The sequence below is a fragment of the Vibrio cyclitrophicus genome (assembly GCF_024347435.1).
Lineage (GTDB): Bacteria > Pseudomonadota > Gammaproteobacteria > Enterobacterales > Vibrionaceae > Vibrio > Vibrio cyclitrophicus.
Genome location: NZ_AP025480.1, coordinates 2936410 through 3051752, shown reverse-complemented (window position 1 = coordinate 3051752; position 115343 = coordinate 2936410). Strand labels below are relative to the sequence as shown.

Sequence of the window (115343 nt, the reverse complement as noted above, 5' to 3'; positions counted from 1 at the left end):
CGTGTGGTTATTGATTTAAAGTCAGAAGCGGACTTTAGCTATTTCACACTGAGTAGCCCGAGCCGCTTGGTTGTCGACTTAAAAAACACCAACCTTGCAACCAAGTTACCGGTCGTGGTGAAAGATAGCCCTGTTCTATCTAAGATTCGTAAGAGCTCACCGCCAGACAAAAGCACGTATCGCCTGGTTTTTGAATTAAAGAAGTCGTCTAAAGCAGAGTTGTTTAAACTGAGCCCGACTCCGGGTGGTCAGTATGGACACCGCTTGGTGATCGATTTACCTCATGGTGCGGCAAGCAAAGGGACAACAACGTCGACGCCGAGTAAGCCAACGGTAAGCAAAGACATTAATCAGGTGAAGCGTCAGAAAGACATTCTGATCGTGATTGATCCTGGACACGGTGGCGAAGACCCTGGTTCAATCGGTCCATCTCGTAAATATGAAAAGAATGCGACTCTCAGCATTTCGAAAAAACTCGCCGCCCAGTTGAATGCCGTTCCGGGTATTAAGACTCGTCTGACACGTAATGCTGACTACTTTGTAAATCTGAATCGACGTGTTGCTATTGCTCGTGAGAATGAAGCTCACTTGTTGATCTCTATTCACGCAGATGCGTTTACGACGCCACAACCAAGAGGTGGTTCGGTGTTTGTGTTGAACACTCGACGTGCCAATACTGAGATTTCGCGTTGGATTGAGAATAAAGAGAAACAGTCAGAGTTGCTCGGTGGCAGTGGTGCTGCGTTCACTGGCAATATTGATGATAAGAACGTAAACCAAACCCTGCTTGATCTGCAGTTTAGTCACTCTCAAAAAGAGGGCTATAAACTGGCAACGGCGATTCTATCTGAAATGGGTAAAGTGGCGAAGCTGCATAACAGTAAGCCAATAAACACCAGCTTAGCGGTATTACGCTCACCACAAATTCCATCAGTGTTGGTCGAGACAGGCTTTATTTCAAACCCGACGGAAGAGAAGCTTCTTTTCCAACGTTCGCACCAAGACAAGCTGGCTCGTGCTGTGACTAAAGCCGTTGTTAAGTATTTGAAAGCTAACCCGCCAGAAGGGATTATCTTATCGAATGCGACATCTTCAACAGGCAGCGTAAGCCAACATAAAGTATCGCGTGGCGAGTCTTTATCTGTGATTGCGAGTAAATATGGCACCTCGACGCAAGCCTTGATGAAACTCAATAATCTGAAGTCGAGTAGCCTAGCGATTGGTCAAGTACTTAAGATACCAAGCAGCGCTCAAGGTTCATCATCAAGCAGTGCAGTCAAAACTAAGACAATTACTCATACGGTTAAGTCTGGAGAGTACCTAGGCAAGATCGCCAGCCGTTATAAAGTATTGGTAGCGGACATTAAGCGTGAGAACCGTTTAAAATCTGAAACATTGAGAGTGGGTCAGAAGCTACGTATTACGGTAGAAGTAAAAGACATACCTCTGCGTAAACACAAAGTCGCAAGAGGTGATTACCTAGGTAAGATAGCCTCTAAGTACGGTGTGAGTGTTGATGCTATCCGTAAAGCGAATAACCTACGTTCTGACAGCCTAGCGGTGGGTCAGGTGTTGATTATTCCGCATAAGTAATCTTTTTAACGCAGACATGTTTCCATCAATGGCAGTAAGGTAGCTATAAATATGACGATCAAAATACTGCCAGCTCGGTTAGCGAACCAAATTGCAGCCGGTGAAGTGGTAGAAAGACCCGCTTCTGTTGTGAAGGAGTTGGTTGAAAACAGTTTGGATTCAGGTGCCACACGTATCGATATTGATATCGAGAAAGGTGGCGCCAAGATGATCCGCGTGCGTGACAACGGTAAGGGCATCGTTAAAGATGAACTTGCGTTGGCATTGAGCCGTCATGCGACCTCTAAGATTCATACCCTTGATGACCTCGAGGCGATCGTCAGCCTTGGTTTCCGTGGTGAAGCGCTCGCGAGTATCAGCTCGGTTGCACGTTTAACCATGACTTCGCGCCCTGCGACTCAAGATCAAGCTTGGGCTGCGCACAGCGAGGGCCGAGACATGCAGGTGAAACTGCAGCCTGCAGCGCATCCCATTGGCACTTCGGTTGAGGTGTTGGACCTGTTCTTCAACACACCAGCACGTCGCAAGTTCTTACGTACTGAGAAAACCGAATTTACTCACATTGATGAATTGCTTAAGCGAATTGCGTTAAGTCGCTTTGATGTGACGATCAACCTTCGTCATAACGGTAAAATGATTCGTCAATACCGTGCGGCCAAAACCGATGTTCAGGCTGAAAAACGCATTGCAGCGGTATGTGGTAATCCTTTTGTTCGTCATATGCTTAAGATTGAGCTGGAGCATCAAGGTTTGAAGCTTCATGGCTGGATCACCACACCTGAAGGGGCAAGGCAACAAAGCGACCTACAATACTGCTATGTGAATGGTCGTATGATGCGCGATAAGCTGATCAATCATGCGATTCGTCAAAGCTATGAGACCAGCCTACGCCCAGATCAATTCGCAACGTATGTGCTATTCATTGAATTAGACCCGCATCAAGTGGATGTGAATGTTCACCCAGCTAAACATGAAGTGCGCTTCCATCAAGCACGATTAGTACATGATTTTATTTATCAAGCCTTGAGTGATGGCCTGGCACAAAGCAAGCAAATTGATGCAGCTCCGCTCAATCAATCTGCGTTCCATCAGTCAGATACTGATCATTATCAGCAAGATGCTTCTGGCGATGCGACGCGTTTTTCTGATCAAGAAGACACGGTGCCTTCCAACTCAGAGCCAGATTTGGTTTCAGAAAGGGTGCGACATGCCATCGAGCAAACGCCAGCCTATCCAAGAAAAGCTGAATCTGAGCAGGTTTATGATAAACCCCAACACAGCGTTAATGATGCGAGCCAACGCTATAGCTCATCATCTAATACAGGCTCATCATCTAGCGAAATCAGTTTTACGGGCTCTCCTCGACAAGAGTGGATTGAGTCTCGACCTGCGCCGAAGAAAGAAAAAGAACCGCACCAACATCATGCTGAACCTGCGCCCTCTAAGCGTGAAGTGAAAGCCTACAAAGAGCTTCTGAAAACGCCAGATTTTGATGATCAAGTTGTAGCTCCATCATCTCCTCAAAGGCATGTCGCACCAGCCGAAACCAGAGAAAATATAGAAAATATAGAAGCTAAGCCTGTTCAACAGAATCCCGTTAACTCGAAACCGCGAGCACCCGTCACTGATTTGGGCAAAGCGGTTTCAATTGTTGAGGGGCAGTATCTGGTCATGGGCAATAAGAATGGTTGTGTTCTGGTTTCCTTAGCAAAAGCCGAATTATTGCGTGTTGTGGGTCAACTCGATACTCGTAACGGGCCATTAAAAAGCCAACCATTACTGGTGCCTTTGTCGATCAAGCTTGGTAGTGAATTGGTTGAAGTCGCGAAAGCGCTGAGCCAAACATTGGCGCTGCTTGGTATTGAGCTTAAAGCACGAAACAGTGAAGCAGTGATGGTGATGGGAGTTCCTTCTCCTCTGAGACAGCAAAACTTACAAATTTTGATCCCAGATCTGTTATCGTACGCGGCTTCAATAAATACTCAGATTTTAGATAATAACGCGGGTAATGTTTTGAACGACCTGTTGCCATCATTGGTTAACTGGGTTGGGATTCAAACGGCACAAGTAAAAAGCGACTACACTTTATCTGAAGCGGTTCAACTAGTTGGGGAACTTGAGCAGCTTTGGCATGGTCTACTTCCATTAGATGATCCAGAGTTTGTTAATCCTATCGACTTTTCGGCGACTATTGCGGCTTTTATGGCTTAGTTTGTAGGTGAATTTTCACCGCTGAGTTTTAGATAAATTAAGCTTATTTCGGCTTCGGCTGTTTACGATTTAATGTGTTGTGATGGCATTGACCTTAGTTACAGGGCACATCGCGACATGAAGCCTTTTTATAAAGCGCTCTAACAGAGAAACAAATACAAAATATCATGACTGAAAAATTACCTTTAGCGTTGTTTTTAATGGGCCCAACGGCATCAGGAAAAACAGATTTAGCTATCCGCTTACGTCAGAAATACCCAGTAGAGATCATCAGTGTTGATTCTGCATTGATCTATAAAGACATGGATATTGGCACCGCTAAACCCGATGCGGAAGAGCTCGCGCTCGCGCCTCATCGCTTGATTGATATTCTGGATCCAAGCGAAGCGTATTCTGCGGCAGATTTTCGTCGTGATGCGATCAGCGAAATGAATAAGATTGTAGCGGAAGGAAAAATCCCGTTACTGGTTGGCGGCACGATGCTGTATTACAAGGCGTTGTTGGAAGGTTTATCGCCACTACCCGCTGCGGATCAAGAGATACGCAAGCAGATTGAAGCGGAATCTATCGAGCAAGGTTGGCAAGCTTTGCATGATCAATTAAGAGAGATAGATCCCGTATCCGCTGAAAGAATACACCCAAATGATCCACAAAGGCTTTCAAGGGCATTGGAAGTTTACCGAATTTCGGGTAAAACATTAACTGAGCTAACTCAAACGAAAGGCGATAGCCTGCCATTTCGTGTGAAACAATTTGCTATAGCTCCCAAGGAAAGGACTGAACTCCATCGTCGTATTGAGCTGCGTTTCGAGAAAATGATAGAAGCGGGGTTTGAGGATGAAATAAAGGCGTTGTATGCCAGAAAAGATCTTCACCCAGAGCTACCTTCGATCCGATGCGTTGGTTATAGACAGATGTGGGATTATTTAGACGGGAATTGTGATTTAGACGAAGCGGTTTTCCGTGGTGTCTGTGCAACTCGTCAGTTGGCCAAGCGACAAATCACCTGGTTGCGCAGTTGGGATGATTTAACTTGGTTAGATAGCGAAAACATTGATCAAGCGTTAGAAACTCTTTCAGATGCAATAGCATCTGATTAGTATTGCTGTGTATAATGTGATCGCTTTTGCGTGAATATACTCTGGAAAGGATCAGTTATTGAGGCTTTTAAAAAATCACAGCCTTTCAATAACAACGGAGTTTTTTTATTCGTTTAGCTCAGATGCAAAGGCCGCACCTTTTTGTGCACCACTAGCTAAATAATTACAACAAAATATAAATAAGGAAAATAAAATGGCTAAGGGGCAATCGCTACAAGACCCATTCCTAAATGCACTCCGTCGTGAGCGCATTCCAGTCTCTATCTATCTTGTTAACGGCATTAAGCTACAAGGTCAGATCGAGTCTTTCGATCAATTCGTGATCTTATTGAAGAACACAGTAAACCAAATGGTTTACAAGCATGCGATCTCTACTGTGGTTCCTGCTCGTGCAGTTAGTCACCACAGCGGCGAGCAACGTGCTCCATCTGATCGTCCAGAGAAGACTGAAGATTAATCGTTCAATTGATACAGCTTGCGCTGTAATAAGGAGTTGGTTGCTTGTTTGACCGTTATGAATCTGGCGAGCGAGCCGTACTTGTTCATATCAACTTCACGCAAGAGGGAGAATGGGAAGATCTAAGCGAGTGTGAAATGCTAGTCTCTTCTGCGGGGGTAAAAACGCTACAAGTTATTACTGGTAGCCGACAATCCCCACTCCCTAAATACTACGTTGGAGAAGGTAAAGCCCTAGAAATCGCTCAAGCCGTTCAGCTGACCGGAGCTGAAATTGTGATTTTTAACCACTCTCTCTCTCCTGCCCAAGAGCGAAACCTTGAACAGTTGTGCAAATGTCGTGTGATTGATCGCACGGGTTTGATCTTAGATATCTTTGCACAGCGTGCACGAACTCACGAAGGTAAACTGCAAGTTGAGCTCGCTCAGCTTCGTCATATTTCTACCCGACTGATTCGAGGTTGGACTCACCTTGAAAGGCAGAAAGGTGGTATTGGTCTTCGTGGTCCAGGTGAAACTCAACTGGAAACCGATCGACGTTTGCTGCGTGACCGTATAAAGGCAATATTGCGTCGTTTAGCGAAAGTCGCTAAGCAGCGTGAACAAGGACGACGTGCTCGTAATCGAGCTGAAATCCCAACAATTTCTTTGGTTGGTTATACCAACGCAGGGAAATCAACACTTTTCAATCGCATCACAAGTGCAGGTGTTTATGCTGCAGACCAGCTGTTTGCAACCCTAGACCCAACACTACGTAAGATTGATTTGGCAGATGTCGGGCCTGCAATTCTCGCAGATACCGTAGGTTTTATCCGCCATCTACCACATGATTTGGTCGCTGCATTTAAGGCAACGTTACAAGAGACGCAGGAAGCTGACATTTTGTTACATGTTGTTGATGCCAGTGATGACCGCTTTCGTGAGAATATTCAGGCTGTTCATGATGTATTAGAAGAGATCGATGCTCATGAAGTGCCAACCCTTGTAGTCATGAATAAGATTGACTGCATGGAAGACCAAAAACCTCGAATTGAAAGAGACGAAGAGGGCGCACCACGCGCTGTTTGGGTTTCTGCAATGGAAGGAGAAGGTATTGAACTGCTGTTTGAAGCTTTAACTGAGCGTTTAGCGAGTCAGATGGTTCAATTCCGGTTGTGTATTCCACATCAACATCAGGGCCGTATTCGTAGCTTATTCTTTGAGATGAAATGTATTCAACAGGAAGAGTATGATGAAAATGGTAACTTGTTGATAGATATTAGAATGCAACAAATAGATTGGTCTAAACTCGAAAAAAGAGAAGGGGCGCTCTTAGGTGACTTTATCGTTACCAAAGAGACTGCTACAGTATAACGTCATATCAATGATGGAGTTTTCTAATGGCGTGGAATGAGCCTGGAAATAACAACAACGGCGATAATAACGGCCGCGATAACGACCCTTGGGGTAAGAATAATAATCGCGGCGGCCGAGATCAAGGACCGCCAGATCTAGACGAAGTGTTTAGTAAACTAAGTCAAAAGTTAGGTGGCAAGTTTGGTAAAAAGGGTGGTAGCGGTAACGGACCATCTATTGGTGGTGGCGGTGCAATTGGCTTTGGTGTCATTGCCGTTATTGCGATTGCTATCTGGTTCTTCGCTGGTTTCTACACCGTTGGCGAAGCAGAAAGAGCAGTAGTACTTCGATTGGGTCAGTTCGACCGTATCGAAGAGCCTGGTCTTAACTGGCACCCACGCTTCATCGATGAAATCAAAGATGAGCAACTAGTAAACGTTCAAGCGATTCGTTCTCTACGTGCTGCTGGCACGATGCTAACGAAAGATGAAAACGTTGTGACCGTTGAAATGGGTGTTCAATACCGTGTTTCTGACCCATACAAGTACTTGTATCGTGTAACGAATGCAGACGACAGTTTACGCCAAGCAACCGATTCTGCGCTTCGTGCGGTAATTGGTGACTCACTAATGGATAGTATCCTGACAAGTGGTCGTCAACAGATTCGCCAAAGCACTCAAGAAACGTTGAACCGTATTATTGATAGCTACGACATGGGTATTCTGATTGTTGATGTGAACTTCCAGTCAGCACGTCCACCTGAGCAAGTGAAAGATGCATTTGATGATGCTATCGCGGCTCGTGAGGATGAAGAGCGTTTCGAGCGTGAAGCTGAAGCTTACCGAAATGACATTCTTCCAAAAGCAACAGGTCGTGCTGAGCGTTTGAAGAAAGAAGCGGTGGGTTACTCAGAGCGCACAGTTAATGGTGCTCTAGGTCAAGTGGCTCAGTTCGAGAAACTGCTACCTGAATACCAAGCAGCTCCTGAAGTAACACGTAACCGTATGTACCTTGATACAATGGAAAAAGTGTACTCAAGCACATCGAAAGTCCTGATTGATTCTGAATCAAGTGGTAACTTGCTATACCTACCTATTGATAAGCTAGGCGCACAAAGTGGTTCTCAGCCGGGCACTCGCCCTGCAAAAGCATCATCAACTTACGATCAAATTGAGTTAGAAACTCAAGCGGATCCAAAGTCTAGCACTCAAACTCGTTCAGACAGTTCACGTCAAGGGAGATACTAATAATGCGTAAATTAATGATCCCTGTATTAGTTGTGACGATTGCCCTTTTATTGATGTCACTATTTGTGATTCAAGAAGGCGAACGTGGCATGGTAATTCGTTTTGGTCGAGTTCTCGATGACAACGGCGTATCACGAATCTATGAACCAGGCCTGCACTTTAAACTGCCTATGTTTGATCGCGTAAAAGTGCTTGATGCTCGTATTCAAACGATGGATGGTCGTTCTGACCGTTTCGTAACGTCAGAGAAAAAAGACGTTCTAATTGATACCTACGCAAAATGGCGTATTGCTGATTTTGGACGTTTTTATCTGAGTACAGGCGGCGGCAACATCATGACGGCAGAAGCACTTCTTGAGCGTAAAGTGACAGATGTTCTTCGTTCTGAAATTGGTTCTCGTGAAATTAAGCAGATCGTATCAGGCCCTCGTAATAAGGACATCCTGCCAGACTCTGCTGATAGCGAAGTCGTCACAACGGTAGCGGCTGCAGAAGCACTAGAAGTTGATGGCGAACGCGATAAGATCATGGAAAACGTTTTGTCTGGAACGGCAGAAAGTGCGATGGCTGATTTAGGTGTTGAAGTTGTTGATTTCCGAATGAAGAAGATTAACCTTCCTGACGAAATCAGTGAATCTATCTACCGCCGTATGCGTGCAGAACGTGAGTCGGTTGCTCGTAGACACCGTTCACAGGGTCGTGAGAAAGCGGAAGTTATCCGTGCTCAAGCTGAGCTAGAAGTGGCAACAGTTCTTGCTGAAGCTGACCGTACAGCTCGAATCACTCGTGGTGATGCTGATGCAGAAGCAGCGAAGATTTACTCTGATGCGTTCAGCAAAGATCCTGAGTTCTATGGCTTTATGCGTTCACTGCAAGCTTATGAGACATCATTTAGCGATAAGAGCGACATTCTAGTACTGGATCCGAAGACTGACTTCTTCCAATACATGAATCAAGCAAGCGGCGCTCCAGCAAAATAAGCTGATGCGTTAGCGAATGCTTAGCTCAATAAGCAAAATACGTTAAAACTTAAAAGGCTCCCATTGCGGGAGCCTTTTTGTTTTCTATGACTTATTTCAGGACGAGACATGTTTACGGATTCGCTATTGGGGCGCGAAAGAAGGCGCTTAACAGAGTGGTACTTATAAACAGATTAGTACTTATAGGAACCTAGCGGTAGGTCATGAAAGCGATAACGGCGCCAGCGACCACAAGACAACCGCCAATGCGTCGCAGTTGCGTGTCGGGTTGTTCGCTCAGTTGCGCGACCATGTTTCTCCAGCCATTGGGTGCAATCAAAGGGCCGAGCCCTTCAACAATAAGTACGAGCCCAATAGCGAGCCAAATTGATTGAGACATGCTTCTGCCTTTTGTCTGTAAAAACGCAATGATATCAGCATCTTTACACATTCGCCTTCAGTTACGGGTGGTTTATTTCTGTACAGCATTAACGTTTATGAACAAAAAGTGACTGCAAGAAGTGTGATTCAGTGCTAGAATCCATTTTTAATTAGCAACAGAAATTGGAAAGATGGGAAATAACGTAGTCGTTCTAGGCACCCAATGGGGTGATGAAGGTAAAGGTAAAATCGTTGACCTTTTAACTGAAGATGCAAAATACGTGGTTCGCTACCAAGGCGGTCACAATGCAGGTCACACTCTTGTAATTGACGGTGAAAAAACCGTTCTTCACTTAATTCCATCAGGCATCCTACGTAATAACGTTAAATGTGTTATTGGTAATGGTGTAGTGTTATCGCCTGACGCACTTCTAAAAGAAATGAAGCCTCTTGAAGATCGCGGTATCCCAGTACGTGAACGTCTTTTCATTTCTGAAGCTTGTCCTCTAATTCTTCCGTACCACATTGCAATCGACAACGCGCGTGAAATCGCTCGTGGCGCTAAAGCTATCGGTACAACAGGTCGTGGTATCGGTCCTGCTTACGAAGATAAAGTTGCTCGTCGCGGTCTACGCGTTGGCGACCTTTTCGATAAAGAAGCATTCGCTGAGAAGCTAAAAGAAGTTATGGAATTCCACAACTTCCAACTAGAGCACTTCTACAAAGCTGAAACAGTAAGCTACGAAGAAGTTCTTGAGCAAGCGATGAGCTACGCAGACATGTTAACTGCGATGGTTATCGACGTAACTGACGAACTAGACGCAGCACGTAAGCGCGGCGACAAGATCATGTTCGAAGGTGCTCAAGGTACGCTACTAGATATCGACCACGGTACTTACCCATACGTAACGTCTTCTAACACGACTGCTGGTGGTGTTGCTGCAGGTTCTGGTTTCGGTCCTCGTCATATCGGTTACATCCTTGGTATCACTAAGGCTTACTGTACTCGTGTTGGTTCAGGTCCATTCCCAACTGAGCTATACGATGGCCTTGAGAAGCAAGACCCAGTTGGTAAACACCTAGGCGATGTTGGTCACGAGTTTGGCGCAACAACGGGTCGTCTACGTCGTACTGGTTGGTTCGATGCTGTTGCTATGCGTCGTGCAATCCAAATCAACTCTCTATCTGGTATGTGTCTAACTAAACTAGACGTTCTAGATGGCCTAGAAGAGCTAAAAATCTGTACTGGTTACAAGATGAAAGATGGTTCTATCCTAGAAGTTTCTCCAATGGCTGCTGAGTCATTTGAAGAAGCAACGCCAATCTACGAAACAATGCCTGGTTGGTCTGAAAACACATTTGGTGCTAAATCTATCGACGCGCTTCCACAAGCTGCTCTAGATTACATCAAGCGTATCGAAGACCTAACTGGTGTTCCAATTGATATCGTATCAACTGGCCCAGATCGTAACGAAACTATCATCAAGGTTCACCCATACGGCGCATAATGCCCGTTGAGTGATTACCACAGCACAAATCGTACTGTGGTAATTAAAGTACTTTGCTAGTTAAAGTGCTCTGATAATGAAATAGTTTTCTAAAAGCCGACTTTATTAAGTCGGCTTTTTAATACCTGCAATGTGGCTACGCACTCTTTGATGGTGATATTTTAAGCGTCATCAGGCAAAATATTGCCCATTAGCGGCAAGTTTTGTCTAAAGCCGTCAGGGTTATTGCCGATACAGATATCATGGAAAGTGAAGTTCACCCTATTTTGGGGCTTGTAGAGATTGTCTGCATCCACCAAGAGATAACTTTAGCGACAGATAATAGAGTGCAGGTATGAAGCTACGAATTGTGGCAGCTTCATTGATAATGGCGCTGAGCTCACCCTTGAGTCATGCAAATTTGGCTGAAGTGGGAGAGCCTGTTCCAATATACACAGAAGCTGAACTGATTAAGTTAATCGAAAATAATCAACATCTTGAGCGTGTGAAAGCGGATAAGTGCCAACTAGTGGAAGACATCGTTGCGCGTGCAACGCGTATTAGTTTGCCTTCTTATGAGTTTTTATACGGCGATATGTTGGCGTGGGGCGTGTGTGTTCCACAAGATGTAGAGCTTGGCCTTTACTATATGGAAAACGCGGCACATCAAGGTTTGCCAGCTGCGCTAGAACAGCTAGGGCGTTATTACTCTCGTGGTACTTTGGTACAACAAGACAAAGAGCGCGCGATTCCGTATTTACGTGAAGCCGCCTCTATGGGGAACCTAAGTGCGAGTATTCACTTAGCGGAACTCTTGCTGCGTGATTACGGTAGCCCGTTAGATTATGAAGATGCTTACCGTTGGTTGTATAACTCGGTAACGGCTGATCAAAGACAACACAAACGCATCACTGTGCTTCGTAGCGGTTTAGAACAGAGAATGCCAGACAATATTATTGCACGAGCAAAACGTCGAGACGTGTTCTGGTAAGAGCGATTATTGAATGAGCGTTGATGATTAATGACTGCACTCGTTAATGATTGACCTACATTAAAAAGGCCTCATAGGTATATACCTATGAGGCCTTTTTTGATTTAACCGCTGTCTCGATTTACCCGCTTTTTAGAGTTAACAGAAAGCGTAGCGAATGAGTTGGAGTCGTTATTGAACTACTTCACCAGACTCAATCACCGTTTCACGAACAATTTTGGTGAAGTCGAGTGCTTCTTGGCGGATTTTATCTTCGTCTACCGTTAACATGTCGCGGTCTTGCATGATTATCTTGCCATCGACAATGGTGTGGCGAACGTTGCCAGAGTTAGCTGAGTACACTAATGCAGAGTATGGGTTGTAGACAGGTACCATGTTCGGAGCCTTAGTATCGATTACTATGATGTCGGCTAGCTTACCCGCCTCAAGAGAACCGATCTTATCTTCCATGTGTAGCGCTTTTGCTGCGCCCATTGTCGCCATGTCGATCACTTTGATCGGCGGCATTGCAGCACGATCTTTATTAACCAGTTTGTGAACTTTAGCCACTTGGTTGAACTCATCAATGGTGCTCAGTGTGTTACCTGACATTGGACCATCAGTACCTAGACCAATACGCACGTCTTCGTCATACATCTTAAGTGCTGGTGATACGCCTTTTGCTGATTTGATGTTAGCACTCATGTTATGAGCGACACCCATATCTGACTTTTTCACCAGTTCGATATCATGGTCATCAACCAAGATCATGTGTGCACCCACCAAGTTTTTGTTGAGTGCGCCAATGCTGTCCATGTATTGAACTGGGGATAGGCCTTCTGAGCGCTCGGCGATTTTCTCTTCTTCGCGGTGCGATTCAGCAAGATGAATCATCACAGGTACATCTAACTCTAGAGAGAGCTTGGAAATTTTCTGCAGGATCTCAGTCGTATTTGTGTAAGGCGCATGTGGGGCAAACGCTGGGGTGATACGCGGGTGATCTTTGTATTCTTCAATGAAGTTCAATGCGTACTTAATGCCCTCTTCGGCGTTGGCTGCGTCAGCGACTGGGAACTTAATCACGGTTTCACCAAGAATGGCACGCATACCGATCTTATCGACGGTTTTCGCTACTTCATCTTCAAAGTAGTACATGTCGGCGTAAGTGGTTACACCGCCTTTTACCATTTCGACGTTACCTAGGTTAGCACCAATACGTACCATGTCGCGTGACACCAACTTCTTCTCTAATGGGAAGATGTAGCGGTGCAGGCGATCAGGCACATCATCGGCTAGTGAGCGGAAAACCGTCATTGATACGTGAGTATGAGTATTGATGAGACCTGGCATAACGATGTCACCATCCACATCGAGTACTTGCTTAGCTTGGTATTGCTTCTCTAATGAAGCATCGCCTACCGCAATGATCTTATTGTCTTTCACGACAACAGTGCCGCTTTCATAAACCGTTTTGTCTTGATTCATGGTGAGAACCATCGCATCGGTAATCATTAGATCGGCTTTTTCCATCGCTGAACTTGCAAATGGAAATAGAGCGAGGCTTGCCATTGCTGAAGCCAGTAGGGTGCGTTTTAATTTCATATCAATACTCAGAACAGGAGTTGGTAAAGTGTGTGGATAATAGTGTATTTCATTCATGCCGCAAACGTTTGTTTTATCGTTTGCTTCAAATTCTGATGATAAATGTGGTTGTGAAATAATGTTTCACAGCATGAAAATGGACGTCAATCTGAGGTTATTTTAGGCTTTTCCAAAGCATATCTGTAGGTTACCTCTAGCATCAGATATACTAGGGGTATATACATTCCTTGCTTAAGCAGGCCCGCCTATGTCAAAAAACACACCAATGCCAGAAAACACGACAGCGACAACCACTGTTGACCCTTTTGCCGACCGAGAGTCGAAAAATTACGAAAACCCAGTACCAAGCCGAGAGTTCATTATTTCGTTCCTAACAGAAGCGAATATTCCAATGAACCGTAATGACCTATTCGAAGCTTTGGGTCTTGCTGGAGAGGAGCAATATGAAGGGCTGCGTCGTCGTTTACGTGCAATGGAGCGTGATGGACAGCTAATCTTTACTCGTCGTCAGTGCTATGCATTACCTGAGAAGATGGAACTGATTAAAGGCTATGTGATCGGTCATAAAGACGGTCATGGTTGGGTTCGCCCAGATGGCAGTGTAGGTAAAGATAACGATATCTTGTTGCCGCATCATCAGATGAAAACCATCATGCACGGGGATTACGTGTTGGCTCAGCCGACTGATAACAGTAAGCGTGGTCGTCGTGAAGGTCGTTTAGTGCGTGTTCTTGAAGAGCGCAAAACGCCACTGGTTGGTCGCTTCTTCCTAGAATACGGCCATTCTTATGTGGTTGCTGATGATTCACGTATTAGTCATGATATTCAGATCCCTACTGAGCATAAAGGCGGTGCTCGAATGGGTAATGTGGTTGTGATTGAAATTACGGATCGCGGTGGTCGTTCTCGTAACATGATGGGTAAAGTCACTGAAGTTCTTGGTGAGAACATGGCGCCGGGTATGGAAACGCAAATTGCGATCCGTACTCACCAGATCCCACAAGAGTGGCCTGAAGCGGTAGATAAGCAAATCGAAAACCTTGGTGAGCATGTTCCTGAGGAAGCAAAAGAAGGACGTGTTGATCTGCGTAAACTGCCATTAGTTACCATTGATGGTGAAGATGCACGTGACTTCGATGATGCCGTTTACTGTGAAGCGAAGAAAGGCGGAGGCTGGCGCCTATGGGTAGCGATTGCTGACGTAAGTTACTACGTTCGCCCTGATACAGCGCTAGACAAAGAAGCGATTAACCGTGGTAACTCGGTATACTTCCCGTCACAAGTGGTGCCAATGCTGCCAGAAGTCCTTTCTAACGGCTTATGTTCACTGAACCCTCAAGTCGACCGTTTATGTATGGTGTGTGAGATGACTATCTCAGACAAAGGTAAACTGTCGGGCTACAAGCACTACGAAGCAGTAATGAATTCTCATGCTCGTCTTACTTACAATAAAGTAGGCGCAATCTTAGATGGCAATGAAGAACTTCGCGAGCGTTACGAGCCAGAAGTACCGCATCTTGAAGAACTGCATAAGATGTACAAAGTACTTAAGAAAACGCGTGATGAGCGTGGTGCGATTGAGTTTGAAACGGTCGAAACGAAATTCATCTTCAATGCGGATCGTAAGATCGACCGTATTGAACCAGTAATCCGTAACGATGCACACAAGATCATCGAAGAATGTATGATTCTTGCGAACATCGCATCGGCATCTTACGTAGAAAAAGCGAAAGAGCCTGCTCTGTACCGTGTTCACGATACTCCGGGCGAAGAGCGCTTAATGGGCTTCAAGAGCTTCTTAAGTGAATTAGGTTTAACACTGGAAGGTGGCCTGTCGCCATCTCCAGTAGACTACGCACAACTGATGCAACAGATTAACGAGCGTGAAGATCGTGAGTTAATCCAAACTATGCTGCTGCGTTCAATGAAGCAAGCGGTATATAACGCGGATAACGCGGGTCACTTTGGTTTAGCACTTAAACGCTACGCTCACTTTACCTCGCCGATTCGTCGTTACCCTGACTTGTTATTGCACCGTGCGATTAAGTACCTTATTGCGAAAGAAGGTGGGCGTAACAGCGAACGTTGGACGCCTACCGGTGGTTACCACTACACGTTCGATGATATGGACTTCTACGGTGAGCAGTGTTCAATGACTGAGCGTCGTGCTGATGACGCAACGCGTGAAGTAAACGACTGGTTGAAGTGTGAATACATGCAAGACCATGTCGGTGAAGTGATGGATGGCGTGATTGCCAACGTGACTGGCTTCGGTTTCTTTGTGCGTCTAACTGAACTGCACATCGATGGTTTAGTACATATCTCAGCGCTAGCGAATGATTACTACCAATTCGATGCTGTTGGTCAGCGTTTAGTCGGTGAAAGCTCAGGTAATATCTATCGCTTGGGTGATTCGGTTAAAGTGAAAGTTTCTGCCGTTAATTTAGAAACTCGTCAAATCGACTTCGATCTAGAAGACACCGATCGTCAGCCACGCGGCAAAGGTAAAACAGCCAAGAAGCGTGCTGCAGAAGCGATGAAAAAGGCGAAAAGTAAGAAGCGTTCAGCGGTGAAGAGCAATCAGCCAGGCGTTTCTGCGAAACCTTTAGTTGAACCGACTAAGCGACCAGATGGCAGTAGCGAAAGTTCAACTAAGAAAAAGTCGTCGAATAAAACCGGTGCGGCTAAGGCGCGAGCTAAGAAAAAGCGTACAGCAAGCCGTAAGCCAAAGGCTGACAAGTCTTAAAGCTTTTTGGGTTACAAGGGTTAGCCTTTAACTGATTAAATGCGAGAGTATCAGGCGGAAGATGCATGCTCTCGAAATAAACAATACAGAGATGGATGCATCGGGTTTGATGTCGTTCATCTCTGAGCAATAAGAGTAATTTGAGACAATGAGTAACGAATTTATTTACGGTATTCACGCGGTGAAAGCCGTACTAGAAAAAGATCCTGCGCGCTTTATCGAAGCTTATGTATTGAAGGGCCGCCAAGACGAGCGTCTTCTTCCATTACTGAACCAACTGCAGCAGTTTGGTGTGTCGATTCAACAGATGGGTCGTAAGCCGCTTGATGAAAAATCACAAGGCGCGAATCACCAAGGCATTATCGCTAAGGTGAAACCTGCTAAGCAGCTTAATGAAACTCACCTAGACGACATCCTAGCGCAGCACGAACAACCGTTACTGTTGGTTCTAGATGGTGTAACAGATCCGCACAACCTAGGCGCTTGTCTGCGTAACGCAGATGCGGCGGGTGTTGCTGCGGTTATCGTACCGAAAGACCGTTCTTCGCCTTTAACGGCAACGGTTAGCAAGGTAGCGTGTGGTGCGGCTGAAACGGTTCCTCTAGTACGTGTAACTAACCTTGCTCGTACTATGCGTGCATTGCAAGAACAAGGCGTATGGTTCGTAGGTACAGCCGGCGAAGCAACGCATGATATCTACCAAGCGAAACTAACAGGCCCACTTGCAGTTGTGATGGGAGCCGAAGGTGACGGTATGCGTCGTTTAACTCGTGAAACTTGTGATGATCTGATTAAGATTCCAATGGCAGGTAGCGTATCGAGCTTAAATGTTTCTGTGGCGTCGGGTATTTGCCTGTTCGAAGCGGTAAGACAGCGTTTAGCTCAGTAATGCGTTAACGCTGCTTTAAGTCTATGAATTTATTAGCGCTCACCACTTACTGGTGGGCGTTTCTTTTTAGGCTGTTATAGCAAAATCCATCGGTTTGTCGGATGGCTAGATGGCGACAGAAAAACTGTTTCATTATTCACCAAATAGCGCTTGCCAATACCGGGTTCTTTCTATAACATTTGCCGTCCTTAAAACTCGGTCATTTATCTTTAGTTCCTTGCTTCCTCTGGACGACCGGGCCACTCGTGGAAGCTAATAATCCGTAAGGAGCAACCAAATGCGTCATTACGAAATCGTATTCATGGTTCACCCTGATCAAAGCGAGCAAGTTGCTGGCATGATCGAGCGTTACACTGGTTCTATCACTGAAGCTGGCGGTACTATCCACCGTCTAGAAGACTGGGGTCGTCGTCAAATGGCTTACCCAATCAACAAGCTTCACAAAGCTCACTACGTTCTTATGAACGTTGAAGCTGGTCAAGAAGTGATTGACGAGCTAGAAACTGCTTTCCGTTTCAACGATGCAGTTCTACGTAACATGATCATGCGCACTAAAGGCGCTGTGACTGAGCAATCTATTATGCTTAAGCAAAAAGAAGAGCGTGCAGAGCGTGCTCCTCGTCGCGAAGAGCGTACAGAAGCTAAACCAGAAGCAGCTGCTGAGTAATTCTTTTTTGGCTTAATGCCTTAAAAAATTCTCAACTTGTTTAAGGTCATTGATAGTTATTTCGATAATTGTGAAAGACCGCTTTACTAAATTTAAGATCAGGAGATAGCCCATGGCTCGTTTCTTCCGTCGTCGTAAATTCTGCCGTTTCACTGCAGAAGGCGTACAAGAGATTGACTACAAAGACGTAGCAACTCTTAAAAACTACATCACTGAAGCTGGTAAAATCGTACCTAGCCGTATCACTGGTACAAGCGCTAAGTACCAGCGTCAACTAGCTCGCGCTATCAAGCGTTCTCGTTACCTAGCTCTACTACCGTACACTGACAAGCATCAGTAATCGGTAATAGTTAATAATAGTTTAAGAGGACTAAGATAATGCAAGTTATTCTACTTGATAAGATCGGTAACCTAGGTGGCCTTGGCGACCAAGTAAACGTTAAATCTGGTTACGCTCGTAACTTCCTTATCCCACAGGGTAAAGCAGTTATGGCAACTAAAGACAACGTTGCTATGTTCGAAACTCGTCGTGCTGAACTAGAAGCTAAAGTTGCTGAGCAACTAGCTGCTGCTGAAGCTCGTGCAGAGAGCGTTAACACTCTAGAAGGCGTTACAATCGCTTCTAAAGCTGGTGACGAAGGTAAACTATTCGGTTCTATCGGTACTCGTGACATCGCTGACGCTATTACAGCGGCAGGTGTTGCAGTAGCTAAGAGCGAAGTACGCCTACCTGAAGGCGCTCTACGTAACATCGGCGAATTCGAAGTAAGCATCCAACTTCACTCTGAAGTTTTTGCTACTGCGAAAATCGCTATCGTTGCAGCTGAGTAATTTCAGTACCAAGACGAATTCTTTCTTTTGAAAGCTTTAAACACCAGCTTCGGCTGGTGTTTTTTTATGTCTGGAATATAGGAAAAGGTAAGAGAGGGTTACATTAGGTTAAAAGTCTACTATGATCCAAAAGCTCTGATGGCTGAACAACCAGCCATGGAATTAGAATTGAAAGAGTAGGTTAATCGACAGCACAGAGTCTTCTTTGCTTAATCCTTCAGGAACTTTGTCGTGGTATTGACGAGAGTGAGCGATCTTCAGCGCGATATTGTCAGTGATATCATTGATGGCTTCTAATTCGGTATCAAACTTAAGGTTGCTGTGACCAGACACTAACGTCACGTCCGCTTTAAACTGCAAGTTCTTCAACACCTGCCATGATGTATTCACATTGCCACGGAAAATCGCTTCTTCAACAATTTCAGGAAAGATGATGTCATCGTCGTCTAGTTCATCGAGATTCGGTTCTTGATAACGAAAACCCGGCCCGACTTCCACTTCCAAAACAAACTCTTCGGTATTCGAAAACTGATAACCCAGACCACTCGAAACGGTATAGTCCTTAAAGTAAGCACTGTATCGTGAATCAACACCTTTGAAGCTGCCGTAAAGGTAGGTTTTAGGACTTAACTTGTAGTCACTCTGAGCCGAGTAAGTCGATTGCCTTTTATCTTCCTCACCATCTTTATAGAGATTGTAGTATTTCCATTCGCCACTGGTTCTATGACGACCAGCTGTATACTCACCGTTCAGGCGTGCGTTAAGCGATCGTGAATCCGAATTACCAGTATGCGACTGATATCCAAATTCGACCTCAGTCTTTAGTGGGTTAGGCAGCTCTGTATCAGCCGTATCACTTGGTGCGATATCCAACTCTTTTTCTTCAGGTGTCGGTGCAACGACGATCGGCTCAGCTGTAGTTTCTGGTACTACTATAGAGTCGAGAATAGAATCAACAGAGGCTTTAGTATCATCAGCTAAGGCCAACGGAGTGCTCAGGAGACCGATGCTTAGAAGACTAGAGCTCAGAAGACCAGTGCTCAGAGCCAATAATTTGGACACGCATACCCCAGTTATACAGTGAATGAATGGAAGGATCGTAATGCTACCCTTGGTTAATTCCGTCAGCAATAAGTAAATTCTTTCTGAAGAATAAAACAAACTCATAGGATCGGATTACAAATGGATGTTCTTGGGTATAATGAACGATCATTATTAGTTATTGAGTGTAGTCATAGTGGATACCAAAAGTCAGAAATCAGCCAACGATCAGGTGGACGCCATCAAGGTCCCGCCACATTCATTAGAAGCTGAGCAATCTGTTATTGGCGGTTTGTTATTGGATAACGAACGCTGGGATACAGTTGCCGAAAAGGTTGTGGCCAAAGACTTTTATAGTCGTCCTCACCGTCTGATCTTTGAAGCGGTAAAAGATATCCTTGAAGAAAGTTCTCCTTTGGATCTTATTACACTCTCTGAACATCTAGAGCTGCGTGAGCAACTTGAAGAAGTGGGTGGCTTTGCTTACCTTGCTGACCTAGCTAAAAATACCCCAAGTGCGGCGAACATTAACGCTTACGCGGATATCGTGGCACAACGTGCGTTGGTACGTAGTCTGATTGGTGTTGCGAATGAGATTGCTGATTCTGGTTACGATCCTCAAGGTCGTACATCGGAAGAGCTTGTTGATCTGGCTGAGAGTAAGGTCTTTGCGATTGCAGAAGGTCGAGCAAGTGAAAACGAAGGTCCACAAAACGTTGATAGTATTCTAGAGAAGACTCTGGAACGAATCGAGATCCTATATAAAACACCACAAGATGGTGTGACTGGTGTCGATACTGGCTTTAACGACCTCAATAAGAAAACAGCAGGCCTACAAGGTTCTGACTTAATTATTGTCGCCGCTCGTCCATCGATGGGTAAAACCACGTTTGCGATGAACTTGTGTGAAAACGCGGCGATGAAGCAAGATAAGCCAGTGTTAATCTTCTCGTTAGAGATGCCAGCTGAACAGCTAATGATGCGTATGCTTGCGTCACTTTCTCGCGTAGACCAAACCAAGATTCGTACCGGTCAATTGGACGATGAAGATTGGGCTCGTATCTCGTCGAGTATGGGTATTCTGATGGATAAGAAGAATATGTATATCGATGACAGCTCGGGTCTGACACCAACAGAAGTACGTTCTCGTGCTCGACGTATTGCTCGTGAGCATGATGGTATTTCCATGATCATGATAGATTACCTTCAATTAATGCGTGTACCTTCGTTATCTGATAACCGTACTCTTGAAATCGCCGAGATTTCTCGCTCATTGAAAGCGCTCGCAAAAGAGCTCAACGTTCCGGTTGTTGCACTTTCTCAGCTTAACCGTTCCCTAGAGCAACGTGCTGATAAGCGTCCAGTAAACTCGGATTTGCGTGAATCAGGTTCGATTGAGCAAGATGCCGATTTGATCATGTTCATCTATCGTGATGAGGTTTATAACCCAGACAGTTCATTGAAAGGCATCGCTGAGATTATCCTGGGTAAGCAGCGTAACGGCCCGATCGGTTCGGTTCGTCTGACATTCCAAGGGCAACACTCCCGATTTGATAACTATGCAGGCCCTGCATTTGATGATGAGTAATCGCTAATGACTTACATGAAAGCGGCGACGGCGAGCATTGACTTAAACGCGCTCGAACATAACCTGAACCAGATAAAGTCGAAAGCGCCTCAGTGCAAGGTAATGTCCGTTGTGAAAGCGAATGGCTACGGACACGGCTTACTGCATATCGCTAAGCATTCAAAAAGTTCTGATGCTTTTGGTGTGGCGCGTATTGAAGAAGCATTACAACTTCGTGCTGGTGGCATAGTTAAACCTATTTTGTTGCTGGAAGGCTTTTACTCTTCGGGTGACTTACCCATTCTAGTAACCAATAACATTCAAACCGTGGTGCATTGTGAAGAGCAATTAAGCGCGCTAGAGAATGCCGATTTGGAAACACCTGTTGTGGTATGGTTAAAAGTCGACAGTGGTATGCATCGTTTAGGTGTTCGTCCTGAGCAATACCAGAACTTTGTTGAGCGTTTGCATCAATGCCCAAATGTGGCAAAGCCATTGCGCTACATGAGCCATTTTGGATGTGCTGACGAGTTAGATAGAAGCACAACAGTTGAGCAGACTGAGCTTTTCTTATCTCTTACCGACGGTTGTGAAGGGGAGCGTTCACTTGCGGCCTCTGCAGGTCTATTAGCTTGGCCTGATAGTCATCTTGATTGGGTTCGCCCCGGAATCATCTCTTATGGTGTTTCTCCGTTTGTTGATAAATCAGCGCAAGAGCTGGGCTTTTTGCCGGTGATGACTCTGACTTCACACTTAATTGCGGTTCGTGATGTGAAGGCTGGTGAGAGTGTAGGTTATGGTGGTAACTGGACCAGTGAGCGTGATACCAAGGTTGGTGTTATCGCAATTGGTTACGGCGATGGTTATCCTCGCACTGCACCTAACGGCACCCCAGTATTCGTTAATGGTAGAAAAGTACCAATCGCAGGGCGTGTCTCCATGGATATGCTAACGGTTGACCTTGGTCCTGATGCTACGGATAAAGTGAGTGACGAAGCGACGCTTTGGGGTAAAGACTTACCCTCAGAAGAAGTGGCTGAACATATCGGCACTATCGCTTACGAACTCGTGACTAAACTGACGTCTCGCGTGGCGATGGAATACGTAAAATAGATATGTTCAAGCGAACTTCTCGATACTGGTTAATGTCTGCAATGGCAGTAACTGGTGTCAGCTTTTCTTCTTCTGTTCTAAGTAAAGAAAAAGACTCCGCTTTTGTTCCTTTCTATTTCAGTACTGAAACCATGGGCAATACCTTTGGGGTTGCTGGTGTCGCAAAGGGCGTTTGGCAACCTCAAGCGGCTCTGTTTGGTATGGCTTTGTATTCAGACAAAGACAGCTATGTCGGTTTTCTATCGGCCTTTAATTATGCCTTGTCTGAGAATATCTTGTTTAGTACTCAGATGTACCAAGCGCGCTTCAACGACAATCCTTATTATATTGGCTCTCAAGGCGATAACGATTCATCTATCGATGACAAAACTATAGTTGATGGCTTAGAGCAGAATTATCAGTTTGAATTTAAGTATCTGCTGCCTTGGGGCAATGTTGCAGAGCATGGCTTACTCGGCGCGTTTCAACCAATCAAAGAGGTCAGTTTTGCTTCGCCAGTCGAATCGGGTGTCAGTTCGATTTTATTTACGCCTTTTTATACTGCTCGTGAGCTAGAAGGTTTAAATAATACTGAAGAGGCGACCGGTTTTAGTTTGGCGTTCGATTGGGATAATCGTGATAGCACACGTAACCCAACCAAAGGATCTCATACCAACCTTGAGTTCACTACGGGCGCTGAAAGTTGGTCTAACGACGATTTGTGGCTGAAATGGACTTTTCAAAACAGTCAGTACTTCGCTTTAGGTCCTCTAGGAGACTTGTTCGACCAACAAGTTGTGGCACTCGATTTCTATACTGCTGATACACCAACCTGGGATAACTGTTCTGGGCAGGATTGTGCTCGTCCACCGGAAACAGAACAAGCTCGATTGGGTGGTTTGTATCGTTTACGTGGTTATACCGGAGGTCGATATCATGGGCGATCTGCTGTTCACTATTCTGCAGAGTATCGAGTGCTCCCAGATTGGCAGCCACTCGGTGATATTCCGCTGATCAACTACTACGACCTGCCTTGGTGGCAATGGGTTGCATTCGCCGAAGTAGGGCGTGTGGCTGATGAGTACGATATCAAAGAATTGCACACCGATATGAAATGGAGCTTAGGCGGCGCGGTTCGTTTTCAAGTGGAAGGCATTGTTGTTCGTGCCGAATTAGCGCGAGGCGGTGATGAAGGGACCTTTAGGGTTATGATAAACCAGCCCTTCTAAAGCTTTCGGCTTACAGTAGGCCAAATACTATCTTGATAAGAGCGGTCGTGGAAACACACCACTCTTTTTGTATTAAAAAGGCACTGTTTTTATTAATAAAATCTTGCTTTCAAATAGTCTACTCACCTTGAATAGTCGCAATCACTGTGCGGCTGCCACCACAATCACGGTGTTCACCCAAGTATATTCCCTGCCATGTTCCCAAAGCTAAACGACCGTTGGTTATCGGAATTGTCACACTGGTGCCAAGTGTCGATGCTTTAATATGAGCAGGCATGTCATCATCACCTTCATAGGTGTGTCTGTAATAAGCGGCTCGCTCGGGTACGAACTTATTGAAGTGTGATTCCATGTCGCGGCGAACCGTCGGATCGGCGTTCTCATTGAGTGTGAGGCTGGCAGAAGTATGTTGAAGAAAAAGATGTAATAAACCAACAGATAGAGAATTGATATCGTTTATCTGTTGTTCAATTTCATCAGTAATGAGATGAAATCACGCTTTCTTGCATTTAGCAAAATCGGCGTAAACCATCGCCCGATGAGGGCGGTGATATAAGCCGAAGGTGCGATAGCACTTTAAGATAGACAGACTCAATCCGCCCTGTATATACTGTGTATTAATACAGTTGAGAGTTTTTGATGTTAAGAGCAACCAAAGTACGCGTTTACCCAACAGAAGATCAGGCTGAGTTTTTAATAGCTCAGTTTGGTGCTGTGCGTTTTGCGTATAACAAAGCTCTGCATCTCAAATCTCATATGTACCGCAAGCATGGTGCTACATTGAATCCCAAAAAGGATATTAAGCCACTGCTCGCGGTTGCCAAGAAGTCACGAAAATACCAATGGCTTAAACAATATGATTCAATTGCCTTGCAGCAATCAGTCATCAACCTACACACGGCTTTTGATAACTTCTTCAATCCCAAGTTAAGAGCTAAATACCCAAACTTTAAACGCAGACATGGCAAGCAATCCAGCTACCATTGTGTTGGTGTTAAGGTTCTTGATGGTGCTATTAAACTACCCAAGATGAAGCCAGTTAAAGCCAACATCCATCGTGGGATTATTGGTAAGGTTAAAAGTATCACTCTCAGTTTGAGTAAAACAGGTAAGTTTTATGCGTCCATCCTTGTGGATGATGGCCTTGAAGCTCCTACTTTGATTCACTCAATCGATAAAGTTACTGGTATTGATTTGGGATTGTCACACTTTGCAATTCAGTCGAACGGCAAGAAAGAGGCTAACCCACGATTTGTAAAGCGTGCTGAGAAGAATCTCAGACGTAAACAGAAACAGTTTTCACGCAAGGTCAAAGGTAGCGCAAACAGAGCTAAAGCTCGCTTGCGTGTCGCAAAGTGCCACGAAAAAACAGCGAACGCTCGCGCTGATTTCCAACATAAACTATCTCGAACACTCGTAGACAAAAACCACGCTGTGATTGTAGAGACACTGAAATCAGCCAATATGATGAAAAACCGCAAACTAGCCAAACACATAGCCGATGCCTCATGGCATAGCTTTGTTGTTAAATTGGAGTATAAGTTGAAAGAGAAAGGCAAGCATCTTGTTAAACTCGATCAGTGGTACGCCAGCTCTAAAAGATGCCATTGTTGCGGTCATAAAATGGAAGAAATGCCGCTATCAGTTCGCAAATGGGATTGTCCCTCTTGTGGCGTTACAGATATAGATCGGGATCTAAATGCCGCTCTTAATATCCGTGATAAAGGCCTTCTAGAATTAAAGGCGGCTGGACAGTCGTTTCTGCTTATGGAAGCTGCGTAAGACTCGATACTATCGAGCATTGGCTAACGAAATAAGAAGCATCGCCCAACGGGCGGTGAGTAGTCACGTGTATAGTCTTCTGAATCCACATACGCCATCCTTTATAATGTGTTTGGAAAAAAAGTGGTTTAACGCTATCTTTTGAACTTGAATTTATCAGCTATCGCTCACATTTAATTATGTTAGAGCCTGAGTCAGCATCGATCTCTCTATCAGGAAATCGAATCCTGATTTATCTCAAGGTGGCGCTCTTCATATACGGCATAATACGTCGTGAAAAAAAATTACAAAGAATCTTTCAGTGGTGATGCGGTCTGGTCATCATAGAAAAATATAAACTTTCGCCTAATCGGGGGTTCTATTCATCACTTAGGTGACGTCTAGAATAAAACCTACAGTAATATCGGGATAGATACCATGTTGAAAAATATCAACCCAACGCAAACACAAGCGTGGAAAGCTCTAACTGCACATTTTGAGTCTGCTCAAGATATGGATATGAAAGAACTATTTGCTCAAGATGCAAAGCGTTTCGAGAGCTTTTCTACTCGTTTCGGTTCGGACATCTTAGTGGATTACTCTAAGAACCTTATCGACGCTGAAACGATGCAGCACCTATTTGCTCTTGCAAATGAGACTGAAGTTAAGTCTGCAATTGAAGCTATGTTTAGCGGTGATGCAATCAACAAGACTGAAGGTCGTTCAGTACTTCACACTGCTCTACGTAACCGTAGCGATAAGCCAGTAATGGTTGATGGCAAAGACGTAATGCCAGCAGTTAATGCAGTACTAGCAAAAATGGAACTGTTCACACACCGTATCGTTTCTGGTGAGTGGAAAGGTTACACAGGTAAAGAGATCACTGATGTTGTCAACATCGGTATCGGCGGTTCAGACCTTGGTCCATACATGGTGACTGAAGCACTAACGCCATACAAAACGCGTCTAAACATGCACTTTGTTTCGAACGTAGATGGCACTCACATTGTTGAGGCACTTAAGCCTCTGAATCCAGAAACAACGTTATTCTTAGTGGCATCTAAAACATTTACCACTCAAGAAACAATGACGAACGCGCACTCTGCACGTGATTGGTTCTTGGCTGAAGCCGGTGACAACGCGCACGTTGCTAAACACTTCGCTGCACTATCAACTAACGCAACTGCGGTCGCTGAGTTTGGTATTGATACTGACAACATGTTCGAATTCTGGGACTGGGTTGGTGGTCGTTACTCACTATGGTCTGCGATTGGTCTGTCTATCTCTCTTTCTATCGGCTTCGATAACTTCGTTGAGCTATTAGATGGTGCTCATGAGATGGATAACCACTTTGCTTCAACTGAATTTGAAAGCAACATTCCTGTTATCCTTGCGCTTATCGGCGTTTGGTACAATAACTTCCACGGCGCTGAGTCAGAAGCGATTCTACCTTACGATCAGTACATGCACCGTTTTGCGGCTTACTTCCAACAAGGCAACATGGAATCGAATGGTAAATTCGTTGACCGTGACGGTAACCCAGTAGAATACCAAACTGGTCCTATCATCTGGGGTGAACCAGGTACAAACGGTCAGCACGCTTTCTACCAACTGATTCACCAAGGCACTAAGCTGATCCCATCAGACTTTATTGCTCCTGCTATCAGCCACAACCCAGCATCTGATCACCACCAGAAGTTGATGTCTAATTTCTTTGCTCAAACTGAAGCGCTTGCTTTCGGTAAGACAAAAGAGATAGTAGAAGCTGAATTCCTAGCGGCAGGCAAAACAGCAGAAGAAGCAGCTGAACTTGCGCCTTTCAAAGTGTTTGAAGGTAACCGTCCAACGAACTCAATTCTTGTTAAGCAAATCACTCCTCGCTCTTTAGGTAACCTAATCGCGATGTACGAGCACAAGATTTTCGTTCAAGGCGTAATCTGGAACATCTTCAGCTTCGACCAATGGGGTGTAGAGCTTGGTAAGCAACTAGCAAACCAAATTCTTCCAGAGCTTGCTGACGATGCTCAAGTTACCTCTCACGACAGCTCAACAAACGGTCTAATCAATGCATTTAAAGCGCTTAAAGCTTAAGACTGTTTAAGTAACACCAAGTAATAACTGTAAACGCCAACCTTTCGGTTGGCGTTTTTTATGTCCGTTGATTTTACGGCAATAAAAAAGGCTGACGTATGTACGTCAGCCTTTTATTTTTTATTTACTCGATTGTCTCTATTCGAAACAGATCTCGATGAAGGCGTTACCCCACTGAGACGTGAAAGGCATGATGATAATAGCACCTTCACACTTATGACGAATGGTGTGGCCTTTGCCTGATACGACGATTGGCGTGGCCATGTCGAAATCAAAGCCGCTTTCTGCAAGAATACGTTTTGCACCACCAGTCACCATATTAGTGATTTCACCCACCATATCGGTCACTTCTTCGTTCAAGCCGTTTGGTCGTTCACCCAACATGTTTTCCATGATTTCAAGAGCGAGACCTTCATCGAAGGTGATCGACATTGAACCACGAGATTGTGTACCCACCATGCCAATTAGGCCGGATACATCACCACGAGCGATCTCATCTTTCTTAACTCTTGGTTTTTGTGGCTTTAATTCTAGAGAAGCCATCGTTTTTAATACGTTCATCAAAGAAGCTAAAAACGGGTTTACAAATTCAGCGCGCATAATGTTCTTCTATAATCTTATTCTTTCATATCGGAGGAGCAAGTTTGGCAAATGCCATGCGATTCAATGACTTGATTTGTCAATTGGAAACCGTGCTTCTCAGCGTTACTAGCGAGTAGAGTAACAAGCGCATCGTCTTGCAGTTCTACCACTGTGCCACATTTATCGCAGATCAGTAGTTGAGAGAAATGTTTATGGGCATTGCAAGAATAGCAGCATATAAAGCTATTGGTTGACTCAACTCGGTGAATGAAACCTTGTTCCAGCAAGAAATCCAAAGCGCGATAAACAGTAGGTGGCTTGGCTTGCGGTTCACTGACTTTCAACTGCTCTAATAATTCATAAGCACTGGAGGCTTTTTTATTAGAGAAAATGAGCTCAAACACTCGCTTTCTCTGAGGCGTTAATCTAACTCCTCGCGATGCGCATATCCCTTCAACTTGCTCTATTAATGTGTGGTCCAAATTTTTCACCATTCAATCGGACATCCCTATTCAAACCCTATTTCTATGTTACTACGTTTTGGGAGCCAATGATTTCTATTAAAGTCAGGTACAGAGCGTATTGTGACCTACGACTTTGAATAAGACAAGGTAACTCAAAATGACAGTGTGACTCAAGGCATAACTGATTAGTGAGGCTGAATTAGAGGTTTGGTGAATAGGTTTAAATAAAAAGTGTGAGGTAAAGTTCATATAGCACAAACTGGGCATAGCATTTACAATAGCCGACCTTGCTTTTGCTGGGTATTCCAGCATATTTTTTTGACTCGCTACCAGGGTACTTTACCATGACACATTCATGTAGATTGTCTGTCGCTCCAATGCTCGATTGGACTGACCGCCACTGTCGTTACTTTCACCGTTTGCTTTCTCAGCAGACTCTTCTGTACACGGAAATGGTAACAACAGGCGCGATCTTACATGGTAAGGGCGACTTTCTAGAATACAACGAGCAAGAACATCCTCTTGCGCTTCAACTCGGCGGTTCAAACCCGGTTGATCTTGCTGCTTGTGCCAAACTTGCTGGTGAGCGTGGTTACGATGAAGTAAACCTAAATGTAGGTTGTCCTTCAGATCGAGTTCAGAATGGTCGCTTTGGTGCGTGCTTAATGGCTGAACCTGAGCTGGTGGCAGATTGTGTGTCTGCGATGAAAGAAGTCACTGATATTCCAATTACCGTGAAAACACGTATTGGTATCGACGACCAAGACTCTTATGAGTTTTTAACTAAGTTTGTTTCGACGGTTTCTGAAAAAGGCGGCTGTGAGCAATTTACTATTCATGCTCGTAAAGCATGGTTGAGTGGTCTTAGCCCGAAAGAGAACCGAGAGATTCCACCGCTAGATTACGATCGTGCATACCAAATCAAGAAAGACTTCTCTGATCTTGTGATTGCAGTGAATGGTGGCGTTACTACTCTTGAACAAACTAAAGAGCACTTGCAACACCTTGATGGTGTGATGATCGGCCGTGAGGCTTACCATAGCCCGTTTATCTTGGCTGAAGTCGATCAGCAGATCTTTGGTTTAGACACGCCGATCAAGAAGCGCTCACAAGTGGTTGAAGAAATGTACCCGTACATTGAACGTGAGCTTTCAAATGGTGCAAGCTTAGGACACATCTCTCGTCATATGCTTGGTTTGTTCCAAAGCATGCCGGGCGCAAGACAATGGCGTCGCTACATCAGTGAAAACGCACATAAGAAAGGTGCAGGTATCGAAGTGATGCAGACAGCATTGGCTAAGATCCCTAAAGAGCTAAACGTATAACCTCCCTCGAGGTGAGAAGTTCGAGCTTAAAAGCCCAAGCTGAAAACCAAGCTTAAAAAGTTAAGCTTAAAAACCTAAGGCTAAATTCGCCACTAGAGGCTAAATTTGCCATTGATAGTTTCTTTAAAAGCCACGCATTTAGATGTGTGGCTTTTTATTTATCTGATAAGTAAGGGTTTTATTGATTTCACTAACTTGGTATGGAAGCTGCTATGTTAGATAGTAGGAAAGATAGGTCATTAACTCATTAGGGAGACCATTATGTTTGAATTAATCTTTGTTCTTATTTTCGTCGCAACTCTACTTGTCACTGGTATCACGTTTATGACGGTATTGGCTGCAACCGGAATCGCGTTAGCCGTTATGTTGGTCTTAGGTATGATGGGGGTTGTGTTTAAGTTGCTGCCTTGGTTAATTGTGATTGCATTGGGTATCTGGTTTTTCAAAAACTTTGTACACAGTTCTAACCAAAGACGTTACTAAGGTCATGGTGTCGTCAAATCTTTGATCGTCATCGGTTTATCGTTTGAGAATTTAAGATGTGTGATAGAATTTTCCTCAATAATCTATGAATGTGCATACAATTAGCACAACGATATGGAATTGGAGCTATCTCAAATGAATAAAATGCCATTAATTGCTTTAGTGGGAATGCTATCTTTAAGTTCGGCAGTGTCTGCTGAAGAAGAGTTTTCTTACACGGCTAAAGTCGGTGCCGATATGTGGTGGGGAAGTACAAAGCTAAACGAAGTTAGACAGAGCGATGATTCTAATTCTCCTTCGTTGTATTTCGCATTTGAGCATAATGCCCCAATGCTACCAAACGCTAGTTTTCGCTACACCTCTGTTGATGCGGATTCATTGGCCTTCGATAAGTACGATTACACCTTCTATTACACATTGTTAGATCATAAGCTAATGAACTTTGACGCGGGTGTGACATTTACTCAGTACTCGAACTCTAACTATATTGAACCAAAAGCTACTGATGCAAAAACATCAACCTTTGATGAGTCAACTTGGAGTTTCTACGGCAACGCAGAGATCAATGTTCCTGATACCAACTTCGATATCATTGGTACGATGGAGTTCGGTGATAGCAGTGGCATCAAGAGTACTGACTTGATGGCGGGTGTTCAGTACCGAATTCCTGTATCAGAATCTGAGATTGCCTTGCGTGGTGGTTACCGTGTTATCGATCTAGACTCGGATGAGTTTTTTAGCTCTGAACTAGGCAAGAGCTTTGTTATGTTTGACGGTTGGTTCGCAGGCGCTGAAGTGCGTTTTTAGGCTACTAAAGCTAATTTTAAAGAGCATCTAAAACGAATTTTAGGAACGCCACTTTGTTAAGTGGCGTTTTTTATATCTATTGGTTATATATCTTTCTGGAATTAGTTAGCACATTCGTCACTTTCGACCATCCTTACTACAGAGTTCTAATTAGCGTCTATTCTTATAAGGTCTATGTTGTGAGGTCAAAGCAAGGGATGGTGTATGACACTCAATGAATTAAGAAACTTATATAGAGAAAACTTGTTAGTTGAAGCGATCATAGAGCCCTCAATTCAAGAAGGGTCTTGGGTTGTGGAGTTTCGCCATATGGGAGGTGGCTTTGTTCTGCTCACAGATGTCCATGGTGAAGAGTGCCATTATGCAGATTTAGATCTGGCTTCTAAGTCGGCAATGGCGGTTGGCTTTCAGCAAGTGCGCATTGAAAATCAGTAAGTCAATTTATGGTTCAATCGGTTTTTACTTCCAAAAAGTTATAAAACATACTTTTCTATTCTTTCTTGTTATTAAAAGTAGTGGTTAATCTATCGTCACGCAATGATTAGGGATGTCGTGACCATGTCTTTAAATAAGAAAGAGTCTTCACAAAATAATAATGCACAGTCTGGGACTAATGAGCTACCTGGGCTAGCAGCACCACTTAATGACCAACAATTGGGTCATCTTCAACAATCGGTTTCTGAGTTATCTTCGCAACAACTGGCTTGGGTCAGTGGTTATCTTTGGGGTGTGAGTCAAGCTCAGCCTGTAGGTGCAGCCGCGCCAATCGCTCAAGCCGCCGCTGCAGTAGCCGCTAAACCTGCGGGTAAGTTAAGTATTATCTTCGCTTCTCAGACGGGTAATGCTAAAGGTGTTGCTGAATCGCTTGAGGCAGAAGCAAAGGCTTTAGGTATTGCTGTCGAGCTTTTTGACGCAAGTGACTATAAGGGCAAGAACTTAGCCAAAGAGACACACGTCATTTTCGTTGCTTCAACCAATGGCGAAGGTGAAGCCCCAGATAACGCTATTGAGTTACACGAGTTTCTACAATCGAAGAAAGCGCCGAAATTATCAAACCTACAATACGGTGTTATTGGTTTAGGTGATTCAAGTTATGAGTTCTTCTGCCAAACCGCGAAAGATTTCGATAACTTCTTAGCTAAGCTTGGTGCTAAATCGTTTGTTGATCGTCTTGATTGCGATGTTGATTACGAAGCATCGGCAACAGAGTGGCGTGCTAAAGCATTAGAGCAAGTAAAAGAGACACTATCGACAGGCACTGAAGCCGATGTCGTTCAATTACCAGTTGGTCAAGTGCCCGCGGGTCATTCGCAATACACCAAACAAAACCCATACACAGCCACATTACTGACGAGTCAAAAGATCACGGGTCGCGACTCTGGTAAAGATGTTCGTCATATCGAGATTGATCTTGATGAGTCAGGTATCACTTATCAACCTGGTGATGCGTTAGGTGTATGGTTTGAAAACAGTTCAGAACTTGCCAATCAGATCCTTTCTAAGGTTGGGTTATCTGGTATCGAAAGTGTCGATGTAGATGGTCAAAACTTATCTCTCCATAGTGCTCTAGTGAGTAAATTCGAGATTACGTCATCAAACCCTCAATTTGTAACTAAGTTTGCCGAGTTATCTGGCAGCAAAAAGTTAATCAAGCTGGTGGAAGATAAAGACAAGCTTCGTGAATATGCGGGTAATACTCAAATTGTCGATGTTTTAGCTGAAAAGAAAACCAAGCTATCAGCTGATGAGCTAATCGGTCTTCTACGTAAGTTAACGCCACGTCTTTATTCTATTGCATCAAGTCAAGCTGAAGTAGATGAAGAAGTTCACTTGACGGTTGGTCTGGTTGAATACCAAAAAGGTGATGAATCTCGTTTAGGTGGAGCGTCAAGTTTCTTAGCTCAACGCCTAGAAGAAGGTGGTGAAGTTAAGGTGTTTGTAGAGAACAACAATAACTTCAAACTGCCACAAGACGACAATACACCAATCATCATGGTTGGTCCTGGCACTGGTATTGCTCCATTCCGTAGTTTCGTTCAAGAGCGTGAAAACAATGACGCTCAAGGTAAGAGCTGGCTGTTCTTTGGTGACCGAACCTTTACTCAAGATTTCTTATATCAAGTTGAATGGCAGAAGTACCTTAAGTCTGGTGCGCTAACCAAGCTTGATGTGGCATTTAGTCGTGACCAAAAAGAAAAGGTTTATGTTCAAGATCGATTAATTGAACAGGCAGAGCAGGTTTGGCAATGGCTTCAAGAAGGCGCGTACTTCTATGTATGTGGCGATGCGACTCGAATGGCAAAAGATGTCCATGAAGCGTTAGTTACGATAGCGGAAAAATATGGCAATCAGAGCCGCGAACAAGCTGAACAATATATTAATGATTTACGTAAAGCGAAACGTTACCAAAGGGATGTGTACTAATGAGCAAGCAAGTAATAGAGCAAGAAGTGCTAGGTCAAGTACTGGGACCTTTGGCTGACAACGAGCGTTTAAAGCGTGAAAGTAAAAATCTTCGCGGTACGATTGAACAAGATCTTCAAGATAGAATTACGGGTGGCTTTACTGCTGATAACTTTCAGTTGATCCGCTTCCACGGTATGTATCAGCAAGATGATCGTGATATTCGTAACGAGCGTGCAAAGCAAAAACTAGAACCTTTGCATAATGTAATGCTACGTGCTCGTATGCCAGGTGGCATTATTACTCCTAAACAGTGGTTGGCGATTGATAAGTTTGCAGATGAAAGTACCTCTTATGGTTCTATCCGTCTTACAACCCGTCAAACTTTCCAGTTTCATGGTGTGTTGAAGCCGAACATTAAGTTAATGCACCAAACCCTAAACAATATCGGTATTGATTCCATTGCGACAGCGGGTGACGTAAACCGAAATGTTTTGTGTACGACAAACCCGGTTGAATCCGAGCTCCACCAAGAAGCTTATGAGTGGGCAAAAAAAATCAGTGAACATCTATTACCTAAGACTCGTGCTTACGCAGAAATTTGGTTAGATGGTGAAAAGCTAGAAACAACAGATGAAGAACCTATTCTAGGTAGTAACTACTTACCGCGTAAGTTCAAGACGACAGTTGTGATTCCTCCACAGAATGACGTGGACGTGCATGCGAATGATCTTAACTTTGTTGCGATTGCTGAAGACGGGAAGCTGGTGGGCTTCAACGTCTTAGTTGGCGGTGGTCTTGCAATGACGCACGGCGATACTTCTACTTACGCGCGCAAAGCTGACGATTTTGGTTTTGTGCCATTAGAAAAGACGTTAGATGTAGCGGCAGCTGTTGTGACTACACAGCGTGATTGGGGTAACCGTTCAAATCGTAAGAATGCCAAAACCAAATACACGCTAGATCGTGTTGGTATTGATGTCTTCAAAGCTGAAGTTGAAAAGCGTGCAGGTGTTGAATTCTCAGAAAGTCGTCCTTATGAGTTTACTGGCCGTGGTGATCGTATCGGTTGGGCGGAAGGTATTGATGGTAAGCACCACTTAGCACTGTTTATTGAAAACGGTCGTTTACTTGATTTTCCAGGTAAGGCTTTGAAAACGGGTGTTGCTGAAATTGCCAAAATACACAAAGGCGATTTCCGCATGACTGCAAACCAAAACCTAATTGTTGCGGGTGTCTCTACCAGTCAAAAAGCAAAGATTGAGAAACTCGCCCGTGAGTATGGTTTGATGGACGACGCCGTTTCTGAGCAGCGTAAAAACTCAATGGCGTGTGTAGCATTCCCAACATGTCCTTTAGCAATGGCTGAAGCTGAGCGCTTTCTTCCTGAGTTTGTCACGGATGTTGAAGACATTCTAAAGAAGCATGGATTACCAGAGGAAGATAACATCATCCTTCGTATCACGGGTTGTCCAAACGGTTGTGGTCGTGCAATGTTGGCTGAGCTAGGTCTAGTCGGTAAGGCTCCGGGCCGTTACAACATGCACTTAGGCGGCAACAAAGCTGGAACTCGTATTCCTAAGATGTATAAAGAGAACATCACATCAGCTCAGATTTTAGAAGAGATTGATTCGCTGGTGGGACGGTGGGCTACAGAACGTAACGACAATGAAGGGTTCGGCGATTTTACAATCCGAGCTGGCATCATCGAAGAGGTGATCATTTCAAAGAGGGATTTGCATGCATAATTCTGTCACTTCAAAACTGAAGTTAGCAGAGCTACTCGCATTGACTAAGACGGAGCAAATACTTCGTCTTGGACAAATTAATGCTGAGTTAGAACAGCTAACGGCATTAGAAAGAGTTAAGTGGGCTTTAGACAATTTAGAAGGGACACATGTGGTGTCTTCTAGTTTTGGAATCCAAGCGGCTTTGATGTTGCATTTAGTGACTCAGGCGAAACCAGATATTCCGGTTATTCTGACGGATACTGGATATTTGTTCCCTGAAACATATCGATTTATAGATGAGTTAAGTAAGAAGTTGACTCTGAACCTTCAAGTATTTCGCGCACAACAGAGCCCTAATTGGCAAGAAGCGCAATATGGCAAACTTTGGGAACAAGGAATAGAAGGGATAGAAAAGTACAACAAGCTTAATAAAGTTGAACCGATGAGAAGAGCGCTGGATGAGCTTGAGGCTGGAACATGGTTTTCTGGTTTAAGAAGAGAGCAATCTCAATCGCGCGCGAACCTACCAATTTTATCCATCCAAAATGGTGTGTTTAAATTCTTGCCGGTAATCGATTGGACGAATAAAGATGTTCACTATTACTTAGAAGAGCATAGTCTCAGTTATCACCCGCTTCGAGAACAGGGTTACCTTTCTATTGGTGATACACACACAACTAAGAAATGGGAACCGGGCATGACTGAAGAGGAAACCCGTTTCAATGGATTAAAACGAGAATGTGGCCTTCATGAGGATGATGGAGAGCAATATGGCTCTGGGATTTAAACTCATTGCTATTCGAAAAGCTGCCATAAGGCCAACACCTATCATTTAAGGTGTTTAGATCGCACAGTGTAGCGAGTCTTACTAAAACGAACGGTCCTACCTTTGGGCCGTTTTTGTTTTTCGGGCAAAATATAACGTTTCACTCGCTCTCTCATAGCTCGCAGCTTTTTGGGAATAGAACCTGGAGAAGCGATAGCACACCACATTAGCTCATCTTGAATATCTCGAAGTGCCATCGTAAAGCTTATCCTAAGTGGTGAGACTTCTGCCTCTTTTGCTATTCGGCTAATCTCCAGACGGATTAAGTTATACGCGATAAGGATACCCCATACCTCTTGCTTTACACCCTCTACAGATTGACTGCGGAGCAGAATTTCATCTTCAAGCATGTCATGCTTAATCTCGCCATAACTCTTCTCGATTTCCCACCTTTCGAAGTACACGTCTAATAATGATTTTAAACTGTATTTTCTATCTGTTAGAGAAGTCAGCAGCCCTTGTATATGATTGGGTTGTTGTTCACCATCATCGGGGTATAGAGCCAGCCTCGCTTTCCACGTTTCCGGGAGGCTCGGGTCTTGCTTTCTAGCTTGTGGAGAGACTTTCATCTCTACAATCAGATCTCGCCCATCATCATCGAGTTGCTCGATGGTTTCATACTTCACATTCGACTTTATGGGCGTCATCCAGTGACTTGTCCCATGCTCTCGTTGCCAGTTAAGCATAAGCTCTGCGCTCAGGTAGCAACGGTCAAAAATGGTCAATGAATTCGGGACAGCTGATGAAATTAAATCTTTTGCATAGCTAATTTCACCTTTAGAACTTTCCCCAAAAGCCACATCATGAATAAGTCGACTCCGTAGGGATGTGAGTGCGCACATTCGAACGATTGGATATTCAGTGTGCCTGTCTTTTCGGTAGTAAACATATTGATAATGCTCAGCTAAGCTTGGGTTATCGTGCGTTCTAAACTGTGTGCCATCAATTGAAAATAGGCTCAAACCATTCCATTTATCACCCGCATCTTCCGACTGTGTCCAGTGCTTTGCTGTGATTGAGAATAATGACTCTAAAGGTTTAGCGGTGAGGCGCTTTCTCGCCTGGGGAATCGCACTAGGTGCAATAGACTCACCCAATGAGTTAGACAATTTGAGGTCGAGTTTATCGAGTACATCGGTAATCGGTCTATCTCGATAGAGACCAATACCAACGACTAACCATACAACAAGTTCGGCAGGTAACTTTCTACGACGCATACTCGCTTTGTTCGTTTCAGATAAAGCTTGGTTTATCCAATCTAGCGGAAGGTCTTTTTGGAACAAAGAAAGAGATTCTGGATTAGCAAAATCGTCAACATCGATTAACCAGTGTGACAGCATAAAAAATACCCTTAAACAGAAGTGCTTAAGGGTATTGTCAACCATCTGCAGGATCGTTCAACTGATCAGGAAAATGCTTAAATGATCAGTGTTAGCCATAAGGCAGCTTTTTTAGTTTCTAGGAGATGAAATTAGAGAAATTGTGGATAAGTCTGTGGTTATTGTGTAGTTAGTTTGTAGTTAAAGTTGCAAGAATAAGGGTTTGGGTGTTTATTCGTCATGTAATCGTTATTTTTGCACTTTTCTTTAATAAACACTTGCCAATGTGAGGAACATCTCTATAATGCCGCCTCACTGACACAGTAGACGCCATAAGGCTTCAACGAAGAATGTTAGTAAGGCTACTAGCTTTGAGTGATTATTTACTCCTAATTTTAAAAAGTAGAAATTAATTCTCAAAAGTGTTTGACACTGAGAATTAAATCGCTAGAATGGCCGCCTCTTCCGAAGTGATGCAACTCACAACGAAGAGAAGCTCTTTAACAATTTAAACCTATCAATCTGTGTGGGCACTCGTTGATGAATATCAAAACGTTTTATCCTTTAGATAAAACAGTTACTTCGGTAACAAACTTGATTTCAATGAACTGAGTGACCAATACGTTTAACTATTTGTAGTTATTCGGCACAGTCAATTCATTACCATTCTGTTGGAATGGTAATAGCTTTAAAATTACACTCTTTATTTATAAAGAATAGTTTTGAAGTCAGTATTCGTTGAGTCACAAAATCTTAAATTGAAGAGTTTGATCATGGCTCAGATTGAACGCTGGCGGCAGGCCTAACACATGCAAGTCGAGCGGAAACGACACTAACAATCCTTCGGGTGCGTTAATGGGCGTCGAGCGGCGGACGGGTGAGTAATGCCTAGGAAATTGCCTTGATGTGGGGGATAACCATTGGAAACGATGGCTAATACCGCATGATGCCTACGGGCCAAAGAGGGGGACCTTCGGGCCTCTCGCGTCAAGATATGCCTAGGTGGGATTAGCTAGTTGGTGAGGTAATGGCTCACCAAGGCGACGATCCCTAGCTGGTCTGAGAGGATGATCAGCCACACTGGAACTGAGACACGGTCCAGACTCCTACGGGAGGCAGCAGTGGGGAATATTGCACAATGGGCGAAAGCCTGATGCAGCCATGCCGCGTGTATGAAGAAGGCCTTCGGGTTGTAAAGTACTTTCAGTTGTGAGGAAGGGTGTGTAGTTAATAGCTGCGCATCTTGACGTTAGCAACAGAAGAAGCACCGGCTAACTCCGTGCCAGCAGCCGCGGTAATACGGAGGGTGCGAGCGTTAATCGGAATTACTGGGCGTAAAGCGCATGCAGGTGGTTCATTAAGTCAGATGTGAAAGCCCGGGGCTCAACCTCGGAACTGCATTTGAAACTGGTGAACTAGAGTACTGTAGAGGGGGGTAGAATTTCAGGTGTAGCGGTGAAATGCGTAGAGATCTGAAGGAATACCAGTGGCGAAGGCGGCCCCCTGGACAGATACTGACACTCAGATGCGAAAGCGTGGGGAGCAAACAGGATTAGATACCCTGGTAGTCCACGCCGTAAACGATGTCTACTTGGAGGTTGTGGCCTTGAGCCGTGGCTTTCGGAGCTAACGCGTTAAGTAGACCGCCTGGGGAGTACGGTCGCAAGATTAAAACTCAAATGAATTGACGGGGGCCCGCACAAGCGGTGGAGCATGTGGTTTAATTCGATGCAACGCGAAGAACCTTACCTACTCTTGACATCCAGAGAAGCCAGCGGAGACGCAGGTGTGCCTTCGGGAGCTCTGAGACAGGTGCTGCATGGCTGTCGTCAGCTCGTGTTGTGAAATGTTGGGTTAAGTCCCGCAACGAGCGCAACCCTTATCCTTGTTTGCCAGCGAGTCATGTCGGGAACTCCAGGGAGACTGCCGGTGATAAACCGGAGGAAGGTGGGGACGACGTCAAGTCATCATGGCCCTTACGAGTAGGGCTACACACGTGCTACAATGGCGCATACAGAGGGCAGCAAGCTAGCGATAGTGAGCGAATCCCAAAAAGTGCGTCGTAGTCCGGATTGGAGTCTGCAACTCGACTCCATGAAGTCGGAATCGCTAGTAATCGTGAATCAGAATGTCACGGTGAATACGTTCCCGGGCCTTGTACACACCGCCCGTCACACCATGGGAGTGGGCTGCAAAAGAAGTGGGTAGTTTAACCTTTCGGGGAGGACGCTCACCACTTTGTGGTTCATGACTGGGGTGAAGTCGTAACAAGGTAGCCCTAGGGGAACCTGGGGCTGGATCACCTCCTTATACGAAGATACTTACGATGAGTGTCCACACAGATTGATATGTTTAAACAGTTAAGAGTAACCTATGTCCCGTTCGTCTAGAGGCCTAGGACACCGCCCTTTCACGGCGGTAACAGGGGTTCGACTCCCCTACGGGATACCATCTTTAAGCACATTTATTTAAGTGTTTTTAAAAATGGTTCATTTTATTGAATCAAGCTCTTTAACAATTTGGAAAGCTGACTGATTTGATTACTTACGAGTAATTCAATCAAATTTAAAAGTTCTCAATGTTTATCTTTCATTAGATAAACACAACAAACACATTCAAGTGTCTTGTATTCGAATCAATGTTTACATTGATTCACAATTGAGTCCGGCAAACAGTCATCAAGAATTAACCCTTCTTGATGACAACCAAAAACCTTGGTTAGTTGCCATACACTAAGACCCTTTCGGGTTGTATGGTTAAGTGACTAAGCGTACACGGTGGATGCCTTGGCAGTCAGAGGCGATGAAAGGCGTAATAACTTGCGATAAGCCCAGATTAGGTAGTAATAACCTTTTGAGTCTGGGATTCCTGAATGGGGAAACCCACGTGCATAAGCACGTATCCTGTTGTGAATACATAGCAACAGGAGGCAAACCGGGGGAACTGAAACATCTAAGTACCCCGAGGAAGAGAAATCAACCGAGATTCCGAAAGTAGCGGCGAGCGAAATTGGATTAGCCCTTAAGCTTTTAATGATGCAGGTGAAGAGTCTGGAAAGTCTCGCAACAAAGGGTGATAGCCCCGTAACCGACACATCATAATCAGTGAAAACGAGTAGGGCGGGACACGTGATATCCTGTCTGAATATGGGGGGACCATCCTCCAAGGCTAAATACTACTGACTGACCGATAGTGAACCAGTACCGTGAGGGAAAGGCGAAAAGAACCCCTGTGAGGGGAGTGAAATAGAACCTGAAACCGTGTACGTACAAGCAGTAGGAGCACCTTCGTGGTGTGACTGCGTACCTTTTGTATAATGGGTCAGCGACTTAATTTTAGTAGCAAGGTTAACCGTTTAGGGGAGCCGTAGGGAAACCGAGTCTTAACTGGGCGTACAGTTGCTAGGATTAGACCCGAAACCAGGTGATCTAGCCATGGGCAGGTTGAAGGTTGAGTAACATCAACTGGAGGACCGAACCGACTAATGTTGAAAAATTAGCGGATGACTTGTGGCTAGGGGTGAAAGGCCAATCAAACCTGGAGATAGCTGGTTCTCCCCGAAAGCTATTTAGGTAGCGCCTCGGACGAATACTACTGGGGGTAGAGCACTGTTAAGGCTAGGGGGTCATCCCGACTTACCAACCCTTTGCAAACTCCGAATACCAGTAAGTACTATCCGGGAGACACACGGCGGGTGCTAACGTCCGTCGTGGAGAGGGAAACAACCCAGACCGCCAGCTAAGGTCCCAAAGTATAGCTAAGTGGGAAACGATGTGGGAAGGCTCAGACAGCCAGGATGTTGGCTTAGAAGCAGCCATCATTTAAAGAAAGCGTAATAGCTCACTGGTCGAGTCGGCCTGCGCGGAAGATGTAACGGGGCTAAGCTATACACCGAAGCTGCGGCTACGTACCTTAGGGTATGTGGGGTAGGGGAGCGTTCTGTAAGCCGTTGAAGGTGGTCTGTAAGGGCTGCTGGAGGTATCAGAAGTGCGAATGCTGACATGAGTAACGATAAAGGGAGTGAAAAACTCCCTCGCCGGAAGACCAAGGGTTCCTGTCCAACGTTAATCGGGGCAGGGTAAGTCGACTCCTAAGGCGAGGCCGAAAGGCGTAGTCGATGGGAAACGGGTTAATATTCCCGTACTTCTTACAATTGCGATGGGGGGACGGAGAAGGCTAGGTGGGCCTGGCGACGGTTGTCCAGGTTCAAGTATGTAGGCGGGTGGTTTAGGTAAATCCGGACCGCTACTAACGCTGAGATACGATGTCGAGCTACTACGGTAGTGAAGTCATTGATGCCATGCTTCCAGGAAAAGCCTCTAAGCTTCAGATTGTAAGGAATCGTACCCCAAACCGACACAGGTGGTCGGGTAGAGAATACCAAGGCGCTTGAGAGAACTCGGGTGAAGGAACTAGGCAAAATGGTACCGTAACTTCGGGAGAAGGTACGCTCTTATCAGTGAAGTCCCTTGCGGATGGAGCAGACGAGAGTCGCAGATACCAGGTGGCTGCAACTGTTTATTAAAAACACAGCACTGTGCAAAATCGTAAGATGACGTATACGGTGTGACGCCTGCCCGGTGCCGGAAGGTTAATTGATGGGGTTAGACTTCGGTCGAAGCTCTTGATCGAAGCCCCGGTAAACGGCGGCCGTAACTATAACGGTCCTAAGGTAGCGAAATTCCTTGTCGGGTAAGTTCCGACCTGCACGAATGGCGTAATGATGGCCACGCTGTCTCCACCCGAGACTCAGTGAAATTGAAATCGCTGTGAAGATGCAGTGTACCCGCGGCTAGACGGAAAGACCCCGTGAACCTTTACTACAGCTTGGCACTGAACATTGAACCTACATGTGTAGGATAGGTGGGAGACTATGAAATTGCGTCGCTAGATGTGATGGAGTCGTCCTTGAAATACCACCCTTGTAGTTTTGATGTTCTAACGTTGGTCCCTGAATCGGGATTACGGACAGTGCCTGGTGGGTAGTTTGACTGGGGCGGTCTCCTCCCAAAGAGTAACGGAGGAGCACGAAGGTGGGCTAAACACGGTTGGACATCGTGTGGTTAGTGCAATGGCATAAGCCCGCTTGACTGCGAGAATGACAATTCGAGCAGGTGCGAAAGCAGGTCATAGTGATCCGGTGGTTCTGAATGGAAGGGCCATCGCTCAACGGATAAAAGGTACTCCGGGGATAACAGGCTGATACCGCCCAAGAGTTCATATCGACGGCGGTGTTTGGCACCTCGATGTCGGCTCATCACATCCTGGGGCTGAAGTCGGTCCCAAGGGTATGGCTGTTCGCCATTTAAAGTGGTACGCGAGCTGGGTTTAGAACGTCGTGAGACAGTTCGGTCCCTATCTGCCGTGGGCGTTGGAAAATTGAAAGGGGCTGCTCCTAGTACGAGAGGACCGGAGTGGACGAACCTCTGGTGTTCGGGTTGTCATGCCAATGGCATTGCCCGGTAGCTAAGTTCGGAATCGATAACCGCTGAAAGCATCTAAGCGGGAAGCGAGCCTTGAGATGAGTTTTCCCTGGCACTATAAGTGTCCTAAAGGGTTGTCGTAGACTACGACGTTGATAGGCAGGGTGTGTAAGTGCTGCGAGGCATTGAGCTAACCTGTACTAATTGCCCGTGAGGCTTAACCATACAACACCCAAGGGGTTTTGTGGACTCAATAGAAAGACAGACCTTGAATGCGTTTGAAGAGACATAACTTTTAGATTAGCTTTCCGAATTTTAAAATTTGCTTGGCGACCATAGCATTGTGGACCCACCTGATTCCATGCCGAACTCAGAAGTGAAACACAATAGCGCCGATGGTAGTGTGGGGCTTCCCCATGTGAGAGTAGGACATCGCCAGGCTTTAATTTCGACTTATCTCGAAAGAGATGAGTCAACATAGTTTTCTGAGTGAAAACTTAGAATATTATGTTGACTTTCAAAGTGGAAAGCGTATTATACGCGTCCTGCTTAAGTGCTAAGGCACTGAAAGCGTTCTCTTTTTAGAGAACAAGCTCTTTAACAATTTAAACCTATCAATCTGTGTGGGCACTCGTTGATGAATATCAAAACGTTTTATCCTTTTGGATAAAACAGTTACTTCGGTAACAAACTTGATTTCAATGAACTGAGTGACCAATACGAATAACTTCGGTTATTTGGCACAGTCAATTCATTACCATTCTGTTGGAATGGTAATAGCTTTAAAATTACACTCTTTATTTATAAAGAATAGTTTTGAAGTCAGTATTCGTTGAGTCACAAAATCTTAAATTGAAGAGTTTGATCATGGCTCAGATTGAACGCTGGCGGCAGGCCTAACACATGCAAGTCGAGCGGAAACGACACTAACAATCCTTCGGGTGCGTTAATGGGCGTCGAGCGGCGGACGGGTGAGTAATGCCTAGGAAATTGCCTTGATGTGGGGGATAACCATTGGAAACGATGGCTAATACCGCATGATGCCTACGGGCCAAAGAGGGGGACCTTCGGGCCTCTCGCGTCAAGATATGCCTAGGTGGGATTAGCTAGTTGGTGAGGTAATGGCTCACCAAGGCGACGATCCCTAGCTGGTCTGAGAGGATGATCAGCCACACTGGAACTGAGACACGGTCCAGACTCCTACGGGAGGCAGCAGTGGGGAATATTGCACAATGGGCGAAAGCCTGATGCAGCCATGCCGCGTGTATGAAGAAGGCCTTCGGGTTGTAAAGTACTTTCAGTTGTGAGGAAGGGTGTGTAGTTAATAGCTGCGCATCTTGACGTTAGCAACAGAAGAAGCACCGGCTAACTCCGTGCCAGCAGCCGCGGTAATACGGAGGGTGCGAGCGTTAATCGGAATTACTGGGCGTAAAGCGCATGCAGGTGGTTCATTAAGTCAGATGTGAAAGCCCGGGGCTCAACCTCGGAACTGCATTTGAAACTGGTGAACTAGAGTACTGTAGAGGGGGGTAGAATTTCAGGTGTAGCGGTGAAATGCGTAGAGATCTGAAGGAATACCAGTGGCGAAGGCGGCCCCCTGGACAGATACTGACACTCAGATGCGAAAGCGTGGGGAGCAAACAGGATTAGATACCCTGGTAGTCCACGCCGTAAACGATGTCTACTTGGAGGTTGTGGCCTTGAGCCGTGGCTTTCGGAGCTAACGCGTTAAGTAGACCGCCTGGGGAGTACGGTCGCAAGATTAAAACTCAAATGAATTGACGGGGGCCCGCACAAGCGGTGGAGCATGTGGTTTAATTCGATGCAACGCGAAGAACCTTACCTACTCTTGACATCCAGAGAAGCCAGCGGAGACGCAGGTGTGCCTTCGGGAGCTCTGAGACAGGTGCTGCATGGCTGTCGTCAGCTCGTGTTGTGAAATGTTGGGTTAAGTCCCGCAACGAGCGCAACCCTTATCCTTGTTTGCCAGCGAGTCATGTCGGGAACTCCAGGGAGACTGCCGGTGATAAACCGGAGGAAGGTGGGGACGACGTCAAGTCATCATGGCCCTTACGAGTAGGGCTACACACGTGCTACAATGGCGCATACAGAGGGCAGCAAGCTAGCGATAGTGAGCGAATCCCAAAAAGTGCGTCGTAGTCCGGATTGGAGTCTGCAACTCGACTCCATGAAGTCGGAATCGCTAGTAATCGTGAATCAGAATGTCACGGTGAATACGTTCCCGGGCCTTGTACACACCGCCCGTCACACCATGGGAGTGGGCTGCAAAAGAAGTGGGTAGTTTAACCTTTCGGGGAGGACGCTCACCACTTTGTGGTTCATGACTGGGGTGAAGTCGTAACAAGGTAGCCCTAGGGGAACCTGGGGCTGGATCACCTCCTTATACGAAGATACTTACGATGAGTGTCCACACAGATTGATGGTTTAGATTTAGTTAAAGTCAGAGCTTTAATTAATAACGTAAGTTATTGATTAAAGCTTTTTGCTTTATGCTCTTTAACAATTTGGAAAGCTGACTGATTGATTACTTACGAGTAATTCAATCAAATTTAAAAGTTCTCAATGTTTATCTTTCATTAGATAAACACAACAAACACATTCAAGTGTCTTGTATTCGAATCAATGTTTACATTGATTCACAATTGAGTCCGGCAAACAGTCATCAAGAATTAACCCTTCTTGATGACAACCAAAAACCTTGGTTAGTTGCCATACGCTAAGACCCTTTCGGGTTGTATGGTTAAGTGACTAAGCGTACACGGTGGATGCCTTGGCAGTCAGAGGCGATGAAAGGCGTAATAACTTGCGATAAGCCCAGATTAGGTAGTAATAACCTTTTGAGTCTGGGATTCCTGAATGGGGAAACCCACTTACATAAGTAAGTATCCTGTTGTGAATACATAGCAACAGGAGGCAAACCGGGGGAACTGAAACATCTAAGTACCCCGAGGAAGAGAAATCAACCGAGATTCCGAAAGTAGCGGCGAGCGAAATTGGATTAGCCCTTAAGCTTTTAATGATGCAGGTGAAGAGTCTGGAAAGTCTCGCAACAAAGGGTGATAGCCCCGTAACCGACACATCATAATCAGTGAAAACGAGTAGGGCGGGACACGTGATATCCTGTCTGAATATGGGGGGACCATCCTCCAAGGCTAAATACTACTGACTGACCGATAGTGAACCAGTACCGTGAGGGAAAGGCGAAAAGAACCCCTGTGAGGGGAGTGAAATAGAACCTGAAACCGTGTACGTACAAGCAGTAGGAGCACCTTCGTGGTGTGACTGCGTACCTTTTGTATAATGGGTCAGCGACTTAATTTTAGTAGCAAGGTTAACCGTTTAGGGGAGCCGTAGGGAAACCGAGTCTTAACTGGGCGTACAGTTGCTAGGATTAGACCCGAAACCAGGTGATCTAGCCATGGGCAGGTTGAAGGTTGAGTAACATCAACTGGAGGACCGAACCGACTAATGTTGAAAAATTAGCGGATGACTTGTGGCTAGGGGTGAAAGGCCAATCAAACCTGGAGATAGCTGGTTCTCCCCGAAAGCTATTTAGGTAGCGCCTCGGACGAATACTACTGGGGGTAGAGCACTGTTAAGGCTAGGGGGTCATCCCGACTTACCAACCCTTTGCAAACTCCGAATACCAGTAAGTACTATCCGGGAGACACACGGCGGGTGCTAACGTCCGTCGTGGAGAGGGAAACAACCCAGACCGCCAGCTAAGGTCCCAAAGTATAGCTAAGTGGGAAACGATGTGGGAAGGCTCAGACAGCCAGGATGTTGGCTTAGAAGCAGCCATCATTTAAAGAAAGCGTAATAGCTCACTGGTCGAGTCGGCCTGCGCGGAAGATGTAACGGGGCTAAGCTATACACCGAAGCTGCGGCTACGTACCTTAGGGTATGTGGGGTAGGGGAGCGTTCTGTAAGCCGTTGAAGGTGGTCTGTAAGGGCTGCTGGAGGTATCAGAAGTGCGAATGCTGACATGAGTAACGATAAAGGGAGTGAAAAACTCCCTCGCCGGAAGACCAAGGGTTCCTGTCCAACGTTAATCGGGGCAGGGTAAGTCGACTCCTAAGGCGAGGCCGAAAGGCGTAGTCGATGGGAAACGGGTTAATATTCCCGTACTTCTTACAATTGCGATGGGGGGACGGAGAAGGCTAGGTGGGCCTGGCGACGGTTGTCCAGGTTCAAGTATGTAGGCGGGTGGTTTAGGTAAATCCGGACCGCTACTAACGCTGAGATACGATGTCGAGCTACTACGGTAGTGAAGTCATTGATGCCATGCTTCCAGGAAAAGCCTCTAAGCTTCAGATTGTAAGGAATCGTACCCCAAACCGACACAGGTGGTCGGGTAGAGAATACCAAGGCGCTTGAGAGAACTCGGGTGAAGGAACTAGGCAAAATGGTACCGTAACTTCGGGAGAAGGTACGCTCTTATCAGTGAAGTCCCTTGCGGATGGAGCAGACGAGAGTCGCAGATACCAGGTGGCTGCAACTGTTTATTAAAAACACAGCACTGTGCAAAATCGTAAGATGACGTATACGGTGTGACGCCTGCCCGGTGCCGGAAGGTTAATTGATGGGGTTAGACTTCGGTCGAAGCTCTTGATCGAAGCCCCGGTAAACGGCGGCCGTAACTATAACGGTCCTAAGGTAGCGAAATTCCTTGTCGGGTAAGTTCCGACCTGCACGAATGGCGTAATGATGGCCACGCTGTCTCCACCCGAGACTCAGTGAAATTGAAATCGCTGTGAAGATGCAGTGTACCCGCGGCTAGACGGAAAGACCCCGTGAACCTTTACTACAGCTTGGCACTGAACATTGAACCTACATGTGTAGGATAGGTGGGAGACTATGAAATTGCGTCGCTAGATGTGATGGAGTCGTCCTTGAAATACCACCCTTGTAGTTTTGATGTTCTAACGTTGGTCCCTGAATCGGGATTACGGACAGTGCCTGGTGGGTAGTTTGACTGGGGCGGTCTCCTCCCAAAGAGTAACGGAGGAGCACGAAGGTGGGCTAAACACGGTTGGACATCGTGTGGTTAGTGCAATGGCATAAGCCCGCTTGACTGCGAGAATGACAATTCGAGCAGGTGCGAAAGCAGGTCATAGTGATCCGGTGGTTCTGAATGGAAGGGCCATCGCTCAACGGATAAAAGGTACTCCGGGGATAACAGGCTGATACCGCCCAAGAGTTCATATCGACGGCGGTGTTTGGCACCTCGATGTCGGCTCATCACATCCTGGGGCTGAAGTCGGTCCCAAGGGTATGGCTGTTCGCCATTTAAAGTGGTACGCGAGCTGGGTTTAGAACGTCGTGAGACAGTTCGGTCCCTATCTGCCGTGGGCGTTGGAAAATTGAAAGGGGCTGCTCCTAGTACGAGAGGACCGGAGTGGACGAACCTCTGGTGTTCGGGTTGTCATGCCAATGGCATTGCCCGGTAGCTAAGTTCGGAATCGATAACCGCTGAAAGCATCTAAGCGGGAAGCGAGCCTTGAGATGAGTTTTCCCTGGCACTATAAGTGTCCTAAAGGGTTGTCGTAGACTACGACGTTGATAGGCAGGGTGTGTAAGTGCTGCGAGGCATTGAGCTAACCTGTACTAATTGCCCGTGAGGCTTAACCATACAACACCCAAGGGGTTTTGTGGACTCAATAGAAAGACAGACCTTGAATGCGTTTGAAGAGACATAACTTTTAGATTAGCTTTCCGAATTTTAAAATTTGCTTGGCGACCATAGCATTGTGGACCCACCTGATTCCATGCCGAACTCAGAAGTGAAACACAATAGCGCCGATGGTAGTGTGGGGCTTCCCCATGTGAGAGTAGGACATCGCCAGGCTTTAATTTCGACTTTGTCTATTTAATAGACAAGTCACCATAGAGTTCTAAGTTTCTTAGTATTTTATGTTGACTTTCAAAGTGGAAAGCGTATTATATGCGTCCTGCTTAAGTGCTAAGGCACTGAAAGCGTTATCTTTTTAGAGAACAAGCTCTTTAACAATTTAAACCTATCAATCTGTGTGGGCACTCGTTGATGAATATCAAAACGTTATTACTTAGGTAATAACAGTTACTTCGGTAACAACATTGATTTCAATGAACTGAGTGACCAATACGTTTAACTACTTGTAGTTATTCGGCACAGTCAATTCATTACCATTCTGTTGGAATGGTAATAGCTTTAAAATTACACTCTTTATTTATAAAGAATAGTTTTGAAGTCAGTATTCGTTGAGTCACAAAATCTTAAATTGAAGAGTTTGATCATGGCTCAGATTGAACGCTGGCGGCAGGCCTAACACATGCAAGTCGAGCGGAAACGACACTAACAATCCTTCGGGTGCGTTAATGGGCGTCGAGCGGCGGACGGGTGAGTAATGCCTAGGAAATTGCCTTGATGTGGGGGATAACCATTGGAAACGATGGCTAATACCGCATAATGCCTACGGGCCAAAGAGGGGGACCTTCGGGCCTCTCGCGTCAAGATATGCCTAGGTGGGATTAGCTAGTTGGTGAGGTAATGGCTCACCAAGGCGACGATCCCTAGCTGGTCTGAGAGGATGATCAGCCACACTGGAACTGAGACACGGTCCAGACTCCTACGGGAGGCAGCAGTGGGGAATATTGCACAATGGGCGAAAGCCTGATGCAGCCATGCCGCGTGTATGAAGAAGGCCTTCGGGTTGTAAAGTACTTTCAGTTGTGAGGAAGGGTGTGTAGTTAATAGCTGCGCATCTTGACGTTAGCAACAGAAGAAGCACCGGCTAACTCCGTGCCAGCAGCCGCGGTAATACGGAGGGTGCGAGCGTTAATCGGAATTACTGGGCGTAAAGCGCATGCAGGTGGTTCATTAAGTCAGATGTGAAAGCCCGGGGCTCAACCTCGGAACTGCATTTGAAACTGGTGAACTAGAGTACTGTAGAGGGGGGTAGAATTTCAGGTGTAGCGGTGAAATGCGTAGAGATCTGAAGGAATACCAGTGGCGAAGGCGGCCCCCTGGACAGATACTGACACTCAGATGCGAAAGCGTGGGGAGCAAACAGGATTAGATACCCTGGTAGTCCACGCCGTAAACGATGTCTACTTGGAGGTTGTGGCCTTGAGCCGTGGCTTTCGGAGCTAACGCGTTAAGTAGACCGCCTGGGGAGTACGGTCGCAAGATTAAAACTCAAATGAATTGACGGGGGCCCGCACAAGCGGTGGAGCATGTGGTTTAATTCGATGCAACGCGAAGAACCTTACCTACTCTTGACATCCAGAGAAGCCAGCGGAGACGCAGGTGTGCCTTCGGGAGCTCTGAGACAGGTGCTGCATGGCTGTCGTCAGCTCGTGTTGTGAAATGTTGGGTTAAGTCCCGCAACGAGCGCAACCCTTATCCTTGTTTGCCAGCGAGTCATGTCGGGAACTCCAGGGAGACTGCCGGTGATAAACCGGAGGAAGGTGGGGACGACGTCAAGTCATCATGGCCCTTACGAGTAGGGCTACACACGTGCTACAATGGCGCATACAGAGGGCAGCAAGCTAGCGATAGTGAGCGAATCCCAAAAAGTGCGTCGTAGTCCGGATTGGAGTCTGCAACTCGACTCCATGAAGTCGGAATCGCTAGTAATCGTGAATCAGAATGTCACGGTGAATACGTTCCCGGGCCTTGTACACACCGCCCGTCACACCATGGGAGTGGGCTGCAAAAGAAGTGGGTAGTTTAACCTTTCGGGGAGGACGCTCACCACTTTGTGGTTCATGACTGGGGTGAAGTCGTAACAAGGTAGCCCTAGGGGAACCTGGGGCTGGATCACCTCCTTATACGAAGATACTTACGATGAGTGTCCACACAGATTGATTAGGTTTAGAAAAGTTAAGAGACGATATTGGGTCTGTAGCTCAGCTGGTTAGAGCGCTCGCCTGATAAGCGGGAGGTCGGTGGTTCAAGTCCACTCAGACCCACCAATATCGACCTAGATGGGGCTATAGCTCAGCTGGGAGAGCGCCTGCCTTGCACGCAGGAGGTCTGCGGTTCGATCCCGCATAGCTCCACCATCTTTAAGTATTCTCTTAAGAGAGTCTTTAAAAATGGTTCATTTTATTGAATCAAGCTCTTTAACAATTTGGAAAGCTGACTGATTGATTACTTACGAGTAATTCAATCAAATTTAAAAGTTCTCAATGTTTATCTTTCATTAGATAAACACAACAAACACATTCAAGTGTCTTGTATTCGAATCAATGTTTACATTGATTCACAATTGAGTCCGGCAAACAGTTATCAAGAATTAACCCTTCTTGATGACAACCAAAACCTTGGTTAGTTGCCATACGCTAAGACCCTTTCGGGTTGTATGGTTAAGTGACTAAGCGTACACGGTGGATGCCTTGGCAGTCAGAGGCGATGAAAGGCGTAATAACTTGCGATAAGCCCAGATTAGGTAGTAATAACCTTTTGAGTCTGGGATTCCTGAATGGGGAAACCCACTTACATAAGTAAGTATCCTGTTGTGAATACATAGCAACAGGAGGCAAACCGGGGGAACTGAAACATCTAAGTACCCCGAGGAAGAGAAATCAACCGAGATTCCGAAAGTAGCGGCGAGCGAAATTGGATTAGCCCTTAAGCTTTTAATGATGCAGGTGAAGAGTCTGGAAAGTCTCGCAACAAAGGGTGATAGCCCCGTAACCGACACATCATAATCAGTGAAAACGAGTAGGGCGGGACACGTGATATCCTGTCTGAATATGGGGGGACCATCCTCCAAGGCTAAATACTACTGACTGACCGATAGTGAACCAGTACCGTGAGGGAAAGGCGAAAAGAACCCCTGTGAGGGGAGTGAAATAGAACCTGAAACCGTGTACGTACAAGCAGTAGGAGCACCTTCGTGGTGTGACTGCGTACCTTTTGTATAATGGGTCAGCGACTTAATTTTAGTAGCAAGGTTAACCGTTTAGGGGAGCCGTAGGGAAACCGAGTCTTAACTGGGCGTACAGTTGCTAGGATTAGACCCGAAACCAGGTGATCTAGCCATGGGCAGGTTGAAGGTTGAGTAACATCAACTGGAGGACCGAACCGACTAATGTTGAAAAATTAGCGGATGACTTGTGGCTAGGGGTGAAAGGCCAATCAAACCTGGAGATAGCTGGTTCTCCCCGAAAGCTATTTAGGTAGCGCCTCGGACGAATACTACTGGGGGTAGAGCACTGTTAAGGCTAGGGGGTCATCCCGACTTACCAACCCTTTGCAAACTCCGAATACCAGTAAGTACTATCCGGGAGACACACGGCGGGTGCTAACGTCCGTCGTGGAGAGGGAAACAACCCAGACCGCCAGCTAAGGTCCCAAAGTATAGCTAAGTGGGAAACGATGTGGGAAGGCTCAGACAGCCAGGATGTTGGCTTAGAAGCAGCCATCATTTAAAGAAAGCGTAATAGCTCACTGGTCGAGTCGGCCTGCGCGGAAGATGTAACGGGGCTAAGCTATACACCGAAGCTGCGGCTACGTACCTTAGGGTATGTGGGGTAGGGGAGCGTTCTGTAAGCCGTTGAAGGTGGTCTGTAAGGGCTGCTGGAGGTATCAGAAGTGCGAATGCTGACATGAGTAACGATAAAGGGAGTGAAAAACTCCCTCGCCGGAAGACCAAGGGTTCCTGTCCAACGTTAATCGGGGCAGGGTAAGTCGACTCCTAAGGCGAGGCCGAAAGGCGTAGTCGATGGGAAACGGGTTAATATTCCCGTACTTCTTACAATTGCGATGGGGGGACGGAGAAGGCTAGGTGGGCCTGGCGACGGTTGTCCAGGTTCAAGTATGTAGGCGGGTGGTTTAGGTAAATCCGGACCGCTACTAACGCTGAGATACGATGTCGAGCTACTACGGTAGTGAAGTCATTGATGCCATGCTTCCAGGAAAAGCCTCTAAGCTTCAGATTGTAAGGAATCGTACCCCAAACCGACACAGGTGGTCGGGTAGAGAATACCAAGGCGCTTGAGAGAACTCGGGTGAAGGAACTAGGCAAAATGGTACCGTAACTTCGGGAGAAGGTACGCTCTTATCAGTGAAGTCCCTTGCGGATGGAGCAGACGAGAGTCGCAGATACCAGGTGGCTGCAACTGTTTATTAAAAACACAGCACTGTGCAAAATCGTAAGATGACGTATACGGTGTGACGCCTGCCCGGTGCCGGAAGGTTAATTGATGGGGTTAGACTTCGGTCGAAGCTCTTGATCGAAGCCCCGGTAAACGGCGGCCGTAACTATAACGGTCCTAAGGTAGCGAAATTCCTTGTCGGGTAAGTTCCGACCTGCACGAATGGCGTAATGATGGCCACGCTGTCTCCACCCGAGACTCAGTGAAATTGAAATCGCTGTGAAGATGCAGTGTACCCGCGGCTAGACGGAAAGACCCCGTGAACCTTTACTACAGCTTGGCACTGAACATTGAACCTACATGTGTAGGATAGGTGGGAGACTATGAAATTGCGTCGCTAGATGTGATGGAGTCGTCCTTGAAATACCACCCTTGTAGTTTTGATGTTCTAACGTTGGTCCCTGAATCGGGATTACGGACAGTGCCTGGTGGGTAGTTTGACTGGGGCGGTCTCCTCCCAAAGAGTAACGGAGGAGCACGAAGGTGGGCTAAACACGGTTGGACATCGTGTGGTTAGTGCAATGGCATAAGCCCGCTTGACTGCGAGAATGACAATTCGAGCAGGTGCGAAAGCAGGTCATAGTGATCCGGTGGTTCTGAATGGAAGGGCCATCGCTCAACGGATAAAAGGTACTCCGGGGATAACAGGCTGATACCGCCCAAGAGTTCATATCGACGGCGGTGTTTGGCACCTCGATGTCGGCTCATCACATCCTGGGGCTGAAGTCGGTCCCAAGGGTATGGCTGTTCGCCATTTAAAGTGGTACGCGAGCTGGGTTTAGAACGTCGTGAGACAGTTCGGTCCCTATCTGCCGTGGGCGTTGGAAAATTGAAAGGGGCTGCTCCTAGTACGAGAGGACCGGAGTGGACGAACCTCTGGTGTTCGGGTTGTCATGCCAATGGCATTGCCCGGTAGCTAAGTTCGGAATCGATAACCGCTGAAAGCATCTAAGCGGGAAGCGAGCCTTGAGATGAGTTTTCCCTGGCACTATAAGTGTCCTAAAGGGTTGTCGTAGACTACGACGTTGATAGGCAGGGTGTGTAAGTGCTGCGAGGCATTGAGCTAACCTGTACTAATTGCCCGTGAGGCTTAACCATACAACACCCAAGGGGTTTTGTGGACTCAATAGAAAGACAGACCTTGAATGCGTTTGAAGAGACATAACTTTTAGATTAGCTTTCCGAATTTTAAAATTTGCTTGGCGACCATAGCATTGTGGACCCACCTGATTCCATGCCGAACTCAGAAGTGAAACACAATAGCGCCGATGGTAGTGTGGGGCTTCCCCATGTGAGAGTAGGACATCGCCAGGCTTTAAATTAAATCTTTAGGTTGACCGACCTGGGGATATGAACACTCACTTAGTGAGTTGACCACTGCGGAGTGGTAGTTCAGTTGGTTAGAATACCGGCCTGTCACGCCGGGGGTCGCGGGTTCGAGTCCCGTCCACTCCGCCACTTATTCGATAACCTCGCCTAGTGCGAGGTTTTTTCGAATCTGAAGTAGTGAAAGTTTTAGGGGTGTAGCTCCAATTGGCAGAGCAGCGGATTCCAAATCCGCGTGTTGGGAGTTCGAATCTCTCCACCCCTGCCATATAAGAAGCCTCAGCAGAAATGCTGGGGCTTTTTTACGTCTGTTGCTTCTATGAAGCAATGTTGGGAGAACTAGGCGTCTCCCAAGGCTCGCTAGCCCGGTCGAATCTCCGGAGTGCCAGCTCAGTCGCCCCTTTCCATAGCTAGCGTATCCGGTAGAAATGCTATAGCCTTTTTCTTTTTGTTACTTTAGTTATTCCTATCCACTCGTACCTCTGGAAAGCTATTTGTTGTAACCTTCCGTTTTTAGACTTAGTTGAAAAATAGAGTCTTTCTGCTCAACACTCATTTAATACCGCAGCTTCCGATAATGGCTAAAGTTACTGCTGTTAGGCTCTTAGTCTCATTACTTTTGTTTCAAGATTAAATAGTAAACCCTATCCAATTTATACTTATACAACTGAAGACCGATTTGGTGGGGATGCCCAATAGTGCCAAAGGTGAACGAGTTCTTTGCATGACTTGTCCCTAGTAAGAACTAGAATAGAGCTAAGATCGTTGTTTCACGAGTCTTCTACATAGTTATTAAATTTCTTTTGCCTTCCTTGGGTCTCAGCTCGATCTAGAATTTAGTCCACATAGATGCTTTTGAGTGTGGAATATTTGACGTGTCCAATTTCTAGAGGATACAAAAAAGGCCACCTAAATTAGGCAGCCTAGTTTAATATTATGAGATGTTAATCTAGCTCTTTCTCTGCTTGCTTTGCTTTTTCGATCATAGGAGTAATTGTCGAGCCTTGTACTAAAATCGAGAATACAACTACCGCATAGGTCATAACGAGGATAACTTCTTTTACATCGATGAGCTTCTCTTCAATTACCCAAATGCCAGAAGGTATAGAAAGTGCCATAGCGAGAGCTAAGCCGCCACGTAAACCACCCCAAGTTAGAATTTTTATAGACCATGGGTTATAAGTTCTAAAGCGCTTAAACCCGATATAAGACAAGAAGACACTTAGGTAGCGAGCGCTTAGTACTAGAGGAACGGCGAACGCCATTAAGATCCAGTCTTCTTGGTGGAATTTGAATAGCAACATTGACATACCGATTAGTAAAAACAATACACCATTTAAAAACTCGTCTATTAGCTCCCAGAAATGGTCTAAGTGGTCTTCACTCTCTTTTGAGAATCCGATAAAGCGTGTCCAGTTACCAATCATGATACCTGATACCACCATTGCCAATGGTCCCGATACATGTAGAACTTCAGCAAAGGCATAACCAGCAGTTGGGATACCGATAGTTAATAGTAACTCCATCGAGTGGTCATCTGTATTGCTAATTAAGTAGTGGAATACGAGGCCTAAAGCAAAACCGTAGACAATTCCGCCAATCGCTTCTTGGACAAAAAGCATAGTTACACTGCAGACTGTTGGCGCTTCTGTACCAAATGCGATAGTAAATAGGGTTACGAAGATAACTAAACCAAAACCATCGTTAAATAGAGACTCTCCCTCGATTTGAGTAGAGATTCGTCTTGGCGCATCGAGTTTCTTTACGATGGCTAACACGGCAATTGGATCGGTCGGGGAGATTAGAGAGCCAAAGAGTAAGCAGTAAATTAGATCAAATTGAATACCGATGAACTGACAGAACCCATAGAGCACAAAACCAATAAAGAATGTTGAAAATAGCGTTGCCCCTAATGCGAGTACTGTTATTTCCCACTTTTGGTCTTTTAGGTTTGGTAATTTAATTCCCAACCCGCCTGCAAATAGTAAGAACCCTAATATCCCTTTTAGAAGGAAATCTTCAAAATTGATACTGGCAACGGTCTCTGAGGCAATGTCTGCCAATTGGAACCAATTATTTTGTCCCGCAATGATAATCAATAGAGATAGCATCATTGAACCAGCTGTGATGGCGATGGTTGTCTGCATCTTACCAATTTTGGTATTCACGAAAGCAATAAGCATGGCAGCAGCGGACAAGAAGCATAAGGTGTAATAGACCGACATTGGTATTCCAACATGTAACAAAGTATGAATATGAATTTTCGTTGTCTCATGCTCAAATAGCAAACATTTTTTTGTCATGACTCGGTAATCAATTTCCTTTTTTAGACGTCTAGACTCCTTTTTAATGTGTGATAGGATGGAGGGATAATTAAAGGAATGAGGTTGTACTGTGGGAAGTAATGTAAGGCAAAAGATTGAAGCTCTGTTGAAGCAACGAATTTTACTGATCGATGGTGGCATGGGCACTATGATTCAGGACTATAAATTGGAAGAGCAAGACTACCGCGGTGAACGTTTTGCTAATTGGCATAGTGACTTAAAGGGCAACAATGACCTTTTAGTTCTTACACAGCCCAAGCTTATCAAAGATATCCATACTGAATATTTGGAAGCTGGGGCTGATATCCTCGAAACCAATACCTTTAATGCAACAACCATTGCTATGGCCGACTATGATATGGAAAGCCTTAGCGAAGAAATTAACTTTGCTGCTGCCAAGCTAGCTCGTGAAGCTGCTGATGAGTGGACAGCAAAGACTCCGGATAAACCTCGCTTTGTGGCAGGGGTGTTAGGTCCAACAAACCGAACGTGTTCTATATCCCCAGATGTTAATGATCCAGGCTACCGTAATGTTAGCTTTGATGAGCTTGTTGAAGCTTACTCCGAATCGACACGAGCACTTATTAAAGGCGGCTCAGATCTTATTCTTATCGAGACTATCTTCGACACGTTAAATGCAAAAGCATGTTCTTTTGCTGTTGAATCGGTTTTTGAAGAAGTTGGTATTAAATTGCCAGTCATGATCTCAGGCACCATAACTGATGCATCAGGCCGTACGCTTTCAGGACAGACTACTGAGGCATTCTATAACGCCCTTCGTCATGTTAAACCTATTTCGTTTGGATTGAACTGTGCACTCGGGCCAGATGAACTGCGAGAGTACGTTGGTGAGATGTCCCGTATCTCAGAAAGCTATGTTTCTGCTCACCCTAACGCCGGTTTACCTAATGCGTTTGGCGAGTATGACCTTTCTCCCGAAGATATGGCTGAACATGTTAAGGAATGGGCTGAAAGTGGCTTCTTAAACTTAATTGGTGGCTGTTGTGGTACGACACCAGAACATATTCGCCAGATGGCCGAGGCTGTTGACGGTGTAATGCCGCGCCAATTACCCGATTTGCCAGTCTCTTGCCGTCTTTCGGGGTTAGAGCCGTTGACGATCGCCAAAGAATCTCTGTTTGTGAACGTAGGTGAGCGTACTAACGTTACCGGCTCAGCTCGATTTAAGCGCCTGATTAAAGAAGAGCTTTACGATGAAGCGTTGAGTGTTGCTCGAGAGCAAGTAGAAAACGGTGCACAAATCATTGATATCAACATGGATGAAGGGATGCTAGACGCTGAGGCGTGCATGGTTAAATTCCTTAATCTATGTGCATCTGAGCCAGAGATCTCGAAAGTGCCAGTCATGGTCGACTCTTCAAAATGGGAAGTTATTGAAGCGGGTCTGAAATGTATTCAGGGTAAAGGCATCGTTAACTCTATCTCATTGAAGGAAGGGAAAGAGAAGTTTGTCGAGCAAGCTAAATTAGTTCGTCGTTATGGTGCCGCAGTCATTGTGATGGCCTTCGATGAAGTCGGCCAAGCCGATACTCGAGAGCGTAAAGTTGAGATCTGTACCAATGCCTACAACATTCTTGTTGATGAAGTCGGTTTCCCACCTGAAGATATTATTTTCGATCCGAACATTTTTGCAGTTGCGACGGGCATTGACGAGCATAACAATTATGCGGTTGATTTTATTGAAGCAGTAGGAGATATCAAACGCGATCTTCCTCATGCAATGATCTCTGGTGGTGTATCGAATGTTTCGTTCTCGTTCCGCGGTAATAACTACGTTCGTGAGGCAATCCACGCAGTATTCCTATACCACTGTTTCAAAAATGGTATGGATATGGGTATCGTAAATGCCGGGCAGTTAGAGATTTACGATAACGTGCCTGAAGATTTACGTGAAGCGGTTGAAGATGTAGTACTTAACCGTCGTGATGATTCGACAGAACGTTTGCTTGATATGGCAACCGAGTACCTAGAGCGAGCCGTTGGTAAAGTTGAAGATAAGTCAGCTCTAGAATGGCGAACTTGGCCAGTAGAAAAGCGCTTAGAACACTCTTTAGTGAAAGGTATTACCGATTTTATTGTTGAAGATACCGAAGAAGCTCGCGTTAATGCCTCTCGCCCTATTGAGGTGATTGAAGGCCCATTAATGGATGGTATGAACGTGGTTGGTGATCTGTTTGGTGAAGGTAAAATGTTCCTTCCTCAAGTAGTGAAATCTGCCCGTGTTATGAAGCAGGCGGTAGCACATCTAGAACCATTTATTAATGCAACTAAAGATGTTGGTGCGACTAACGGAAAAATCTTACTGGCGACCGTAAAAGGCGATGTTCACGATATTGGCAAAAACATTGTGGGCGTTGTCTTGCAGTGTAATAACTACGAAATTATCGATTTAGGCGTGATGGTTTCATGTGAAAAAATCCTTAAGGTCGCTAAAGAAGAGAATGTCGACATTATTGGTTTGTCGGGTCTGATTACCCCTTCTCTTGATGAAATGGTACATGTTGCCAAAGAGATGGAGAGACAAGGCTTTAAGCTGCCTCTTCTTATTGGCGGAGCAACGACATCTAAAGCACACACTGCGGTTAAGATTGAGCAGAACTACTCTGAGCCAGTTGTTTATGTCAATAACGCATCTCGCGCTGTAGGCGTTTGTACTTCATTACTCTCTGATGAATTGAAACCTGCTTTCGTTGAGAGGTTGAACATCGATTATGATCGAGTTAGAGACCAACACAATCGTAAAAAACCTCGTACCAAGCCCGTCACACTTGAGAAAGCTCGTGCCAATAAAGTTGCTATCGATTGGGATGCCTACACTCCCCCTGCGCCCGCTAAGCCGGGAGTACATATTTTCAGTGATTTTGATGTAGCGACTTTGCGTCAGTACATCGACTGGACTCCGTTCTTTATGACATGGTCATTAGTTGGTAAGTACCCAGCAATCCTTGATCACGAAGAGGTGGGGGATGAAGCTAAACGACTATTCAAAGATGCCAACGATTTGTTGGATCGCGTAGAGAAAGAGAAGTTACTTGAAGCTCGTGGTATGTGTGCCATGTTCCCTGCGAACAGTGTGGGTGATGATATCGAGGTGTATACCGATGAATCCCGTACAGAAGTGCTGAAGGTTCTGCATAATCTTCGCCAGCAAACCGAGAAGCCAAAAGGTTTTAACTACTGCTTGTCAGATTACATTGCTCCAAAAGGCAGCGGTAAAGCTGACTGGATTGGTGGCTTTGCGGTTACTGGCGGTATTGGTGAGCGAGAGCTTGCTGATGAATATAAAGCTAATGGTGATGACTACAATGCGATCATGATTCAGGCGGTTGCGGACCGTTTGGCTGAAGCGTTTGCAGAATATTTACACAAAGAAGTGAGAAAGGACATTTGGGGTTACTCGCCTGATGAGGATTTGTCTAACGACGATTTGATTCGAGAGAAGTACCAAGGTATTCGTCCAGCTCCGGGTTACCCTGCTTGCCCAGAACATACAGAGAAAGGCACATTGTGGGAGTTGATGGACGTTGAAAAAGCCATCGACATGTCACTAACCACGAGTTACGCAATGTGGCCAGGTGCCTCAGTGTCGGGTATGTACTTCTCTCATCCTGATTCGCGATATTTTGCGATTGCACAGATTCAACAGGATCAAGTAGAAAGCTATGCTGATCGTAAGGGCTGGGATATGTTGGAAGCTGAGAAGTGGTTAGGTCCAAACATTAACTAGTTTGAATCTATGACGAGCTTTGGTTCGTAAAGTAAAAAAGAGAAAGGGTTGCTCAAGAGCAACCCTTTTTGTATCTGGGGTTTGGTTAATTAAAACCAATTAATTAACCATCGCCTTATTCAAATAACTCTTGGTGAAGTTTTTGGATCGCCAACTTAGAAACAGATGCATCTAGCAAGAAGCATAAGTTGTGTGGGCTTGCTCCGTAACAAATCATACGTAGATTGAAATCTTCCAGAGTGCCAAACACCTGCTTTGCATAGCCTTTATTTTCACTCATGTTGTTGCCAATAAGCGCAACAAGGCATAGGTCGTGTTCAATATCTACAGAACACAACTCTTCAAGCTCCAGTCGAGCAGCTTCTGGTAACTCAGGAGCGCCACCTGATGTGTCTGTTTGATCGAGAGTCAGTGAGACACTGATCTCTGAAGTCGTGATGAGATCGACTGAGATCTTATGTTTAGCAAGGATCTCGAATACCTTCGCCAAAAAGCCGTAAGCATGGAACATGTTTGCACTGCGAAGTGTAACCATCGTTTGGTTGCAACGAAGAGCAAGTGCTCTGAATAATGGTGAGCTTTCAACTTCTTGGCGAATCCAAGTTCCACCTAACTCTGGTGCTTTAGAAGAGCCGACAAATACCGGGATTTGGTGGCGCAATGCAGGTACTAGAGTTGAAGGGTGCAGTATCTTCGCACCAAAGTTTGCCATTTCCGATGCTTCGCTAAAACTGATCTCTGGAATAGGAGATGCTTTCGGTGCGATGCGTGGATCTGTCGTGTAAATACCCGGAACATCTGTCCAGATTTCCAACCCCATTGCCTGTACTGATTCGGCGATCAGCGCGGCGGAATAATCGCTGCCACCACGGCCTAAAGTCGTGGTGTTACCTTCGCTATCTGCACCGATAAAACCTTGAGTAACCACAACTTGCTGTTGGCAAAGTGGTATAAGCTTCTCTTTTGCTAGGGCTGAAATATCTTCAAGTTGTGGTTCTGCTTTACCAAAATCACCATTAGTGCGCATCACTTCTCTGATATCAAAACGAACGGCTGGTGTACCTCGTTCACGAATAATCTGAGCCAAAATGTGTGTCGACATCAGCTCACCACATGCGACAAGGTGATCTGTCAATTTAGTGCTGGCTTGAAATGATGCAGCTTCTGCGGCGCTCGCAATATCATCGAGAATACAATGTACGTCTTTTTCGATACTGATTGGATCAGCTAGCTGATCGAGAATTGCGTTATGAATGTCAGTCAGTTGCGTCATCAAATCCTGACGACGAGCTTTGTCTTGAACCCCATTCGCGAGTTCAACGAGTAGGTTGGTAACGCCAGAGCATGCACTGCTCACGACCAGTTTCGTATTCGAGTTATTTTCAATAATAGCAGCACAACGGCTCATTGCTTCAAAGTTGGCAACACTTGTTCCACCAAACTTAGCGACATTAAAAGAACCAGCTACATTAGATGCACTCACGATATATCTCCCACGACTTCCTAAAATAAAATTACGGTTGGGTAATCCAACGTCCGATGTTTTTCGAAGAGAGTATTTAGAGCAAAAAGAGAGGAATTATTAGAATAGTAACCTCAGAAGCTCCTCACCATATAGAAATGGCGACAGTTGCCGGGATTCAGCCCGCTCAACCGATAATAAAGGTCCTGCATCCTTTTATTATCTCGGCACTGCTCCCCCTTAATGTTTTGTATTGGAAATGCGGTTCCACAAAACATCTGCCTGGGCAGTGCTCCTCTTCTGCTAGATAGCCATTTCATTGAACGTGTTTGCGGTAACAATGTCAATCCGTAACTGGAGATATTTAAAAAATAATTTTAACAATTATGTGACAGTGGTGTGACCTCAATACTTATGGCTAATTGCTGAGGTAATCAATTTGCTTTAGGGTGGATTGTTCACAACATTAACGTAAGGGATGTACATGTCTAATTTAACACTCACTACTGCTATTGATAGCTTTTATCCACCGCACCGAACGTTAATGGGACCGGGTCCTTCAGACATTTCGCCTCAAGTCTTACAGGCCTTAAGCCGCCCAACCATTGGTCACCTCGACCCGTTATTTATCGCGATGATGGATGAGCTGAAACAACTCCTTAAGTATGCATTTCAAACAGAGAATGAATTTACGATTGCTGTCTCTGCTCCAGGCAGTGCAGGCATGGAAACCTGTTTTGTTAACTTGATTGAGCCTGGCGAGAAGGTGATTGTTTGTCGCAACGGTGTCTTCGGTGAGCGTATGCGAGAAAATGTGGTTCGCTGTGGTGGTGAAGCGATCCTTGTAGATGATGAGTGGGGCAAGCCCGTTTCCGTTGAAAAGGTCGAAAAGGCATTGGCAGAAAACCCTGATGCAGTTGCTGTCGCATTTGTGCATGCAGAGACGTCTACTGGCGCGTTATCGGATGCTCAAGTTATCTCAGCTATCGCTCGTCAGTTTGATGCGTTAACGATTGTTGATGCAGTAACGTCTCTAGGTGGCGTGCCATTACTAGTTGATGAGTGGCAGCTTGATGCGGTTTATTCGGGTAGCCAAAAGTGTCTGTCTTGTGTGCCAGGGCTATCTCCGGTGACCTTCTCTCAACGTGCTGTTGATAAAATGAAAGCCCGCCAAGCTCCCGTACAAAGCTGGTTCTTGGATCAAAGTTTAGTTTTAGGTTACTGGAGTGGAGAAGGCAAACGTAGCTATCATCATACTGCACCTGTGAATAGCCTCTATGCTCTGCATGAGTCACTGGTATTGTTGAAAAATGAAGGTCTGGATAATGCTTGGTCGCGTCACTATGCGATGCACCAAGAACTGAAAGCTGGCGTAGAAGCTTTGGGGTTAAAATTTGTGGTTGACGAAGAGAGTCGCCTACCTCAATTGAATGCGCTTTACTTCCCTGAAGGGATTGATGAATCCAAAATAAGAACGCAGTTGTTAGAAGAGTATAATCTTGAAATCGGTGCAGGCCTTGGTTCTTTGGCAGGAAAGGCTTGGCGTATTGGTTTAATGGGTTATGGCGCTCGTAAAGAGAACGTCGCATTGTGCTTAAAAGCACTAAAAGATGTATTAGAATAATTAACCGTAAAATTCGAAAAAAAAAGCGCACGAGAGATCGTGCGCTTTTTTTGTGCCTAACTTAAGCCTCCAAAGTCTACCGCTTTAGCTGCATCAATATCACTTGGCAGAAGATACGTTGTTCTCAGCGGCTGAAATTTTCTTATACTGAACTTTTGAAAAATCTCTATTTGGAAATAAGAAGCTTGCTTCGCTCCGAATTTGTTCTGCTTTGCTGTGATCGCCTAAACCCTGATACGCGAGGATTAGGTTACTGTAAAACGCGGGTCTTGGTTTACTCTTTATTATTTCCAAAGACCAATCAACATAAGGCTGAATAAGGCTCGGATCAGCTTTGTAGAGCCCAATGTTGAGATACGTGCTGTACACATCCCAATCATAGCGATCTTTCCATACTACGGGATTCGTAACTTGCTTAAGAATATCTGGGTTCTTCGGCTTAGATTGTTCAAATTGAGTCAGCACATAATTGGTATGCAGCGCGCTCAACATATAGAAGCTCACCAAGATCGGAATCACTAAGCTCGACACTCTAAAGAGGGTTTTACTGACGATACTAAACGACTGTTGATAGTGCCGAGAAGAGCGTTGATCAACCCAGTAAATCAAAATGATAAAGGTGATCCAGTGAATCGCAGAGTGATAAAATGGATACTCGAGCTGAGAATGCAAGAGTATGGGTATAAATAGCGTGAGCAGTGCTAGACGAGTTCCTTTAGCCGAACTGGCTATACGTGACATCACCAGCACCGCAGCAATCAAGATACCGATGATTGGTACTATCCCGCCCTCAACTCCCCAAAAAAGAAACTCATTGTGAGGGTGATCCATGGATGGAAGGCCGGGGTGATAATTCGAGTTAAGTTGATGCTGGCGAGCCGTATATAAGGTGTATTCAGGTTCAAACTTCCCGTAACCATAACCTGTAAATGGCTTTTCTATCATCATGTCTAACGCTTGTGGAAAGGTATAGGCTCTTGGGCTTTCTAAATTGGTTCTTTTGCTCGCGAGACTATCCGTTGTGCTCAGGTTAATAACCGTAAACGCAACAGCGATACCGACTACTACTGATGTGCACCATCCGTAAAATCGCTTCTTAGTCGAGAATTTGTATAGGTAAGGCAGAATGCATATCAACCCTATTACCGCTGCCAACCAACCCGTTCGTGATGCAATAATAATTAATAGAGGTACGGTTAAGGTTGGAGTTAAATAAAGTAAAATCGACTCGCTAATCTTGTGGTTATATTTCGCGGGTTGTCTCGCAAGAAGATAAGCAGAAAGCACAAAGCCAGTGGCTAGGAAGCTGGCCATAACATTGGGTTGTTGGAAGATCCCGTAAGGTCGATTAGCAGCAGTGTTGTAGCCAAATGGGTTTCCTGGCTCTAAGGCAAAATATTGTACATAACCAAACAACGCTTGAATGACGACAGCGAGTACAATGAACCACAATATACGTTGCTTGTGTTTATTGCTGAATTTAAATTGCTGGAGGACGACGAATAACGCAAAGCCTGCCCACAATCCAAGCAAACGCCCTGATGCCCCTTGAGGTGATGCGTTGCTGTAAAGGATGGGTAGTGTAAGTATGATGCAGCTAACCAGTAAACCAACGGTTAGCTTGGAATATTTGAGCACTCGGTTAGTCGCTAGCTGATAAAAGCCAATCGCTAACGTAAAGCTTAGTGCTAACCAAGTCATAGGGTTAAAGGATAAAGCTAGGCCAGAGCCCCCAGGATTAGGCATGAAAAAATGCATAGCTAATAAGAATACGACAGCTAAAGAAGCGAGAAAGGCTTTATTGAGTGGTAGCTGAGTTATCTGATTTTCTAGCTGGGTACCGCTAGTATGTATTGTTGCCATAAATCCCTAACCTTATAAAAACAGAGCTTGTTCCTTTTGAAACAAGCTCTGTTACTTTAACATTTTTCTGTCTGCCCGCAGGGAGCTATTTTACACCTACTTCAAATTTAACATAGGCTTAAGGAAGCGAGCAGTGTGTGAACCTTCGACTAACGCCACATCTTCAGGTGTACCCTCTGCAACAATCTCACCACCACCTTGACCACCTTCAGGGCCTAAATCTAGTATCCAATCTGCGGTTTTGACGACATCTAGGTTGTGTTCAATCACAACAACCGTATTTCCGTGATCACGCAGCCGGTGTAGAACCGTGAGTAGCTGCTGAATATCATGGAAATGAAGGCCAGTAGTTGGTTCATCTAGAATGTATAAGGTTTTTCCTGTATCTCGTTTAGATAGTTCACGTGCAAGTTTGACACGTTGTGCTTCACCGCCGGATAAGGTTGTTGCTGCTTGCCCAAGACGGATGTAAGAAAGACCAACATCCATTAAGGTTTGTAGCTTACGAGCAATCACAGGAACAGGGTTAAAGAATTCGCGCGCATCTTCCACTGTCATCTCTAGAACTTCGTCAATGGTTTTGCCTTTGTATCGAACTTCTAAAGTTTCACGGTTATAGCGTTTGCCCTTACACACATCACATGGCACATACACATCGGGTAAAAAGTGCATCTCTACTTTGATCACACCGTCTCCCTGACACGCTTCACAGCGACCACCACGAACGTTAAAACTGAATCGACCTGGTTTATAGCCACGAGATCGCGACTCTTGTGTACCCGCAAATAACTCACGGATCGGAGTAAAGATCCCAGTATAAGTAGCAGGGTTTGATCTTGGTGTACGACCGATAGGGCTCTGATCAATATCAATCACCTTATCAAAATGTTCTAGCCCTTTGATCTTCTTATGCGGCGCAGCTACGGCTGTCGTCGCACCATTGAGTTGGGTATGAGCGATCTTAAAAAAGGTATCGTTGATTAGCGTAGATTTACCGGAACCTGATACGCCTGTGATACAGCTAAACAAACCGACTGGAATGGTTGCCGTGATATTTTTGAGGTTATTACCTGTCGCCCCGACTATCTCAACGACCTTCTTTCTGTCGATAGGTGTTCTTTCTGTTGGTATAGCAATTTCTTTTACACCGCTCAGATATTGCCCAGTTAATGATTCTGGGTTATCGAGAATATCTTGCATTGTCCCTTCAGCAACCACATGACCGCCGTGAACCCCGGCACCTGGACCGATATCAATAACATGGTCAGCGCAGCGAATCGCATCTTCATCATGCTCAACGACAAGTACGGTATTGCCTAAGTCTCTTAGGTGAACCAAAGTTTGAAGTAGGCGTTCATTATCGCGCTGGTGGAGACCAATCGATGGTTCATCGAGTACGTACATAACACCAACCAAGCCTGCGCCTATTTGGCTTGCTAAGCGGATCCGTTGTGCTTCTCCGCCAGATAACGTTTCTGCACTGCGTGATAGGTTGAGATAATTCAAACCGACATTAACTAAGAAATGCAGTCGGTCATTGATCTCTTTCATCACTTTATCTGCGATTTGTCCACGTTGACCGTCTAGCTTCAATTCTTGGAAAAATTGCAGTGCATCGGCAATGCTGAGCTCAACGATTTCAGGCAGTGTGGTGTCACCAATAAAGACGTTTCTTGCTTCTAATCTCAAACGAGTGCCGTTACAGCTAGAACAAGATTTTGTCGAAATATATTTAGCTAAGTCTTCACGCACAGCGCTTGACTCGGTGTCGTGATAACGACGTTCTAAAGTGTTGAGAATACCTTCAAATGGATGACGCTTAACTCGAATGTCACCACGATCATTGATGTATTTGAATTCTACTTCTGTGCGGCCAGAGCCTTTCAGGATGATCTCTTGAGTTTTCTTTGGCAGAGAATTAAATGGAGAATAAAGATCAAAACCATAATGCTCTGATAGTGACGTCAACATTTGGAAATAGTAATAGTTCTTTTGATCCCAACCTTTAATTGCGCCTTCAGCAATGCTCAAATTGTCATCCAAAATAACCCGACTTGGATCGAAATATTGCTGAACACCAAGGCCATCACAAGTACCACAAGCGCCTGCCGGATTGTTGAATGAAAATAGACGAGGCTCAAGCTCCTGCATGCTGTAACCACATTTCGGGCAAGCGAAATTTGCAGAGAACACAATCTCTTCTTGTTCTGTTTCATCCATCCAACCGACAACTGCAATGCCACCAGAAAGCTCTAATGTCGTTTCGAAGGATTCAGCAAGTCGTTGCTGAAGATCAGGACGAACCTTGAACCTATCAACGACGACTTCTATGGTGTGCTTTTTATGCAACTCGAGGGTTGGCGGATCGGATAAGTCACAGGTTTCCCCATCAATTCGAGCGCGGATAAAACCTTGAGCGGCTAAATTCTCAAGTGTTTTAACGTGCTCACCTTTGCGCTCTTTGACGATGGGGGCCATTAGCATCATCTTCGAGCCTTCAGGCAGTTCTAACACCTTATCGACCATTTGACTGATGGTTTGTGCAGCCAAAGGAGTATTGTGATCTGGGCAGCGTGGTTCACCTACTCGTGCGTAGAGCAGTCTTAAGTAATCATAAACCTCGGTGATTGTACCCACGGTTGAGCGGGGGTTGTGAGAGGTTGACTTTTGTTCTATTGAGATAGCAGGAGACAAACCTTCAATGTGGTCAACATCAGGCTTTTCCATAAGGGATAGAAATTGACGAGCATAAGCTGACAAAGACTCAACATAGCGACGCTGCCCCTCGGCATAAAGGGTATCAAACGCAAGTGACGACTTTCCTGAACCAGATAATCCTGTGATAACAATGAGCTTATCTCGGGGAATGGTTAGGTTGACGTCTTTGAGGTTATGCGTGCGAGCGCCTCTAATTTCTATTTTATCCATCTCAATAGACCATGTAATTTTAAGTGGGTAAAGTATTACATAGAGTGAGATTTGTGCAAAGTTTTACTGGATAAAAAAACAGTAAACAAAAAAAGGGTGACGCTTTCGAGTCACCCTTTAAATCATTTATTACGCGACTAACTCATCGCTACGTATCATTAGTTAGTATGCCAAAACTAGCGATTAAGCCTCTTTTGTTGTTGAGTGCTTACCTAGTTCGATTTGTTGCTGGTCTTTTTTGTATAGGTTTTCAAAGCAGTAATTTGTTGCTTCGATATAGCCTTCTACACTACCGCAATCAAAGCGTTGGCCTTTAAATTTGTATGCTAATACACAGCCTGCTTTGGCTTGTTTTAACAATGCATCGGTAATCTGGATTTCGCCACCTTTACCTGGTTCAGTCTGCTCGATAAGTTCAAAGATGTCTGGAGTCAGAATGTAACGGCCAATGATCGCTAGATTACTTGGTGCAGTACCTGGTTCTGGTTTCTCAACCATGTCGTCAACACGGAAAAGATCATCTTTAATCATTTCACCAGAGATAACACCGTATTTGTGCGTTTCGTTTTCTGGCACTTCTTGAACAGCAACGATTGAACAACGGAACTGTTTGTACAGTGCAACCATTTGAGCCAACACACCTTGTTGTTCGTTCACACAAAGGTCATCAGCAAGCACGACTGCAAACGGTTCATCACCCACAAGCTCGCGGCCAGTCAAGATAGCATGACCTAGACCTTTCATTTCACGTTGGCGAATGTAAGTGAAGTTTGCCGCTTCAATTGTTTCACGGATATTGATCAACAAGTCTTCTTTATTCGTGCCGCTGATCTGATGTTCGAGTTCGTAGTTTTTATCGAAGTGATCCATCAGAGAATGCTTACCACGACCGGTAACAATACACATACCGTCCATACCAGCTTCGATAGCTTCTTCAACACCGTATTCAATTAGAGGCTTGTTTACAACAGGCATCATCTCTTTAGGCATTGACTTAGTTGCAGGTAAGAAGCGTGTACCGTAGCCAGCTGCCGGGAAAAGGCACTTTTTGATCATGATAAGACCCTTTATCTATAATAATTATTGATTCAACCTGAGTGGCTGATATTTCTGAGGGCAACTCTAGCATAAGTTATGTCGAAAATTCAGCAACAATACGTATGGTTTACTAGAGTTTTCCTCAAAATTATCCTCAGTTTAAGAGGCGGATCAATTATGCAAGTAAGTTCTGATTAGCCCATGCGATAGCTTGGACTCTATTCTTAACCGCTAACTTACGGAAAATCTGATAAAGGTGTGACTTTACGGTGAACTCGCTAATAAATAAATCATCGGCTATTTGAGTGTTGGATGACCCCGATTGAAGGCAACGGATCACTTGGTTTTCTCTGATCGTCAAATCTACATTGGTGGGTGTCGTGTTGGTGTTCACCATATTACGGTAATAAAAAAGCAGTTGATTGGTTACTTTTCGTGGTAACCAATTATCACCATTAATGACCTGTTGAAGCCCCTTTGCTATTTTCACTTTTTGTTCGGAGTCATAAAATAGCCCTTTTAATACGCCGAAAGTGAGCAACTCCGAGGTAGGGAGCTGTTGAGGTACATTGAACAAGATGATCTCATTGTTTTTCCACATGACGGGTAAGTTAGGGAAAACAACGATTAACTGTGGCACCTCTTTATAGTCGATGAGTAAGATACGATTACTTTGCTTTCTATCGAAAAGCATCAAGTCGCCCGCTGTCATCTTGTAGAGTGGGATAATTAGGTGCTTTTCTATCTCTTTTACGTGTAGGTGAGTCTCGCTTGGATCTATGCACAGAAAGTGTAAAGTGTGAGCATATCGAGATTTTCTCATTGATAATCCTTGTAAGGGTAGAATTAGATTTCACGTTGTCATGCACGCCATTGCTTCTCTAGCGCCTTGGTTGTGTCTTGCGTTGAATATCAATGATCAAAGTAAATGAGTGGTTTATCAGTGGAGAAAAAAGCAACATCGCTCTGAATATCATGATTTGTTACGTTTTTATTCTTTGTATAAGAGCGAGAATAGGAATGCGATTTATCACTGTAGAAAAGCATGCTATTCTTGTCCGCTAAAATTTTCTGAGACTATGAATTTAGACGGAGCAAATCATGGCTAGCCGTGGAGTTAACAAAGTTATATTAGTGGGTAACCTAGGTAATGACCCTGAAATTCGTTACATGCCGAATGGCGGCGCAGTAGCGAACATTACCATTGCAACGTCAGAGTCATGGCGTGACAAAGCAACTGGCGAACAGCGTGAAAAAACAGAATGGCACCGTGTTGCTCTGTTTGGCAAGCTGGCGGAAGTTGCTGGTGAGTACCTACGTAAAGGTTCTCAAGTTTACATTGAAGGTCAACTTCAGACTCGTAAATGGCAAGATCAAAGCGGTCAAGATCGCTACACAACTGAAGTGGTTGTTCAAGGCTTCAACGGTGTAATGCAAATGCTTGGTGGCCGTGCTCAAGGCGGTGCTCCTGCTCAAGGTGGTATGGGTAACCAACAGCAAGGTGGTTGGGGTCAACCACAGCAACCACAACAGCAGCAACAACAATACAGTGCTCCTGCTCAACAGCAGCCGAAAGCACCTCAACAAGCTCCTCAGCAGGCTCAACCTCAATATAATGAGCCACCGATGGATTTTGATGATGACATCCCATTTTGACACCTGTTTTTAATATATTATAAAGACAGTATTAAATTGGAAAAAGCCGCGTTTATCGCGGCTTTTTGTTACCTACAATTCTTAACGCTTTATTTACAACGTCAATTTATAGTATAAGTAGCAATACGGTATAATGTGAGTTGAAAAGGATTTCGTTATTCATGAGATATACCCCCACACTAAAATTGAGCACTCGCTTAGTGGCATTTGTCACCGTGATAGTTATCAGTGCGATGTTCATTCTTTTTATCGGTGGCGCACTTTCTTTTAAGCGTATTGGGCAGGAATATTTAGACCATTATTTGGTTGGTATTGTCGATGTTGTAGATAAAGAAATGGAAGACCCAGACGCCGCGTATTCGATGCAGCGTTGGATGCCTAAGATGTTACAAGCGAGCAATATTGTTGAGATGAAACTCTCGAACAGGACTGGCATCGTTTATCGCTTTAAAGATACCTCCCCGCAAATCGATCCTAGTCGTCTTTATAAAAGAAGTTTTGTTTTAGAGCGAAATGAAGGCTATCGAATCGAATTTAAAGCACTTCCGCCTTACATTGGTTATAGCTATTCAATGGAGGCTATGTGGTCGATTACTTTAGCCGTTGCTTTGATTATTTTCTGTCTGATTCGTGGTGTCCGATGGCTAAAAGAGCAATTAATGGGATCCGAAATGCTCGAAGAGCGAGGCCGAATGATCCTTGCGGGGCAAGTTGAAGCTCATGCAAAAGGCGATGAGAGAGAATGGCCGTATACTGCAAGCGAAGCCTTAGACGTATTGATAGAAGAGCTGAAAGATGCTCGTCAAGAAAGAAGCCGCTTTGATACCTTTATCCGTACTCATACCTTTCTAGATAAGCTCACAGGTACAGCCAATCGAGTACTCTTTGACAACAAACTTGAATCAACCTTACATGAAAGTGGTGCTCGAGGTGGCGTATTACTAATACGTATCGACGGGTGGGAACAAGTTTGTGATGCTAATGACAAGCAAATCACGGACAGCTTCATCATTGAAGTCGGTGAAGTATTATCGAATATTGTTCAGCGTTATCCTGATGTTATCTTTTCTCGTTATTACGAAGCCGACTTCGCGGTGTTTATTCCTCATCAGGGAGCAAAGGATATTGCGACCTTGGCGGCTCAATGTTTAAGGCAGTTAGATAAGCTAACGCCACCTGAGCCTTTGGAACTTGACAATTGGTGTCATATCGGTGTGACCATGTATACCGAAGGTGAGCGCCATAGCAAGATCATGGATGAAACGGAAACCGCATTAAAGAGTGCTCAGTTGGAACGTATCAATAACTGGAGCCGCTACCCTAAACAGAACAAAAATGAGCTTGATAGAGGCAGCGTTCGCTGGAGAACATTACTTGATAAAGCTCTACTCCCTGAAAATTTAGTAATCTTTGCTCAGCGGTGTTATCTTATTTCGGAGTCTGGTCAAGTTAATGAATTACATAGAGAAATGTTTGTTAGAATTCAAGATCCAGACAAAGGTTTACTGAAATCGTCTCGATTTATGCCTGCGGTAGAGCAAGTGGGCTATCAAGCTCAAATGGATCAGTCGGTTCTGAAAGTACTGTTAACATCACTGAAAGAATCAACAAAACCTAGCAACTATTCGGTGAATTTGAATGTGACCCCGTTTGTCAGTAAACAGCATTTTAAGTGGTTTAGAAGTGAGTTGTTACAGCTTTCGGCTCAACACCGTTCTCAATTGGCCTTTGAGTTCCCTGAAGGGCACTTGATTGCTCATCTTGATTATATGAGACCGGTCGCAAAGATGTTGAAAGGGCTAGGGTGTAAAATTATCGTTGGTCAAGCTGGGCGAACCATTGTTAGCACTCACTACATCAAAGATTTAAAGGTCAATTTTATTAAGCTTCACCGAAGCCTAATAAAGAAAATCGATCAAAGGCATGAGAATCAGCTGTTTGTCCGTAGTTTAATAGGGGCATGTGGCGACTCCCCAACTCAAGTTATTGCCGTAGGGGTCGAGACAAAACAAGAAAAGAATACCTTAATAGAGTTAGGTATTAACGGCTATCAAGGGCGATATTTTGACGAAGAGCAACAAATTATCCCTTTGCCTAATCAAGGTGAGAAGGCAGTGAAAGCTGAATCCGTGGTAAAAGTTGGTCGAAGAAATCGATGGCGTAAGAGTAATAGTTAAGCATGAATTTTAAAGCGATTTTAGACAAGATAAAGCCAGCGAATAACAAAGGCAGCTCTCAGGTTGTTATGTTAGGCAACGATGCCATTTATATTTTATCGGCAGATCAAGAACCTCAAGTAACCAGTACCTCGGTAGTTAATGGGGATTGGGAGAGTGCACTAAAAAAATCGCTTAGCAGTGAGGCATTTACCAGTAATAGTCTGCAGTTGATAGTTTGTGCTAACTACTACCAAACCTACCAAATTGATAAACCGGACATTCCAGAGAATGAGTGGTCGGTTGCACTGCCATTTTTACTGAAAGATCTTGCCTCTGAAAGGGTGACTGAGATTACGGCGAGTGCGGTAGCCTTACCTACTTCGAACAAGCTACAAGTGTATGTTTTGCCTAAAAAGCTTTTAAATAAGCTTGTAAACATTACTCAATCAGCGCAAGTGGAACTTAAAGGCGTTGCCCCTGAAGATGAAATCTGGGGTTATAGCGCAGGTGAGCTTTCTAATTTTATCCTTTTACAACGTAGCTCCAATTCACATTTTAAGCTTGGTGCGTTTGTTGAAAATACGGTTTGTTTCCAAAGAACGATCCGTAGCGTTGTCCCTCCTTTAACCGGTGTAGCATCAAGTGTTCTTCAGTTAGATGGCCTTGCTTTAGAGTTGCAACGCTCAATTGATTATCTTTCTTCTCAAATCAAAGGTACTCAACTTCATCAGTTAAAAATCTGCTGTGATGAGGAAGACGAGACTGAATTACAAAGTGCGTTAAATAACACACTGAGCTCGACAGTTTCGTTGTTGGTGGAAGGTGAACGTGATAATTCAGAGAGTTTGTTGGTTAAACTCGCAGCTGAAAAAGATACTTTTAATGTTAATCTTTACCCTGAACACCTCAAGCCTAAAAAAGAATATTTTACGCTGACAAATGTTGTTGCGATTTGGGGGCTAGTTTGTGTTTTGCTGCTGGGTGGTTACTTTGTAATGCAGTATCAAGTTTCTAATCTAGATAAAGAACTAACAGCTCTGCAACATGACTCGAACCGACTTAACAAGCAAGTTAACCAATTGAATAGTAAGTTAACTCAACACAAACCGTCTCCAGAGAAAGTGGCCGCTGTTGCGCGTCTCAAACGTGAGACTCAGGCCAAAAAAGAGGCATTGAAGGCGGTCGGGCAATACGACGAATCACAACAAGTCGGGTATTCTGGCGTCATGAATTCCTTAGCTAAATTAGGCCGAAATGACATATCGCTTTCGCATATTTATATGACGCACGATACTTTAGACCTCAGTGGCTTAGCTCGTAACGCCAATGTTGTTCCGAATTGGATTGGTCAATTTAAAACAGAGCTTAATTTAGTCGGGCGTGCCTTTGAAAAACTTAAAATAGGTCGCAATGAGCAAGATGTGGTGACGTTTGAATTAAGTACTCGCAGGGAGAGTAAATAATGCAACAGTGGAACCAGCTTAACGATAAGTTTCTTGCATTAAGCCAAAGAGAAAAATGGCTACTTTTCGTGTGTGGTTTTGTTGGGCTATCCATGCTGTTGTTCACCTTGTTGGTTGAACCTGCGTATCTCGACTTACAAGCCAAAAATGCTAAGACGATGAGCCTGACTCAATCAAATCAAAGACTGCAGGGTGAGCTACTCGTTCTGCAAGCTAAGCTCAATAAAAACCCAGATAAAGAAATCAACATCGAGTACAAAAAGCTACTTGTTGAAAGCCAAGACCTTTCACTTCAGCTTTCGCAGATTGTCGATGGGTTGATCACGCCTTCTCAAATGTCGCAGTTACTGGAGAGCGTTCTTAACGCTGGTAGTGGGCTAAAGCTTGAGTCGCTAGAGTCATTAAAACCAGAAGCGATTTCGAACAATAAAGAGACCAGTGAATATTCAGGTTACTTTCTTCATCCTGTGAGAATGGAATTGACGGGCAGCTATTTTGATATTTCTGCTTACCTTCAAGCCCTTGAATCTCTTCCTGTTAGCTATTACTGGCGAACATTTAAATACTCAGTTGAAGAGTACCCTAAAGCTCGACTCGTATTTGAGGTTTACACACTTGGTACTAGACAGGAGTTTATCGGTGGTTAGAACTCTATTGTTGTCCCTACTTTTAAGTAGCTCAGTGGTTTGGGCAGAGCAAGATCCAACGGCACCATTAGGTTGGCTTACTCCTGAACAAAAAAACCGCGCCTGCTAAAAAGGCGCCAACTCGCTATCGCCTACCGTCCCTAGAAAGCATCGTTTGTAAAGGTGATACGCCTTGCTATGCGATTATGAATGGTCAGATTTTAGGTCAAGGAGAAACGATCAGAGGGTACCGAGTGAAAAACATAGATCCAGAATACGTCACTCTGCAGAGAAGCTCTAAGCAGTGGAAATTAGAGATGTTCTCTTTAGATGTTAAGAATAATTAAGGTTTGAGTGAAGACATGCGTAAACTTGTAGTAGCAATTCTAGTGTCATCTTTAGTCGGCTGTTCGATGGGACACAGAGATCCTGTTGAGATTAAAGAGTCTTTGAACGAATCCATTAATGAAGCCAATAGTCGAGCACTTCATGAACTGCCTTCGTCGGTTCAAGATGACCTTATGCCTCAGCTTAATTCTGACTCCATGTCTCCGGGGACGGAAACCGTTAAGCGCTTTCGTATTCAAGCAAAAGGCGTTGAAGCGAGAACCTTCTTTGCCAGCTTAGTGAAAGGTACTGAGTATAGTGCGGCCATTCACCCTGGTGTGTCAGGAAACCTTACGCTTAATCTAACGGACGTGACACTAGACGAAGTACTGGCTGTTGCTCAGGATATGTATGGCTACGATATTGAAAAGCGTGGCAAAGTGATTCAAGTTTATCCTGCTGGTCTTCGCACCGTAACGATTCCTGTCGATTACTTGCAAGTTAAGCGTGCAGGTCGATCATTGACGACTATCACCACAGGAACGATCTCTAATTCAGATAACAGCTCGTCAAGCTCATCAAGTTCAGACTCTAATTCATCCAACTCTTCCAATTCTTCGAACTCGACATCGAACGGTGGTACAGAGATTGAAACGACCTCTGAAAGCGATTTTTGGCCACAACTTGAAGCAGCAGTTGCTCACCTTATTGGTTCTGGTGACGGGCAAAGCGTTGTGGTAACCCCGCAAGCGAGTGTGATTACGGTTCGTGCTTACCCTGACGAAATTCGTGAAGTTCGTGAGTTCTTAGGTATTTCCCAGAAGCGTTTGCAGCGCCAAGTTATCTTGGAAGCCAAAATCATGGAAGTGACCTTGAGTGATGGCTACCAACAAGGTATTAGCTGGTCGAACCTATCTAAATCTATTGGTAGCGGTGGTGTTGTTATTGACCGTCCTACAAGTACTCTACCGCCGTTAGATGCGATCAGTTCTCTACTCGGTGGACAAACTAATGTCACGATCTCTGATGGTAGCTTCGAAGCGGTTTTGAGCTTTATGGATACTCAAGGTGACCTTAACGTTCTATCGAGCCCGCGAGTAACGGCTGCGAACAACCAAAAAGCAGTTATCAAAGTGGGAACCGATGAGTATTACGTAACAGATTTATCAAGCTCAGTCGGTAGTGGTGATAACGCGAATGTGGCTCCTGAAGTTGAGCTCACTCCCTTTTTCTCTGGTATCTCTTTGGATGTAACTCCTCAGATAGATGACAAAGGGGGCGTATTTTTACATGTTCACCCTGCCGTTATTGAGGTCGAGGAAGAAGTGAAAGAGCTCAATTTAGGTTCAACGACAGGTTTGGTGCAACTTCCTTTAGCGAAAAGCTCTATTCGAGAGTCTGACTCAGTGATTCGCGCAAAAGATGGCGATGTGGTTGTGATTGGCGGGTTAATGAAATCAAATACCAGTGATGTGACGTCTAAAGTTCCATTCCTGGGTGATATTCCAGCCTTAGGGCATTTGTTCCGCAATACCAATCAGTTAACGCAAAAAACTGAGCTCGTGATCTTGCTAAAACCCACGATCGTGGGTGTGAATACTTGGCAAACTGAGTTGGAGCGTTCTCGTGATCTTCTTCAAGAGTGGTTCCCTGATGAAGAGTAAATACTTACTTTCTCAATGTAGATTGGCTGTTTCTTACTAAGCTAGGTCGTCATATGTATCAAGCTCACTTTGGTTTTGAACAACTGCCATTTACGTTAACGCCGAATACCGATTTCTTTTATGGTTTGGCGCCTCATTTTGAGGCGATTCAAACGGTCATCTCGGCGTTAGATATGGGAGAGGGCGTAATCAAAGTCACTGGCGAAGTCGGTACGGGAAAAACCATGGTTTGTCGGATGCTGGTTAATCATTTAAAGGATTGTACGGCGTTAATCTACCTGCCAAACCCTGTTTTGTCTGGTGCAGACCTGCGTCAAGCCGTCGCCAAAGAGCTAGGTTTGACTATCGATAATCCAGCAACCTTAGTTGATAACATCCAGCACAAGTTAATTGAATTACACAACTCAGGCTTAAGAGTCGTCGCCATTCTTGATGAGGCTCAAGCGCTATCGGATGAAGCGCTCGAAACATTAAGGTTGTTTGGTAATCTTGAAACGGAAGATAAAAAACTGCTGCAGATTGTCTTATTAGGGCAACCCGAATTGGATGCTCGATTAGAGGCTTACCACCTAAGGCAGTTTCGCCAAAGAATCACATTTAGTTCGACACTAAGACCACTGACTCTCGATGAAACGGTGGCGTATATCGATAATCGAATTACTAAATCTGGTGGTCATCCTGAGTTGTTCAGCTTGAATCAAAAAAAGGCGATCTGTCGTTCGTCGTTAGGTATCCCTAGATTGATAAACCAACTTTGCCACAAGGCTCTATTGCTTTCGTTCAGTGAAGATAAGAAAAGTATCGACAACCAACATCTGTTTTCAGCCATGCATGAAACGTACGATGTATGTAAGCCTAAATTTAAAACGCCAATACTGTGGGGTTGGAATTAATTATGAGCGTCATTAACAACGCCTTGTCTGAATTGGCAAAGAAAAAATCAGCGACTTCGATTGAAGCTGCAGTAGTACCAAAAGTCAAAACACGTTCTCCATTAGTATGGGTTGCTGCGGGCTTTACACTCAGCTTAGCCATGGGCGGTTGGGCGATATCGCAAGGTCCTGCTGTCGGCAATTCAATCTCTACAAGAGACGCGCAAATTGAGGTTTCTGTCATTGATAGTTCGGGCGAAATACAGAGTGTAATTGCGCAGCCTATCTCGTCACCAACCAAGAAATTAGTCACGTTAGACGTACCTGATCGTTCTGTAGAGCATGTCGCTACGGCAAACAATGTAAAAGCTAAGTCAGTCTCGTCTGATTCAACGATTGTAACTCCTCGTAAAGCGGTACTTAACACGACCAGTGCACCTAAAGGGAATAAAATTGAAATTCCCGAGCCCATATACGTGGCTAGTGTGACAAAAAAAGAGCCTGTTTCTATTTCTGGCGAAGTCGCCATTTCTGGAGGTTCAGAAAATAATGGAATGTTGATTGAGCAGGTGGAGCTAACGTCTGATCAACTATCAGCCAATGCACAAGGTCGTGCTCAGAAAGCGCTTGATGCGAACGATCTTACTGGTGCCTTGAAAGGTTATACCGAAGCTCTTCGATATACCCCTAGAAATGAGGACGTTCGCCAGAAACTCGCGATTCTCTATTTTGGGAAAGGTGATACTCGTAAGGCTTACGAACTTTTTCAGTCGGGTATCAAACTTAATATTAATAGTGAAAAGCTGCGTTTAGGCTTATCAACATTGCTTGTCAAAGCGAACCAAGCGGAAGCGGCATTGAGTCCATTAGTCCATTTACCGCCAAACCCAACCAAAGATTATCTAGCCATGCGTGCGGCGTTGAGCCAAAAATCGCAGCAAGAAGAGATTGCATTAGAGAGTTACAAAAACTTGGTCGATATTGATTCTGATAATGCTCGCTGGTGGCTCGGTCTGGCCATTCAACAGGAACGTCAGTTAGATTTTACGGCTGCAAAAGAGTCATACCAAGGCGCTTTAACTCGAGTAGGAATCTCATCTCAATCGCAAAATTTTGTGCGAGATCGGTTAAAAATACTCGATGCCTTAGAGGAGCACGACGATGCAAATTAGACTAAGAAAGCGATTGGGTGATTTGCTTGTTGAAGAAGGCATTATTACTGAGGCTCAAGTAGAACAAGCTCTAGCGGCTCAGAAAAGTACCGGACGTAAACTCGGTGATACACTGATTGAGCTTGGCTTCTTATCAGAGCAACAGATGTTGAGCTTCTTATCGCAGCAGTTAGCGATTCCTCTTATTGATTTAAGCCGAGCCAATGTCGATGTAGAAGCTGTACAGCTTTTACCCGAAGTACATGCTCGTCGCCTTCGCGCATTGGTGATTGGACGCCAAGGTGACACTTTGCGTGTTGCAATGAGTGATCCTGCCGATCTATTTGCACAAGAGTCGTTGCTCGGTCAACTTGGTGATTATGCTCTAGAATTTGTAGTCGCTAGGGAAAGACAACTCGTTGATGGCTTTGATCGCTATTATCGTCGAACCAAAGAAATCGCCTCTTTCGCTGAGCAACTGCATGCCGAGCACCAAGTTAATGATGCCTTTGATTTTGATATAGCAGATGAAGACAGTGACGAAGTTACGGTCGTTAAGCTTATCAACTCGTTATTTGAAGATGCAATCCAAGTCGCTGCTTCTGATATCCATATTGAGCCCGATTCAAACGTATTGCGTCTTCGTCAGCGTATTGATGGTGTGCTGCATGAAACACTGTTGAATGAAGTCAATATTGCGTCTGCTCTGGTTCTGCGTTTGAAGCTGATGGCAAATCTTGATATCTCAGAGAAACGTCTTCCTCAAGACGGCCGCTTCAATATTCGCGTGAAAGGCCAATCTGTCGATATTCGTATGTCGACTATGCCAGTGCAGCACGGTGAGTCTGTGGTGATGCGTCTGCTTAACCAATCAGCCGGTTTACGTAAATTAGAAGCGTCGGGTATACCGAGCGATCTACTGGTTCGTCTTCGTCAACAATTACGCCGTCCACATGGGATGATCTTGGTTACTGGGCCGACAGGTTCAGGTAAAACCACGACCTTGTACGGTGCGTTAAGCGAATTAAACGAACCGGGTAAAAAGATCATTACTGCGGAAGACCCGGTGGAATACCGACTTCCGCGTGTGAACCAAGTTCAGGTTAACCCTAAGATTAATCTCGACTTCTCTACTATATTGAGAACTTTCCTGCGTCAGGATCCCGATATCATTCTTATTGGTGAGATGCGTGACCACGAAACGGTTGAGATTGGATTGAGAGCCGCACTGACGGGTCACTTAGTATTAAGTACGCTGCACACCAATGATGCGGTAGATAGCGCACTGCGTATGATGGATATGGGCGCTCCAGGCTACTTGGTAGCGAGCGCTGTGCGAGCGGTAGTAGCACAGAGATTGGTTCGTAAAGTATGTACTGACTGTAAAGTTGAAGATGAATTGGATGAACCTCGCAAGCAATGGTTGAGCGTCCGTTTCCCCAACCAAGTGGGTGTGCCATTTATGAAAGGTCGTGGTTGCCAGAACTGTAACTTAACCGGCTATCGTGGTCGTATTGGTGTCTTTGAAATGTTAGAGCTAGAACAAAACATGATGGATGCCCTTAGAGCGAATGATGCGGTCGGTTTTGCTCAAGCAGCTAGACAGTCTGAAAATTACAAACCGTTATTGGCTTCTGCGATGGAACTGGCTCTGCAAGGTGTCGTGAGTCTCGATGAGATAATGTACCTTGGTGAAGGGGATGCTTCCGGTGCCACTGACCCAATTTATCTGTAGGGGTAGAGTGATATGCCAACGTATCGTTATGTAGGTCGCAGTTCGGATGGTAGCCAGGTTACCGGTCAATTAGATGCGAATAACGAAGATCTAGCCGCTGAAAGCTTGATGAGCAAGGGGATCATTCCAACCTCAATTAAGTTGGGGAGAAGTGGCGATTCAGTATTAGATATGGATATATCTAGCCTGTTTTCACCCAATGTTCCTCTTGAGGTCTTGGTTCTGTTCTGTCGACAATTATACAGTCTAACCAAAGCGGGCGTGCCGCTTCTGAGGTCGATGAAAGGTCTGACTCAAAATTGTGAAAACAAACAGTTGAAAGCAGCTTTAGAAGAAGTGGTTGCTGAGCTAACCAATGGCCGTGGGTTAGCGGCATCGATGCAAATGCATCCTAAGGTATTTAGCTCGCTGTTTGTATCGATGATCAGTGTTGGTGAAAATACGGGTCGTTTAGACCAAGCGCTGCTGCAGTTAGCTGGATACTATGAACAAGAAGTGGAGACTCGCAAGCGAATCAAGACAGCGATGCGTTACCCAACATTCGTGATCTGCTTCATTTTGATTGCGATGTTCATTCTTAACATTAAGGTTATCCCACAGTTTTCTAGCATGTTCGCACGGTTTGGTGTCGATCTTCCACTCCCCACTCGTATCTTGATTGGTATGTCAGAGTTCTTTGTGAATTATTGGGGCTTGATGCTAGGCGTGATCTTTGGCCTTATTTTTGCGTTTAAAGCTTGGGTTAAAACAGATAACGGCTTAGAAACGTGGGATCGGTGGCGCCTAAAAATACCTGTCATTGGTGGCGTTGTTAACCGAGCTTTACTGTCTCGTTTCTCACGTACTTTCGCATTGATGCTCAAAGCGGGTGTGCCATTGAATCAATCGTTAGCGCTATCGGCTGAAGCTCTGGATAACCGCTTTTTAGAGTTACGGGTTCAAGCTATGAAATCGGCAATTGAAGCGGGTAGTACGGTTTCTTCAACCGCGATTAACAGCGAAATCTTCACACCGCTCGTGATACAAATGATTTCAGTCGGTGAAGAAACGGGTCGTATTGATGAACTATTGCTCGAGGTGTCAGATTATTATGATCGAGAAGTTGATTACGATTTGAAAACCTTAACCGCTAGAATAGAGCCTATTTTGTTGGTCGTTGTCGCTGGTATGGTCTTAGTATTGGCTTTAGGTATTTTCCTGCCGATGTGGGGAATGCTGGATGCAATCAAAGGCTAATGAATGCTAAATAACCTACAACGCTCACGTTTTGTTATTTGGAGTGTGGTTATCCTTTTTCTAATTGTAGGGCTGCTATTTGCATTGGATACGGTAGAAGAAGAAGCGAGTAACACGGCATTGATCGTCGCGAGTAAGCGGATTCTTGAGCAGGCTAATTTGTTTAAACAAGAGTATTTGTTAACGGGCCCGGAACAAACTAATGACTCAGAACAGTTAATGCGCTATAGCAGAACGGGATGGATAAAGCCGATTAAAGGTTCGGAACGGGATTGTCGCTATTGGTTAGAGCAATTGTATCCCCCACAGAGCATTTTAGGGCTGACTTTTCCCAGTATTGAAGATAAAAGTGATAACATACAGTTTCATTGTAGTTATCATTATAGCGATAAGTATCAAATAGATATATTGCTCGAAAAAGAAAGATTTAGTGTAAAAGCCAATATTTTGGCTTTGTGAGAATATTGACACTGTTTTTATGGTTTTATACGTGTGCAAATGTATAATGCGCGTTAGTAATTAGATGAGTAGGTAGAAAATGCTTAAAAATCAAAAGGGTTTCTCCCTTGTCGAATTAGTCATCGTAATTGTTGTCGTTGGTTTATTGGCAGTGGCGGCTTTACCCCGCTTCTTAGATGTGACCGATGAGGCTAAAAAATCCAGTATTGAAGGTGTCGCTGGTGGTTTTGCAACCGCAGTATTATCAGCAAGAGCACAGTGGGAAGCCGAAGCAAGACCATCTGAGAAGATTGGTGTTGAAACATACAATACTGTAAATTATGATGGTGTTGATTTTTGGTTAACAAGATCAAAGAACAGCAAGAGTGAAGATACCGACTTTCGAGATGGTTACCCATGGACTGTGAATAGTGACTCTTCAGTCGCACCAGGAGATATTTCTTCAGAAACCTGTGCTGAATTGATGCAGAATTTACTGCAAAACCCACCGAATGTGGCAGCAGTCGATGATGTTGATGACGACTCAAATTATAAATATTCAGCGGAAGCGAATTCAGGTGAGGCAACGTGTACTTACATTCAGTTAGAAGGTAATACCGAGCACCAATTCGTTTACGAAATTAAAACTGGTCGTGTGACCGTAACTTTGCAGTAAGTCTGCGTAAAATTAAACATAGAGAGAGCTTAACTATGAAAAGACAAGGCGGTTTCACCCTAATCGAACTAGTGGTTGTAATTGTTATTCTAGGTATTCTTGCTGTAACTGCGGCGCCACGTTTCCTAAACCTGCAAGATGATGCAAAAAATGCAACTCTTGAGGGGCTAGCTGGTGCGATTCAAGGCGCTTCCGGTATCGTTTACGGCAAGTCAGCAATTGACGGTAAAGAATCTTTGTCTTCAGCGTTAGTTACAATTGACGGCAATGACGTTGCCACTGTTTTTGGTTACCCAGCAGGTACGTCAGCTGCAATTGGTGCTATTGTTCAAGGTGTTGGCAAAGATGAAGATTTTGAATATCTTGGTCAATCTGGTAATGACGACGCGCTGTTTGGTATTGTTGGTTACGTTGATAGTTGTGTTGTATACGAAGAAGCGACCTCTGTTGCTGAAGCAACAGCGAATGCAGTTGTGAGTGCTGCTGTTTGTACTACCCCATAAGCTTAAATACTTAGCTTTAAGGCCAGCACCTGCTGGCCTTTTTTCTATCCAAAACATACAAATATCAAAACTATTCATATACATAAGAGCGAAAGCTTCATTATCTTGTATAATCAGTATTCGTTAGGCAGTTAGAGGCTCATTATGGATAACAGCCCCACACCCAACGGCTTTACTTTGGTAGAGCTGATCATCGTTATCATTATCCTCGGTATTGTTTCCACTTTTGCCGCGAGTCGCTTCGCTGGAACCTCTAGTTTTTCTACTTTTACAGCGCAAAAGCAAATTATCTCTGTGGTTCGTCAGGTTCAAGTGAATAGAATTCAAACCAATATCCCCAACTTATACAATTATTGTAACGATACGAGTTACCTTGATCTTCAAAAACTTTGTCTGCGCAGCCGTATAACTATCAGTGCTAGTTGTATTGGTAGCTCAAGCGGTTGCAGTGCTAGTGACTCTAGCTCCCGGAGCGATTCAGTTGTAGCTGATCAAGTCTCGTTTAGTGCTACACCTTCAGTGTCACAAATTACGTTTGATCTTCTCGGTAACCCGCTTGATACCGCCAGTAGTGGTGTGAGCATTCTGATTACCTCAGGGCAAAACCAAGCCAGTGTGTGTATTAACTCTCAAGGTTATGTGCGTGAAGGGGCGTGTCTATGATTCGCGCACGTGGTTTTACTCTTATAGAGAGCATTATTGTGATTATCGTACTGGGTATTGCGATGGTCACAATTAGCAGTTTTTTAGCACCTCAAGTGGCAAGTTCGGCCGACCCACAATATCAAAACCGCTCCGTAGCCTTAGGTCAGAGTTTGATGAATCAAATTTTAGCTCGCGGCTTTGATGAACACAGTGATTTTGATGGTGGTTTGATTCGCTGTGGCGATACGGGAGCTGCGACTTGTTCAGCTCCCAATGAATTGGGAGTGGATGGGTCAGAGACTGCGCCCGCTGCTTTTAATGATGTCGATGACTATATTGGTTGTTGGTATACCGATACCACTGAGTCAGCTTGTGTATCATCGACGAAGTATCCGCTTGCTAATATCCTAGATGAAAATATCGAAGACAGTTATGCCAATTTCCGTGTCGAGGTCTTGGTGTTTTATGATCAAAACATGGATGGACTAAACGACAATGTAATTGGAACGATGAAGCGCGTTGAGTTACAGATCTTTGGTGGTAACAACCGTTATAGCTTAGTTGCTTACAAGGGGAACTACTAATGAAACAACGTGGTTTTACTTTGATAGAGATGATCGTAACCATTGTTGTGGTTGCCGTCATTGGTCTCGCAATTGCCGGTTTTGTCGAATATGGCATGAGAGGCTATGTTGAAACTATCGATCGTCAAAAAGTACAAGTAAAAGGTCAATTTGTTGTTGAGAAAATGTCGCGAGAGATAAGCCATGCAGTGCCCAATAGCTTTACTGAAGATCTGAGTTTTTTACCTACTACTACTTTTGAGAGAAAGTGCCTCTCATTCTATCCGATCAAATATTCCGGTTTTTATCACTTCGATGAACTAGACAATCAATTGGACTTCATTGTTGGTCAAGGTGAACCAAGTCTCTCTGTAGGTGACTACATTATTATAAATCCAAGTAGTTTTAATGATTTGGCAGTGGAGTCCAATAAACGAATTGACGTTTCGGGTGCAGTACAGAATACCAACTCTTTCAGTGTTACAGCTTTGAGTCTTGTGAGTGAGTCTATTGCAAAACGACATTATATTTATGAAAAAAACAATCATGTCAGCTTCTGTATAGTGAACAATACTATCGAAGGACAAGGTGTCATTGAGCGTAATGGCGTAAGGATTGCAGATAGCGTTAACTACGCTAAAAGTCGTTTTCGATACGAAGAGCCAAGCTTACAAAGAGGTGGTGTAATTCACATCGATCTTGTGCTCGAGCAAAACAGTGAAGTAAGTGTTTACCAACAAGATGTGCAGGTACTCAATGCGCCATAGAAAATCGTCTCAACAAGGTAGTGTTTTAGTCGTCGCAGTATTTGTTATTGTGGTGATGGGTTTCCTTGCGACTTCTTTAGTGCAAGTTCAGTGGTCAAATCACGATACCTTGACGCGTAAACAGCTTGGTACACAAGCCTGGTTGCTCGCGCATTCTGCTAATGAGTGGGCACTTACTAAAGTGTACCCTTTGACTGTATCACCCGCGGTTTCAACAAGTGTTAGTGCAGCGTGTGGTAACTTAAATTCAAATCAAGTGAGCAGTGGGATGTCGACTATCTGTACTGTAGGCGAATTAACTTGTAGCCAAATTGGAACTTTAGATCGCGTTGGCTTTTTCAAAATTGAATCAACAGCTATTTGTGGTTCAGGTATCAACCAAGTGCAGCGTATTCAAGAAGTTTGGGTGAAGGAAGTAGAGCTATGATAAAGAAATTTATGGTTAAACAATTTCAGTTTTTTTTGTTATTAACTACTTTACTTACTTCTTCGTTATCTTATGGCGCAACTTACAACTTAGAGCTTGAATCTGACTTTAAACAGTTATGTAAATATAATGAAGGAGGACAAGCACCGATATCTATAAATGGTTCTGAGTGGGCTAGAGAGTATCGATGTCACGGGATTTTTTCTTCACGCAATAACACTATTAATCTTTATGATAATAGTGTCGTTAAAGCTGACCAGACTTTTAATATAACAAATACAGAATTTAAACCGGTTGTTTCTTCTTCTGGTAATGAGGGGACAACTACTTTATCTGGTGCTGGTGGGGGGGAATCTTCGCTCTCGGAAGTCACTCTTCCTGGAAGCATCCTTGGTGCTGGAACTCTATCGTTATCAAACTCTTCTATTCATGGGAATGTCGATGTGAGTTACGGCATTACGATCATCGCTACCAGTATAGGAAGTGATGTTTCTGGAGGAGGGGCATTCGACTTGAGTAATGGTTCTAGTATTGGTGGTGACGTTCAGATCGTGGATGGTGCGACGGTCGAGAACTCATCAGTTACTGGTGATATAAAAGCTCAATCTCTAGCGTTGACAGATGCGTCAGTAGGAGGAAACACTAATGTTGAATTTGCGTTATTTGCAGATAACTCTTCTATAACGGGATATGCAGAAGCTCAATCAATAAATTTGACTAACGACTCAAGTATTGGAGGCTATGCAAAAGCAGCATCTACTAACTCGATAATAATAGATGATTCTTCGATTGGTGGTGATGCTTCTGCACAAAAAATAACCGCAACTAATGCGTTTATTGGCGGTAATGCTGATACTGTTTACGAACTTGATTTAATCAATAGTACCGTTCAGGGAAATGTCACGTCGATCAACTCTAATATTGATTTATCAGGCAATACAGTCATTATGGGAGATGCCACAGCGTCAAGTCCAGATAATGGCTGGGCAATCATTAACTTCAATGATAACAGCATAGTTCATGGCACTTGCCTACACCGCACCTATCCTGTTGATGCTTGCGATTCTACTGAGCCTCCAATCAACCAAAATCCACAATTTGAATTTGGGACCTTAACCAAAGACAGCTGTCGCATTATCGAACCTGGTACTAACGATGATGCAGATAGACAAAGAGTGTCTTGCACATTGGAATTCGACAAAACTTACACTACGGTTCCTTTGGTGTTTGTTATGCCTACCATTGATGCCAGTCTATCAGTTTTGAGCGCGAGAACGACAGAGTTACCCTCAACAGCTTCTGTTATTGGAACAAGTTTGACCTCTGCAACTGTAGTACAAGAGATTGCACCGAGCGTTAAACGTAATACCAGTAATACAACATACCTTGATGCCCCAATGTTGAGTGATGAAGATTTAAATTCACTTAATATCGATTATTTCGTTATTCAAGAAGGGGTGATTTCTCTTGGGAACGGAAAAGGACGAATTGTCGCGGGCTTAGTGGAAACAAATACTGCAGCTTCACAAATTAGTAGTGAAAGAAATAATGCTGACCTTATTAAATTTGAAGATTTTGGTCTAAGTACTTTCTCAAATATTCCAGGTGTGCTTGTTCAACCGCAAACCAAAAATAATAGCTCAGCTTGGTTTACGGGTATGGCAAGAGGTGTGAATACCGAACGCTTTTATTTAGCCCTTGAAAAATCTGAAGTCATCAACAATAACGATATTAGTGAACCAGAGAAAGTCGCTTTTGTTGCTGGTGAAGGTTCAGGCATTACTCAAGGTGCTCGCTTCTTTTTAGGAAATGGAGAGACTCGAGTCACTACCACGCTTAATGAAAAAGTCATTTCCCCAATAGAAATTGGTTGTGAGGAATCAACCAGTATTTCCGAAGCTAATTTTGATGCTCCACCAATTCTAATTGCAAATAAAAACTCAAGAAGTGGTAATAACGGTGGTTGGGTTCGTCGTTGTCATGTTACTGAAGATGAAGTTTATTTTATTGTTGAAGAAGACATGGATAAGGACAGCGAACGCTCACATATAGCAGAGGATGTTGGTTTTTTTATGTTTGATCGACCAAACGAACTTGGTATTTGTGATGGTTTTAATAACAAAAGTCCAGTCCAAACTTGGATACGAACCGATGGAACTATCGGAGCATTCGAAGCTTATAATTCATCTCGCGTTATTGGTTCTTTTAAAGATGGAAACCGGAGGTATCTCGGCTTTGATGATGACTGGATGACTGATGGTACAAATTGGTCAACCGGTGGTGCTTGTGATGGTTTAGAGTGTGGCGGCTTAGAAGACTTGATGGTACCTAAAGAACTGCTAGAGGATATGCCTGATAACCTAACTGTTTCTGTCAATGTTAATGCGGGGGATACGCTAACCTTACCTTTGACTGACAGCGACGGCCAACCAATTTACGAATACCAAACCTTGAATGTTGGTGGAATAGTAACGATAGAAGCAGGTAAGTATAAAATAGGGTCCATCAATGTCTGGGAAGATGGTGAGGTACAAGTCAAGAGCGGTGACTCCGTTACGATTTTCACCAATAAACTCCAGCTTAATAACCGAGCGTTTTTTGGTGTACCTATTGATAGCAGGGTCGTTGATAAACCAACTCTAGAGGCCGATACTTATTTGCGTGTCAATGTATTGGAATCGAATTCCAATAGTGTGAATATCAATAGCAATAGCAATAGCAATAGCAATAGTTCAACGAAGCCAAGCACATTTGTCGGCTTATTGTATAGTGAACAACCTGTAAGAATTAGTAATGACGCCAGAATTTATGGCGGGGTTGCTGCTGAGAGTGTTCATATGTCAGGTCAATCACTTATTTCTGCTGCAACATCTTGTATGTTACCAAGCGATGATTACGAGATAGAGATATCTCCCGCGACCGACTTAGCTTTGATGTGTGGCGACGATTCCCCTCAATTTACTATTAATACCTCTAACAATGGTGTGGGGGAAAGCCTAGGTGTTACCGTAGCTATTACGCCTGACGCTGATGAATTCGACATTTCTGTACAACAAGGTTCCGGCACCGGTGTATACCCTAATTATGTTTCAAATGACGATGGTGAATTAACTTTAAAAGTTGTCGCTAAAGAGACTGACACCATCAATTTTGACTCAGATTACACACTCACGGCAATATTAGTGGATGACACTGGTAAAGAGGTAGAAAGCCAGTTCAAGTTCGTACCATTTAAATTCTCTTTAGTGGATGGCAATAGTCCAACAAATCGCCTTAACGTTATTGCGGGGCAAGCTACTCCTACGGTAACTAAAGTTTTAGCCTGTGACCTAGGTGACTCTATTGTAGTTGCTGAAAACTATGTAGGAGAAGCCGAGAAGCAAGTAACCATTACTCATGAGCTGGATAATTCTTGGAATGGCTCTGATGGAACGTTAACTTACTTACCTGAATTCAAAAAAGGCAGCGCTGCAACTGACTTAACTATCTCTGAGTCAGGGCTTTTCAACGTCACTTTAAAAGATAGCAGTTTTGATTGTACTGGTTTCGCTGGTTGTCCTGATGATGGGAGTTACGATTTAGAAGGGAGCTTTTCTATTTATTCTCGCCCGTGGCAATTTGCGATCTGTACGGGTAATAACTCTGATGGTAACAGCAGTAGTGGGGCAGCATTTGTTGCAGCGGGGGAAGAGTTTGACGTGTTTGCTAAACCAATTAGGTTCACGAATGACGCTAATCAGCTATGTAACAATAACTTGGTAACACAAAACTATTTGATTTCTTCAGGTGCAGTAGGTGCGAATCATACATTAGATACACCTAGTAATGGTGATGCAGTGTTAGGTAGTTTAGAACCGAGTAGTCAACTGACTCAATCTAGTTCTGATATTGTTTCTTCTGATAATGGTTATAAATTCAAAAGCTTAAAGTATTCAGAGGTTGGTAGTGTCAACTTTAAAGTGACTGAAAACTCAAACAGTTTTTACGGCAAGATTCTCGGTGGATTGTCTGGTAACAAGAATATAGGGCGCTTTTACCCGGATTACTTAACACTTATTAGCAACAGATGGAACTATTCTAGCGGTCACGATAACTTTGCTTATATGGCACAGGGTATTTCTTTCAATTTTATCGTTGAAGCTCGCAATCGAGATAACGAACCAGTGACTAACTATGGTCTATTTGCGGGTTCATTAAAGGCATCGATTAAGCACGTAGCAATAGAGGAAGATGGTACAGTTTTAAATACAAGGGTTTGGTTATCAGGAGGAAAGGATGCGGACCACATTAGTTGGGGTGAAGATGATTGGTCTTCGGCTCGTTTAACAATTGAAAATTTTGATTATGAATTCTTAAGGTTAGCTAGTGAAGATGGCCCGTACGATAATACTAATAGTGAGTTTGGGGTATGGGTCAGTGATAAAGTTGATGGTGTAGATTTGCAATTTCTAGACTTAGACAATACTAATACAGATTATACCAATGGTACTAAGTTTAGCTTTCAACCGGATTTTAGGTATGGACGAATGTCTCTCAAAGATGTAGGAGGCAATCAAGGTCGTAAGATCCAAGTTCCATTAGAAGTTCAGTATTGGTCCGGAAGTAAATTTGAAATTAATTCTGATGATAGTGGAAGCCAGTTTAACGGTAGTGATTACTGTGTAACTAAAATTTGGGATGATACAGAGCCAACAGATGCCAAGCTAACTAGCGATATAGATGATGATGGAAATGATGATACAGTGTCAGTATTGAATGGGATATCGAGTAACCTTATTGCTAAGCAAGAAACTAGTCGTCGTGAGCAAGTTAGGCTGTTTTTAAGGCAGGGTAGCTCCCCAAGTGGAGCTACTTGTTTTGGAAGTGAGGGGGCTCAACCCTGGCTACAGTATAACTGGAGAGGTTTAGGCGATGAAGATCCCTCAACTGTCGTCACATTTGGCATCTACCGCGGTAACGATCGTGTGATCTACCGAGGGGAAAGTGGCTTAACAGGTCAGTAATAATATAATTTTTGCCGCTTAAGTTAGGAATCTGTAAGAAATTGCGGGTTTCAGTCCATGTTTATACTTCAATGCCTTGCCGTGACAGCAAGGCATTGGTACATTTAGTGCAATTTTTGTCTTCTAATTCTTGCAGGATGAGCGAAGAATATGTTTAAAAAACTTCGTGGCATGTTTTCAAACGACCTATCGATTGATTTAGGTACTGCCAATACCCTTATATATGTAAAAGGCCAAGGCATTGTTCTTGATGAGCCTTCTGTTGTCGCTATTCGCCAAGATCGTACAGGGTCTGCAAAGAGTGTCGCTGCTGTTGGTCATGCTGCTAAGCAAATGCTTGGTCGTACGCCAGGTAACATTTCAGCGATCCGTCCAATGAAAGACGGCGTAATTGCCGACTTTTACGTAACGGAAAAAATGCTTCAGCACTTTATTAAGCAAGTGCATGACAACAGTGTTCTTAAACCAAGCCCTCGTGTCTTGGTTTGCGTTCCTTGTGGTTCAACACAGGTTGAGCGTCGTGCCATCCGTGAGTCAGCGCTAGGCGCTGGTGCTCGTGAGGTTTACCTAATCGATGAGCCAATGGCTGCGGCGATTGGTGCTGGCCTGCGCGTTTCTGAGCCAACAGGTTCAATGGTGGTTGATATCGGTGGTGGTACTACTGAAGTTGCGGTTATCTCATTAAATGGTGTGGTTTACTCTTCTTCTGTTCGTATTGGTGGTGACCGTTTTGATGAAGCTATCATCAACTACGTTCGTCGTAACTACGGTAGCTTGATTGGTGAAGCAACGGCAGAAAAGATCAAACACGAAATCGGCTCAGCTTACCCTGGCGATGAAGTACAAGAGATCGAAGTACGTGGCCGTAACTTAGCGGAAGGCGTGCCTCGTAGCTTTAGCCTGAACTCAAACGAAATTCTTGAGGCGCTTCAAGAGCCGCTATCAGGTATCGTATCTGCTGTCATGGTTGCACTAGAACAATGTCCGCCAGAGCTTGCTTCTGATATATCAGAGAACGGTATGGTGCTGACTGGTGGTGGTGCACTGCTTAAAGACCTTGATCGTCTGCTAACGGAAGAAACAGGTATCCCTGTTGTTGTTGCAGAAGAGCCACTAACGTGTGTTGCTCTCGGTGGTGGTAAAGCCCTAGAGATGATCGACATGCACGGCGGTGACCTGTTCAGCGAAGAATAATATCTAGTGTTAGGCTCTTTTATTATCTAGTTGTATGTAAAGAGCCTAGGACCTTGCCTATAGGATCAAATGTAGCTCTAGGACCAAATATAGAATGAAGCCAATTTTTGGTAGAGGTCCCTCTCTACAATTGCGCCTGTTTTTTGCTGTAATTTTATCAGCCAGCCTTATGCTGGCTGATAGTCGTTTAGATGCTTTCTCAAATGTCCGCTATCTATTGAACAGCATGGTTGCCCCAATTCAATACGCAGCCAACTTACCTCGCACTATGTTCGATGGTGTCTACGACCGTTTTAGTACTCGTAAAGGACTAATCGAATCCAACCATAATATTAAACGAGAAGTCTTGCGTCTAAAAAGCGAGCTGATTCTGCTTGAGCAATACCAAGAAGAAAACAAGCGCCTTCGTAAGCTATTAGGATCTCCGTTTATCCGTGATGAAAAGAAAGTCGTCACAGAAGTTATGGCGGTAGATACTTCACCCTATCGTCATCAAGTTGTGATCGATAAAGGTCAGATTGATGGGGTGTATGAAGGTCAACCGGTGATCAACGAAAAAGGCATTGTCGGCCAAGTGACTTTTGTCGCTGCTCACAATAGCCGTGTCCTGTTACTGATTGACGCAAACAATGCGATTCCTGTTCAAGTCATTCGTAATGATATTCGAGTGATCGCTTCCGGTAATGGCATGATTGATGAGATTCAACTAGAACACATTCCAACCAGTACTGATATTCAAGAAGAAGACTTGTTGGTGACATCGGGTTTAGGCGGGGTTTATCCTGAAGGCTACCCTGTGGCTTATGTTTCTTCAGTCGATTATGACCCGAAACGTGAATTTGCGGTTATTAAAGCAGAGCCTGTGGTTGAGTTTGATAAGCTCAGGTACTTATTGCTTGTTTGGCCTGATGAAAACAAACAGATGCAAGCGGATCAAATCAGCATTAAACAAGTATTGTTAGAGGGTGAAGATGGCCAATAGCGTTTTAAGAAGCAAAGTAGTAATTGGTTGCTCATTTTTGATCGCGCTTATTCTGCAAACCATTCCTTGGCCTGGTAGCTTAGATCTATTTCGACCGTCATGGTTGTTACTGGTGACGTGTTATTGGGTTCTTGCTCTGCCACACCGTGTTAACGTGGGTAGTGCTTTGATTTTGGGCCTATTGTGGGACCTATTGATTGGTTCAACATTGGGTATTCGTGGAATGATGATGGCAATAGTGATGTACATTATTGCGCTTAACTTTCTCGTGATACGTAACATGGCGCTATGGCAACAAGCCATGATTATTGCGGCGTTGACGGTATTGTTTGAAGTGTTGATCTTCTTTGGTGAATATTTGATCCAAGATGTCGTTTTCAATCCATTATCGTTATGGAGCGCATTGATAAACTGTATACTTTGGCCTTGGATGTTTTTATTAATGAGACGTGTGCGTCGCCATTGGCATGTGAGGTAGTATGACGATGGAAAAGAAATATTTAGTTTTGGCATCCGGTTCTCCACGCCGCAAAGAATTGCTATCTCAACTTGGTTATGAGTTTTCTGTCCTCGTAACCGATGTTGAAGAGTGTAAACATGCCCAAGAAACCGCCGAAGAGTATGTTAAGCGACTATCTTTAGATAAAGCCTTAGCAGCGTTGTCTTTATTGAAAGATAACCCTTCTGAAAAGCAGAATGTCATTTCTAGTTCTGATACTGTAGAGCCTAGTTTTGATAATGCAGCTGTTGGCTCTGAGACCGTCGATCTTAGCTCTGAGCCTATTTATCTTAACTCTGAAACAGTGGTTCTTGGTTCTGACACAGTTGTCGTTAGCCAAGGGCAAGTGCTCGAGAAGCCCACTGATTTTGCCGACTCTAAGCGCATGCTTACTCAGTTAGCGAATGATCGTCACCAAGTGATGACGGCCGTTTCTGTGGTGTCGGAAGAAAAACAAAAGACAGAAATCATTATTACCGACGTATGGTTTAAACCCCTCAGTGAAAAAGAAATAGAACAATACTGGCAAACAGGGGAGCCATGCGATAAAGCCGGTAGCTATGGAATCCAAGGTTTGGGCGGACGCTTTGTTACCCGAATCGAAGGTAGTTATTACGCCGTTGTCGGCTTACCTTTATTTGAAACGGACCAGCTACTGCAAGAATTCTTATAATTACTAATCTGAGGTGCACCATGAGTGCTGAATTGTTGCTGAACGTGACCCCGAGTGAAACTCGTGTGGCCATGATTGAAGGGGGGGCTCTTCAAGAGATCCATGTCGAACGAGATGCTCGACGCGGTATCGTAGGAAATATCTATAAAGGACGTGTAAGCCGTGTACTTCCGGGAATGCAGGCGGCTTTTGTGGATATAGGCCTTGAAAAAGCAGCTTTTTTGCACGCCTCTGATATTGTTCCACACACTGAATGTGTTGCTGAAAACGAAAAGAAGCAATTTCAGGTTCGTGATATTTCAGAGCTTGTCCGTCAAGGACAAGACATTGTGGTTCAAGTCGTCAAAGATCCTCTTGGTACCAAAGGTGCCCGCTTAACCACTGATATTACTTTGCCATCTCGCTATCTGGTCTTTATGCCTGGTGCAAGTCATGTTGGCGTATCTCAGCGAATTGAAAGTGAGTCTGAACGTAATCGTCTTAAAAAAGTCGTGTCTCGTTACTGTGACGAACATGGTGGCTTTATCATCCGTACCGCAGCAGAAGGTGCAGATTCGAATGAGTTGGCTCAAGATGCGGCATTCTTAAAGCGACTATGGTTAAAAGTATTAGAGCGTCGTGGTAAGCACAAAGCTCGTACACGCTTGTACGGTGAGCTGTGCCTAAGCCAACGTATTTTGCGTGACTTCGTTGGTACTGAGTTGAGTAAGATTCAGGTCGATTCTCGTCTAGAGTATGAAAATCTTAAAGAGTTTACTTCTGAGTACGTGCCAGAGCTGACTGACAAGCTTGAGCTGTATGAAGGCGATAAGCCTATCTTTGATATGTACGATACCGAAAACGAAATTCAACGTTCATTGGATCGTAAAGTCGAATTAAAGTCTGGTGGATATCTGATTATCGACCAAACGGAAGCGATGACCACTGTCGACATTAACACTGGCGCATTTGTTGGTCGTCGTAATCTAGAAGAAACCATTTTCAATACCAACGTAGAGGCGACTCAAGCGATAGCTCGACAACTGCGTCTGCGTAACTTAGGTGGCATCATCATTATCGACTTTATTGATATGTTGTCTGAGGAACATCGTAAGCGAGTACTAACTTCATTAGAAGCTGCGCTAGACAAAGATCGCGTGAAAACCAATATTAATGGCTTCACACAGCTTGGTTTGGTGGAGATGACTCGTAAACGTACTCGTGAAAGTATTGAGCATATTCTGTGTTCAAGCTGCCCCGCTTGTGAAGGCCGCGGCAGCGTGAAAACAGTCGAAACGGTTTGTTATGAAATACTTCGAGAGATCACGCGCGTGAATCGTGCCTACGACGCAGACAAGTTCGTTGTCTATGCCGCAGCCGCAGTCGCTGAGGCGTTAGAGGGCGATGAATCTCATGCGCTTGCTGAGCTTGAAGTCTTTATTGGTAAACAAGTCAAAATCCAGGCTGAGCCTCTGTACATACAAGAGCAGTTTGATGTTGTTATGATGTAATGGATATTTTGTGAGCTCAAGCGCTACTCTGATTCTTCGTGCATGTTTATGGTTAGTGGTTACTCTCTTAGTAACGCTAGCCATTGCCGTGACTACACTTCGTGTAGCCTTACCTAATTTAAACAAATATCAATCTGAAATTGAGGTTTGGGTAAATCAACATTCCGGTTTTGAATTCTCCATTCAAGATGTGGGCGGTTTTTGGCGCAACACTCACCCTTCTATAGCTTTACAAGGTGTTAAAGCCAGCCTTCCTAATGCAGAAGATGTCACTTTCTCTGTTGAGCGTGTTGAAGTTGAGTTTGACTTGATTCAATCGTTCGTTCAGATGCGTCCGGTTGTGGCCGATTTGGTCATGAACCAAATGTATCTTGATATCCGATCTATTGATCTGTTTGCTGGTCAAAACGGCCAACAGAAACCGAAAAAGTCGAATTCTTCAAAGCGGGTTATACAGGAACTGGATAATCTACTCCTGAAAACTTTAGTGGATGTGACGGCTAAAGACTCAACCCTTTTATACCGTGCAATCTCTGATGAAGAACGTCAACTCGACATAGAAACTTTAAAATGGCAAAACTCAGGTAAACACCACCTTGCAGAAGGTGTGGTAAGTATTAAAGATGCCAACTTAAACTCCCTGTCAGTGAGTGCTAACTTTGTTGATGGTGGCTCGCTGACCGATATGTCGGGTGAGTTCTATGTGAGCGCGGATAGCATCTCGATAAAACCTTGGTTAACGCGTTACATGCAGACAGAGTCCGGTGTGGAAACGGGTACGGTGAGTCTTAATAGTTGGTTAACTCTGAAAAACAGTAAGCCAGTGAGCGCTTACGTTGAGGTATTACCTTCTGAACTGACTTGGAATGAAGACGGGCGCCACGATTTGATGATTGAATCTGGCTTGTTTAAACTTTCTCCGTTGGAAAATGGCTGGCAAGTAAATGGTCACTCACTTAATTTAAGAACCGATGACACGCCTTGGCCAGAACTCGATGTTGCATTCAAATGGAACAAAGGTCCGTGGCAACTCAACGTTTCTGAGTTGGATATTGCCACCATTACTCCGCTAATTAAGTTGTTGCCTGATTCCGAGCAATCCACTCAAATGATTAATTCGTTGGCTCCAGGCGGTTTGGTTTCTGATATTCGTGTCTCCATGGATTCAGGCATCGAAAGCTTGCGTTATTCTGCAAGTTTTTCTGATATGGCTATCGAGCAATGGGAGTTAGTTCCAGGCTTTAGCCAAGTGTCAGGCAGTGTTTTTGGTTCAGCATCTGAAGCGAAAGCCAGCTTGCATGTTATTGATGATGTGTTTCCTTATGGCGATGTTTTCCAAGCCCCTCTAAATATCAAACAAGGTCAGGTTGACATTGTTTGGCAGCAGGTTGAAAACGGCTGGAAGCTTTGGTCGGATAAAATCACGGCAGCAACGCCAGATTTACAAGTTCTCGGCGCATTTCGTTTAGATTTTCCAAATGACGCAAGCCCTTATCTTTCTTTTTATGGTGAAGCGGACGCTTACAATGTAGGTGAAACCTGGCGTTATTTACCGACATTGGCACTTGGCCAAGACTTAACTGATTACCTTTCCACGGCGATTCAAGCCGGTAAAGCCGACACCGTTAAATTACTTTGGTATGGTGAATTAGCTCAATATCCGTATACCAATCATGATGGTATTTTCCAAGTTTGGGTTGGGTTAGAAAACGCGAAATTTAGTTTTGATACCGGCTGGCCTTTGATTACCGATCTTCAGCTTGATCTGTTATTTGAAAATGATGCGATGCACTTGGATTCTCGCTCAGCTCAATTAATGGATGTCACTGCAGATCGTATTACGGGGCGTATTCCTTATTTAGGGCAAGGCGGCCATATTGAAATTGAAGCGAAAGCAACCGCGTCTGGCAATGCGGTACGTGATTACATGACAGCTTCTCCACTCGTCGATTCAGTCGGGGCTGCCTTAACGGCGCTTCAAGTGAGTGGCGATGTGTCATCCGAGTTTCAGCTTAATATTCCGTTTGATTCTGAAAAGGAAGCAAGAGCGTGGGGCTATGCTGATCTCAATGGTAACCATGTCGAGATTGAAGCTCCGCCGATGGTACTTGAAAACACCACTGGACGTATTGAGTTTGATAATGATGTAGTGACGGCGAATGGCCTTGCTGCAGATTTACTTAAACAGGGTATCTCTCTTGATTTCAAAGGCTTGAATGATGGCCCGGGCTACGCGGTTGATATCGATGTTCTAGGCGATTGGGATGTTAAACCTCTAGAGCCTTACATTGGTGAACAGTGGCTAAGCCGTTTGTCTGGCCATGCTCAGTGGCAAAGCCAAATTGATATTCAGCTTAACGATATCGGTTTTAGTTACCAATTGGATTTGCAGTCAGATCTTAAGTATTTGGCCAGTGATTATCCATATCCATTGGCGAAAAAGTCATTAGAAAGTGGCTCTGCAAGGTTACAAGCCTCGGGCAACCAAGAAGCGATTACTGCACGTTTACAGCTCCCTAGTACCAAATATCAGGCTGAAATTGATATCACAGGTGATGTTCCTCAGTTAACGGCGACCAATTTAGTGCTTGGTCGAGGAGGTTACAAAATTAGCCCTGTCGTTGGCCATCATGCATTAATTCGTACTGATAAGTTCAATGCTGATGATTGGTTATCGGTCGTGATGGAGCCTGTGAAGCCTTCAAACGCCGTGCTCAGTCAAATGAATACTCCAACTATTCCTGCGCCAAGCCGTGTTACGTTCGAGAGTAAGGAGCTAATTTTAGGTGGCATTCCTTGGAATGATGTCGACTTTAGTGCTCGTAAAAACAAACAAGCATGGCAAATGGAAGTCTCTAGCCAAGAGATCGAAGGAGATATTAATTATCTGCCTCCTTACGATTTAACGGTTTCATTAGATCGTTTACATTTGTTTGTTCCAGAGTGGAGCGATCAGAAAAACCAAGAGCAACTGCTACAACGTAAAGCGCAAGAAGCACCGTTGATCTCTGATTTGGATCGAGAGATCCACGATGCGATGCCGAACCTGAAGTTAACTTTGAACGACTTTTGGCTGCAAGGTTACAAGGTTGGCAAGGTTGATGTTGAAGTGGCTAGGAACGAAGATCGGATAGAGTGGAATAAGATCCAGGTTCGAAGTGGTGGCAATAAAGCCGATATCAGCGGTTGGTGGGAACTGAATGGTGACAAGAGTCATTCATCGTTGGCTGTTGATGTAGAAGGTGAAAACAACAGTGAATTGATGGAACGATTCGGTATTACTTCAGGAATTCAAAAAGCACCATTCGCGTTGGAAGGTCAACTAAATTGGGATGGTTCGCCTTGGGGGATTAAAATGGATACCCTTGATGGCAACGTTAAAACCAAGTTTGGTAAAGGTATTATCTCGGATGTGAGCGGTGCGGCTCGTTTACTTGGCCTGTTTAGCCTAGATTCGATCATCCGCAAGATGCAGCTCGATTTCTCAGACGTGTTTGATAAAGGCATGGCGTTCAACAGCATCACAGGAACGGGTAAGATTCAAAATGGTATCTTTCTGACTAATGACTTAAACATGGATGCCGTTGCTGGTGAGATGAAGATCAGAGGTATCGCTAATCTTAATACCCGCCAGGTGGATGCGGAAGTTAATTTTACCCCAGATATTACCTCTGGCATTCCTGTATTAACGGCCTTTGCGGTAACCCCTCAAACGGCGCTGTACGTATTAGCGGTGACTACGGTTATTTCTCCAGTTGTTGAAGTTTTTACCCAAGTTAATTATTCGGTAAAAGGACCATTGGATTCACCAACGGTGAGTGAGCTTTCTCGTAGCTCTGGTGAGTTTCAGTTACCCGAAAAGCTTAGGAAATTAGCTCAATAGTCGTGAATGCTTGAATAGCTCATACTCGAACAGGTCAATAGACAAATGAGCTAATACTTGAGTTGGTCAATACACTTGCAGATTAACATACGATAAACGCTGTTTTCTGAATCATAATGAATGGAGGAACTATACACATGGATTGTGTTGGGTTGATTCAAATGACATCAGGTCCTAGTCCTGAGTTAAACTTTGATTATCTTGTTCAAGAAGTAGAAAAGTGCAAAGCACTAGGGGCTAAGTGGGTAGTTTGCCCTGAAAATGCATTAGTTTTTGGCAGTAAAGCCGACTATCACCAGTATGCAGAGCCCTTAAATGATGGCCCGTTGCAGAAGAAAGTGTCTGAATTAGCTTCGTTTCATCGAATCTGGATTATTGTCGGTAGCATGCCGATAAGCACGATTGAAGGCGTGACTACAACAACATTGGTGATTGACGACTTTGGCTGCTTAGTTGCACATTACGATAAGTTACATATGTTTGATGTTGACGTGTCCGATGCGCACAAATGCTATCGAGAGTCCGATATTTTCACTCCGGGTGATCGCGTTGTGACGACGGAAACGCCTTTTGGTCGCTTAGGTTTGAGTATTTGTTATGATGTGCGCTTTCCGCACTTGTATTCAGAACTACGCAAGCAAGGTGCGCAGATCATTATCGTACCGGCGGCGTTTACAGCAGTGACTGGTCATGCGCATTGGGAAGCATTATTAAGGTGTCGTGCGATCGAAACACAATCTTGGATTGTCGCGGTAGGACAAGGAGGTAAGCATCCTTGTCAAAGAGAAACATGGGGACACTCAATGGTGGTTGATCCATGGGGACGAGTGGTCGCACAATTAGACCAAGAGCCTAAAAGTATGGTGGTCGAGATAGACATATCCAGTTGTGAGTCAATTAGGCAAAATATGCCGATAACGCAACATTCTCGATTCACCAATCAATTTTAATTACAAATAAGAGCCATTTATGAGCATTAATCAAATTGAAGAAGCGCTACTGAACCCGACAGGGCTTACGGAGCAAAATATCGCAGATACATTGGCGAGCATTGCTACCCGCCAAATTGATTATGCTGATATCTATTTTCAGTCAAGCTGGCATGAATCCTTGGTGCTAGAAGACAGCATCATTAAAGACGGTTCTTTCAATATTGACTGCGGTGTTGGTGTGCGAGCGGTATCGGGTGAAAAAACCGGTTTTGCTTATTCTGATCAAATCCAACTAGACGGTCTTAAGCAGAGTGCGATTGCTGCGCGTGGTATCGCTAAGCAAGGTCAAAACGGCAAGGTACAGGCCTTCAAACGCAATTCTAACCAAGCTTATTACGATGCGGTTAACCCACTCGCTAGCTGGGAAAAACAACAAAAAACAGAATTACTCAAAGCGCTTGATGCTTATATTCGAACTAAAGAACCGATGGTTACTGAGGTTTCGGTGAGTTTAAGCGGTGTGCATGAGCAGATGCTGGTTGCTGCAACTGACGGCACTTATGCTGGTGATATTCGCCCGCTGGTTCGTTTGTCTATTAGTGTACTGGCACAAAAAGGCGATCGTCGTGAGCGCGGTAGTGCTGGCGGTGGTGGTCGTTTTGGTTATGACTTCTTCCTAAGCGATGCTAATGGCTCTCAGGTTGCTTACCAGTTTGCTGATGAAGCGATTCGCCAAGCTCTTGTTAACCTTGAAGCGGTTGCGGCACCTGCTGGTGCAATGCCTGTTGTCCTTGGTTCTGGTTGGCCGGGCGTTCTTCTACACGAAGCAGTAGGCCACGGTTTAGAAGGTGACTTCAACCGTAAAGAGTCGTCAGTATTTTCTGGTAAAGTTGGCGAACAAGTTACATCAAGCCTATGTACGATCGTTGATGATGGTACATTGACTGACCTGCGCGGTTCATTGAACGTTGATGATGAAGGCGTTAATGGTCAGTACAACACGCTGATCGAAAATGGCATCCTAAAAGGTTACATGCAAGATAAGCTTAATGCTCGTTTAATGGATGTAGCACCTACGGGTAACGGTCGTCGTGAGTCTTACGCACATCTTCCGATGCCGCGTATGACAAACACTTATATGCTGCCGGGTGAGCACACACCGGAAGAGATCATTGCTACTGTTGAGAAAGGCATCTACGCGCCGAACTTCGGCGGTGGTCAGGTAGATATTACTTCTGGCAAGTTCGTGTTCTCAGCTTCTGAAGCGTACATGATTGAAAACGGCAAAATTACTCACCCAGTGAAAGGTGCAACGCTGATCGGTTCTGGTATTGAAGCGATGCAGCAAGTGTCTATGGTGGGTAACGACCTTAGCCTAGACCGTGGTGTGGGTGTGTGTGGTAAAGCAGGCCAAAGTGTCCCTGTTGGTGTTGGTCAACCAACATTGAAGCTAGACTCGCTAACGGTGGGTGGTACTGAGTAATTCAGAAGAATCTCTGCCAACTTACTTCAAAAGATTAAATTGAAAAGCGCCTCCAATGTGAGGCGCTTTTTGTTTTTAGATTACGGATTCAGTGTGAGTGTATCGAGTTGCTACATGTTCTCTTCGGCAAACTCTGCCAGTCGGCTACGTACCACGCCATTGAGGTGGATATTGGCACTGCCTTCGAAGTTTTTAAAACGCTCAACCATGTAGGTTAAACCTGAAGTCACAGGGGTTAAGTAGGAAGAATCTATTTGGGCTAGGTTTCCTGAACAGACAATCTTGGTGCCTTCACCACAGCGGGTGATGATGGTTTTGATTTGTGAAGCGGTTAGGTTTTGGCACTCGTCGAGAAGAACGAACGCATTTTGGATCGAGCGGCCACGCATAAAGTTGATCGATTTGAATTGGATATTGGCTTTATCACAGATGTATTTCATTGAGCCTTCTGTGCAATGATCATTTTTGTGTAGCGCCTCTAAGGTATCCGTTACTGCTGCTAACCATGGCAACATCTTTTCTTCCTCGGTTCCGGGAAGAAAGCCAATCGACTCGCCAATATCGGGCGTGTTTCGGGTTACGATGATCTTATCGAAATGTTTACGCTCAATGGTTTGCTCTAGCGCTGCAGCCATAGCTAACAGTGTCTTACCACTCCCTGCAGCCCCCGTTAGGATCACAAGGTCAATATCGGGATCGAGTAGGGCGTCGATCGCCATACCTTGATAGATGTTCTTAGGTGTAATATCCCATGCTCTTCGGTTCATCAACCGTTCACGACTAAGATCTCTCAGAGTGATGGTTTCGGTTTCAATCTCTTCGACCCGAGCGGCAAAGTCACTCTCCTCGTCAATCACATATTGGTTGAGAAAGGTTGGCTCGAAAGGTGCTCTTGCTAGAGTGTGTAACGTCTTTCCCCCTAGAGCCTTACTCTCGACATTATCAATGCCATCCCAAAATGCCCCTTCGAGTTGCTGAAAGCCTTTAGTCAGGTATTGGATATCATCGATCAATTGGTCTGTTTGATAATCTTCAACGAAGCGAACACCTGCGCCTTTGGCTCGCAAGCGCATGTTGATGTCTTTGGTGATGAGAACCACTTCACGTGGCGCGCGTTTGTTTTGAAGGTAGAGGACGGCGTTGAGGATTCGATTATCGCCTGCCTTATCATCAGCGAAGGCCTTAATGCTTTCTTGAAGTTCGTAGTCCGCGAGTATGGAAATACTGCCGGATGCGTTTATTTCTTTAGAGAAAGGAATGCCTTCCGAGATTTGATCGGGTGTGGCTTCCCTGAATAAATCTTCGAGCGTGCGAATCGCAATTCTCGCATCTCGAGCAACGTCTCTTTTACTGTCTTTGATTCTGTCGAGTTCTTCTAGCACGGTCATCGGGATAACGACATCGTGCTCTTGGAAAGAAAATATAGCGAAGGGTTCGTGAAGTAGGATATTGGTGTCTAAAACAAATAGCTTCCGGTTGGTCTCGCCCATAGCATCTCCTTGCCGTCGTACGGCTTGCTTTGCATTCATTGAACGTAGATAAAGCTCATATAAAGATTAGTAGCTCATTCTGGTGATAGTCAACTACTTACCTAAACTTCATCTAGAGGAATATCGACATATCGTTGTGAGTGAATATGGCGTGTTCATTTAAGAGCAGCAATCTGCTACCTATAGATTAACCATGATTTTTTGACAGTTTGATTGCATTGGCGAAAACAGAAAAAAAGTGTGAAATCATCGCCTTTAGGCGTGACCTAAATCACAGCATCGAGTAATATTAGCGACCTTTTTCTGCACCATTTTCTTGAGATATTTATTATCGAGAGCGCACTTAAAAAGTGGCTGCAAACTAGGCATTTTTGGCTATATTTTTAATGCAGGAGCGATAACGCTCTTGTTTAAATTGCAGTTCAAATGACCAAATTCCAACTATAAGATTGAGGTAGTCGATTCATGACATTTGCTTTGGGGCAACGCTGGATAAGCGATACGGAGAGCGATTTAGGTTTAGGTACCGTTGTAGCAATGGATGCTCGTACAGTGACACTAATGTTTGCAGCGTCAGAAGAAAACCGTGTCTATGCACGTACTGATGCTCCCGTAACCCGAGTAACGTTTAATGTAGGCGATGTCATTGAATGCCAAGAAGGTTGGTCTTTATCTGTCGAAGAAATTATCGAAGATAAAGGGCTGCTGACGTATTTAGGTACGCGTGAAGATACTCAAGAAACAGAGGTGACTCTGCGTGAAATCTTCTTAAGCAATCAAATCCGCTTTAATAAGCCGCAAGACAAATTGTATGCGGGCCAAATCGACCGTATGGATAACTTTGTGTTGCGTTACCGCGCGCTAAGCAATCAATATCAACAACACAAGAGCCCAATGCGTGGCTTGTGTGGTATGCGAGCAGGCTTAATTCCTCATCAGCTGTACATTGCTCATGAGGTGGGTCGTCGTCACGCTCCACGTGTTTTGCTGGCCGATGAAGTGGGTCTAGGTAAAACCATCGAAGCGGGCATGATCATCCACCAACAAGTTTTGTCTGGCCGTGCTGAACGTATTCTTATTGTGGTACCTGAAACTCTGCAACACCAATGGTTAGTAGAGATGATGCGCCGTTTCAATCTGCACTTCTCTATCTTTGACGAAGAGCGTTGTATTGAAGCCTTTGCAGAATCAGATAACCCATTCGATACACAACAATATGTTCTGTGTTCTTTGGATTTCCTACGTAAGAGCCGCAAGCGCTACGAACAAGCACTTGAGGGTGAGTGGGATCTGTTGGTTGTCGATGAAGCGCACCACCTTGAGTGGAGCCAAGACAAACCAAGTCGCGAATACCAAGTGGTTGAAGGTTTGGCTGAAAATACCTCTGGCGTACTGCTACTGACAGCAACGCCTGAGCAGCTTGGTCGTGAGAGCCACTTTGCACGTCTGCGTCTTCTGGATCCTGATCGCTTCTACGATTACGAAGCATTCGTTGAAGAAGAAGACCAATACGCACCGGTTGCTGATGCAGTTACTGCACTGTTCTCTGGCGTGAAGCTTGAAAACAGCGCGAAGAACCAGATTACGGAACTGCTTTCTGAGCAAGATGTTGAGCCTTTGTTCCGCATCATTGAAGGTGATAGCAGCGAAGAAGAGCAAGCGTTAGCTCGTCAAGAATTGATTGATAACCTTATGGATCGCCATGGTACAGGTCGTGTTCTATTCAGAAACACACGTGCTGCAATCAAAGGTTTCCCTAAGCGTAATGTAAACCTACTGCCGATGGAAATTCCAACGCAGTACACAACTTCGATGCGCGTATCTGGCATGATCGGCGGCAAGATGGCTCCTGAAGCTCGCGCGATGAAGATGCTGTACCCAGAAGAGATCTTCCAAGAGTTTGAAGGTGAAGACTCAAGCTGGTGGCAGTTCGATTCACGCGTTAACTGGTTGATTGAAAAGATCCAAGACAAGCGCAGCGAAAAGATCCTAGTAATCGCTTCGCGTGCGAGTACGGCTCTTCAATTAGAGCAAGCACTGCGTGAACGTGAAGGCGTGCGTGCAACCGTATTCCACGAAGGCATGTCGATTCTAGAGCGAGATAAAGCGGCGGCTTACTTTGCTCAAGAAGAGGGCGGTGCTCAGGTGCTTATCTGTAGTGAAATCGGGTCTGAAGGTCGCAACTTCCAGTTCGCTAACCAACTTGTGATGTTCGATCTACCGTTCAACCCAGACTTGCTTGAGCAACGTATTGGTCGTTTGGACCGTATCGGTCAGCTTCGAGATATCGACATTCATGTTCCTTACCTAAAAGGTACATCACAAGCGATTCTAGCGCGTTGGTTCGATGAAGGTTTGAATGCGTTTGCAGAGACTTGCCCAACCGGTCGCACGGTTTACGACAAGTACTCAGATGTTCTTATCGAGATGCTAGCTTCTGGTAACACAGAGCAATTGGATGAAGTGATTGAAGAGTCAGCGAAGCTAAACCAAAGCCTGAAATCAGATCTAGAAAAGGGTCGAGATCGCCTACTAGAGATGCATTCAAATGGTGGCGATAAAGCTCATGAGATTGCAGAAAAGATCGCGTCTACTGATGGCGACACTAACCTAGTTTCTTTTGCACTGAGCCTGTTTGACACCATTGGCCTGAACCAAGATGACAAGGGTGAAAATGCGCTAGTTGTAACGCCGTCTGAGCACATGATGGTGCCAAGCTATCCAGGTTTACCTTATGAAGGGGCAACGATTACGTTTGATCGTGATACTGCGCTGTCTCGTGAAGACATGAACTTCATTAGCTGGGAACACCCAATGATTCAGGGCGGTATTGATCTGCTACTGAGTGAAGGTGTCGGTGCATCAGCGGTATCGCTACTGAAAAACAAAGCGCTGCCAGTGGGTACTATCTTGCTCGAGTTGGTTTACCTTGTGGATGCGCAAGCGCCAAAGCGCAGCGGTATCAGCCAGTTCTTACCTAAGACGCCAATTCGTTTGATGATGGATGGCCGTGGTAACGATTTATCTGCTCAGGTTGAGTTCGACAGCTTTAACCGTCAACTAAGCCCAGTAAACCGTCACTTAGCGAGCAAGCTAGTGAACTCGGTACAAGGTGAGATTCACAAGCTAATTGAAGCGGGTGAGACGCACGTACTTCCTAAAGTGGAAGAAGTGCGTGAACAGGCTCAACGAGATATGCAGACTAACCTGAACGGTGAATTAGAGCGTCTACAAGCGCTTAAAGCCGTGAACCCTAATATTCGTGATGAAGAGCTAGAGGTTATCGAAGCTCAAATCAATGAACTGACAGGTTACATCAGCAAAGCTCAGGTTCAATTAGATTCACTACGTTTGATAGTGGTTTCTCACAACTAGTTTTGAATTAGTAAATGCTTTAACAAAAGAAGGCCTTCATGATGAAGGCCTTCTTTTTATCTAGCGTTTGAAAGGTGCAATGGTAAAGGAATTACATTAACCATTTCCACCAAATAAATACGGCTAGGAAACCAAATAGGTAAATAAGACCTGCGACAGACAACCATTTTAGCTTAGTGCCAATCGCGAGCGCTTTTGGAAGCTTTGTTTTACTGACTAAGATGAAGTTAAGCAATGCGAAGAATGGCGTAGTTGCAAAAGCAAGTACCATCGCGAAATTAAGCATAGGCATTAAAGCAGCACTGAAGAACATCACGATGGAGAGTGCTGCGAGAGAGACGATGACGATCCAACCCTGTAGCATTTTTGGGCTGCTTTCTTTTTTAAATAATAGACGTTGTGATTCAGCAAGCACGCGTGAATAACCATCGATAACGGTAATGGTGCTGCCAAAGATACAGAAGAATGCGATCAGAGCGATTAATGGACGAGACCATTCACCAATCGTCGAAGCGTAGATACCCACCAATTGATGAGTGAAGCCAACACCAGAGCGAGACAGTTCAACACCTGAACCGTGAAGGACTAGCGCACCTAAAGCAACGAATACTAAAGCAAGCAGTGCTGTACCAATGTAGCCGACATTGAAATCGAACAGTGCTGATTGAGCGGTCACTTCTTGTTTCTCTTTTTGGCTTTTTAGCCACATAGAAGTGATGCTTGAGATCTCGATAGGAGCTGGCATCCAACCCATGGTTACCACGATAAAGCCGATAGCAGCCAATGACCAAGGCGACGGTGGAACAAAAGCCGCATCAGGTTCAACGGGAGAGCCAATCGCAATGGCGACTGCAGCTAAGGTTGTGATGGTCAGTATCGCCATGATCGATTTAGATAGCGTGTCGAGAGCGCGATAATGGCCAGCGAATAGAATGATTAAGCATGTCGCTAAAACGATCATGCACAATGTGCTGGTGGTCAAATCAAAAGGAACAAAGTAGCTAAGTAAGCTTGCACTGAATAACAGTAAGGCTGCGGTATTCACAACGGCTGAAATAGCACTCAAAATAGAAAAGATCACAAGGTAAGGGCGACCTAAGTTAGAGTAACCTTCCACCAAGCTTTGACCCGTTCCCAATGTATATTGGATGCCGGCTTTAAAGAACGGGTACTTAAATAGGTTCACGAGGATAATAAGAGCGGCAAGTTGCCAGCCATATATCGCACCAGCTTTAGTGGATGCAACTAAATGTGAACCTCCCACAGCAGCTGCTGCCATCATAATACCTGGGCCAAGAGACCGAATTAACGTTGATAGGGGAGCAGAGGTTTGTGCTTTTGTTGTTGTAGTTTTAACCGTACTTTCCATCATTTTTCCTTTGATGCTGACTTCTTATTTTCCGTTCCCCTATCAATACCATGTTTTGTAAGGTCGTCAACTTTTATGTACAAAAAAGACTTAAATTGTATTTTTTAATAAACAACTTGACCATAAGTTATTATTTAACAGTAACTAGAGGCTAGAATGGCGTTAGAACATTACGCACCACCGCGTGACCCCTGGATTGATATTGTTTATCAAGATGACGATATTCTTGTGGTAAATAAACCTGCTGGCTTACTTTCAGTTCCTGGGAGGTTACCAGAGCATTACGACAGTATGTGGAGTCGCCTAGTCGTGGATTTTTCAGGTATTCAGGTGGTGCATCGCTTGGATATGTCGACATCGGGCTTGATGCTGCTCGCTAAACACAAACAAGCTGAGCGTCATTTGAAGAAGCAGTTTCAATATCGACTGACACACAAACTCTATTACGCGCGAGTATGGGGCCGATTGGAAAAAGCAGAAGGTTTGATTGATCTGCCACTCATTTGTGATTGGCCAAATCGACCGAGACAAAAAGTGTGCTTCGAGGATGGAAAACCCTCTCAGACTCGTTATATCGTCGAACAACAAGAGCCTCAAACCACACTGTTGAAGTTACTTCCTATTACGGGTCGTTCCCATCAGTTACGCGTGCACTGCATGGCGCTAGGGAATCCAATTGTAGGCGACGAGTTTTACGCAACGTCAGATGCGTTTAATTATAGCGATAGGTTAGCTTTGCACGCTTGTGAATTGAGTTTTTATCATCCGAGCACCAATCAATTATTCAAAGCCTTTGTCCCTTGTGACTTTTATCCTCAAGCACGACCGCAAATTGAACAGCACTTTGAAATTGCGCCAGAGCTTCCAGACTACAGTAAGCTAAAAGCTTAGAATGACTCAATTGACATAAACTCAAGGACGTACAATGCCGAAGTTGAAAGTGGTCTTTCTCGACAGAGCCACCATCCCATCTCAAATCCATTTAAAACCGCTCAGCTTTGAACATGAGTGGTTGGAGTATGATTTTACAGCTCCCGATCTAGTTGCAGAGCGAGTCCTGGACGCGGACGTGATTATCACCAATAAGGTTGCGCTCAACGCAGACAATTTATCTCAAGCACAACAACTTAAGTTAATAGCGGTTTCTGCGACGGGTGTGAATAACGTTGATGTTGATTACTGCAATGAGAAAAACATAGCAGTGGCTAATACCCAAGGTTATGCGACTCAATCGGTGCCCGAACATGTAATCGCGATGCTATTTGCGTTAAAGCGTAATCTCGTTGGTTACCATCAAGATATTGAAGCTGGTGAGTGGCAAAAGGATAAACAGTTCTGTTTCTTTACCCATCCGATTCAAGATATCGCAGGCAGTACATTGGGCTTAATGGGCAGTGGGAGCTTAGGACAAGCAACTGCCGCACTGGCTAAAGCGATTGGAATGAAAGTGATCTTCGCAGAACGTAAAGGGGCTGATTCTTGTCGAGAAGGGTATCTGCCTTTCGATGCTGTCTTACAGCAAGCCGATGCGATCAGCTTACATTGTCCGTTAACCGAAGCAACTCGCAATTTGATTTCAGAGCCAGAGCTAGCAATGATGAAACCAAGTGCGGTATTAATTAATGCGGGGCGTGGAGGGCTTGTCGATGAACAAGCTTTGGTTGAGGCTTTGGTCAATCATCAGATTGCAGGTGCGGGTATGGATGTGTTTACACAAGAGCCTGCGGACAAGTCGAATCCACTATTGGCTAACAGTCACTTATCCAATTTACTATTAACGCCTCACGTGGCATGGGGCAGTGACAGCTCAATTCAAAAACTGTCGGATATCTTAATGGATAACATCGAGGCATTTGTTGAGGGTAAGCCACAGAACTTAGTGAGTGAGTTCATTCATGATATGAGTGTCTTCATGGACGCTAATTAAGCGTTGCAGAAACAAAAAGGTTGGCTTTTAGGCCAACCTTTTTAGGTGTTTATCTTAACGTTTATCGAACGGGTTAGCCTTGAGGCTTAACCACTAACACATTGATTGGTGAGTTCTGTACGACTTTACTCGCGACTGAACCCAGTACAACTTTGTCGACTTTTGAACGCTTGTGGCTAGGCATGACGATAAGGTCGGCACCAAGTTTTTCAGCGTAATCTAGGATCGTTGTGTAGGTTTTGCCTTCGGCAACATGAACCTTATACACCACTTCATCATCGATGTGCTTATCGGCAAACTCTTTCAGCTGATTTTTAACATCGAGCTTCATTTGGTTCGCCGCATCTTTTGGGAAGTAAGACGCAACCATCGACATGTGAATGCCAGGTAGTACGTTCAGAATATGGATCTCAGCATTGCTGTGTTTTGCGTGCCATACCGCTAGCTCGACAGCTTTGTCTGAAAAGCCTTTGTCGTTAAGATCTACGGGAACAAGGATCTGTCTATACATGTATTCGTCTCTTTTTGAGCAGCGCTAAGTAAACACCAAACGCTGTAATTATCTTTTCCATGTAGTAAAAAAGCCAAATAGAGTAGAGCGCTACTTGGCTCTATCCATTACGCGCTAATCTCATCCTTACGAGCACGCCTTCTTTGGTTCATTGCTAAACCAATCAAAATCAGTAGGGCAGGCAAGAACACCCACTCTTTCATTGGTCGATCTGCATCTTGGATAACGGATTTAATTTCCCAATCAAAGTCAATACCAGCGGCTTCTGCAGGGCTACCGAACTCAACCATATCAACAATCATTTTGTCGTCAGCTTGTGTCAGCATTAAGCCCATTGAAGCAATACGGTCTTCACTTGTTGTTGCAGAATCTTCAAACGGAAGGCGAACTGTCTTCTCAGAATAGTTACCTTCTAAGTTTTCACCACCTACTCTCAATTCAAGTGATTGTCCCACAGATAGATTCTCTGTGATTTGAGCGATCTCAACTCCTGGTGAAAGAACTTTCTCTGGATAGATCATGTCCCACCAGAAACCAGGGCGGAAGAAAGAGAAGGTTAGAATCAACAGCAGTAATGTTTCCCACCACTTGTTCTTAGTAAACCACCATCCTTGTGTTGCTGCTGCAAAGATAAGTACTGCAGTAACAGAGGAGAAGATAGTCAGCGCTAAGTGCCACCAAGAATCAATCCCCATTAACAGTAGTTGGGTGTTGAAAATAAACATGAATGGCAATATCGCGGTCCGGATATCGTAGGTAAAACCTTGAATACCAGTGCGAATTGGGTCTGATTTCGCAATCGCTGCGGCAGCAAAGGCTGCCAAACCTACTGGAGGTGTATCATCCGCAAGAATACCGAAGTAGAACACAAACAAGTGAACCGCAATCAATGGAATGATTAGGCCGTGTGCTGCGCCCAGGGTAACAATGACCGGAGCCATCAAGGTTGAAACAACAATGTAGTTCGCTGTGGTTGGTAAGCCCATACCTAAGATTAAGCTGATTACCGCGGTAAACAACAGCATAAGAATGATGCTACCGCCTGAGATAAATTCAACGAAATCGGTCATAACAAGGCCGATACCGGTCAGAGTTACTACACCTACAACGGTACCAGCAGCCGCTGTCGCTACGCCGATACCGATCATGTTACGTGCGCCTGAAACCAAGCTCTCTGCGAGGTCAACGAAGCCCGCTTTGGTTTGTTCTGCAAGATCGTTCGATTTGTTCATCAGAGTCATCAAAGGACGCTGAGTGATCAAAATGAAGATCATGAAAACTGTTGCCCAAAATGCAGATAGACCCGGAGAGAAGCGCTCAACGGTTAGACACCATACTAGTACGACAATCGGTAGTAAGAAGTGAAGACCTGATTTAATCGTTGGGCCAGGGTCTGGAACCTCAGTAAGCTCAGCATCGATTTCCATGCCGCCTTCAGCGGCGTATTTTGCTGATACGCGAACGAGAGCAACATAAGCGATCAATAGCGCTACTGTCACGATTGGTGTCGCTGCATCGCCAAAGACATCTTTTGTCCAACCTACACCGTAATAAACCGCAGCGCTAATCACACATAGCCCAAGAATGGTACCCGTGAAGGAAAGTAGGCTTTGTACAAGTGTCGGTGTGTGACGGCGAGGTAAACCAGTCATGCCTGCTTTACATGCTTCTAAGTGAACGATGTAAATCAGAGCGATGTAAGAGATTAGAGCGGGCAATAGTGCTGCTTTGATTACTTCTACGTAAGAAATACCCACATACTCAACCATCAAGAAGGCTGCTGCACCCATGATAGGTGGTGTTAATTGACCATTCGTTGAAGCCGCGACTTCTACCGCACCTGCTTTAGTACCTGGGAAACCGACACGCTTCATTAGCGGGATAGTAAAGGTACCTGTGGTTACCACGTTGGCGATAGATGAGCCTGAAACCAGGCCGGATAGGCCAGAAGCGACAACGGCTGCTTTCGCTGGGCCGCCTTTCATGTGGCCAAGTAAGGAAAACGCGACTTTGATAAAGTAAGCGCCGGCGCCTGCTCGTTCTAGCATTGCACCAAACAGTACAAACAAGAATACAAATGATGTTGATACGCCAAGTGCAACACCGAATACACCTTCAGTTGTTAGCCACAGGTGCGACATTGCCTTGTTTAGGCTCGCACCTTTGTGGGCAATAACGTCTGGCATGTGAGGGCCGCCAAAGGTGTAAAGTAGGAATACTGCTGCCACAACCATAAGAGGTGGACCTAAAGCGCGTCGTGTTGCTTCAAGCAGTAGAATCATTCCGAAAACGGCCGCAACAATATCAAATGTTGTTGGTGCGCCCGAACGTTCAGCGAGTTCAGTGTAGAAAATATAGATATAAGAAGCTGAAAAGCTACCAACAAGCGCTAATATCCAGTCGACGGCAGGGATGCGATCCCGAGGCGAATTTTTCATGGCTGGATAAGCGGTAAAGGCTAAGAAAATAGCAAACGTAAGGTGAATTGCTCGAGCTTCAGTGTCGTTTAAAATTGCGAAGTTAAAAATGAACGGCAGCGGAGATGCATACCAAAGTTGGAACAGTGACCAACATAGAGGCACAAACCATAAAATACGGCCTTGGATACCGTGAGGGCTACGCGCACCAGTATCTGATTGTGCCACCATTTCTTGCACATCTGGAGACGGTGTTGTTGTCTGCGTCATGTACTTTATCCTTATTATTGATGGTCTGCCTTTCTTACGAACAACGAGACATTATTTATCCCTTATCTAGTGTAGTGAACTGACAGGTAAATGCGTTTTTGTTCGTCTTTGTCTTAGGCTTGATACGAAGGTAAGTTCTCCAAATTGGAGAAACTTAAAGGTTTGCTCTTTTCACTTGGGTTATTTTTATAAACGTGAAAAGCCAATAAGGAGGGCATGCCTCCTTATTGGTAGAGTAAGCTTAAAGTAAAGTTACTTTAGAAGACCTACTTCTTTGTAGTATTTTACTGCGCCAGGGTGAAGTGGGATAGAGATACCCGCTTTAACCATGTCTTCTTTCTTCAAGTTAGCAAATGCTGGGTGCAGGCGTTTGAATGTAGCGAAGTTTTCAAATACTGCCTTAGCAACGTTGTATGCAACTTCTTCAGAAACGTCTGAAGTCGTTACCATTGTTGCAGCAACACCAAAGCTGTTTACGTCAGCGTCTGTACCACGGTACATACCAGCAGGAACTGTGCTGTAAGCGTAGTATGGGTTTTCAGCTACGATCTTGTCGATCTGTGGACCTGTTGCTGAAACCAGTTTTGCATCACAAGACGTTGTTGCTTCTTTGATTGATCCGTTCGGGTGACCAACCATGTAGATGAATGCATCAATCTTGTTATCACAAAGTGCTTGCGAGCGCTCAGAACCTTTTAGTTCAGAAGCAAGCTTGAAGCTGTCGTTAGTCCAACCCATAGCGTCCATTACAACACCCATGGTTGCACGATCACCAGAGCCTGGATTCCCAATGTTTACACGCTTGCCAGCAAGGTCAGCAACATTGTTGATACCAGCATCGGTGCGAGCGATGATGTTGAACGGTTCTGTATGTAGAGAGAACATAGCGCGAAGTTTCTTGTATTCGCCCTGATCTTTGAACTTACTTGTACCGTTGTAGCCGTGGTATTGCCAGTCCGATTGAACAACACCGAAATCAAGTTCACCAGCACGGATGGTGTTAACGTTGTAGATTGAACCACCAGTAGACTCTACAGAACAACGGATGTTGTGGTCTTTGCGGCCCTTGTTCACTAGCTTACAAATTGCACCGCCAGTTGGGTAGTAAACACCTGTAACTGAACCTGTACCAATTGTGATGAACTCTTGAGCGTTAACTGCGCCAGCGCCCATTACAGCAGCTGCAATAGCACCAACTTTAATCAGTTTGGTAAATGCCATGAATTTCCCTTCCTTTATTCATTATTAACCCTGAAACAAGTGTAGTTGTTTCTGGAGTTTCCTATTTGGAAACGGCACCTTTTTCAATCCATGTGATGAAAAAGTGTCTGAATAATATCAAAAATTGGCAGAAAATTACTCGAATGTTAAAAGATATAGCTAATAAATCTAACAAATGAGGCTTAGATATCGTGTTTAATTTGCTACTGATTTTTTTAAAATCAATGGTTTAGTGTAGATAACAGGGGGAGGGGGGATATATTCTAGGATGTGATTTGGATCACGAAGTAAATAGATATTCATGATCCATTAGTACGGTTGATAGTTATGAAACCGGGAACAATTAGCCAGCGTATTCAAACAGTTCGCATACTGAATCGAACAATTGCTTAGTGGTGACCGTCAAGGTTGGGGTGATGAAGATTGTATCATCGCCTGCGACTACACCCAGTATGCCTTCTGACTTACCTAATGAGTCTAATAAACGAGCGATAAGTTGTGCAGCACCAGGGCCTGTGTGTATCACAACTAATGCATTGTTGTGGTCAATATCTAGTACTAACTCTCTTAAAGAGCTAGAAACTGTCGGAACACCAAGTTCAGCTGGAAGGCAGTAAACCAT

The 115343-nt window shown here is 44.7% G+C and carries 75 protein-coding genes, 5 tRNA genes, 9 rRNA genes, 1 pseudogene and 1 riboswitch (2 of these 91 only partly in view); of the genes and pseudogenes, 71 read left to right on the top strand and 19 right to left on the bottom strand.

Annotation, left to right across the window (positions count from 1 at the left end; translation table 11 throughout):
• From OCW38_RS13345 to hflC, 7 genes are all read left to right on the top strand, one after another.
• Nucleotides 1–1593, top strand: partial view of a LysM peptidoglycan-binding domain-containing protein gene (locus OCW38_RS13345; RefSeq protein WP_010434091.1) — the 3' portion only. It extends 129 nt beyond the left edge of the window; the window shows 1593 of its 1722 coding nt (coding positions 130–1722); its start codon lies off the left edge, out of view; its stop codon occupies nucleotides 1591–1593.
• A 51-nt stretch (nucleotides 1594–1644) separates the two neighbouring features.
• Complete coding sequence (gene mutL / locus OCW38_RS13340; RefSeq protein ID WP_261894413.1) at nucleotides 1645–3804, top strand: DNA mismatch repair endonuclease MutL; 2160 nt, start codon at nucleotides 1645–1647, stop codon at nucleotides 3802–3804.
• 167 nt (nucleotides 3805–3971) lie between these two features.
• Entirely contained in the window at nucleotides 3972–4904 is a 933-nt protein-coding gene (miaA, locus tag OCW38_RS13335) for a tRNA (adenosine(37)-N6)-dimethylallyltransferase MiaA (RefSeq protein WP_261894411.1), read from the top strand.
• Between the two features lie 193 nt (nucleotides 4905–5097).
• Nucleotides 5098–5361: an RNA chaperone Hfq gene (hfq, locus tag OCW38_RS13330; RefSeq protein WP_010434097.1), complete on the top strand. Its 264-nt coding sequence runs from the start codon at nucleotides 5098–5100 to the stop codon at nucleotides 5359–5361.
• A gap of 44 nt (nucleotides 5362–5405) precedes the next feature.
• Nucleotides 5406–6713 (top strand): ribosome rescue GTPase HflX, encoded by a 1308-nt coding sequence (hflX, locus tag OCW38_RS13325; RefSeq protein ID WP_261894409.1) that lies wholly within the window; start codon nucleotides 5406–5408, stop codon nucleotides 6711–6713.
• Nucleotides 6714–6739: 26 nt separating this feature from the next.
• Nucleotides 6740–7942: an FtsH protease activity modulator HflK gene (hflK, locus tag OCW38_RS13320; RefSeq protein WP_261894407.1), complete on the top strand. Its 1203-nt coding sequence runs from the start codon at nucleotides 6740–6742 to the stop codon at nucleotides 7940–7942.
• Between the two features lie 2 nt (nucleotides 7943–7944).
• Complete coding sequence (gene hflC, locus OCW38_RS13315) at nucleotides 7945–8922, top strand: protease modulator HflC (protein WP_010434102.1); 978 nt, start codon at nucleotides 7945–7947, stop codon at nucleotides 8920–8922.
• Between the two features lie 190 nt (nucleotides 8923–9112).
• Here hflC and OCW38_RS13310 read toward each other — a convergent pair whose 3' ends face one another.
• The gene (locus OCW38_RS13310; protein WP_010434105.1) at nucleotides 9113–9301 is read right to left on the bottom strand and encodes a DUF2065 domain-containing protein; all 189 of its coding nucleotides are present in this window, start codon (nucleotides 9299–9301) and stop codon (nucleotides 9113–9115) included.
• Between the two features lie 172 nt (nucleotides 9302–9473).
• On the opposite strand from OCW38_RS13310, the gene OCW38_RS13305 reads away from it, so the two are divergent.
• Nucleotides 9474–10790, top strand: a complete 1317-nt coding sequence (locus OCW38_RS13305; protein WP_010434108.1) for an adenylosuccinate synthase — start codon at nucleotides 9474–9476, stop codon at nucleotides 10788–10790.
• Between the two features lie 334 nt (nucleotides 10791–11124).
• Entirely contained in the window at nucleotides 11125–11760 is a 636-nt protein-coding gene (motX, locus tag OCW38_RS13300; RefSeq protein WP_010434109.1) for a flagellar protein MotX, read from the top strand.
• A 171-nt stretch (nucleotides 11761–11931) separates the two neighbouring features.
• Here the strand turns inward: motX and OCW38_RS13295 are convergent, their stop codons facing one another.
• Nucleotides 11932–13341, bottom strand: a complete 1410-nt coding sequence (locus OCW38_RS13295; RefSeq protein WP_010434111.1) for an amidohydrolase — start codon at nucleotides 13339–13341, stop codon at nucleotides 11932–11934.
• Between the two features lie 247 nt (nucleotides 13342–13588).
• On the opposite strand from OCW38_RS13295, the gene rnr reads away from it, so the two are divergent.
• The 5 genes from rnr (at nucleotide 13589) to rplI (ending at nucleotide 18474) form a co-directional block, all read left to right on the top strand.
• Nucleotides 13589–16087 carry a ribonuclease R gene (rnr, locus tag OCW38_RS13290; protein WP_261894404.1) on the top strand — a complete coding sequence of 833 codons (2499 nt, stop codon included), beginning with the start codon at nucleotides 13589–13591 and terminating at the stop codon, nucleotides 16085–16087.
• 148 nt (nucleotides 16088–16235) lie between these two features.
• Nucleotides 16236–16976: a 23S rRNA (guanosine(2251)-2'-O)-methyltransferase RlmB gene (gene rlmB, locus OCW38_RS13285; RefSeq protein WP_010434114.1), complete on the top strand. Its 741-nt coding sequence runs from the start codon at nucleotides 16236–16238 to the stop codon at nucleotides 16974–16976.
• A 277-nt stretch (nucleotides 16977–17253) separates the two neighbouring features.
• Entirely contained in the window at nucleotides 17254–17643 is a 390-nt protein-coding gene (gene rpsF, locus OCW38_RS13280) for a 30S ribosomal protein S6 (protein ID WP_004741278.1), read from the top strand.
• Between the two features lie 112 nt (nucleotides 17644–17755).
• Nucleotides 17756–17983 (top strand): 30S ribosomal protein S18, encoded by a 228-nt coding sequence (rpsR, locus tag OCW38_RS13275; protein WP_000090472.1) that lies wholly within the window; start codon nucleotides 17756–17758, stop codon nucleotides 17981–17983.
• Between the two features lie 38 nt (nucleotides 17984–18021).
• Nucleotides 18022–18474 carry a 50S ribosomal protein L9 gene (gene rplI / locus OCW38_RS13270; RefSeq protein ID WP_010434182.1) on the top strand — a complete coding sequence of 151 codons (453 nt, stop codon included), beginning with the start codon at nucleotides 18022–18024 and terminating at the stop codon, nucleotides 18472–18474.
• Between the two features lie 162 nt (nucleotides 18475–18636).
• On the opposite strand, the gene OCW38_RS13265 is transcribed toward rplI, so the two are convergent.
• On the bottom strand, nucleotides 18637–19536 hold the full coding sequence (locus OCW38_RS13265; RefSeq protein WP_261894398.1) for a DUF481 domain-containing protein: 900 nt from the start codon (nucleotides 19534–19536) through the stop codon (nucleotides 18637–18639).
• 175 nt (nucleotides 19537–19711) lie between these two features.
• Here OCW38_RS13265 and OCW38_RS13260 point away from each other — a divergent pair, with 175 nt between their 5' ends.
• The 3 genes from OCW38_RS13260 to OCW38_RS13250 are packed head-to-tail and all read left to right on the top strand — an operon-like array spanning nucleotide 19712 to nucleotide 23403.
• Nucleotides 19712–21103 carry a replicative DNA helicase gene (locus tag OCW38_RS13260; protein WP_016767560.1) on the top strand — a complete coding sequence of 464 codons (1392 nt, stop codon included), beginning with the start codon at nucleotides 19712–19714 and terminating at the stop codon, nucleotides 21101–21103.
• Nucleotides 21104–21109: 6 nt separating this feature from the next.
• On the top strand, nucleotides 21110–22195 hold the full coding sequence (gene alr, locus OCW38_RS13255) for an alanine racemase (protein ID WP_261894396.1): 1086 nt from the start codon (nucleotides 21110–21112) through the stop codon (nucleotides 22193–22195).
• A gap of 2 nt (nucleotides 22196–22197) precedes the next feature.
• Nucleotides 22198–23403: a BamA/TamA family outer membrane protein gene (locus OCW38_RS13250; protein WP_261894394.1), complete on the top strand. Its 1206-nt coding sequence runs from the start codon at nucleotides 22198–22200 to the stop codon at nucleotides 23401–23403.
• 118 nt (nucleotides 23404–23521) lie between these two features.
• Here the strand turns inward: OCW38_RS13250 and OCW38_RS13245 are convergent, their stop codons facing one another.
• On the bottom strand, nucleotides 23522–23887 hold the full coding sequence (locus OCW38_RS13245; RefSeq protein WP_261895675.1) for a secondary thiamine-phosphate synthase enzyme YjbQ: 366 nt from the start codon (nucleotides 23885–23887) through the stop codon (nucleotides 23522–23524).
• Between the two features lie 155 nt (nucleotides 23888–24042).
• On the opposite strand from OCW38_RS13245, the gene OCW38_RS13240 reads away from it, so the two are divergent.
• Both OCW38_RS13240 and pgi read left to right on the top strand, forming a co-directional pair.
• On the top strand, nucleotides 24043–25185 hold the full coding sequence (locus OCW38_RS13240) for an RNA-guided endonuclease InsQ/TnpB family protein (protein WP_261894392.1): 1143 nt from the start codon (nucleotides 24043–24045) through the stop codon (nucleotides 25183–25185).
• Between the two features lie 417 nt (nucleotides 25186–25602).
• A complete protein-coding gene (gene pgi / locus OCW38_RS13235; protein WP_261894390.1) occupies nucleotides 25603–27255 on the top strand; it encodes a glucose-6-phosphate isomerase in 1653 nt (550 codons plus the stop codon).
• A 138-nt stretch (nucleotides 27256–27393) separates the two neighbouring features.
• Here the strand turns inward: pgi and OCW38_RS13230 are convergent, their stop codons facing one another.
• Nucleotides 27394–27855: a chemotaxis protein CheX gene (locus OCW38_RS13230; RefSeq protein WP_004735847.1), complete on the bottom strand. Its 462-nt coding sequence runs from the start codon at nucleotides 27853–27855 to the stop codon at nucleotides 27394–27396.
• A 17-nt stretch (nucleotides 27856–27872) separates the two neighbouring features.
• Nucleotides 27873–28331 (bottom strand): zinc uptake transcriptional repressor Zur, encoded by a 459-nt coding sequence (gene zur / locus OCW38_RS13225; protein WP_261894388.1) that lies wholly within the window; start codon nucleotides 28329–28331, stop codon nucleotides 27873–27875.
• Between the two features lie 314 nt (nucleotides 28332–28645).
• Here zur and dusA point away from each other — a divergent pair, with 314 nt between their 5' ends.
• From dusA to OCW38_RS13190, 7 genes are all read left to right on the top strand, one after another.
• Nucleotides 28646–29626 (top strand): tRNA dihydrouridine(20/20a) synthase DusA, encoded by a 981-nt coding sequence (dusA, locus tag OCW38_RS13220; protein WP_010434217.1) that lies wholly within the window; start codon nucleotides 28646–28648, stop codon nucleotides 29624–29626.
• A 261-nt stretch (nucleotides 29627–29887) separates the two neighbouring features.
• Entirely contained in the window at nucleotides 29888–30109 is a 222-nt protein-coding gene (gene pspG, locus OCW38_RS13215; protein WP_010434219.1) for an envelope stress response protein PspG, read from the top strand.
• Nucleotides 30110–30244: 135 nt separating this feature from the next.
• Nucleotides 30245–30916 carry a TIGR04219 family outer membrane beta-barrel protein gene (locus tag OCW38_RS13210; protein WP_261894385.1) on the top strand — a complete coding sequence of 224 codons (672 nt, stop codon included), beginning with the start codon at nucleotides 30245–30247 and terminating at the stop codon, nucleotides 30914–30916.
• 204 nt (nucleotides 30917–31120) lie between these two features.
• Nucleotides 31121–31351, top strand: a complete 231-nt coding sequence (locus tag OCW38_RS13205) for a hypothetical protein (protein ID WP_004735813.1) — start codon at nucleotides 31121–31123, stop codon at nucleotides 31349–31351.
• A 123-nt stretch (nucleotides 31352–31474) separates the two neighbouring features.
• Nucleotides 31475–33340 carry an assimilatory sulfite reductase (NADPH) flavoprotein subunit gene (locus OCW38_RS13200; protein WP_261894383.1) on the top strand — a complete coding sequence of 622 codons (1866 nt, stop codon included), beginning with the start codon at nucleotides 31475–31477 and terminating at the stop codon, nucleotides 33338–33340.
• Nucleotides 33340–35067 (top strand): assimilatory sulfite reductase (NADPH) hemoprotein subunit, encoded by a 1728-nt coding sequence (gene cysI / locus OCW38_RS13195; RefSeq protein ID WP_046209453.1) that lies wholly within the window; start codon nucleotides 33340–33342, stop codon nucleotides 35065–35067. Before OCW38_RS13200 ends, cysI begins: the two co-directional genes overlap by 1 nt.
• On the top strand, nucleotides 35060–35836 hold the full coding sequence (locus tag OCW38_RS13190) for a phosphoadenylyl-sulfate reductase (protein WP_261894380.1): 777 nt from the start codon (nucleotides 35060–35062) through the stop codon (nucleotides 35834–35836). Before cysI ends, OCW38_RS13190 begins: the two co-directional genes overlap by 8 nt.
• Before the next feature lie 41 nt (nucleotides 35837–35877).
• Here OCW38_RS13190 and OCW38_RS13185 read toward each other — a convergent pair whose 3' ends face one another.
• On the bottom strand, nucleotides 35878–37215 hold the full coding sequence (locus OCW38_RS13185) for an IS4 family transposase (RefSeq protein ID WP_261893540.1): 1338 nt from the start codon (nucleotides 37213–37215) through the stop codon (nucleotides 35878–35880).
• Between the two features lie 734 nt (nucleotides 37216–37949).
• Between OCW38_RS13185 and OCW38_RS13180 the strand changes: the two genes are divergently transcribed.
• The 14 genes from OCW38_RS13180 to OCW38_RS13115 all read left to right on the top strand — a co-directional run bounded on the left by OCW38_RS13180 (nucleotide 37950) and on the right by OCW38_RS13115 (nucleotide 54375).
• Nucleotides 37950–39504 (top strand): 16S ribosomal RNA (locus OCW38_RS13180).
• A gap of 65 nt (nucleotides 39505–39569) precedes the next feature.
• Nucleotides 39570–39645 (top strand) — tRNA-Glu (locus OCW38_RS13175).
• A gap of 303 nt (nucleotides 39646–39948) precedes the next feature.
• Nucleotides 39949–42842, top strand: a 23S ribosomal RNA gene (locus OCW38_RS13170).
• Between the two features lie 100 nt (nucleotides 42843–42942).
• Nucleotides 42943–43058, top strand: a 5S ribosomal RNA gene (rrf, locus tag OCW38_RS13165).
• A 408-nt stretch (nucleotides 43059–43466) separates the two neighbouring features.
• Nucleotides 43467–45021 (top strand): 16S ribosomal RNA (locus OCW38_RS13160).
• 355 nt (nucleotides 45022–45376) lie between these two features.
• Nucleotides 45377–48270 (top strand): 23S ribosomal RNA (locus OCW38_RS13155).
• Between the two features lie 100 nt (nucleotides 48271–48370).
• Nucleotides 48371–48486, top strand: a 5S ribosomal RNA gene (gene rrf, locus OCW38_RS13150).
• Between the two features lie 409 nt (nucleotides 48487–48895).
• Nucleotides 48896–50450: ribosomal RNA gene (locus OCW38_RS13145) — 16S ribosomal RNA — on the top strand.
• Between the two features lie 67 nt (nucleotides 50451–50517).
• Nucleotides 50518–50594 (top strand) — tRNA-Ile (locus tag OCW38_RS13140).
• Between the two features lie 14 nt (nucleotides 50595–50608).
• A tRNA-Ala gene (locus OCW38_RS13135) sits at nucleotides 50609–50684 on the top strand.
• 301 nt (nucleotides 50685–50985) lie between these two features.
• Nucleotides 50986–53879, top strand: a 23S ribosomal RNA gene (locus OCW38_RS13130).
• 100 nt (nucleotides 53880–53979) lie between these two features.
• Nucleotides 53980–54095, top strand: a 5S ribosomal RNA gene (gene rrf / locus OCW38_RS13125).
• Together the 16S, 23S and 5S rRNA genes with 5 tRNA genes alongside form the textbook arrangement of a ribosomal RNA operon.
• A gap of 67 nt (nucleotides 54096–54162) precedes the next feature.
• Nucleotides 54163–54239: transfer RNA gene (locus OCW38_RS13120), tRNA-Asp, on the top strand.
• 59 nt (nucleotides 54240–54298) lie between these two features.
• Nucleotides 54299–54375, top strand: a tRNA-Trp gene (locus OCW38_RS13115).
• 676 nt (nucleotides 54376–55051) lie between these two features.
• Here the strand turns inward: OCW38_RS13115 and OCW38_RS13110 are convergent.
• Nucleotides 55052–56332, bottom strand: coding sequence for a cation:proton antiporter (locus OCW38_RS13110; protein WP_261894378.1), 1281 nt, complete (start codon nucleotides 56330–56332; stop codon nucleotides 55052–55054).
• A gap of 169 nt (nucleotides 56333–56501) precedes the next feature.
• Here OCW38_RS13110 and metH point away from each other — a divergent pair, with 169 nt between their 5' ends.
• Nucleotides 56502–60179 carry a methionine synthase gene (metH, locus tag OCW38_RS13105; RefSeq protein ID WP_261894376.1) on the top strand — a complete coding sequence of 1226 codons (3678 nt, stop codon included), beginning with the start codon at nucleotides 56502–56504 and terminating at the stop codon, nucleotides 60177–60179.
• Nucleotides 60180–60294: 115 nt separating this feature from the next.
• Here metH and lysC read toward each other — a convergent pair whose 3' ends face one another.
• Nucleotides 60295–61662 carry a lysine-sensitive aspartokinase 3 gene (gene lysC, locus OCW38_RS13100; protein ID WP_010434311.1) on the bottom strand — a complete coding sequence of 456 codons (1368 nt, stop codon included), beginning with the start codon at nucleotides 61660–61662 and terminating at the stop codon, nucleotides 60295–60297.
• 109 nt (nucleotides 61663–61771) lie between these two features.
• Nucleotides 61772–61949: riboswitch (Lysine riboswitch) on the bottom strand.
• Nucleotides 61950–62125: 176 nt separating this feature from the next.
• Between lysC and OCW38_RS13095 the strand changes: the two genes are divergently transcribed.
• Nucleotides 62126–63265, top strand: coding sequence for a pyridoxal-phosphate-dependent aminotransferase family protein (locus OCW38_RS13095; RefSeq protein WP_261894373.1), 1140 nt, complete (start codon nucleotides 62126–62128; stop codon nucleotides 63263–63265).
• 99 nt (nucleotides 63266–63364) lie between these two features.
• Here OCW38_RS13095 and OCW38_RS13090 read toward each other — a convergent pair whose 3' ends face one another.
• The 4 genes from OCW38_RS13090 to OCW38_RS13075 form a co-directional block, all read right to left on the bottom strand.
• On the bottom strand, nucleotides 63365–65128 hold the full coding sequence (locus OCW38_RS13090; protein WP_261894371.1) for a PglL family O-oligosaccharyltransferase: 1764 nt from the start codon (nucleotides 65126–65128) through the stop codon (nucleotides 63365–63367).
• Nucleotides 65129–65224: 96 nt separating this feature from the next.
• Nucleotides 65225–68056, bottom strand: coding sequence for an excinuclease ABC subunit UvrA (gene uvrA, locus OCW38_RS13085; RefSeq protein WP_050612918.1), 2832 nt, complete (start codon nucleotides 68054–68056; stop codon nucleotides 65225–65227).
• Nucleotides 68057–68239: 183 nt separating this feature from the next.
• Nucleotides 68240–69112 (bottom strand): UTP--glucose-1-phosphate uridylyltransferase GalU, encoded by an 873-nt coding sequence (galU, locus tag OCW38_RS13080; RefSeq protein ID WP_004735975.1) that lies wholly within the window; start codon nucleotides 69110–69112, stop codon nucleotides 68240–68242.
• Nucleotides 69113–69269: 157 nt separating this feature from the next.
• Nucleotides 69270–69917: a LuxR C-terminal-related transcriptional regulator gene (locus OCW38_RS13075; protein WP_261894368.1), complete on the bottom strand. Its 648-nt coding sequence runs from the start codon at nucleotides 69915–69917 to the stop codon at nucleotides 69270–69272.
• Nucleotides 69918–70195: 278 nt separating this feature from the next.
• Between OCW38_RS13075 and OCW38_RS13070 the strand changes: the two genes are divergently transcribed.
• The 26 genes and pseudogenes from OCW38_RS13070 (at nucleotide 70196) to tldD (ending at nucleotide 102141) form a co-directional block, all read left to right on the top strand.
• On the top strand, nucleotides 70196–70750 hold the full coding sequence (locus tag OCW38_RS13070) for a single-stranded DNA-binding protein (RefSeq protein WP_010434324.1): 555 nt from the start codon (nucleotides 70196–70198) through the stop codon (nucleotides 70748–70750).
• 161 nt (nucleotides 70751–70911) lie between these two features.
• The gene (gene csrD / locus OCW38_RS13065) at nucleotides 70912–72927 is read left to right on the top strand and encodes an RNase E specificity factor CsrD (protein ID WP_261894366.1); all 2016 of its coding nucleotides are present in this window, start codon (nucleotides 70912–70914) and stop codon (nucleotides 72925–72927) included.
• Nucleotides 72928–72929: 2 nt separating this feature from the next.
• Nucleotides 72930–74372, top strand: a complete 1443-nt coding sequence (locus OCW38_RS13060) for an MSHA biogenesis protein MshI (protein WP_261894364.1) — start codon at nucleotides 72930–72932, stop codon at nucleotides 74370–74372.
• Nucleotides 74372–75019: a type 4a pilus biogenesis protein PilO gene (gene pilO / locus OCW38_RS13055; RefSeq protein WP_261894362.1), complete on the top strand. Its 648-nt coding sequence runs from the start codon at nucleotides 74372–74374 to the stop codon at nucleotides 75017–75019. The genes OCW38_RS13060 and pilO overlap by 1 nt, the downstream gene beginning before the upstream one ends.
• Nucleotides 75012–75345, top strand: a pseudogene (locus OCW38_RS13050) (MSHA biogenesis protein MshK). Before pilO ends, OCW38_RS13050 begins: the two are co-directional and overlap by 8 nt.
• A gap of 15 nt (nucleotides 75346–75360) precedes the next feature.
• Nucleotides 75361–76989 carry a pilus (MSHA type) biogenesis protein MshL gene (gene mshL / locus OCW38_RS13045; RefSeq protein ID WP_261894360.1) on the top strand — a complete coding sequence of 543 codons (1629 nt, stop codon included), beginning with the start codon at nucleotides 75361–75363 and terminating at the stop codon, nucleotides 76987–76989.
• Between the two features lie 53 nt (nucleotides 76990–77042).
• Entirely contained in the window at nucleotides 77043–77882 is an 840-nt protein-coding gene (locus OCW38_RS13040; RefSeq protein WP_261894358.1) for an ExeA family protein, read from the top strand.
• Nucleotides 77883–77884: 2 nt separating this feature from the next.
• Nucleotides 77885–79033, top strand: coding sequence for a tetratricopeptide repeat protein (locus OCW38_RS13035; protein WP_261894356.1), 1149 nt, complete (start codon nucleotides 77885–77887; stop codon nucleotides 79031–79033).
• The gene (locus tag OCW38_RS13030) at nucleotides 79023–80747 is read left to right on the top strand and encodes a GspE/PulE family protein (protein WP_261894354.1); all 1725 of its coding nucleotides are present in this window, start codon (nucleotides 79023–79025) and stop codon (nucleotides 80745–80747) included. Before OCW38_RS13035 ends, OCW38_RS13030 begins: the two co-directional genes overlap by 11 nt.
• A gap of 12 nt (nucleotides 80748–80759) precedes the next feature.
• A complete protein-coding gene (locus OCW38_RS13025; RefSeq protein WP_010434347.1) occupies nucleotides 80760–81983 on the top strand; it encodes a type II secretion system F family protein in 1224 nt (407 codons plus the stop codon).
• Nucleotides 81984–81986: 3 nt separating this feature from the next.
• The gene (locus OCW38_RS13020) at nucleotides 81987–82442 is read left to right on the top strand and encodes an MSHA biogenesis protein MshF (RefSeq protein WP_261894352.1); all 456 of its coding nucleotides are present in this window, start codon (nucleotides 81987–81989) and stop codon (nucleotides 82440–82442) included.
• A 79-nt stretch (nucleotides 82443–82521) separates the two neighbouring features.
• Complete coding sequence (locus OCW38_RS13015) at nucleotides 82522–83097, top strand: prepilin-type N-terminal cleavage/methylation domain-containing protein (protein WP_010434354.1); 576 nt, start codon at nucleotides 82522–82524, stop codon at nucleotides 83095–83097.
• Between the two features lie 35 nt (nucleotides 83098–83132).
• The gene (locus OCW38_RS13010; RefSeq protein ID WP_261894349.1) at nucleotides 83133–83600 is read left to right on the top strand and encodes a type II secretion system protein; all 468 of its coding nucleotides are present in this window, start codon (nucleotides 83133–83135) and stop codon (nucleotides 83598–83600) included.
• Between the two features lie 144 nt (nucleotides 83601–83744).
• Nucleotides 83745–84263 (top strand): prepilin-type N-terminal cleavage/methylation domain-containing protein, encoded by a 519-nt coding sequence (locus OCW38_RS13005; RefSeq protein WP_261894347.1) that lies wholly within the window; start codon nucleotides 83745–83747, stop codon nucleotides 84261–84263.
• Nucleotides 84260–84829, top strand: coding sequence for a type IV pilus modification PilV family protein (locus OCW38_RS13000; RefSeq protein ID WP_261894345.1), 570 nt, complete (start codon nucleotides 84260–84262; stop codon nucleotides 84827–84829). Before OCW38_RS13005 ends, OCW38_RS13000 begins: the two co-directional genes overlap by 4 nt.
• Nucleotides 84829–85575, top strand: a complete 747-nt coding sequence (locus OCW38_RS12995; RefSeq protein WP_261894343.1) for a prepilin-type N-terminal cleavage/methylation domain-containing protein — start codon at nucleotides 84829–84831, stop codon at nucleotides 85573–85575. Before OCW38_RS13000 ends, OCW38_RS12995 begins: the two co-directional genes overlap by 1 nt.
• Nucleotides 85565–86002 carry an MSHA biogenesis protein MshP gene (locus OCW38_RS12990; RefSeq protein ID WP_261894341.1) on the top strand — a complete coding sequence of 146 codons (438 nt, stop codon included), beginning with the start codon at nucleotides 85565–85567 and terminating at the stop codon, nucleotides 86000–86002. Before OCW38_RS12995 ends, OCW38_RS12990 begins: the two co-directional genes overlap by 11 nt.
• On the top strand, nucleotides 85999–91005 hold the full coding sequence (locus tag OCW38_RS12985) for a DUF6701 domain-containing protein (RefSeq protein WP_261894339.1): 5007 nt from the start codon (nucleotides 85999–86001) through the stop codon (nucleotides 91003–91005). The genes OCW38_RS12990 and OCW38_RS12985 overlap by 4 nt, the downstream gene beginning before the upstream one ends.
• A 150-nt stretch (nucleotides 91006–91155) precedes the next feature.
• Nucleotides 91156–92199 (top strand): rod shape-determining protein, encoded by a 1044-nt coding sequence (locus tag OCW38_RS12980; RefSeq protein ID WP_010434366.1) that lies wholly within the window; start codon nucleotides 91156–91158, stop codon nucleotides 92197–92199.
• A gap of 94 nt (nucleotides 92200–92293) precedes the next feature.
• Nucleotides 92294–93181: a rod shape-determining protein MreC gene (gene mreC, locus OCW38_RS12975; RefSeq protein WP_261894336.1), complete on the top strand. Its 888-nt coding sequence runs from the start codon at nucleotides 92294–92296 to the stop codon at nucleotides 93179–93181.
• Nucleotides 93171–93659, top strand: a complete 489-nt coding sequence (mreD, locus tag OCW38_RS12970) for a rod shape-determining protein MreD (RefSeq protein ID WP_010434372.1) — start codon at nucleotides 93171–93173, stop codon at nucleotides 93657–93659. The genes mreC and mreD overlap by 11 nt, the downstream gene beginning before the upstream one ends.
• Nucleotides 93660–93666: 7 nt before the next feature.
• On the top strand, nucleotides 93667–94353 hold the full coding sequence (locus OCW38_RS12965; protein ID WP_261894334.1) for a Maf family protein: 687 nt from the start codon (nucleotides 93667–93669) through the stop codon (nucleotides 94351–94353).
• Between the two features lie 20 nt (nucleotides 94354–94373).
• Nucleotides 94374–95843, top strand: a complete 1470-nt coding sequence (rng, locus tag OCW38_RS12960) for a ribonuclease G (protein ID WP_010434379.1) — start codon at nucleotides 94374–94376, stop codon at nucleotides 95841–95843.
• Between the two features lie 10 nt (nucleotides 95844–95853).
• Complete coding sequence (locus tag OCW38_RS12955) at nucleotides 95854–99726, top strand: YhdP family protein (RefSeq protein ID WP_261894332.1); 3873 nt, start codon at nucleotides 95854–95856, stop codon at nucleotides 99724–99726.
• Nucleotides 99727–99863: 137 nt separating this feature from the next.
• Entirely contained in the window at nucleotides 99864–100676 is an 813-nt protein-coding gene (locus OCW38_RS12950) for a carbon-nitrogen hydrolase family protein (protein ID WP_261894330.1), read from the top strand.
• A 19-nt stretch (nucleotides 100677–100695) separates the two neighbouring features.
• Complete coding sequence (gene tldD / locus OCW38_RS12945) at nucleotides 100696–102141, top strand: metalloprotease TldD (RefSeq protein ID WP_016788308.1); 1446 nt, start codon at nucleotides 100696–100698, stop codon at nucleotides 102139–102141.
• Nucleotides 102142–102251: 110 nt separating this feature from the next.
• Here the strand turns inward: tldD and OCW38_RS12940 are convergent, their stop codons facing one another.
• On the bottom strand, nucleotides 102252–103631 hold the full coding sequence (locus OCW38_RS12940) for a PhoH family protein (RefSeq protein WP_010434391.1): 1380 nt from the start codon (nucleotides 103629–103631) through the stop codon (nucleotides 102252–102254).
• 465 nt (nucleotides 103632–104096) lie between these two features.
• On the opposite strand from OCW38_RS12940, the gene rapA reads away from it, so the two are divergent.
• Entirely contained in the window at nucleotides 104097–107006 is a 2910-nt protein-coding gene (gene rapA / locus OCW38_RS12935; RefSeq protein ID WP_010434393.1) for an RNA polymerase-associated protein RapA, read from the top strand.
• Between the two features lie 91 nt (nucleotides 107007–107097).
• Here rapA and OCW38_RS12930 read toward each other — a convergent pair whose 3' ends face one another.
• Entirely contained in the window at nucleotides 107098–108375 is a 1278-nt protein-coding gene (locus tag OCW38_RS12930; RefSeq protein WP_102297357.1) for an NRAMP family divalent metal transporter, read from the bottom strand.
• A gap of 156 nt (nucleotides 108376–108531) precedes the next feature.
• Between OCW38_RS12930 and rluA the strand changes: the two genes are divergently transcribed.
• Nucleotides 108532–109266 (top strand): bifunctional tRNA pseudouridine(32) synthase/23S rRNA pseudouridine(746) synthase RluA, encoded by a 735-nt coding sequence (gene rluA, locus OCW38_RS12925; RefSeq protein WP_261894323.1) that lies wholly within the window; start codon nucleotides 108532–108534, stop codon nucleotides 109264–109266.
• A 34-nt stretch (nucleotides 109267–109300) separates the two neighbouring features.
• Nucleotides 109301–110302, top strand: coding sequence for a D-2-hydroxyacid dehydrogenase (locus OCW38_RS12920; RefSeq protein ID WP_261894321.1), 1002 nt, complete (start codon nucleotides 109301–109303; stop codon nucleotides 110300–110302).
• Between the two features lie 73 nt (nucleotides 110303–110375).
• Here the strand turns inward: OCW38_RS12920 and OCW38_RS12915 are convergent, their stop codons facing one another.
• From OCW38_RS12915 to argR, 4 genes are all read right to left on the bottom strand, one after another.
• Nucleotides 110376–110813 carry a universal stress protein gene (locus OCW38_RS12915; protein WP_193846729.1) on the bottom strand — a complete coding sequence of 146 codons (438 nt, stop codon included), beginning with the start codon at nucleotides 110811–110813 and terminating at the stop codon, nucleotides 110376–110378.
• A gap of 107 nt (nucleotides 110814–110920) precedes the next feature.
• The gene (locus OCW38_RS12910) at nucleotides 110921–113500 is read right to left on the bottom strand and encodes a TRAP transporter permease (protein ID WP_010434408.1); all 2580 of its coding nucleotides are present in this window, start codon (nucleotides 113498–113500) and stop codon (nucleotides 110921–110923) included.
• Nucleotides 113501–113752: 252 nt separating this feature from the next.
• Entirely contained in the window at nucleotides 113753–114721 is a 969-nt protein-coding gene (locus OCW38_RS12905; protein ID WP_010434410.1) for a TAXI family TRAP transporter solute-binding subunit, read from the bottom strand.
• A gap of 343 nt (nucleotides 114722–115064) precedes the next feature.
• Nucleotides 115065–115343, bottom strand: the 3' portion of a protein-coding gene (argR, locus tag OCW38_RS12900; RefSeq protein ID WP_010434411.1) for a transcriptional regulator ArgR. 192 nt of this gene lie beyond the right edge of the window; 279 of the gene's 471 nt are visible here — the last part of the coding sequence; its start codon lies beyond the right edge, outside the window — the gene reads right to left on this strand; it ends in the stop codon at nucleotides 115065–115067.

Coding starts and splice junctions, on each gene's coding strand:
- mutL (WP_261894413.1), top strand. CDS start 1,645: ATGACGATCAAAATACTGCCAGCTCGGTTAGCGAACCAAATTGCAGCC.
- miaA (WP_261894411.1), top strand. CDS start 3,972: ATGACTGAAAAATTACCTTTAGCGTTGTTTTTAATGGGCCCAACGGCA.
- hfq (WP_010434097.1), top strand. CDS start 5,098: ATGGCTAAGGGGCAATCGCTACAAGACCCATTCCTAAATGCACTCCGT.
- hflK (WP_261894407.1), top strand. CDS start 6,740: ATGGCGTGGAATGAGCCTGGAAATAACAACAACGGCGATAATAACGGC.
- hflC (WP_010434102.1), top strand. CDS start 7,945: ATGCGTAAATTAATGATCCCTGTATTAGTTGTGACGATTGCCCTTTTA.
- OCW38_RS13310 (WP_010434105.1), bottom strand. CDS start 9,301: ATGTCTCAATCAATTTGGCTCGCTATTGGGCTCGTACTTATTGTTGAA.
- OCW38_RS13305 (WP_010434108.1), top strand. CDS start 9,474: ATGGGAAATAACGTAGTCGTTCTAGGCACCCAATGGGGTGATGAAGGT.
- motX (WP_010434109.1), top strand. CDS start 11,125: ATGAAGCTACGAATTGTGGCAGCTTCATTGATAATGGCGCTGAGCTCA.
- OCW38_RS13295 (WP_010434111.1), bottom strand. CDS start 13,341: ATGAAATTAAAACGCACCCTACTGGCTTCAGCAATGGCAAGCCTCGCT.
- rnr (WP_261894404.1), top strand. CDS start 13,589: ATGTCAAAAAACACACCAATGCCAGAAAACACGACAGCGACAACCACT.
- rlmB (WP_010434114.1), top strand. CDS start 16,236: ATGAGTAACGAATTTATTTACGGTATTCACGCGGTGAAAGCCGTACTA.
- rpsF (WP_004741278.1), top strand. CDS start 17,254: ATGCGTCATTACGAAATCGTATTCATGGTTCACCCTGATCAAAGCGAG.
- rpsR (WP_000090472.1), top strand. CDS start 17,756: ATGGCTCGTTTCTTCCGTCGTCGTAAATTCTGCCGTTTCACTGCAGAA.
- rplI (WP_010434182.1), top strand. CDS start 18,022: ATGCAAGTTATTCTACTTGATAAGATCGGTAACCTAGGTGGCCTTGGC.
- alr (WP_261894396.1), top strand. CDS start 21,110: ATGACTTACATGAAAGCGGCGACGGCGAGCATTGACTTAAACGCGCTC.
- OCW38_RS13250 (WP_261894394.1), top strand. CDS start 22,198: ATGTTCAAGCGAACTTCTCGATACTGGTTAATGTCTGCAATGGCAGTA.
- OCW38_RS13240 (WP_261894392.1), top strand. CDS start 24,043: ATGTTAAGAGCAACCAAAGTACGCGTTTACCCAACAGAAGATCAGGCT.
- pgi (WP_261894390.1), top strand. CDS start 25,603: ATGTTGAAAAATATCAACCCAACGCAAACACAAGCGTGGAAAGCTCTA.
- OCW38_RS13230 (WP_004735847.1), bottom strand. CDS start 27,855: ATGCGCGCTGAATTTGTAAACCCGTTTTTAGCTTCTTTGATGAACGTA.
- zur (WP_261894388.1), bottom strand. CDS start 28,331: ATGGTGAAAAATTTGGACCACACATTAATAGAGCAAGTTGAAGGGATA.
- dusA (WP_010434217.1), top strand. CDS start 28,646: ATGACACATTCATGTAGATTGTCTGTCGCTCCAATGCTCGATTGGACT.
- pspG (WP_010434219.1), top strand. CDS start 29,888: ATGTTTGAATTAATCTTTGTTCTTATTTTCGTCGCAACTCTACTTGTC.
- OCW38_RS13210 (WP_261894385.1), top strand. CDS start 30,245: ATGAATAAAATGCCATTAATTGCTTTAGTGGGAATGCTATCTTTAAGT.
- OCW38_RS13205 (WP_004735813.1), top strand. CDS start 31,121: ATGACACTCAATGAATTAAGAAACTTATATAGAGAAAACTTGTTAGTT.
- OCW38_RS13200 (WP_261894383.1), top strand. CDS start 31,475: ATGTCTTTAAATAAGAAAGAGTCTTCACAAAATAATAATGCACAGTCT.
- cysI (WP_046209453.1), top strand. CDS start 33,340: ATGAGCAAGCAAGTAATAGAGCAAGAAGTGCTAGGTCAAGTACTGGGA.
- OCW38_RS13190 (WP_261894380.1), top strand. CDS start 35,060: ATGCATAATTCTGTCACTTCAAAACTGAAGTTAGCAGAGCTACTCGCA.
- OCW38_RS13185 (WP_261893540.1), bottom strand. CDS start 37,215: ATGCTGTCACACTGGTTAATCGATGTTGACGATTTTGCTAATCCAGAA.
- OCW38_RS13110 (WP_261894378.1), bottom strand. CDS start 56,332: ATGTCGGTCTATTACACCTTATGCTTCTTGTCCGCTGCTGCCATGCTT.
- OCW38_RS13095 (WP_261894373.1), top strand. CDS start 62,126: ATGTCTAATTTAACACTCACTACTGCTATTGATAGCTTTTATCCACCG.
- OCW38_RS13090 (WP_261894371.1), bottom strand. CDS start 65,128: ATGGCAACAATACATACTAGCGGTACCCAGCTAGAAAATCAGATAACT.
- uvrA (WP_050612918.1), bottom strand. CDS start 68,056: ATGGATAAAATAGAAATTAGAGGCGCTCGCACGCATAACCTCAAAGAC.
- galU (WP_004735975.1), bottom strand. CDS start 69,112: ATGATCAAAAAGTGCCTTTTCCCGGCAGCTGGCTACGGTACACGCTTC.
- OCW38_RS13075 (WP_261894368.1), bottom strand. CDS start 69,917: ATGAGAAAATCTCGATATGCTCACACTTTACACTTTCTGTGCATAGAT.
- OCW38_RS13070 (WP_010434324.1), top strand. CDS start 70,196: ATGGCTAGCCGTGGAGTTAACAAAGTTATATTAGTGGGTAACCTAGGT.
- csrD (WP_261894366.1), top strand. CDS start 70,912: ATGAGATATACCCCCACACTAAAATTGAGCACTCGCTTAGTGGCATTT.
- OCW38_RS13060 (WP_261894364.1), top strand. CDS start 72,930: ATGAATTTTAAAGCGATTTTAGACAAGATAAAGCCAGCGAATAACAAA.
- pilO (WP_261894362.1), top strand. CDS start 74,372: ATGCAACAGTGGAACCAGCTTAACGATAAGTTTCTTGCATTAAGCCAA.
- mshL (WP_261894360.1), top strand. CDS start 75,361: ATGCGTAAACTTGTAGTAGCAATTCTAGTGTCATCTTTAGTCGGCTGT.
- OCW38_RS13040 (WP_261894358.1), top strand. CDS start 77,043: ATGTATCAAGCTCACTTTGGTTTTGAACAACTGCCATTTACGTTAACG.
- OCW38_RS13035 (WP_261894356.1), top strand. CDS start 77,885: ATGAGCGTCATTAACAACGCCTTGTCTGAATTGGCAAAGAAAAAATCA.
- OCW38_RS13030 (WP_261894354.1), top strand. CDS start 79,023: ATGCAAATTAGACTAAGAAAGCGATTGGGTGATTTGCTTGTTGAAGAA.
- OCW38_RS13025 (WP_010434347.1), top strand. CDS start 80,760: ATGCCAACGTATCGTTATGTAGGTCGCAGTTCGGATGGTAGCCAGGTT.
- OCW38_RS13020 (WP_261894352.1), top strand. CDS start 81,987: ATGCTAAATAACCTACAACGCTCACGTTTTGTTATTTGGAGTGTGGTT.
- OCW38_RS13015 (WP_010434354.1), top strand. CDS start 82,522: ATGCTTAAAAATCAAAAGGGTTTCTCCCTTGTCGAATTAGTCATCGTA.
- OCW38_RS13010 (WP_261894349.1), top strand. CDS start 83,133: ATGAAAAGACAAGGCGGTTTCACCCTAATCGAACTAGTGGTTGTAATT.
- OCW38_RS13005 (WP_261894347.1), top strand. CDS start 83,745: ATGGATAACAGCCCCACACCCAACGGCTTTACTTTGGTAGAGCTGATC.
- OCW38_RS13000 (WP_261894345.1), top strand. CDS start 84,260: ATGATTCGCGCACGTGGTTTTACTCTTATAGAGAGCATTATTGTGATT.
- OCW38_RS12995 (WP_261894343.1), top strand. CDS start 84,829: ATGAAACAACGTGGTTTTACTTTGATAGAGATGATCGTAACCATTGTT.
- OCW38_RS12990 (WP_261894341.1), top strand. CDS start 85,565: ATGCGCCATAGAAAATCGTCTCAACAAGGTAGTGTTTTAGTCGTCGCA.
- OCW38_RS12985 (WP_261894339.1), top strand. CDS start 85,999: ATGATAAAGAAATTTATGGTTAAACAATTTCAGTTTTTTTTGTTATTA.
- OCW38_RS12980 (WP_010434366.1), top strand. CDS start 91,156: ATGTTTAAAAAACTTCGTGGCATGTTTTCAAACGACCTATCGATTGAT.
- mreC (WP_261894336.1), top strand. CDS start 92,294: ATGAAGCCAATTTTTGGTAGAGGTCCCTCTCTACAATTGCGCCTGTTT.
- mreD (WP_010434372.1), top strand. CDS start 93,171: ATGGCCAATAGCGTTTTAAGAAGCAAAGTAGTAATTGGTTGCTCATTT.
- OCW38_RS12965 (WP_261894334.1), top strand. CDS start 93,667: ATGGAAAAGAAATATTTAGTTTTGGCATCCGGTTCTCCACGCCGCAAA.
- rng (WP_010434379.1), top strand. CDS start 94,374: ATGAGTGCTGAATTGTTGCTGAACGTGACCCCGAGTGAAACTCGTGTG.
- OCW38_RS12950 (WP_261894330.1), top strand. CDS start 99,864: ATGGATTGTGTTGGGTTGATTCAAATGACATCAGGTCCTAGTCCTGAG.
- tldD (WP_016788308.1), top strand. CDS start 100,696: ATGAGCATTAATCAAATTGAAGAAGCGCTACTGAACCCGACAGGGCTT.
- OCW38_RS12940 (WP_010434391.1), bottom strand. CDS start 103,631: ATGGGCGAGACCAACCGGAAGCTATTTGTTTTAGACACCAATATCCTA.
- rapA (WP_010434393.1), top strand. CDS start 104,097: ATGACATTTGCTTTGGGGCAACGCTGGATAAGCGATACGGAGAGCGAT.
- OCW38_RS12930 (WP_102297357.1), bottom strand. CDS start 108,375: ATGGAAAGTACGGTTAAAACTACAACAACAAAAGCACAAACCTCTGCT.
- rluA (WP_261894323.1), top strand. CDS start 108,532: ATGGCGTTAGAACATTACGCACCACCGCGTGACCCCTGGATTGATATT.
- OCW38_RS12920 (WP_261894321.1), top strand. CDS start 109,301: ATGCCGAAGTTGAAAGTGGTCTTTCTCGACAGAGCCACCATCCCATCT.
- OCW38_RS12915 (WP_193846729.1), bottom strand. CDS start 110,813: ATGTATAGACAGATCCTTGTTCCCGTAGATCTTAACGACAAAGGCTTT.
- OCW38_RS12910 (WP_010434408.1), bottom strand. CDS start 113,500: ATGACGCAGACAACAACACCGTCTCCAGATGTGCAAGAAATGGTGGCA.
- OCW38_RS12905 (WP_010434410.1), bottom strand. CDS start 114,721: ATGGCATTTACCAAACTGATTAAAGTTGGTGCTATTGCAGCTGCTGTA.